This window comes from Amycolatopsis sp. NBC_00438, from assembly GCF_036026695.1.
Lineage (GTDB): Bacteria > Actinomycetota > Actinomycetes > Mycobacteriales > Pseudonocardiaceae > Amycolatopsis.
Genome location: NZ_CP107923.1, coordinates 9,953,461 through 10,067,850 on the forward strand (window position 1 = coordinate 9,953,461; position 114,390 = coordinate 10,067,850).

Annotated in this window: 104 protein-coding genes and 1 pseudogene (1 of these 105 only partly in view); 65 read left to right on the top strand and 40 right to left on the bottom strand. The window is 71.2% G+C overall.

Features of this window, described 5'->3' with window-relative positions; all coding sequences use genetic code 11:
• Positions 1–27 carry the start of a VOC family protein gene (locus OG494_RS46105; protein WP_328449805.1) on the bottom strand. The gene continues 336 nt to the left of window position 1, outside the view, so 27 of the gene's 363 nt are visible here — the first part of the coding sequence; its start codon is at positions 25–27; its stop codon lies beyond the left edge, outside the window.
• Between the two features lie 547 nt (positions 28–574).
• On the opposite strand from OG494_RS46105, the gene OG494_RS46110 reads away from it, so the two are divergent.
• The 14 genes from OG494_RS46110 to OG494_RS46175 all read left to right on the top strand — a co-directional run bounded on the left by OG494_RS46110 (position 575) and on the right by OG494_RS46175 (position 15,687).
• The gene (locus tag OG494_RS46110) at positions 575–1,723 is read left to right on the top strand and encodes a serine hydrolase domain-containing protein (RefSeq protein ID WP_328449807.1); all 1,149 of its coding nucleotides are present in this window, start codon (positions 575–577) and stop codon (positions 1,721–1,723) included.
• Positions 1,724–1,941: 218 nt separating this feature from the next.
• Entirely contained in the window at positions 1,942–2,244 is a 303-nt protein-coding gene (locus OG494_RS46115; RefSeq protein WP_328449809.1) for a hypothetical protein, read from the top strand.
• A gap of 815 nt (positions 2,245–3,059) precedes the next feature.
• On the top strand, positions 3,060–3,221 hold the full coding sequence (locus tag OG494_RS46120) for a hypothetical protein (RefSeq protein ID WP_328449811.1): 162 nt from the start codon (positions 3,060–3,062) through the stop codon (positions 3,219–3,221).
• A gap of 93 nt (positions 3,222–3,314) precedes the next feature.
• Complete coding sequence (locus OG494_RS46125; protein ID WP_328449813.1) at positions 3,315–5,924, top strand: CHAT domain-containing protein; 2,610 nt, start codon at positions 3,315–3,317, stop codon at positions 5,922–5,924.
• 386 nt (positions 5,925–6,310) lie between these two features.
• Positions 6,311–7,015 carry a GNAT family N-acetyltransferase gene (locus OG494_RS46130; protein WP_328449815.1) on the top strand — a complete coding sequence of 235 codons (705 nt, stop codon included), beginning with the start codon at positions 6,311–6,313 and terminating at the stop codon, positions 7,013–7,015.
• Positions 7,016–7,103: 88 nt separating this feature from the next.
• Positions 7,104–7,697: a hypothetical protein gene (locus OG494_RS46135; protein WP_328449817.1), complete on the top strand. Its 594-nt coding sequence runs from the start codon at positions 7,104–7,106 to the stop codon at positions 7,695–7,697.
• A gap of 168 nt (positions 7,698–7,865) precedes the next feature.
• On the top strand, positions 7,866–9,188 hold the full coding sequence (locus tag OG494_RS46140) for an MSMEG_0569 family flavin-dependent oxidoreductase (RefSeq protein ID WP_328449819.1): 1,323 nt from the start codon (positions 7,866–7,868) through the stop codon (positions 9,186–9,188).
• Positions 9,185–10,024, top strand: coding sequence for an amidohydrolase family protein (locus OG494_RS46145; protein WP_328449821.1), 840 nt, complete (start codon positions 9,185–9,187; stop codon positions 10,022–10,024). The genes OG494_RS46140 and OG494_RS46145 overlap by 4 nt, the downstream gene beginning before the upstream one ends.
• Positions 10,025–10,028: 4 nt before the next feature.
• A complete protein-coding gene (locus tag OG494_RS46150; RefSeq protein ID WP_003073383.1) occupies positions 10,029–10,541 on the top strand; it encodes an MSMEG_0572/Sll0783 family nitrogen starvation response protein in 513 nt (170 codons plus the stop codon).
• Positions 10,542–10,549: 8 nt separating this feature from the next.
• Positions 10,550–11,620, top strand: coding sequence for an MSMEG_0568 family radical SAM protein (locus OG494_RS46155; RefSeq protein WP_328449827.1), 1,071 nt, complete (start codon positions 10,550–10,552; stop codon positions 11,618–11,620).
• Position 11,621: 1 nt separating this feature from the next.
• Positions 11,622–12,992 (top strand): MSMEG_0567/sll0787 family protein, encoded by a 1,371-nt coding sequence (locus tag OG494_RS46160; RefSeq protein WP_328449829.1) that lies wholly within the window; start codon positions 11,622–11,624, stop codon positions 12,990–12,992.
• A complete protein-coding gene (locus tag OG494_RS46165) occupies positions 12,989–13,819 on the top strand; it encodes a carbon-nitrogen hydrolase family protein (protein ID WP_328449831.1) in 831 nt (276 codons plus the stop codon). The genes OG494_RS46160 and OG494_RS46165 overlap by 4 nt, the downstream gene beginning before the upstream one ends.
• Complete coding sequence (locus OG494_RS46170; RefSeq protein ID WP_328449833.1) at positions 13,820–14,650, top strand: carbon-nitrogen hydrolase family protein; 831 nt, start codon at positions 13,820–13,822, stop codon at positions 14,648–14,650.
• A complete protein-coding gene (locus tag OG494_RS46175; protein ID WP_328449835.1) occupies positions 14,650–15,687 on the top strand; it encodes an MSMEG_0565 family glycosyltransferase in 1,038 nt (345 codons plus the stop codon). The genes OG494_RS46170 and OG494_RS46175 overlap by 1 nt, the downstream gene beginning before the upstream one ends.
• Here the strand turns inward: OG494_RS46175 and OG494_RS46180 are convergent.
• Complete coding sequence (locus OG494_RS46180) at positions 15,672–16,136, bottom strand: hypothetical protein (RefSeq protein WP_328449837.1); 465 nt, start codon at positions 16,134–16,136, stop codon at positions 15,672–15,674. The genes OG494_RS46175 and OG494_RS46180 overlap by 16 nt on opposite strands.
• A 181-nt stretch (positions 16,137–16,317) precedes the next feature.
• Here OG494_RS46180 and OG494_RS46185 point away from each other — a divergent pair, with 181 nt between their 5' ends.
• Genes OG494_RS46185 through OG494_RS46205 form a run of 5 tightly spaced genes read left to right on the top strand, consistent with a single transcriptional unit; the run spans position 16,318 to position 20,362 of the window.
• Entirely contained in the window at positions 16,318–17,514 is a 1,197-nt protein-coding gene (locus OG494_RS46185; RefSeq protein WP_328449839.1) for a PP2C family protein-serine/threonine phosphatase, read from the top strand.
• Positions 17,511–19,052: a sensor histidine kinase gene (locus OG494_RS46190; protein ID WP_328449841.1), complete on the top strand. Its 1,542-nt coding sequence runs from the start codon at positions 17,511–17,513 to the stop codon at positions 19,050–19,052. Before OG494_RS46185 ends, OG494_RS46190 begins: the two co-directional genes overlap by 4 nt.
• Positions 19,049–19,489: a response regulator gene (locus OG494_RS46195; RefSeq protein WP_328449843.1), complete on the top strand. Its 441-nt coding sequence runs from the start codon at positions 19,049–19,051 to the stop codon at positions 19,487–19,489. The genes OG494_RS46190 and OG494_RS46195 overlap by 4 nt, the downstream gene beginning before the upstream one ends.
• 46 nt (positions 19,490–19,535) lie before the next feature.
• Positions 19,536–19,895 (top strand): STAS domain-containing protein, encoded by a 360-nt coding sequence (locus OG494_RS46200; protein WP_328449845.1) that lies wholly within the window; start codon positions 19,536–19,538, stop codon positions 19,893–19,895.
• Between the two features lie 41 nt (positions 19,896–19,936).
• On the top strand, positions 19,937–20,362 hold the full coding sequence (locus OG494_RS46205) for an ATP-binding protein (protein WP_328449847.1): 426 nt from the start codon (positions 19,937–19,939) through the stop codon (positions 20,360–20,362).
• Positions 20,363–20,908: 546 nt separating this feature from the next.
• Here OG494_RS46205 and OG494_RS46210 read toward each other — a convergent pair.
• The 5 genes and pseudogenes from OG494_RS46210 to OG494_RS46230 form a co-directional block, all read right to left on the bottom strand.
• On the bottom strand, positions 20,909–22,531 hold the full coding sequence (locus OG494_RS46210) for a phospholipase C (protein WP_328449849.1): 1,623 nt from the start codon (positions 22,529–22,531) through the stop codon (positions 20,909–20,911).
• A 41-nt stretch (positions 22,532–22,572) separates the two neighbouring features.
• Complete coding sequence (locus OG494_RS46215) at positions 22,573–23,730, bottom strand: Dyp-type peroxidase (protein ID WP_328459224.1); 1,158 nt, start codon at positions 23,728–23,730, stop codon at positions 22,573–22,575.
• A 211-nt stretch (positions 23,731–23,941) separates the two neighbouring features.
• Positions 23,942–25,111: an EfeM/EfeO family lipoprotein gene (locus OG494_RS46220; protein ID WP_442874357.1), complete on the bottom strand. Its 1,170-nt coding sequence runs from the start codon at positions 25,109–25,111 to the stop codon at positions 23,942–23,944.
• Positions 25,112–25,299: 188 nt separating this feature from the next.
• Positions 25,300–25,620 (bottom strand): annotated as a pseudogene (locus OG494_RS46225) (ArsR family transcriptional regulator); the annotation flags it as partial.
• 94 nt (positions 25,621–25,714) lie between these two features.
• Positions 25,715–25,963: a hypothetical protein gene (locus OG494_RS46230; RefSeq protein WP_328449851.1), complete on the bottom strand. Its 249-nt coding sequence runs from the start codon at positions 25,961–25,963 to the stop codon at positions 25,715–25,717.
• 94 nt (positions 25,964–26,057) lie between these two features.
• On the opposite strand from OG494_RS46230, the gene OG494_RS46235 reads away from it, so the two are divergent.
• The 3 genes from OG494_RS46235 to OG494_RS46245 all read left to right on the top strand — a co-directional run bounded on the left by OG494_RS46235 (position 26,058) and on the right by OG494_RS46245 (position 29,205).
• Positions 26,058–26,321, top strand: a complete 264-nt coding sequence (locus OG494_RS46235) for a hypothetical protein (protein WP_328449853.1) — start codon at positions 26,058–26,060, stop codon at positions 26,319–26,321.
• Positions 26,322–26,671: 350 nt separating this feature from the next.
• Entirely contained in the window at positions 26,672–27,499 is an 828-nt protein-coding gene (locus OG494_RS46240) for a hypothetical protein (RefSeq protein WP_328449855.1), read from the top strand.
• Entirely contained in the window at positions 27,496–29,205 is a 1,710-nt protein-coding gene (locus tag OG494_RS46245; RefSeq protein WP_328449857.1) for a serine/threonine-protein kinase, read from the top strand. The genes OG494_RS46240 and OG494_RS46245 overlap by 4 nt, the downstream gene beginning before the upstream one ends.
• Before the next feature lie 4 nt (positions 29,206–29,209).
• On the opposite strand, the gene OG494_RS46250 is transcribed toward OG494_RS46245, so the two are convergent.
• Positions 29,210–29,632: a hypothetical protein gene (locus OG494_RS46250; RefSeq protein WP_328449859.1), complete on the bottom strand. Its 423-nt coding sequence runs from the start codon at positions 29,630–29,632 to the stop codon at positions 29,210–29,212.
• A gap of 296 nt (positions 29,633–29,928) precedes the next feature.
• Here OG494_RS46250 and OG494_RS46255 point away from each other — a divergent pair, with 296 nt between their 5' ends.
• The 9 genes from OG494_RS46255 (at position 29,929) to OG494_RS46295 (ending at position 40,344) form a co-directional block, all read left to right on the top strand.
• Positions 29,929–30,486, top strand: coding sequence for an AAA family ATPase (locus OG494_RS46255; protein WP_328449861.1), 558 nt, complete (start codon positions 29,929–29,931; stop codon positions 30,484–30,486).
• An 81-nt stretch (positions 30,487–30,567) separates the two neighbouring features.
• Complete coding sequence (locus OG494_RS46260; protein WP_328449863.1) at positions 30,568–32,343, top strand: chitinase; 1,776 nt, start codon at positions 30,568–30,570, stop codon at positions 32,341–32,343.
• Between the two features lie 48 nt (positions 32,344–32,391).
• Positions 32,392–33,135, top strand: coding sequence for an IclR family transcriptional regulator (locus OG494_RS46265; RefSeq protein WP_328459226.1), 744 nt, complete (start codon positions 32,392–32,394; stop codon positions 33,133–33,135).
• Between the two features lie 72 nt (positions 33,136–33,207).
• Complete coding sequence (locus tag OG494_RS46270; protein ID WP_328449865.1) at positions 33,208–34,359, top strand: 4-hydroxybenzoate 3-monooxygenase; 1,152 nt, start codon at positions 33,208–33,210, stop codon at positions 34,357–34,359.
• Positions 34,360–34,523: 164 nt separating this feature from the next.
• Positions 34,524–36,146, top strand: coding sequence for an FAD-dependent oxidoreductase (locus OG494_RS46275; protein ID WP_328449867.1), 1,623 nt, complete (start codon positions 34,524–34,526; stop codon positions 36,144–36,146).
• A 57-nt stretch (positions 36,147–36,203) separates the two neighbouring features.
• Positions 36,204–37,259 (top strand): LacI family DNA-binding transcriptional regulator, encoded by a 1,056-nt coding sequence (locus tag OG494_RS46280; RefSeq protein WP_328449869.1) that lies wholly within the window; start codon positions 36,204–36,206, stop codon positions 37,257–37,259.
• A gap of 94 nt (positions 37,260–37,353) precedes the next feature.
• Entirely contained in the window at positions 37,354–38,646 is a 1,293-nt protein-coding gene (locus OG494_RS46285; RefSeq protein WP_328449871.1) for an ABC transporter substrate-binding protein, read from the top strand.
• Positions 38,643–39,527, top strand: coding sequence for a carbohydrate ABC transporter permease (locus OG494_RS46290; protein WP_328449873.1), 885 nt, complete (start codon positions 38,643–38,645; stop codon positions 39,525–39,527). The genes OG494_RS46285 and OG494_RS46290 overlap by 4 nt, the downstream gene beginning before the upstream one ends.
• Complete coding sequence (locus tag OG494_RS46295) at positions 39,517–40,344, top strand: carbohydrate ABC transporter permease (RefSeq protein WP_328449875.1); 828 nt, start codon at positions 39,517–39,519, stop codon at positions 40,342–40,344. Before OG494_RS46290 ends, OG494_RS46295 begins: the two co-directional genes overlap by 11 nt.
• A 182-nt stretch (positions 40,345–40,526) precedes the next feature.
• On the opposite strand, the gene OG494_RS46300 is transcribed toward OG494_RS46295, so the two are convergent.
• Entirely contained in the window at positions 40,527–42,308 is a 1,782-nt protein-coding gene (locus OG494_RS46300; protein WP_328449877.1) for a sensor histidine kinase, read from the bottom strand.
• A complete protein-coding gene (locus tag OG494_RS46305) occupies positions 42,301–42,996 on the bottom strand; it encodes a response regulator transcription factor (protein ID WP_328449879.1) in 696 nt (231 codons plus the stop codon). Before OG494_RS46305 ends, OG494_RS46300 begins: the two co-directional genes overlap by 8 nt.
• Before the next feature lie 167 nt (positions 42,997–43,163).
• Here OG494_RS46305 and OG494_RS46310 point away from each other — a divergent pair, with 167 nt between their 5' ends.
• A complete protein-coding gene (locus OG494_RS46310; RefSeq protein ID WP_328449881.1) occupies positions 43,164–46,307 on the top strand; it encodes a GH92 family glycosyl hydrolase in 3,144 nt (1,047 codons plus the stop codon).
• 60 nt (positions 46,308–46,367) lie between these two features.
• On the opposite strand, the gene OG494_RS46315 is transcribed toward OG494_RS46310, so the two are convergent.
• The 5 genes from OG494_RS46315 to OG494_RS46335 all read right to left on the bottom strand — a co-directional run bounded on the left by OG494_RS46315 (position 46,368) and on the right by OG494_RS46335 (position 50,722).
• Positions 46,368–47,396 (bottom strand): trypsin-like serine peptidase, encoded by a 1,029-nt coding sequence (locus OG494_RS46315; protein ID WP_328449883.1) that lies wholly within the window; start codon positions 47,394–47,396, stop codon positions 46,368–46,370.
• A gap of 98 nt (positions 47,397–47,494) precedes the next feature.
• Complete coding sequence (locus OG494_RS46320) at positions 47,495–47,767, bottom strand: helix-turn-helix domain-containing protein (protein ID WP_328449885.1); 273 nt, start codon at positions 47,765–47,767, stop codon at positions 47,495–47,497.
• Between the two features lie 63 nt (positions 47,768–47,830).
• Positions 47,831–48,055, bottom strand: a complete 225-nt coding sequence (locus tag OG494_RS46325) for a hypothetical protein (RefSeq protein ID WP_328449887.1) — start codon at positions 48,053–48,055, stop codon at positions 47,831–47,833.
• 55 nt (positions 48,056–48,110) lie between these two features.
• Complete coding sequence (locus OG494_RS46330) at positions 48,111–49,859, bottom strand: AMP-binding protein (protein WP_328449889.1); 1,749 nt, start codon at positions 49,857–49,859, stop codon at positions 48,111–48,113.
• On the bottom strand, positions 49,856–50,722 hold the full coding sequence (locus tag OG494_RS46335; RefSeq protein WP_328449891.1) for an esterase/lipase family protein: 867 nt from the start codon (positions 50,720–50,722) through the stop codon (positions 49,856–49,858). The genes OG494_RS46330 and OG494_RS46335 overlap by 4 nt, the downstream gene beginning before the upstream one ends.
• 116 nt (positions 50,723–50,838) lie before the next feature.
• Between OG494_RS46335 and OG494_RS46340 the strand changes: the two genes are divergently transcribed.
• From OG494_RS46340 to OG494_RS46350, 3 genes are all read left to right on the top strand, one after another.
• Entirely contained in the window at positions 50,839–51,951 is a 1,113-nt protein-coding gene (locus tag OG494_RS46340) for a PucR family transcriptional regulator (RefSeq protein ID WP_328449893.1), read from the top strand.
• Between the two features lie 101 nt (positions 51,952–52,052).
• Positions 52,053–52,535, top strand: coding sequence for a hypothetical protein (locus tag OG494_RS46345; protein WP_328449895.1), 483 nt, complete (start codon positions 52,053–52,055; stop codon positions 52,533–52,535).
• Between the two features lie 8 nt (positions 52,536–52,543).
• On the top strand, positions 52,544–52,984 hold the full coding sequence (locus OG494_RS46350) for a hypothetical protein (RefSeq protein WP_328449897.1): 441 nt from the start codon (positions 52,544–52,546) through the stop codon (positions 52,982–52,984).
• Between the two features lies 1 nt (position 52,985).
• Here OG494_RS46350 and OG494_RS46355 read toward each other — a convergent pair whose 3' ends face one another.
• A complete protein-coding gene (locus tag OG494_RS46355; RefSeq protein ID WP_328449899.1) occupies positions 52,986–54,590 on the bottom strand; it encodes a DUF885 domain-containing protein in 1,605 nt (534 codons plus the stop codon).
• Between the two features lie 65 nt (positions 54,591–54,655).
• Entirely contained in the window at positions 54,656–57,250 is a 2,595-nt protein-coding gene (locus OG494_RS46360) for a glycoside hydrolase family 3 protein (protein WP_328459227.1), read from the bottom strand.
• A 279-nt stretch (positions 57,251–57,529) separates the two neighbouring features.
• On the opposite strand from OG494_RS46360, the gene OG494_RS46365 reads away from it, so the two are divergent.
• A complete protein-coding gene (locus tag OG494_RS46365) occupies positions 57,530–57,940 on the top strand; it encodes a GNAT family N-acetyltransferase (RefSeq protein WP_328449901.1) in 411 nt (136 codons plus the stop codon).
• Between the two features lie 186 nt (positions 57,941–58,126).
• On the opposite strand, the gene OG494_RS46370 is transcribed toward OG494_RS46365, so the two are convergent.
• Positions 58,127–58,660, bottom strand: coding sequence for an Lrp/AsnC family transcriptional regulator (locus tag OG494_RS46370; protein WP_442874358.1), 534 nt, complete (start codon positions 58,658–58,660; stop codon positions 58,127–58,129).
• A gap of 77 nt (positions 58,661–58,737) precedes the next feature.
• Between OG494_RS46370 and pdhA the strand changes: the two genes are divergently transcribed.
• From pdhA to OG494_RS46400, 6 genes are all read left to right on the top strand, one after another.
• Positions 58,738–59,877 (top strand): pyruvate dehydrogenase (acetyl-transferring) E1 component subunit alpha, encoded by a 1,140-nt coding sequence (gene pdhA / locus OG494_RS46375; RefSeq protein WP_328449903.1) that lies wholly within the window; start codon positions 58,738–58,740, stop codon positions 59,875–59,877.
• Positions 59,877–60,872 (top strand): alpha-ketoacid dehydrogenase subunit beta, encoded by a 996-nt coding sequence (locus OG494_RS46380; protein ID WP_328449905.1) that lies wholly within the window; start codon positions 59,877–59,879, stop codon positions 60,870–60,872. The genes pdhA and OG494_RS46380 overlap by 1 nt, the downstream gene beginning before the upstream one ends.
• Positions 60,865–62,064, top strand: coding sequence for a dihydrolipoamide acetyltransferase family protein (locus OG494_RS46385; protein ID WP_328449907.1), 1,200 nt, complete (start codon positions 60,865–60,867; stop codon positions 62,062–62,064). Before OG494_RS46380 ends, OG494_RS46385 begins: the two co-directional genes overlap by 8 nt.
• 54 nt (positions 62,065–62,118) lie before the next feature.
• Positions 62,119–62,688, top strand: coding sequence for a hypothetical protein (locus tag OG494_RS46390; protein ID WP_328449909.1), 570 nt, complete (start codon positions 62,119–62,121; stop codon positions 62,686–62,688).
• Positions 62,685–63,683 carry a hypothetical protein gene (locus OG494_RS46395; protein WP_328449911.1) on the top strand — a complete coding sequence of 333 codons (999 nt, stop codon included), beginning with the start codon at positions 62,685–62,687 and terminating at the stop codon, positions 63,681–63,683. The genes OG494_RS46390 and OG494_RS46395 overlap by 4 nt, the downstream gene beginning before the upstream one ends.
• A gap of 95 nt (positions 63,684–63,778) precedes the next feature.
• Positions 63,779–64,306 carry a hypothetical protein gene (locus OG494_RS46400; protein ID WP_328449913.1) on the top strand — a complete coding sequence of 176 codons (528 nt, stop codon included), beginning with the start codon at positions 63,779–63,781 and terminating at the stop codon, positions 64,304–64,306.
• Here the strand turns inward: OG494_RS46400 and OG494_RS46405 are convergent.
• The 5 genes from OG494_RS46405 to OG494_RS46425 all read right to left on the bottom strand — a co-directional run bounded on the left by OG494_RS46405 (position 64,303) and on the right by OG494_RS46425 (position 70,733).
• Positions 64,303–65,463, bottom strand: coding sequence for an NAD(P)/FAD-dependent oxidoreductase (locus OG494_RS46405; protein WP_328449916.1), 1,161 nt, complete (start codon positions 65,461–65,463; stop codon positions 64,303–64,305). The two genes, OG494_RS46400 and OG494_RS46405, sit on opposite strands and share 4 nt — an antisense overlap.
• Positions 65,460–65,780: a bifunctional 3-phenylpropionate/cinnamic acid dioxygenase ferredoxin subunit gene (locus OG494_RS46410; protein ID WP_328449918.1), complete on the bottom strand. Its 321-nt coding sequence runs from the start codon at positions 65,778–65,780 to the stop codon at positions 65,460–65,462. Before OG494_RS46410 ends, OG494_RS46405 begins: the two co-directional genes overlap by 4 nt.
• A 214-nt stretch (positions 65,781–65,994) precedes the next feature.
• Positions 65,995–67,659 (bottom strand): choline dehydrogenase, encoded by a 1,665-nt coding sequence (gene betA / locus OG494_RS46415; RefSeq protein WP_328449920.1) that lies wholly within the window; start codon positions 67,657–67,659, stop codon positions 65,995–65,997.
• 9 nt (positions 67,660–67,668) lie between these two features.
• Complete coding sequence (locus OG494_RS46420) at positions 67,669–69,237, bottom strand: amino acid permease (RefSeq protein ID WP_328449922.1); 1,569 nt, start codon at positions 69,235–69,237, stop codon at positions 67,669–67,671.
• Positions 69,238–69,266: 29 nt separating this feature from the next.
• The gene (locus OG494_RS46425) at positions 69,267–70,733 is read right to left on the bottom strand and encodes an aldehyde dehydrogenase family protein (RefSeq protein ID WP_328449924.1); all 1,467 of its coding nucleotides are present in this window, start codon (positions 70,731–70,733) and stop codon (positions 69,267–69,269) included.
• A 159-nt stretch (positions 70,734–70,892) separates the two neighbouring features.
• Here OG494_RS46425 and OG494_RS46430 point away from each other — a divergent pair, with 159 nt between their 5' ends.
• Positions 70,893–71,483, top strand: a complete 591-nt coding sequence (locus tag OG494_RS46430; RefSeq protein ID WP_328449926.1) for a TetR/AcrR family transcriptional regulator — start codon at positions 70,893–70,895, stop codon at positions 71,481–71,483.
• 274 nt (positions 71,484–71,757) lie between these two features.
• Positions 71,758–72,876 (top strand): aromatic ring-hydroxylating oxygenase subunit alpha, encoded by a 1,119-nt coding sequence (locus OG494_RS46435; protein WP_328449928.1) that lies wholly within the window; start codon positions 71,758–71,760, stop codon positions 72,874–72,876.
• Positions 72,877–72,918: 42 nt separating this feature from the next.
• On the opposite strand, the gene OG494_RS46440 is transcribed toward OG494_RS46435, so the two are convergent.
• Positions 72,919–73,566, bottom strand: coding sequence for a GntR family transcriptional regulator (locus tag OG494_RS46440; RefSeq protein WP_328449930.1), 648 nt, complete (start codon positions 73,564–73,566; stop codon positions 72,919–72,921).
• Between the two features lie 55 nt (positions 73,567–73,621).
• On the opposite strand from OG494_RS46440, the gene OG494_RS46445 reads away from it, so the two are divergent.
• Genes OG494_RS46445 through OG494_RS46475 form a run of 7 tightly spaced genes read left to right on the top strand, consistent with a single transcriptional unit; the run spans position 73,622 to position 82,050 of the window.
• Positions 73,622–74,851 carry a sarcosine oxidase subunit beta family protein gene (locus tag OG494_RS46445; RefSeq protein WP_328449931.1) on the top strand — a complete coding sequence of 410 codons (1,230 nt, stop codon included), beginning with the start codon at positions 73,622–73,624 and terminating at the stop codon, positions 74,849–74,851.
• 8 nt (positions 74,852–74,859) lie between these two features.
• Positions 74,860–75,138 (top strand): sarcosine oxidase subunit delta, encoded by a 279-nt coding sequence (locus OG494_RS46450; RefSeq protein WP_285475991.1) that lies wholly within the window; start codon positions 74,860–74,862, stop codon positions 75,136–75,138.
• Positions 75,135–77,672, top strand: a complete 2,538-nt coding sequence (locus tag OG494_RS46455; RefSeq protein ID WP_328449937.1) for a 2Fe-2S iron-sulfur cluster-binding protein — start codon at positions 75,135–75,137, stop codon at positions 77,670–77,672. Before OG494_RS46450 ends, OG494_RS46455 begins: the two co-directional genes overlap by 4 nt.
• Positions 77,662–78,135 carry a sarcosine oxidase subunit gamma gene (locus OG494_RS46460; protein WP_328449939.1) on the top strand — a complete coding sequence of 158 codons (474 nt, stop codon included), beginning with the start codon at positions 77,662–77,664 and terminating at the stop codon, positions 78,133–78,135. The genes OG494_RS46455 and OG494_RS46460 overlap by 11 nt, the downstream gene beginning before the upstream one ends.
• Positions 78,132–78,974, top strand: coding sequence for a formyltetrahydrofolate deformylase (gene purU / locus OG494_RS46465; protein WP_328449941.1), 843 nt, complete (start codon positions 78,132–78,134; stop codon positions 78,972–78,974). The genes OG494_RS46460 and purU overlap by 4 nt, the downstream gene beginning before the upstream one ends.
• Before the next feature lie 13 nt (positions 78,975–78,987).
• On the top strand, positions 78,988–81,453 hold the full coding sequence (locus tag OG494_RS46470) for a GcvT family protein (protein ID WP_328449943.1): 2,466 nt from the start codon (positions 78,988–78,990) through the stop codon (positions 81,451–81,453).
• Between the two features lie 3 nt (positions 81,454–81,456).
• Positions 81,457–82,050: a cyclodeaminase/cyclohydrolase family protein gene (locus tag OG494_RS46475; protein WP_328449945.1), complete on the top strand. Its 594-nt coding sequence runs from the start codon at positions 81,457–81,459 to the stop codon at positions 82,048–82,050.
• Here OG494_RS46475 and OG494_RS46480 read toward each other — a convergent pair.
• Together OG494_RS46480 and OG494_RS46485 are read right to left on the bottom strand one after the other, a co-directional pair.
• Positions 82,040–82,423: a hypothetical protein gene (locus OG494_RS46480; RefSeq protein WP_328449947.1), complete on the bottom strand. Its 384-nt coding sequence runs from the start codon at positions 82,421–82,423 to the stop codon at positions 82,040–82,042. The two genes, OG494_RS46475 and OG494_RS46480, sit on opposite strands and share 11 nt — an antisense overlap.
• Complete coding sequence (locus tag OG494_RS46485) at positions 82,420–83,160, bottom strand: hypothetical protein (protein WP_328449949.1); 741 nt, start codon at positions 83,158–83,160, stop codon at positions 82,420–82,422. The genes OG494_RS46480 and OG494_RS46485 overlap by 4 nt, the downstream gene beginning before the upstream one ends.
• Here OG494_RS46485 and OG494_RS46490 point away from each other — a divergent pair.
• Positions 83,122–84,183 (top strand): S1C family serine protease, encoded by a 1,062-nt coding sequence (locus tag OG494_RS46490; protein WP_328449951.1) that lies wholly within the window; start codon positions 83,122–83,124, stop codon positions 84,181–84,183. The genes OG494_RS46485 and OG494_RS46490 overlap by 39 nt on opposite strands.
• Positions 84,184–84,187: 4 nt before the next feature.
• On the opposite strand, the gene OG494_RS46495 is transcribed toward OG494_RS46490, so the two are convergent.
• Complete coding sequence (locus OG494_RS46495; protein ID WP_328449953.1) at positions 84,188–84,577, bottom strand: MarR family winged helix-turn-helix transcriptional regulator; 390 nt, start codon at positions 84,575–84,577, stop codon at positions 84,188–84,190.
• Between the two features lie 86 nt (positions 84,578–84,663).
• On the opposite strand from OG494_RS46495, the gene OG494_RS46500 reads away from it, so the two are divergent.
• A complete protein-coding gene (locus OG494_RS46500; protein ID WP_328449955.1) occupies positions 84,664–86,121 on the top strand; it encodes an MFS transporter in 1,458 nt (485 codons plus the stop codon).
• A gap of 71 nt (positions 86,122–86,192) precedes the next feature.
• Here the strand turns inward: OG494_RS46500 and OG494_RS46505 are convergent, their stop codons facing one another.
• A complete protein-coding gene (locus OG494_RS46505) occupies positions 86,193–86,645 on the bottom strand; it encodes a carboxymuconolactone decarboxylase family protein (protein WP_328449957.1) in 453 nt (150 codons plus the stop codon).
• A gap of 46 nt (positions 86,646–86,691) precedes the next feature.
• Here OG494_RS46505 and pdxR point away from each other — a divergent pair, with 46 nt between their 5' ends.
• Positions 86,692–88,098, top strand: coding sequence for a MocR-like pyridoxine biosynthesis transcription factor PdxR (pdxR, locus tag OG494_RS46510; protein ID WP_328449960.1), 1,407 nt, complete (start codon positions 86,692–86,694; stop codon positions 88,096–88,098).
• Positions 88,099–88,115: 17 nt separating this feature from the next.
• On the opposite strand, the gene OG494_RS46515 is transcribed toward pdxR, so the two are convergent.
• On the bottom strand, positions 88,116–88,916 hold the full coding sequence (locus tag OG494_RS46515) for a hypothetical protein (protein ID WP_328449962.1): 801 nt from the start codon (positions 88,914–88,916) through the stop codon (positions 88,116–88,118).
• Positions 88,917–89,176: 260 nt separating this feature from the next.
• On the opposite strand from OG494_RS46515, the gene OG494_RS46520 reads away from it, so the two are divergent.
• Both OG494_RS46520 and OG494_RS46525 read left to right on the top strand, forming a co-directional pair.
• Entirely contained in the window at positions 89,177–90,757 is a 1,581-nt protein-coding gene (locus tag OG494_RS46520; RefSeq protein WP_328449964.1) for a substrate-binding domain-containing protein, read from the top strand.
• A 7-nt stretch (positions 90,758–90,764) separates the two neighbouring features.
• Complete coding sequence (locus tag OG494_RS46525) at positions 90,765–92,525, top strand: hypothetical protein (RefSeq protein WP_442874359.1); 1,761 nt, start codon at positions 90,765–90,767, stop codon at positions 92,523–92,525.
• A 41-nt stretch (positions 92,526–92,566) separates the two neighbouring features.
• On the opposite strand, the gene OG494_RS46530 is transcribed toward OG494_RS46525, so the two are convergent.
• A complete protein-coding gene (locus tag OG494_RS46530) occupies positions 92,567–93,217 on the bottom strand; it encodes a class I SAM-dependent methyltransferase (RefSeq protein ID WP_328449966.1) in 651 nt (216 codons plus the stop codon).
• 143 nt (positions 93,218–93,360) lie between these two features.
• On the opposite strand from OG494_RS46530, the gene OG494_RS46535 reads away from it, so the two are divergent.
• Positions 93,361–97,374, top strand: a complete 4,014-nt coding sequence (locus OG494_RS46535) for an alpha-(1->3)-arabinofuranosyltransferase (RefSeq protein ID WP_328449968.1) — start codon at positions 93,361–93,363, stop codon at positions 97,372–97,374.
• A 699-nt stretch (positions 97,375–98,073) separates the two neighbouring features.
• Here OG494_RS46535 and OG494_RS46540 read toward each other — a convergent pair.
• Positions 98,074–99,276 carry a lipopolysaccharide biosynthesis protein gene (locus OG494_RS46540; protein WP_328449970.1) on the bottom strand — a complete coding sequence of 401 codons (1,203 nt, stop codon included), beginning with the start codon at positions 99,274–99,276 and terminating at the stop codon, positions 98,074–98,076.
• A 70-nt stretch (positions 99,277–99,346) separates the two neighbouring features.
• On the opposite strand from OG494_RS46540, the gene OG494_RS46545 reads away from it, so the two are divergent.
• Both OG494_RS46545 and OG494_RS46550 read left to right on the top strand, forming a co-directional pair.
• A complete protein-coding gene (locus OG494_RS46545; protein WP_328449972.1) occupies positions 99,347–101,035 on the top strand; it encodes a hypothetical protein in 1,689 nt (562 codons plus the stop codon).
• Positions 101,036–101,038: 3 nt separating this feature from the next.
• A complete protein-coding gene (locus tag OG494_RS46550) occupies positions 101,039–101,221 on the top strand; it encodes a hypothetical protein (protein ID WP_328449974.1) in 183 nt (60 codons plus the stop codon).
• A gap of 935 nt (positions 101,222–102,156) precedes the next feature.
• Here the strand turns inward: OG494_RS46550 and OG494_RS46555 are convergent.
• Positions 102,157–103,404 carry a glycosyltransferase family 4 protein gene (locus OG494_RS46555; protein WP_328459230.1) on the bottom strand — a complete coding sequence of 416 codons (1,248 nt, stop codon included), beginning with the start codon at positions 103,402–103,404 and terminating at the stop codon, positions 102,157–102,159.
• A 173-nt stretch (positions 103,405–103,577) separates the two neighbouring features.
• Here OG494_RS46555 and OG494_RS46560 point away from each other — a divergent pair, with 173 nt between their 5' ends.
• Complete coding sequence (locus tag OG494_RS46560) at positions 103,578–104,273, top strand: class I SAM-dependent methyltransferase (RefSeq protein ID WP_328459231.1); 696 nt, start codon at positions 103,578–103,580, stop codon at positions 104,271–104,273.
• Position 104,274: 1 nt separating this feature from the next.
• Here OG494_RS46560 and OG494_RS46565 read toward each other — a convergent pair whose 3' ends face one another.
• Entirely contained in the window at positions 104,275–105,357 is a 1,083-nt protein-coding gene (locus tag OG494_RS46565) for a DUF3068 domain-containing protein (protein ID WP_328449977.1), read from the bottom strand.
• Positions 105,358–105,616: 259 nt separating this feature from the next.
• On the opposite strand from OG494_RS46565, the gene OG494_RS46570 reads away from it, so the two are divergent.
• Positions 105,617–106,114 (top strand): hypothetical protein, encoded by a 498-nt coding sequence (locus tag OG494_RS46570; RefSeq protein WP_328449979.1) that lies wholly within the window; start codon positions 105,617–105,619, stop codon positions 106,112–106,114.
• A 65-nt stretch (positions 106,115–106,179) separates the two neighbouring features.
• On the opposite strand, the gene OG494_RS46575 is transcribed toward OG494_RS46570, so the two are convergent.
• Entirely contained in the window at positions 106,180–106,740 is a 561-nt protein-coding gene (locus OG494_RS46575) for a hypothetical protein (RefSeq protein ID WP_328449981.1), read from the bottom strand.
• Between the two features lie 42 nt (positions 106,741–106,782).
• Complete coding sequence (locus tag OG494_RS46580; RefSeq protein ID WP_328449983.1) at positions 106,783–107,190, bottom strand: RidA family protein; 408 nt, start codon at positions 107,188–107,190, stop codon at positions 106,783–106,785.
• A gap of 86 nt (positions 107,191–107,276) precedes the next feature.
• Between OG494_RS46580 and OG494_RS46585 the strand changes: the two genes are divergently transcribed.
• Both OG494_RS46585 and OG494_RS46590 read left to right on the top strand, forming a co-directional pair.
• On the top strand, positions 107,277–107,750 hold the full coding sequence (locus OG494_RS46585; RefSeq protein WP_328449985.1) for a MarR family winged helix-turn-helix transcriptional regulator: 474 nt from the start codon (positions 107,277–107,279) through the stop codon (positions 107,748–107,750).
• A 125-nt stretch (positions 107,751–107,875) separates the two neighbouring features.
• On the top strand, positions 107,876–108,391 hold the full coding sequence (locus OG494_RS46590) for a hypothetical protein (RefSeq protein WP_328449987.1): 516 nt from the start codon (positions 107,876–107,878) through the stop codon (positions 108,389–108,391).
• A 48-nt stretch (positions 108,392–108,439) separates the two neighbouring features.
• Here OG494_RS46590 and OG494_RS46595 read toward each other — a convergent pair whose 3' ends face one another.
• From OG494_RS46595 to OG494_RS46610, 4 genes are all read right to left on the bottom strand, one after another.
• Complete coding sequence (locus OG494_RS46595) at positions 108,440–108,646, bottom strand: helix-turn-helix domain-containing protein (protein ID WP_247056639.1); 207 nt, start codon at positions 108,644–108,646, stop codon at positions 108,440–108,442.
• A complete protein-coding gene (locus OG494_RS46600; protein ID WP_328449992.1) occupies positions 108,646–109,125 on the bottom strand; it encodes a DUF2975 domain-containing protein in 480 nt (159 codons plus the stop codon). The genes OG494_RS46595 and OG494_RS46600 overlap by 1 nt, the downstream gene beginning before the upstream one ends.
• 50 nt (positions 109,126–109,175) lie before the next feature.
• Positions 109,176–110,381 (bottom strand): PucR family transcriptional regulator, encoded by a 1,206-nt coding sequence (locus OG494_RS46605; protein WP_328449994.1) that lies wholly within the window; start codon positions 110,379–110,381, stop codon positions 109,176–109,178.
• Between the two features lie 119 nt (positions 110,382–110,500).
• Positions 110,501–111,130 carry a class I SAM-dependent methyltransferase gene (locus OG494_RS46610; RefSeq protein WP_328449996.1) on the bottom strand — a complete coding sequence of 210 codons (630 nt, stop codon included), beginning with the start codon at positions 111,128–111,130 and terminating at the stop codon, positions 110,501–110,503.
• A 175-nt stretch (positions 111,131–111,305) separates the two neighbouring features.
• Between OG494_RS46610 and OG494_RS46615 the strand changes: the two genes are divergently transcribed.
• Complete coding sequence (locus OG494_RS46615) at positions 111,306–113,285, top strand: glycosyl hydrolase family 28-related protein (RefSeq protein ID WP_328449997.1); 1,980 nt, start codon at positions 111,306–111,308, stop codon at positions 113,283–113,285.
• A 102-nt stretch (positions 113,286–113,387) separates the two neighbouring features.
• A complete protein-coding gene (locus OG494_RS46620; RefSeq protein ID WP_328459232.1) occupies positions 113,388–113,855 on the top strand; it encodes a nitroreductase family deazaflavin-dependent oxidoreductase in 468 nt (155 codons plus the stop codon).
• Here the strand turns inward: OG494_RS46620 and OG494_RS46625 are convergent.
• Positions 113,845–114,378, bottom strand: a complete 534-nt coding sequence (locus OG494_RS46625; protein ID WP_328449999.1) for a GNAT family N-acetyltransferase — start codon at positions 114,376–114,378, stop codon at positions 113,845–113,847. The two genes, OG494_RS46620 and OG494_RS46625, sit on opposite strands and share 11 nt — an antisense overlap.
• Positions 114,379–114,390: the final 12 nt, after the last annotated feature.

Genomic DNA, 114,390 nt, shown 5'->3' on the forward strand with positions numbered 1-114,390 from the left:
GCCGAGCACGGTCGAAGTCAGCTTCATGCCCGGTGGCTACCCGCCCGGGAGGTCGATCTACCCTCAGCGTCCCGACCGGGTGCCGAAGTAGGCGATCGGCGGCCCGACGGCGAGCCACGACGTCGTCGCGAACACCGCGGCGCCGGACAACGCGAGCAAGAGCGTGCGCACCCCGAGTGCGGCGCCGATCCGGCCCGGCTGATGCGTGCGCCCCCACGGACACACCGAAGACCAGTGCCAGCACGCTGATCGGCAGCAGCGCGAACCACAGCGCGCCGAGCACCAGCACTAACGCCTGCGCGACCCACGAGAACCTCCATGCGGCCACGACCGGCGGCCGGACGATCAGCCAGGCCGCCCGGGTAGCGACCGCCGGCGTCAGGCCGGACGTGCCGATCGCGACGGCCGTGATCGTGAACCGCGGCCGCGGTGCCGTTTCGGCGGACTCGGTTTTCGAAGTCGGGTTCCCCACGGCGGGAAAATCAACTCCGCGCGTGTTCGTGGTACCCGGAATACCCCGGCGCGGCCCGGGCTTGCACTGGGCGCAGGCGTAGTGATCACTGAGGGAGCCGCCATGTCGTCCGAGCACATCCAGGGCACCGTCGCCGACGGGTACGAGTCCGTCCGTGAGGAGTTCGCCGCCGTCGCGGCCGGTGAAGGTGGCGACTACGCCGCCCAGCTCGTCGCGCACGTGGGCAGCGAGCGCGTCGTCGACCTGTGGACCGGCCCGGAGATCACGGCCGACTCCCTGACCGGCGTGTTCTCCTCGACCAAGGGTGCCGCGCACCTGGTGGTCGCGCTCCTGGTGCAGGACGGCGTGCTGGACCTCGACGAGCGCGTCAGCCACTACTGGCCGGAGTTCGGCGCCGCGGGCAAGGCCGCGATCACGCTGCGGGACCTGTTGGCGCACCGCGCCGGCGTCGTCGGCGCGGACCACGGGTTCACCGCCGAGGAGATCGCCGACGACCGGATCATCGCCGAGCGCCTCGCACCGCAGAAGCCGTACTGGCGCCCGGGAACGGCGTTCGGCTACCACGCACTGGTGATCGGCGCCCTGACCGGCGAGGTCGTCCGGCGGGTGACCGGCCGCAGCATCCAGGAGCACTACGAAGAGCGCGTCCGCAAGCCGTACGGCCTCGATTTCTACCTGGGGCTGCCCGAAGACCTGGAACCGCGTTTCCTGACGACGCAACCGATGCTGCCGACCCCGGAGCAGCTGGCCGCGCTGGCGGCGAACGCGACGGGCCCGGACAGCATCACGGCGATCGCGTTCAACCGCAACCACCCGAAGGCCCCGGAACTCTGGGACCTCCCGAACATCAAGGAGGTACGCCAACTGAGCCCGGCTTCGGTAGGCGGCGTCGCGTCCGCGCGTGGCCTCGCCGGAATGTACGCGGCGGCCATCAGCGGCCCGAACCCCCTCCTGTCCCCGGAAACCGCCGCGGACGTAGCCCAGATCCACTCGATCGGCGAGGACCTGTCAACACGAGGCCCCAACGCCTTCGGCCTGGGCTTCTCCGCGGTCGGATACGACTACCCGGTCCTGGGCCAGGGAGCATTCGGCCACAGCGGAGCAGCGGGCTCCCAGGCATTCGCGGACCCCCGAACAGGCTTGGCGTACGGCTACAACCGCCGCAGATTCGCCTTCCCCGGCGGCGCGGCCCCGGAGAACACCCGCCTGATCTCAGCAATCCACACAGCGGTGACAACAAAGCGATCCTGACCCACAGACACCCCCGGCCCGAACCCCGGCCGGAAGCGCCGGACAACACAAAGAGTCCCCGACAACAGCAGAGGAATCGCTCGCCGGCAGGTGCCGACCTCAAACACCGGCCGTCCACCAACGGCAACCCGAGCCGACGCCCGAACCACGGTCGCCGGAATGATCGCCGACGACCCGCCGCAGTCGAATGCCACCGACTGCAAGCGCATCACACCCACATGCTCCACAGGTTCGACGCCCCCGCTGCCGACGACTGCGCCGCCGCCGCTGACGACCGCGCCGCAGTTGACGACCGCACAGTTGCCGACATCTGCACAGTCGCCGATGACCGCGCCGACGCCAACGGCCGCACAGTTGCAGATGACAGCGTCATCGCCGCCGCCGCCGCCGCCGCCGCCGCCGACGACGACGACGGCCGCGCCGCCGCCGCCGACGGCCGCGCCGCCGCCGCCGACTGCGCCGCGGCCGACGGCCGCAAAGTTGCCAACGACCGCTGCCGGCGACCGGATCGCCGCCGATGATCTCTCAGCCGCCGATGACCGCATACCCACCGGTTGCGGCACACTCGCCAGCGGCCGCACATCTGCCCACGGCCGCACATCTGCCCACGGCCGCACAGCTGCCCACGGCCGCACAGCTGCCCACGGCCGCACATCTGCCGACGACCGCACAGCTGCCGACGACCGCACAGCTGCCGACGACCGCACAGCTGCCGACGACCGCACAGCTGCCGACGACCGCACAGCTGCCGACGACCGCACAGCTGCCGACGACCGCACAGCTGCCAATGGCCGCCCCATACCGGCAACCTCCCGATCCGCACCGAATTCGACCGCGGCCGGCTGCCGCCGCCGACCGGTGTCCGCCACGGGAGCCGCATCCCCAACACAACCGCCGCAACGCCGGTCCACCGCGAAGGCCCGTGCGCATCGCTCCCGAAGCGCCACGCCCGCAGATCACGGACCCGCGTGAGCGCGGTGCCTCCTCACCGGACGGCGATCAGCGCGGAAGACCGCCAACCACTCCGGAACTCCTGAGCGCACGCTCAGTCGCACTCCGTGATCAGCGGTGCACCCCGCCTCGCATGACCCAGTCCGCCCGGCGGCGATGCACGCCCTGGTCAAAGCCGTTACAGGGTTCACTCGTTAGGACGGTTTGGTGAGAACGTCTGGCCTGTTCACGCCGATCGGACTGACTTTCTGTAGCGAAAACTCTCCCGATCAATGCTCCGTTGTGCAACTATTGGTCCGTTCGCGGGGAGAGGGCCCCGCGGCGAGGGACTCACCGTCACCGGTCAGCGTCCCTATGAAGATCCCCAGGGGAGAGGAGATCGACCATGTCGACGCCCACGGACACCAAACCCGAAGAGACTCCGGAGCCGACCGAGGAGCCGACCCCGCCGTTGGTCCAGTGGACCGACGGCGACGGCAAGACCCACACGGATCACCCGGTCCACACCGAGTGTGTCGGCGGTTGTTATCAGGTCATCAAGGCCTGAGACCGTTCGGCTCGTCGTTGGCCCGCCTGCTGATCTTCGACCGGTAGGCGGGCTTCCTTTTGCCTACAGCTGTGCTGTCATAGGAGAGTGCCTGTGACAAACCTGGACCCCTCGTCGGTCATCGAGTCGGTCCGCGCACTCCAGCAAGCCGCCGCCGATGCGTCCTGCCTCGGGCGTTTTCACCAAGGGGTCAAGCACCTGCGGCGCGGGATGACCCTGCTGGACTCGATCCACCCGGTGCCGGATCGGCACCGCACGGACTGGCTGGTCACCCGGATCAAGCTGGCCAGCACCCTGGCGGCCATGTCGTCGGAGATCACCGGTGACGTCGCCGCCGGACTGGCCGGGCTCGACGATGTGCGGCTGCTCATCAACGCGGTGACCGACCCGGTGCTGCAGGCCGAGCTCAACGGCACCCTGAACCACAACTACGCCATGCGGCTCATGACCGTCGGGCGCAACGAGGACAGTCTCGTTTCCTTCGACGCTTCGCTCGAGCACAAGGAACAACTGCTCGCGGAGCGCGGCGATCCGGCACCGCTGATGCGGGGGTTCGTGGTGACCCTGTCGTCGCGGGGCTGGGTCCACACGAAGCTGGGCAACGTCCCGCACGCTCGCGCGGACTTGAGCCGGGCCCTGGAGCTTTCGGAGAAGTACGAGCTGCGGGGCGAGGCCGCCGATGTCCGGCGGATCCTCGGCACACTGGCGCTGCGGACCGGCGACGTGCCGGAAGCCCTGCGGTTGTACGAAGAAAGCGAGCGGGCCTACCGCGCGCTGGAGCTGGAGGCACCTGCACTCCTTTCGATGGAACAGGCGCAAGCACTCCTCACAGCCGGGCTGGCCGACGAGGCGGGAAGCCATCTCGACGACCTCATCTCCCGGATGCGAGCGGGGCCCAGCATCGCCCGCGATCTCGGCGCTGCCGAGCTGGAGCGGGCGTCGGCGGCCCTGCTGAGTGACGACATCGAACTCGCCCGGCAGATGGCCAGCTCGGCTCGCCGGCTCCTGCTGCGGGTCGGCTGCCGGACCTGCGTGGCCAACGCGACCGTCCTGGGGCTGCAGGCCGACGTACGGGACGCCGTGTCGAGTGGCGAAGTGCCCACCGGACTTCCCGCCAGGGCCTTGCGGGCTGCCGAGAAGATGTCTCAGCCGCAGCTGGTCGATCAGGCCGCGACCGCTCGGATGCTCGCCGTCCGGTTGGACATCCGGCGGGGAAACCTCCAGCGCGCCGCCGAGACGTTGCAGAAGGTGCCGCGGCCCGGGCAGCTGACTCCGATCGACTACCGGATGCTTCGGCGGCTTTGCCGGGCCGAGCTGGCCGTTGCGCAGGGGAGCCGGGCCAAGGCGCTCACCGAGATCCGGTCCGGGTTGACCGAGCTCGACGCCGTTCGCGATCGGATGGGCGGGCTGGACCTCGTGTCCGGGACCGCTCTGCACGGTCAGGAGCTCGCCGACCTCGCGGTCAAGCTCGTGCTGGAACGCAGTGACGCGCGGCGGCTGTTCGTCTGGCTGGAGCGGACGCGGGCCCAGACCTACCGCTACGAACCGCTGTCCGCCGGGACCGATCCCGAGCTGGCCGCGCGGGTGGCCGAGGTGCGCGGGCTCGGGCAGGCCATCCAGGAGGCCCAGCACGACGGGCACCCGATCGCGGGCCTGCGCGCCAAGTACAACGAGCGCCTGCGGGAAGCCCAGCGGCTCGGCTGGCACACCGGGCGCTGGGGCCGGCCGCGGCCGCTGGCCGGGTTGAGCGAGGTTGCCGGGCAGCTCGGCGAGCGGGCCATGGTCAGCTTTGCCGCCTCCGGGGACGAGCTGGTCGCGGTGGTCGTCGCCGGGGGTGAGTGCCGGCTGGTGCGGCTCGGGTCGGCCGGGGACGCCGCCGAGTCCGCGCGGGTGCTGAACGTCGACCTCGACGCGCTCGCGCCGGACAACCTGCCCGAACGGCTGGCCGAGGTCGTCATGGTGTCGGCGCGCAAGCAGGCCGACCGGCTCGACGCGCAGCTGATCCAGCCCCTGGAAAAGCTGTTCGGCGACCGCGATCTGGTCATCGTCCCCACCGGGCCGCTGTACGCGGTGCCGTGGGGGGTGCTGCCGGGGCTGCGGGGGCGGCCGACCGTCGTCGCGCCGTCGGCGACCGCGTGGCTCGCCGCCGAGCGGACGAAGCTGTCGCGGGCTCGCAAGATCGTGCTCGTCCGCGGGCCCGGGCTGGCCGGCGCTCGCGGTGAGCTCGAGAAGCTGACCACGCACTACCGCACCGCGACGACGATGACCGGCGCCAAGGCGACCGTGAAGTCCGTGCTGCGCGCGATGGACGGCGCCAAGCTGGCCCACTTCGCCGCACACGGCGCGCACGAGCCGGAAAACGCGCTCTTCTCACGCCTCGAGCTCGCCGACGGCGCTCTGTTCGGCCACGAGATGGCCGGGCTGCGGCAGCCGCCGCGGCAGGTCGTGTTCGCCGCGTGCGAGCTCGCGCTCAACCGGATCCGGCCGGGCGACGAGGCCCTCGGGTTCGCCAGCGCCCTGCTCGCGAGTGGCTCGCGGACGGTGATCGCGCCCCTGTCCCGCGTCGGCGACCTCGCTTCGGCCGCCGCGATGGACGACTACTACCGGGCCCTCGCGGTCCGCGACAGCCCGTCGCTGGCGCTGGCCGACGCGATCGCGGTCGACCCGTTCCGCCGCCCTTTCGTCTGCCTCGGCGCGGGTTGACGGCCGGCTCGACATAGCCGGACGGATCTGCTTCGGCGCCGGTTGACGGCGGCCCGACTCGGCGCGATCGGATGGTTCCGGTTCGACGCCGGCACATCATGGCTTGCCCGACATGGTCGCGGTCGGCTTGCCTCGTCGGTGCCGGGGTGCCGGGGTGCCGGGGTGCCGGGGTGCCGGGGTGCCGGGGTGCCGGGGTGCCGGGGTGCCGGGGTGCCGGGGTGCCGGGGTGCCGGGGTGCCGGGGTGCCGGGGTGCCGGGGTGCCGGGGTGCCGGGGTGCCGGGGTGCCGGGGTGCCGGGGTGCCGGGGTGCCGGGGTGCAATGGCCTGGCCCGGGACCGGCGGATTGGCTCTGTGGGCCGGGCCAATCCGGCTTTAGGCTGCCGGGCATGACCGGATTGCTCACCCAGCGCCTGCAGCAGGCCTGCGACAACGCCGTCGCGATGTGGACCGCTCTGGGCCGGGCTCGGGGCCACGACGTCCGGTCGCACGACGGTTTTGCCGTCATCGACGGCCCGGCCGCTGTGCGGATCATGCCGACCACTCCGGATCCCGGGGAAGACCCGGCGCCGGTCGCGAAGGCGTGCAAGGATCACGGCCGCGCTCTGGTCGTCGAGGATCCTTTCGGCACGCTCGACCTCACGGCCGTCGGGATGACCGCGCGCCACCTGCCCGTGATGGTGCGCGAACCGGCGCCCGCGCCCGAGCCCGAGCCCGCCGCCGGTGTCCGCCGGGTCGGGACCGGCGGCAACCTGGTCCGGGCCGGGCGCATGGTGGTGGACGGCTTCCCGCTGGAGCACTACCGGGCCGGCGACGTCTTCCCGCTGTCGCTGCTGGAGCAGGACGGCCCGGCTTTCTTCACCCTCGGCGACGCGGGCGCCTGCCTGACCATGGCCCACGGCGGTGTCGGCGGCGCGTACTGGGTGACGACGATGCCGGAGCATCGTTCGAAGGGCGTCGGGCGGACGTTGATGCACGCCGTGCTGCGGCACTTCGACGGCCTCCCCGTGACGCTGACCGCCGCCCGGGCCGGCAAGCCGCTCTACGACTCGCTGGGCTTCGAGACCGTCGGTGACGCGCACTGGTGGAGCTGACGGCACACGGTGCGCTCCGCCCCGTAGTCGCCCAGTAGGGTGACCCCCGTACGCGGCCAGGCGACGCCGGCAGGCTGGAGGTCCTTCGATGGCACGCACGGGCGGTGAGGGTGAGCTCCCCTCGGTCGCCGAACTGGTGAACCTGTCGCAGACGAAGCCGCTGATGATCCGCGGTGAACTCGACGCGAAACTCGCCGAGGAGCCTGCCGCGGAGCCCCAAGAGCCCAGACACGATCCGCTCGCGATCCTCGACGCCGAGCTGGCCGCGGACGACCCCGGCGAGCGCGCGCACGATGCCCCGCCCGCAGATCCGCCGCGGCGTACGCAGCCGTTCGTGATCGGGGCGGTCGCCGCCGTCGCGCTCGGGCTGGCCGCCGTGGTGCTGTTCCAGCCGCACGTGGTCGGCGGGACGGCCGTGCCGCCGCCGGGGGCCGCCGCGCCACCGCCGCCGGCGACGTCCAGCGAGGCCGTCGCGACGTTCAGCGCCTCGGCCGAACCGCCCCCGCTCACCGCCGGGCTGCAGGACACCCCCGTCAAGACGACGAGCCGGCCCGTCGCGGGGCGCAAACCCGCGAATCCCGTGACGACGTCGTCGACGCCGGCGCCCGAGGACCAGTGGCGCGACATGGTGAGCTCGGCGATCAGCTCGTGGCAGCACGGGCACGGCCGCCCCGGCCGCTGACCCGGCGGAAACCACCGCCGAACTCGAAGAACCCCTGCGCCGCAACACATCGCGGCCGCCGGAGTGTTAACCGGACGCTGGGCGAAGCGTTACTCAACGCGGTTCTGGTAACACGCCGATGTTCCGGATGAAACCGCCCGGAAATGGTTCGCCGTTGCACTGATCGGCATGAACTTCGAGCTCGACGGCCTGCATCGGCCGGTGATCGTGGTCGGCGGCGGCCAGGCGGGACTCTCGATGTCCCACTGCCTGACCTCCGCCGGAGTCGGGCACGTCGTGCTCGAACGCGAGCGCGCGGGGCACGAATGGCGGACCCGCCGCTGGGACAGTTTCTGCCTGGTCACGCCGAATTGGCAGTGCCGGCTCCCCGGTTTCCCCTACCCGGGTGACGATCCGGACGGGTTCATGGTCCGGGACGAGATCGTCACCTACCTCGAGTCGTACGTGAAGGAGTTCGACGTCCCGCTGTGCGAGGGCGTCGAAGCGAGGCGGCTGCGGCAGCTGCCCGGCGGCGGGTTCCGGCTGACGACGTCGGCCGGCGAGCTGACCGCCGACCACGTCGTACTGGCCACCGGCCCGTACCAGGTGCCGTTGAAGCCGCGGCTGGCCGAGCGGCTGCCGGAGCACGTCGTCCAGCTGCACTCGGCCGAGTACCGCAACCCGGACCAGCTGCCCGACGGCGACGTCCTGGTCGTCGGCACCGGCCAGTCCGGCTGCCAGATCGCCGAAGACCTGCACTTGGCCGGGCGCCGGGTGCACCTGGCCGTCGGGTCGGCGCCGCGCGTGGCCCGGCGCTACCGCGGCCGTGACGTCGTCGCGTGGCTCGACGAAATGGGTTACTACAACAGGGGAATCGACGAGTTCGCCGACGCGGACGCTGTGCGGTTCCGCGCCAACCACTACGTTACCGGACGCGACGGCGGCCACGACATCGACCTGCGCGCGTTCGCCGCGCAGGGCATGCAGCTGTACGGCCGCCTGAACAACGTCCGGAATGGACAGTTGTCGTTCGCGGACGACCTGCGCCGCAACCTCGACGCGGCGGACGCCGTCTCCGAGGGCATCAAGGACTCCATCGACGCCTACATCGCGAAACGCGGGGTCCCGGCGCCGAAGGAGGACCGTTACAAGCCGGTCTGGGAACCGCGGGACAGTCAACGAACACTCGACGCGGAAGCGCTTTCCGCCGTCGTCTGGAGCACCGGCTTCGGCCGCGACCACCGCTGGATCGACGTCCCGGTCTTCGACGGCAAGGGTTACCCGACGCACCACCGCGGCGTGACGAGCTGCCCCGGCCTGTACTTCCTCGGCCTGCCCTGGCAGCACACCTGGGGTTCCGGCCGCTTCTGCGGGGTCGCCGCGGACGCGGAGTACCTGGCCCGGCGGATCACCGACGTCGGACGCGGCGGCGACGTCCGCTGGCTGTCGGGCACGCCGGTCAGCACCTACCCGGCCGACGACGACTGGGTCGCCCCGAGGACGGTCGCATGAAGCGCTGGACGAACGACGCCCACCGGCACCTGGGTGTGCTCCCGGCGTTCCCGTTCTACGGCGGACCGCCGGTCGCACCCGCGATCGGCAGCCGGGCGACGATCGGCGAACTCCTGTCCGATTTGGACCGTGAAGGCACCGAACGCGCCTTGGTGATCCCGAACTACGGCATCCCCGATCCGGCGGTCGCGTTCTCCTTCAACGAGCTCTGCGTCGAGGCGGCGGGCAAGGACGACCGGATCAGCGCCGCGCTGTGGGTGTCGCCGCGAGCCGAAGACGCCGTTCGCACCGAAGAGGCGTTGAAGCTGGCAGGCGAGGACGGCGTGCGGGCGCTCAAGCTCAGCTTCCTGCTGGGCGGCAAGGCATCCGACCCCGCGTGCAAGCCGCAGCTCGACAAGATCTTCGCCACGGCGAGGGCGCACGACCTCGTCGTGCACGTCCACACCTCGCCGGGCGCGGCGTCGGACATCGACGAGGTCGGCAAGCTCGTCGAAGCCTACGCCGACGACGTCAAGCTGCACCTCGTCCACTTCGGCGGCGGGATGAGCGGGCACATCAAGCTCGTCGGCGGCCGCTTCTTCGACTGGATCGCCGCCGGGAAACAGGTCTACACGGACCTGTCCTGGGCGATCGGCTTCACGCCCCGCTGGCTCGTCGAGGAGATCTCACGCCGGGGCCTCGGCCACGACCGCGTGCTGTTCGCCTCCGACGAGCCGTGGGGCGATCACGAGGGCGAACTCGCCAAGCTGGCCGCCGCGGCCGGCGACGGCGAGCTCGCCGACCTGGTTTTCCGCGGCACGTTCGACGTGCTGTACGGACCGAAGAAAGGGAAATAGACCGATGGCAGAGCTGACCGAGACCGAGAAGACCAGCCTCGACGAGATCCCGCACCCGTCGCTGCCGCAGGGGTCCAACCTGTACGGCGGGACCAAGGTCTTCCCGGACTACCAGGCCGAACCCGGCCAGAGCTACTTCACGCTCGTGCACGGCATCGCGCACGAGTCGTCGGTGAGCTTCGTCGCGATCCTGCAGGCGACGCGTGCGCTGCGGAAGGGCTTCGAAGCCGCGATCTACTTCTACGGCCCGGGTTCGCTCAACTGCCTGGCCACCCGCGGCTTCCCGACCACCGGCAACGCCGCGTTCCCGGGCGAGCTGAACATCAACGACCAGCTCAAGACGTTCATCAGCGAGGGCGGCAAGGCCTACTGCTGCCGCTTCGGCCTCTCGCTGCACGGCGCGCGCGAGGAGGACCTCATCGAGGGCGTCATCCCGACGCACCCCCTGGACGTGCAGGACGCGCTGATCCACTACGCGCGCAAGGGCGCGATCATCAACTCCACCTACATGTTCTAGGAGCCAGTGTGCGCGTTGGCATCGAAGAAGACCTGGAAACCCGCGCCGACATCGCCGTCCGCGGAGTGCGTGTGGAAGCACCTGTGCAACGCAGCAAGGGCGCCGGGCCGAGCGACGACGGCCACCTGGCGGTCGACGGTGCCAACGCCACGCTACCGCTGAACCCCGAGAGCCCGTACGTCGTCCGGGACGGCCGGATCTTCCGCGAGACGATCGACCTCGGCCTGAGCGTCACCCCGGTCGGGCGTCCACGGTTCTACGATCTGTCCACAACGGACGGTGTACCGTACCGGAAGATCGCCTTGCTGCACGGCAAGGACGTCCTCGCGACGACGGTCGTGCAGACGTGCATCCGGTACACCGAGGACCAGCGCTGCCGGTTCTGCACCATCGAGGAGTCGCTGCGGGCGGGGTCCACTGTGGCCGCGAAGACCCCGCAGCAGCTCGCGGAGGTCGCCGAGGCAGCGGTGCGGCTCGACGGCGTCCGGCAGATGGTGATGACGACCGGCACGACGTCCGGGCCCGACCGCGGCGCCCGGCACCTCGTGCGCTGCGTCCGCGCGGTGCTCGACGCCGTGCCGGGCCTGCCGATCCAGGTGCAGATCGAGCCGCCGGGCGACCTCGGCGTGCTCCGGGACTTGAGGGACGCCGGGGCGACGTCGATCGGCATCCACGTCGAGTCGCTGGACGACGACGTCCGGCGGCGCTGGATGCCGGGCAAGTCGACCGTGCCGATGGCGGAGTACGAAGCCGCCTGGGCGGAGGCGGTCCGCGTCTTCGGCCGCAACCGCGTGTCGACGTACCTGCTGATCGGTCTCGGCGAGGACCCGGACTCCCTTGTGGAGGGTGCCGGGCGGCTGATCGACATGGGCGTCTACCCGTTCGCCGTACCGATGCGGCCGATGGTCGGCACGCTGGCCCGGCGGGACGGCGCCACCGCGCCTTCGCCCGCGCTGGTCGCCGACGTCACCGGCCGGATCGCCGCGCTGCTGCGGGCGGCCGGGATGACCGGCGCCGACCAGGGTGCGGGCTGTGCCGCCTGCGGCGCGTGCGGCCTGCTCAGCGCGGCGGGTGGCTGAGATGGACCACGACATCCTCGCGTTGCTGGGTGACGTCCGCAGCGTCGCGGCGCGCCCGGCGTTCCACATCGGCGAAGCCGACCACAATGGACTGACGGCGTACCGCGCGTTGCGTCACGAAGCGTTCGTGGCCCGGCAAGGACTTTTCGCCGGACACGACCTCGACGACCACGACACCGACCCGCGCACCCTGGTCCTGGTGGCGCGGGACGCGGCAGGCGAAGTGCTCGGCGGCGTCCGCCTCGGCCCGGCCACCGACGGCCCCGACCTCGGCTGGTGGAAGGGTGGACGGCTGGTCGTCGCACCCGGGTCGCCGGCCGGGATCGGCTCGGCGTTGGTCCGCGCGGCCTGCGCGCGGGCCGAAGCCGAAGGCGCACTGCGGTTCGAGGCGACTGTCCAGACGCGCACCGAGCGCCTGTTCACCCGCCTCGGCTGGCAGCGCGTGCGGCCGGTGACCGTCGCCGGTCACGACCACGTCCTCATGCGCTGGCCGATCGGCCGGATCGCCGCGCTGGCCCGCTCGACCAAGGCCGCGCTCGGCCCGTTGGTGCGGGGAATGACCGGCGTGCCCGGCTTTGTCGGTGACGACGGCGTCCCGGTACCCGGCACCGACGTCGTCGCGGCCTGCGACGCGATCATCCCCTCCATGGTCGAGCGCGACCCGGAATGGGCGGGCTGGTGCTCGGTCCTGGTCAACCTCAACGACCTGGCCGCGATGGGCGCCACGCCGACCGGCCTGCTCGACGCGCTGGGTGCGCGGGACGCGTCGTTCGCCGCGCGAGTCCTCAGTGGACTGCGGAAGGCGAGCGAGGCGTACGGCGTCCCGGTACTCGGCGGGCACACCCAGTTCGGCGTCCCGGCTTCCCTGTCGGTGACGGCGCTGGGGCGCACCGAACACCCGGTGCCCGGGGGTGGTGGCAAGCCCGGTGAGCGGGTCTGGCTCACCGCCGACCTCGGTGGCGGCTGGCGGCCGGGCTACACCGGACGTCAATGGGACTCGACGAGTTTCCGTCGCACGCCCGAGCTGCGCGAACTGCTCGGCTCGGTCGCGAAGGCGCGGCCGAGCGCGGCCAAGGACGTCTCGATGGCCGGCATCGCGGGCACCCTCGGCATGCTCGCCGAAGCGTCCGGCTGCGGCGCGGTCCTGGACGTCGACAAGGTCCCACGGCCGCGCGGAGCGTCCACAGGGGACTGGCTGACCTGCTTCCCCGGCTTCGCGATGCTCACCACCGGCAGACCCGCGCCCGCGGGGCCGGCGGTCATCGCGGCCTGCGGCGAACTGGTCGACGGCACCGGCGTCACGCTGCGCTGGCCCGACGGCGAAACGACGCCCGCCATCGACGGCGGCGTCACCGGATTGGGGAACTCATGACCACACTCAGGATGGCCGCGGTCGCCGCGCCGTTCGACCGCGACCTCGAAGGCGACTTCGCGCGCATCGAGAAGCTGATCGGCGAGGCGAAGGCCGAGGGCGTGCGGCTGCTGGCGTTGCCGGAGGCGGCCCTCGGCGGCTACCTCGCCAACCTCGACGGCGGCGCCGAAGGCCCGCCCGCGCTGGCCGTCGACGGCCCGGAGATAGCCCGGCTGGCCGCGCTGGCCGGCGACCTCGTCGTCACGGCGGGGTACTGCGAACTCGCCGGCGGCCGGCGCTACAACTCCGCGGTCTGCGTGCACGGCGACGGTGTCCTCGGCAACCACCGCAAGGTCCACCAGCCGCTGGCCGAAAACGCCAGTTACGGCGCCGGCCGCGGGTTCGCCGCGTTCGACACGCCGGTCGGGCGCCTGGGCATGATGATCTGCTACGACAAGGCTTTCCCCGAATCCGCGCGGGCGCTCGCGCTGGACGGCGCCGAGGTGGTCGTGTGCATGAGCGCGTGGCCCGGCAGCCGCACCAACGCGGCGGCGGACCTGGCGCAGGATCGCTGGAAACGCCGGTTCGACCTCTTCGACCGGGCCCGCGCGCTGGAGAACCAGATCGTCTGGGTCTCGGCCAACCAGTCCGGCACCTTCGGCGACCTGCGGTTCGTCGCCGGTGCGAAGATCGTCGACCCCGGTGGCGAGATCGTCGCCGACACCGGCGTCGCCGAAGGGATGGCGATCGCCGAGTTCGACGTCCAGGCCGCGCTGTCCACCGCGCGCCGGTCGATGGGGCACCTGGCGGACAGACGGCCGGACGCCTACCCCGTTAGTGTCCCGTGAATGGGGCAGATCCGGATCGCCGCCGTCGCCGCGCACTTCGGCCGCGACCTCGACTTCGACCTGCAGCGCATCGCGACGCTGATCGACCACGCGCGCTCGGCCGGCGCCGCGCTGCTGGTGCTGCCGGACGCGGCCCTCGGCGGGTATCTCGCCGACCTGCGCCATCCGGACCCGGAAGCGCTCCCGCCGGCCCTCGACCCCGGCTGTCCGGAGCTGAAGACGATCCAGTCGCTGGCCGCGGAAATGGTCGTGTGCGTCGGCTACTGCGAGGCCGACGGGCCGCGCCGCTACAACTCCGCGGTGTGCGTCACAGGTGACGGCGTCCTCGGCCGGCACCGCAAGGTCCACCAACCGCCGGGGGAGGGCATCGCGTACGAGCCGGGGGCGGAGTTCGCCGCGTTCGACACGCCCGTCGGGCGCCTCGGCATGCTGATCGACTACGACAAGACGTTCCCCGAGTCGGCCCGCTCGCTGGCCGTCGACGGCGCGGACATCGTCGCCTGCCTGAGCGCGTGGCCGACCAGCATCACCAACCGCGCGCCGCGGATGGCCCAGGACCGGCAGTCGCGGCTGTTCGACCTCTACGACCAGGCGCGGGCCGCGGAGAACCAGGTCGTGCTCGTGTCGTCCAACCAGACCGGCGCGATGGGCGGCATGCGGTTCCTCGGTCAGGCCAAGGTCGTCGGCCCGGGCGGCGAGATCCTGGCCCGGACCTGGTCCAAGGCCGGCATCGCGGTCGCCGAACTGGACGTTGAACAGGAACTCGCGAACGCCCGCCGCGTGCTGCACCACCTGGGGGAACGGAAACCCGAGGTCTACCGGGAGGCCTGATGCGCATCGCCCTGCTGAGCTACTCGACCAAACCCCGCGGCGGCGTCGTGCACACCCTTGCGCTCGCCGAAGCCCTCGCGGCGCTCGGCGAGGACGTCACGGTGTGGACGCTCGGCCGCGGCGGCGACACGGGGTTCTTCCGGCCGGTCGACCCCGCTGTCCGATTGTCGATCGTGCCTTTCCCGGACGTCCCCGGCGAGAGCGTCGGCGAGCGGATCCTGCGCTCGATCGCGGTGCTGCGCGCGGCGTTCACCCCGGACGCCTACGACGTCGTCCACGCGCAGGACTGCATCAGCGCGAACGCCGTCGACGCTTGCGTCCGCACGATCCACCACCTCGACACCTTCACCACGCCGGAGCTGGCCGCCTGCCACGAACGCGCGATCGTCCGGCCGTACGCGCACCTCTGCGTGTCCGCCTCCGTCGCGGCGGAGGTCCGCGACGGCTGGGGCATCGAGGCGACGGTGATCCCCAACGGCGTCGACTACGACCGCTTCGCCAACGCCCGCCCGGATACCGGCCGAGGACGTTATGTCTTGGCGGTGGGCGGAATCGAGCCGCGCAAGGGCTCGCTGGACCTGCTCGAGGCGTACGCGCTGCTGGCCGAACCGGACCTCCGCCTGGTCATCGCCGGCGGCGAGACGCTCTTCGACTACCGCGACTACCGCACGCGCTGGGAGAAACGCGCCGCCGAACTGGGCGTCGAACCGGACGTCCTGGGCCCGGTCGCGCACGACGAGCTGCCGTCGCTGATGGCGTCGGCCGCGGTGTTCGCGTTCCCGTCGACCAAGGAGGGCTTCGGGCTGGCCGCGATGGAGGCCCTGGCCGCCGGGGTGCCGGTGGTGACGCGCGACCTGCCCGTGCTGCGCGAGGTCTTCGGCGACGTCGCCCGCTTCGCCGCCGGCCCGCCCGGCTTCGCACGGGAGCTGCGGGCCGCGATGGCGGGCACCGATCCGGCCCCGGGGCGCGCGCTGGCCCGGCGGTTCACCTGGCCGGCGGCGGCCGAGGCGCACCGGAGGTTCTACGGCGCCTTGTGACGGGTGAAATACGGTGCGGCGTCCGTGCGGAACATCAGCGTGAACCCCGCCATCGCCAGGCCCAGCGCGATCAGGAACGCCAGGCCCCGCAGCAGGTCGCCGGGGTCGCGGGCGGACGACGCGACGAGCGCGAACAGCTGCAGCACGACGTCCAGGATGCCCAGCGCGCCGGCGATCGCGAGCACGACGCGCGCCCATCCGGCACCGCGGTACACGCCGTACACCAGCGACGCCCACAACCCGGCCGCGATCACGAACGCGAGTACCGCGACCGGCGTCGGCAAGGTCGCCGCCAGCAGCGCGTCGCGCTCCCCGGTGCCGCCGGCGCCCAGGCCCGGCGTGGCGTGCCCGCCGTTCAGGTGGCCGAGCAGGGAGCCGAGGAACCAGCACGCCGTCGCACCCCACCACGCGACGGCCGCGCGCCGGACCGGAACGGGCGGCTCGGACATAAAGGCAGCGTAGGCGCGGAAACCCGGGTAACGGGACCGCCTCGAGCCGAACCGTTATGCACCGGGCGGGACAGCGGGGTGCTATAAATCGCTACCCCTGCCGGGGCCGTGTGGTCGTAGGCGGCCGAGACCGGTGCCGCTAGGGTGATCGCCTGAAGGTGCCGCTGAACGGGAGAAGCCGGTGACCGCCGCGCACGACTCATCGTGGGATCCCCGCACCCGCTTGCGCGTGCTGCTGATCGAGGACGACGACGGCGACGCGCTGCTGGTCGACGAGATGCTCGCCGACACGTCGGTGCCGGTCGCGCTCGAACGCGTCGAGACCCTCACCGCCGCCCTCGCCACGCCGCTCACCGCCGACTGCGTCCTGCTCGACCTCCAGCTGCCCGACGCGATGGGACTCGGCGGGCTCACCCGCCTCGCCCAGCACGCGCCCGGCGTCGCGGTCGTCGTGCTGACCGGCCAGCACGACCAGGCCACCGGCGTCGCCGCGGTCGCCGCCGGCGCGCAGGACTACCTCGTCAAGGACCAGGTCGACGGCCCGCTTCTGGTCAAGGCCCTGCGCTTCGCCCGCGAACGCAAGCGCGCCGAGCAGGTCGAGCAGCAGTTCCTCCAGCAGCAGCTGCTCGCCCGCGAGAACGCGCGGCTCGAACGCGGCCTGCTGCCCAGCCCGCTGCTGCGCGACCCGCACCTCGAACTGGCGTCGCGCTACCGGCCTGGCCGCAACGGATCCCTGCTCGGCGGCGATTTCTACGACGCGATCGAGATGGCCGACGGCAGCGTCCAGATGATGATCGGCGACGTCTGCGGCCACGGCCCGGACGAGGCCGCGCTCGGCGTCGCGCTGCGGATCGCGTGGCGCTCGCTGGTGATGGCCGGCCTGCCGATGCCCGATGTGCTGAGCATGGTCGAGCGGGTCCTGGTGCACGAGCGGATCGAGCCGCTGTTCGCGACGGTCTGCATGGTCGTCGTCGCGCCGGACCGAAGATCCCTGCGCCTGTCGCTGGCGGGGCACCTGCCGCCGCTGCTGCTCACCCCGGGCGACGGGCACCTGCTCTCCGGCGAACGCCTGGGCGTCCCGCTCGGCGTCGTCGAAGGCACCAAGTGGGAGGCCCTCGACGTGCCGCTGGACCCCGGCTGGTCATTGTTGCTCTACACCGACGGCGTGTTCGAAGGCCGCGTCGGCGCCGGCTCCGAACGGCTCGGCCACGAGCGGATGGCCGAGCTCGTGCTCGACATCCGGCACCAGGGCGGCCTGGGCGGCCGGGCCCTCCTCGACGAGCTGATCGCCCGCGCCGAACGCCTCAACTCCGGCCCGCTGGACGACGACGTCGCCCTCGCCCTGCTCAACCACATCCCTGGGGAGACCGGCCGATGACCGGCACTGTGCGTGGCTGGCCGATCCGCCGCTGGCTGACCCTGCTCGCCGTGGCGGAGGCGGTGCTGCTGCTCGCGGCCCTCGCCGGCGGCGGGATCGCGCTGAGCAACCTCACCGACGCCCGCAACCGCCTGCTCGACGTGATCGGCGCCCAGCGGCTCGCCGCGATCCAGCTGTCGACCGCGCTGCTGAACCAGGAGACCGGCGTCCGCGGCTACCAGCTCGGCCGGAAGCCGGACTTCCTCGCGCCCTACACCGACGGCGTCCGCTCGCAGGGTGACGCCGTCGCCCAGCTGCGGCAGCTCGGCGCGACGCCGGGCACGCAGATCGGCGACGACCTCGACCGCGTGCTGCGGGCGGCGTCGACCTGGCAGGCGACGGTCGCGCCCACCCTCACCCCGGCCGCGCCGCCGGTCACCCCGGCGCAGGCCGACCGCAGCCGGACCCAGTTCGACGCCGTCCGCGGCGCCCTCGACGCCCAGGCCGCACATCTGGCGACGCTGCGCGCCGAAGGCCGCGCCGACCTCGACGGCGCGGCGAACTTCCTGACCGCGATGCTCATCGCCGTCGCGGTGCTCATCGTGCTGCTGTTCGTGCTGCTGTTCCTCGGCCTGCGCCGCGTCATCACCCGGCCCATCCTGCGGCTGGCCGGCGAGGTCCGGCACGTCGCCGACCAGGACATCCACCGGCCGGTCCGCGGCGAGGGGCCGAGCGAGCTGGTCCAGCTCGGCAGCGACGTCGAGGCCATGCGGCAGCGGATCCTCGACGAGGTGGCCGAGCTGGAGCGCGCGCACGGGCTCCTGGACCAGCGGACGCGCGAGCTGGAGCGGTCCAACGCCGACCTGGAGCAGTTCGCGTACGTCGCTTCGCACGACCTGCAGGAGCCATTGCGGAAGGTGGCCAGCTTCTGCCAGCTGCTGCAACGGCGGTACGCGGGCCTGCTCGACGAGCGTGGCGAGCAGTACATCGAGTACGCCGTCGACGGCGCGAAGCGCATGCAGGGCCTGATCAACGACCTCCTGTCGTTCTCCCGCGTCGGCCGGAAACCGGGGGAGCACGTCGTGGTCCCCGCGGCCGAGCTCGTCGACGGCGCGGTCGCGAACCTGGAAGTCGCGCTTTCGCTCAACCGCGGCAAGGTGACCTACGACGACCTGCCGGAGGTCCGCGTCGAGCCGGCGCTGCTGACGGCCGTCTTCCAGAACCTCATCGGCAACGCCGTGAAGTTCCACGGCGAAGCGCCGCCGGAGGTGCGCGTCACCGCGGAGCGCGACGGCGACGACTGGGTGTTCGCGGTGCGGGACAACGGGATCGGCATCGAAGCCGAGTACGCCGACCGGATCTTCGCACTGTTCCAGCGGCTGCACTCCCGCAGCGCCTACCCGGGCACCGGCATCGGGCTGGCCATGTGCCGCCGGATCGTCGAGTACCACGGCGGCCGGATCTGGCTCGACACGGAAACCGGTGCCGACGGCACCACCTTCCGGTTCACCCTGCCCGCGCGGCTCGAGCGCGGCGACGAGGAAGTTGGGGGCGCATGAGCGAGGCATTGGCACCGATCGACATCCTGCTCGTCGAGGACGACCCCGGCGACGTGCTGATGACCCGGGAAGCGTTCGAGCACCACAAGATCCGCAACGCGCTGCACGTCGCGAGCGACGGCGTCGAGGCGCTCCGGTTCCTGCACCGCGAGGGCCCGTTCGCGGACGCGCCGCGGCCGGGGCTGATCCTGCTGGACCTCAACCTGCCCCGCAAGGACGGCCGTGAGGTGCTCGGCGAGATCAAGCAGGACCCGGCGCTGCGGACGATCCCGGTGGTCGTGCTGACGACGTCGGAGGCGGAGGAGGACATCCTGCGCAGCTACGACCTGCACGCCAACGCCTACGTCACCAAGCCGGTCGACTTCGAGAAGTTCGTCGAGGTCGTCCGGCAGATCGACGACTTCTGGGTCACCGTGGTGCAGTTGCCGCACCGCTGAGGCGGGCGTTGGCGCCGGGGCGCCGATTGAGGCACGATGAGTGGCCGTGAGCTCTTTCCCCCGGGATCTCCCCGCCACCGAGCTTTCGGCCACGCTGGATTGGCGCGGCCAGGCCGCCGTGCTCCGCGTGGCGGGCGAAATCGACCTGCTCAGCGCACCGGACTTCGAGGAAGTCGTCGACACCGTGCTCGCCGAAGGCCCCGAAGTGCTGGTGGTCGACCTGAGCGCGGTGACGTTCTTCTGCTCGGCCGGTCTGCAGGTGCTCGCGGCCGCGCACCGCAAACTGGCGGAGCGCGCGCTGCGGGTGGTGAGTGTTTCGCCGGTGACGTCGGGACCCCTGACGACCACCGGGCTCGACACCTGGATCGGCGTCCACCCGACGGTCGACGAAGCCCTCCGGAAGTGACGGGCCCCGCGGGCCCCGGGCCGGGCAGAAAGGCGAACCCGATGCACGAATCCGCCGGGTCGGCGGCCCCGTTCCGCTGTCACGGCGTAGCAGCCGCGCCCGAAGCGTTGCGGCGCCTGCGGCACGACCTGACGGCGTGGGTCCTCGCCGCGGGAGTGGAGCCGTCCCGCGCCCAGGACATCGTGCTGGCGAGCTACGAGGCCCTGGCGAACGTGGCCGACCACGCGTACCACGGCGCGGGCTCCGGCCTGGTCGACCTGGACGCGGCGATCCACCCCGACCGCGTCGAAGTGGTGATCACCGACCACGGCCGGTGGCGCACCCCGGTCCCCGACCCCCGCCCGGTTTCGTTGCGGGGCCGGGGATTGCTGCTGCTGAGGGCCAGCGCCGACCGAGCGGACATCTCATCCGGCGACGAGGGGACCGTGGTCACGCTGGCCTGGGACCTGGACCCCGTGCGTCCGTGACTCTCCGTTCTTCGCCTGATCGTGTGATGAACGGGTGTTCGATTCCGGGTTAGTGTTTGTGGTGTGGACGACGAGCGGATGTGGCAAGCCGACGCGGTGGCATTAGCCGACCGTGTCGGTGAGCTGGTGACCCGGATCCGTTGCGCGGAAGCGTTGCTGTGGCGGGCGCGAGCGCAGCCGCCGCGTCGAACAGCTTGCCGTAGGCACTGTGCAGCGCGGTCGTGTCCATGGCTGGGCACCCTCCGAGCCCGGAGGAGAGGTGCTCAAACCAATGGTGGCAGGCGGTCAGAGCGAGCCGGTGGCGCTCCTCGTCGGCCAGGCGGGAAGCCTTCGCCGGGGCGCGCTTTCGTGTCGCAGCCGTTGGTCGCGGGCCTCTTCGCAACCGGCGCGATCGTCGCCATCCTCCGCAACACCACCGGCCACCCGACGGGACTCCACGAGGCGGTCCCGAAAACCACGGCCCAGGCCCAGCTGCCGACCGCCCGTGCCCGGAACAGCAAGACGGGCTCGCGGCCAACCGGCCACGAGCCCGTCGAACACCAAAACCTACCGGTGCGCCACGGCCCCGGTCTTCGGGTCCAGGGTCAGCTTGCCCGCCTGGGGCCACCAGAACGAGAACATGTTCGACATCGAGTTCGCCCGGGAATCGTACGAGCTGTCGCCGATCCGGCCGGCGAACCAGTTGTCCTCGATGAACTTCAGCACCGAGGTCTGGTCCGTCAGCGTGTGGTCGACGTGGTTCGCCTTGCTGTACGGCGAAATCACCAGGAGCGGGAGCCGCGGGCCGTAGCCGCAGCGGTCCGCGTAGCCGCCCAGGACCGACGGCTTGGCCGTGCAGACCGACTGGTCCTGCGCAGCGTCGTGGGAGCCGTTGATCACCGGCGACGAAACGTGGTCGTACCAGCCGTCCGAGTCGTCGTACGCCAGGACGATCGCCGTCGAGCGCCAGTCGGGGGACTGCTGGATCTTGTTGACTTCGCTGACCACGAACTGCTGCTCGTCCAGCGGGTCCGAGTAGCCCGCGTGCCCGTCCTGGTACTCCGGGGCCTTCAGGAAGCTCACCGCGGGCATCGAGCCGGCCTGCAGGGAGTCGTTGAAGTCCGCGATGTCGTACTGGTGGTTCGCGCGGTCGGTCTGGCCGATCGCCTGGACCGACGACGGCGGCAGGTGCTTCGGGTTCGCCGTCGACGGGTAGTACTGGAACGGCTCGTGGTGCGGGCTGTAGTCGACCACCGCGGCGCCGCCGACGTTGGTGTGCGTGGCGCCGCAGACCGCGTAACCGTTGGCCGAGCCGGTCGGGCGGAAGCCGCCCTGGAACCAACCCCACGTCACGTGGCGCTGGTTGAGCAGGTCACCGACGTTGCGGCCGTGCATGGTCGCCAGGTTGTCCGTGCTCGTGTGGTTCTTGTCCGCGCAGTCGTCCCACGCCGGGTCCGGGTCGTTGATCATCGTGCCGACGCCGTTCGCGTCCGGCGACTGGACCGCGTACGCGTCGCTGACCGGCTCGTGCGTCACCGAATTCACGGCCTGGACGCCGTGCGTGTTGCCGGAGATCAGGTTGAGCGCGCCCGGGGTCGAGGGCCCGAAGTTCGTGTCGAACGAGTTGTCGTTCAGCGCGTAGTGCTGCGCGTAGTTCCACATGCCGGTGACGGTGTTGCCGTCGAAGTAGTCCATCACCAGGCCGGGCTCGCCGAACAGCACCGGCTGGCCGGTGCACTTGTCCGTCTCGGTCTTCTCGACGAACTTGTCCATCTTGCCGCCGTTGAAAGCGGCTTGCTCCGCGCCGTAGTTGTGGTTCTGGTCGCAGGTCATCGCCTGCTCGTGCGTGAGCCGCTTCGGGTTGTACGCGTTCGGGTTGTCGGTCAGCAGCTTGTGGTCCAGGCCGTTGACCTTCGGGGTGTTGCGCGCGGCCTGGAACGGCGTGCCGTCGGTGTTCGCCGCGTTCGGGTAGGTGCCGAAGTAGTGGTCGAAGGCGATGTTCTCGCCGAAGATGACCACGACGTGCTTGATCGGCGTCGAGGTGGGGATCCACTGCGCCGGGAACGGGTGCAGCGGCTGGGCTTCCGCGGTGGTCGCCGCGGAACCGGTGACGACGGCCAGCACGGCGACCGAGGCGAGTGCCCCGGCGCCGAGCAGGCCGCGCCGTCGCCGGCGGGGTCGGGTGTCCACTTCGGATTCCTCCTGGTTTTCTTGGTGGTGGGGAACGGCAATCAGGTCAGTAAGGAACGGCCGTAGTGGTCGTCCGGGCCGGTGACGCCCGGCAGCGCGAAGAAGTAGCCGCCGCCGAACGGGGAGATGTAGTCGGTCAGCGGCTCGTCGGTCAGCCGGGTCTGGATCGCCTCGAACTGGCGCTCCAGATCCTGCTGGTAGCAGACGAACAGCAGGCCCATGTCGAGGTTTCCGTTGCTGTCGACGCCGCGGTCGTAGTTCACGGCGCGGCGCAGGATCCGGCTGTTGCCGGTCTGCGGGGTGCGCGGGTTGGCCTTGCGGATGTGGCTGGTCAGCGGGATCACGGTGCCGATCGGGTCGTCGGCGTAGCGGGGGACGTCCTTCTCGTCGGTGCCGTCGAGCGGCGCTCCGGTGTCGCGGCGCCGGCCGAACATGTTCTCCTGTTCGGCGAGGGAGACCCGGTCCCAGAACTCCACCAGCATCCGGATCAGCCGGACGACCTGGTAGCTGCCACCCGTGGTCCACGCGGGTTCGCCGCCGCCGGACGTCCACAAGAGACTGTCCAGTTCGGACCCTTCCGGGTTCGCGGTGCCGTCCTTGAAACCCATCAGGTTCCGCGGTGTGCCGGACGGCCGCGGCGGCGAGCTGAAGCCGTTCAGCCGCCAGCGCAGCTGCATGCCGCCGCGGGTGGCGCGGGTGATGTCGCGCAGCGCGTGCAGCACGGTGTCGGTGGCGTTCGCCGAAAGGGTCAGGCTCAGGTCGCCGTGGCACTGCGCCGGGTCCAGCGCGTCGTTCGGGAACATCGTCATCGGCTTCAGCTTGGCGGGCTTGAGTTTCGCCAGGCCGTAGCGGTCGTCGAACAGCGACGACCCGACGCCGAGGATCACGCCCAGGTCACCACCCGGCACGACCGGCCCCAGCACCCCCGAGTCGGCGGGCGGCCCGGTGATCCCGAGCGAGGCCGGCGCGCCCCCGCCCGTGAGGAACCGCGCCCGGTCGGTGATCGCGCGGAACAGCTCGGTCAGCTCGGCCTTCGATTCGGCGACGAGATCGAACGACGCGACCACGGTCTGCGTCGGCGGCTGCCGCAGGATCGCGGCCTGGTTCGCACCGTGGAAGGGAACGGACGAGGTGCTGTCGGTGACGGCGGCGGAGGCCCCGAGCCCAGCCCCGGCGGCGACGGTCAGCCCCGCGCCCATCGCGGCCCGGCGCAGGAAGGAACGCCGAGGCAGCCCAGCGGCGGTGACCCGGAGAGGCGAGGCCTGTTCCACGGCAGCGGCGGGGTGCGGCACGGGACAACGAGGCTGGTCGGTCACGGGACCCTCCTCGGTTTGGCGGTGGTCGGCGCCGGCAGTTCGGCTTTCGCGCCGTCGGCGACCCGCCGCGAAGCAAGGCAACGAGGCCGGCGGGTCACGAGACCCTCCTCGGTTCGGCGATCGCCGCGATCGGGGCCAGTAGTTCCGTCAGCTCGCTCACGTCCGCGTTCAGCTTCTGGCGCTGCTTCGGGGCCAGCTGGGCCAGCGGGGTCCACGTGCCGTCGGGCCGGTGAGCGGCGTCCAGCGTGGTCTGGGTGCGGGTCAGCCAGGTGTCCAGCTTGGGGAGCTGCTGGTAGCGCGGGGTCAGCAGCGGGCGCAGGACGTCGAGGACCGCTCGGGTGCCGTCGAGGTTGGCGCGGGCCGTCGCGAGGGTGGTTCCGCTGCCGTAGTCGGTGCGGCCGGTGAGTTCGAACTGCAGCGTGTTCTCCATGATCTCGTGCGCGCGCAGGGCCAGGTCGTTGCCGTCGACCTGGCTGTCGCCGAACGACGTCTGCAGGGTGTGGGCGTCGGTGTCCAGCCGGTCGGCGACGCCGGCCAGGGCGCCGAGGTCTTCGCCGTGCCAGAGGCCGGACTCCAGGCGGTGGAAGCCGGTGAACCCTTCGTCCGACGTGCCGCCCGGCAGGCCGTCGGCGGTGCCGTTGAGCGCGCCGTCGGAGTCGCCGAACGCGTCGTACGCGGCGCCGAGGCGCTCGTACGTCAGGTGCGCGGTCAGCCACGCCGTCTCGCTCGCGGTGCGGTCGCCGCCGTGGACGGCGTTCTTCAGCGCGCCCGTGTTCGCGACCAGCTCGCCGAGGCCGGTGGTGACGTGTGCCTGGTACGCCTTGAGCGGGCCGAGCAGGTCGTTGTGCGTCACCGGCGCGACACCGGGGCCGGATCGCTCGGCCCCGCCGCTGACCTGCGCGACGGGCCCGACGATCGCGCCCGCGTCCTCGGGCAGGCAGCGGAACGCGTAGCTGCCGTTGCCCAGGTTGACCTGCAACGGCCGGGTGGTCGCCGGCCCGAGCCCCTCGACCTCGCCGTAGATCACGCCCGTGGCGGGGTCGATGAGGTCGACCTCGGCGGTCACCGAGCCGGTGTTGTGCACGCGGAACGTCTGCGGGCCCGGCTTCGGGGCCGACCAGCCGGTGCCGCACGACGAGCGCGACACGGCGATCTCCGGATCCTGCGCCTCGGCGTCGCGCGGCCAGAGCACCACGACCGCGCCGGCCACGACGGCGACGGCGGCCACCGCCACGATCCAGCGGGTACGCACAGACCCCGGCACGCGTGCTCTCCCGTCACTCGATCGGACCATTCCGGTCACGGATCATGCGAGCCTAACGCCCGGAAAACCACTGCGGAGGGCGCCGAGAGTAGGAAATTCACCGGGACTTCAACACCACGCTCCCGAAAAGGGGAGGATTCAGACGTTCTACTGTGCCTGATGTGTCTTTTTGGTCCGGTAAGTCATGATCACGGAAGCGGGACGCCGGTCTCCAGGAGCGTCGTCAGGCTTGACAGCAGCGCGGGCCGGCCCCTGGCTGCACATCGACAGGGTCGTGCTGTCGTCGAAGCCGTGGCCTTTCGCCCATTCCCGGGTGAAGGTGTGCCAGGTGCGGGAGAGCCGGCGGTAGGGATCGGATTCGAGGACGACCTGTTCCGGGTCGCTCGTTTTCGCGCGCTTTCCGTCCAGGTCATCGGCGAGCCTTTTTCCCAGTCCGTCTCGAAGGAAACGCCAGAGTTTTCCGGAGTGGTGCTGATGTAGGTCGTGTACGCGAATTCGTTCATCGGTGCTTTCCCCGGGACGTCATGACCAGCGCGGCCGCTGGGATCGGCCGGCGCCTTGGACACCTCGTCCATCAGGACCTTTGCATGTCAACCGGGGCGCTTACGGGAAACGGATCACCGCGATGCCGGCCAGCACGAAGAACACCAGGATCACCAGCGTGCTCGTCTGCCCGCCGGACGAGCGGGTCACGACCTGGTCGACCGTGCCGGTCAGCCGCACCCCGCACTCGGCGACCACCGTGTGCGGCCCCGCTTCGATCCGGGTGAACTCGACCGGCGCGGTGAAGGCGCCCGTGCTGTCGGTGTAGGCGGAGCCGACCTCGGCGCCGTCGGCCGTCAGCGTCACCATCCGGCCGGGCTCGCAGCCCCGCCCGGACGCCGAGAGCTCGTCGCCGGGCTGGACGCTCGGCCGGTCCAGGACGAGCTCACCCGGCTTCGGCGCGGTGCTGGTGGTCGCGGGCGGGGTGCCGGGCGTCGTCGGGGTGGTCGACGTCGGCGGCGTGCTCGTGGTCGTGGGCGGGGTGGTCGTCGTGGACGGCGGGGTGGTGGTGGGGCCCCCGGGCTTCGACGGCCGCGTGGTGACGGGTGGCGGCGTGACCGGCGTCGTGGTCACCGGTGGCGGCGGGGTGGTGGTCGTGACCCCGGTGACGACGAACGTGCCGCTGGCCGTCTCCTTCTGGCTCGTGCAGGTGGCCGTGACCGTGTAGGAACCCGGCTTCGCTCCGGCGGGGACCGCCGTGGGGAACTGGCCGCTGACCTTCGGGGCTACCTGTGACCCGAGGGAACTGCCCGCCCAGAAGAAATTGATGACCCGGCAGGTCGGGAAACCGTTCCAGGAAATAGTGAAAGAGCTGCCCGCGGGTCCGCTCGACGGTTTCAAACCAACCGAAGGAGGAACTTGTGCGCTGGCGCCGAATGCGAACAGGACCAGGAGCAACGCTCCGGCCAGCGCGCCGAAAAACAACCGAACCACGTAACGCATCGGAACGTCCCTCCCCGGGTGTGTGCTCGCTGTAGCATTCCGGACCAGTCGGATTACGCAAGTAGGGGATGCCCAATGGGACGTGTCATCGCGGCGGGGGTTGCGTTGGGTTTGTGCGCGGTGCTGCTCGGCGCACCGCCCGCCTCGGCGGAGTCGGGTTCGCTCGGACTGCAGGTGTCGATCGACGACCGGCCGATCGCGGACGCCACCGTCCCGATCGACCCGGCGAGCCAGGTCAAGCTCGAGGTCGTGGCCACCAACACCGGCAACGCGCCGGTGAAGGTCCGCAGCGTGCGGGTGTCCGGCGTCGCTCTCGCGCTCACCTTCTTCGCCTACGACACGACGGCGCCGTTCGAGGTGCCGGCGCGGGGCAAGGTGAGCCGGACGTTCGTGCTCGACCTCGGTGACCTGTCCGGGCAGGCGACCGGGCTGCTGCCGTCGTCGGTCGAGCTGCTCGACGCCGGGCGTGCGACGCTCGGCGAGGCGACCACGGTCGCTGACGTCCGCGGCTCCTTCTGGTCGGTCTACGGCGTCTTCGGCCTGGCGATGCTCGTGCTCACGATCCTGGCCTGGCTGACGGCGCTGCTCGCGCTGGCCCGGCACCGCCTGGCCGCCAACCGCTGGCGTCGCGGCCTGAGGTTCCTGCCCGCCGGGTTCGGTACCGGCCTGGTCGCGGTGATCACGCTGTCGGTGCTGCGGCTGGTCCCGCCGGAGCCGGCGATCGAGATCCCGGTGGTGCTCGGCGCCGCGGCGATCGCGTTCCTGCTGGGCTACCTGACGCCCAACCCGGTGAAGCCGGCCCCGGAGCCCGCCTACGAAACCCCGGGAGAAGGCCCGAGAGACGGTACTGGCGACCAGACCGTCCGGATGCGCGTCCCCGCGACCCGGGACCGCACCCGATGAGCGCACCCGCGGACCTGATCGCCGCGCTCCCGCAGTACGACATCGGCGCCGAGATCGGCGAAGGCGGCATGGGTGTCGTGTTCGCCGGGACGCACCGGACGCTGGGCCGCAGCGTCGCGATCAAGCAGCTGCCCTGGGACGTGCTCAACCACGCCGCGAGCAGCGAGCTGTTCGACCGCGAGGCGCGGGTGCTGGCCAGCCTGGACCACCCGCACATCGTGCCGGTGTACGACTACGTCCGCACCGGGCGCGAGCACCTGCTGGTGATGGAACGGCTCGACGGCGGCACCGTGCACAGCCGGTTCCACGGCGGTGGCGTCAGCGGCGAGCAGGCGTGCGCGATCGGCCTGGCGATGCTCGCCGGGCTGCACGCGGCGCACCGGGCGGGCGTGCTGCACCTCGACGTCAAGCCGCGGAACCTGCTCTTCAGCACGCAGGGCGTGATGAAGGTGGCCGACTTCGGCATCGCGCGCGTCATCAGCGAAGGCGCCACGCTCGTCACGCACGGCGGCGAAATCCTCGGCACCCCGGCCTACATCGCGCCGGAGCAGGCGATGGGCAACGCGCTGAGCCCGGCGGCCGACGTCTACGCGGCCGGCACCGTGCTCTACGAACTGCTGTCCCGGCAGCTGCCGTTCGACAACACCCGCGGCGCGATCAGCATGATGCGCCAGCACATGTTCACCGACCCGCGGCCGATCGCGGGGGTGCCGATGCCCATCGCCGGCGTGATCATGCGCAGCCTCGCGCGCGAGCCCGAGTCGCGCTACCGGGAGGCCGAGTCGTTCGCGGCCGACCTCGCGGGCGCCGCCACCGCCGTCTACGGCCCGGGCTGGCTCGAACGCGCCGGCGTGCCGGTGCTGCACCTGACGCCGCGGGTGATCTCCGGGCTCAACTCGCCGACCGCGCCGGCCCCGCCGGCCGACGCCCGGACGCGGCCGGTCCAGCGGCCCGGGCCGGACCCGACGTTGTCGGCCACGCGCATCCCGCAGCAGCAACAGCCGGTGGCCGAAGAAGCACCGTCGAACGCGGCCACGCTGTGGTTCCGGCTCGCCGCGGCCGCCGCGCTCATCGCGCTGGTCGTGCTCGCTCTGCTCACCCCGGAACGGCTGCCGCACCAGGCGTCGCCGACGCTGGTCGTCGGCGGGGCGCCCGTGTCGGCGCCGGTCGAGGTGGACCTGAGCAAACCGCTCACGGTGACCGGCCCCGGCAACCCCGGCCGGGTCGCGCTCGACCTGGCCGCCGCGGGGATCCCGCTCGGGTCCGCCGAGACGACGGCGAAGGCCGCCGGCAACGGCTTCACCGCGCAGCTCGAGCTGCCGGGCCTGGCGCGGTGGATCGTCGGCGGTGCGGTCACCGCGACCATCCAGACCGGCACCGTCACCCAGACGTTCACGCTGCTCACCTCGCAGCACCCGCTGGCCAGCGCGATGGGGGCGGGCAGCCTCATCCTGGCGCTGTTCGCCCTCGCCTACCTGGAGTCGGTGCTGCGGAACATCCGCAACGGCCACCGCGGGCGGGGCGCGCTGGTCGCCGGGCCGGTGCTCGGCGTCCTGTTCGGCGCCGCGGTGTGGCTGTGCGTCTCGGTACTGCGGGTGCACGAACCGGCGGCAGGATTCGGCGCCGGGTGCGCGGTGGCGGGCGCCGTCGCGGCCGGGTTCGTCGTCGCGGCGGCCCGGCGCAAGTCCACTGTGCTCGGTCGGTGAGAGATCAGTCGATCATCCGCACGGTGACGTTCGGGCTGTAGGTCTTGCGCCGGCTCCACCCGAGCTCGGCGCACATGCTCAGCTGGATCGAGCGGTCGGCGGGCGCCCAGTAGCCGGTGCGGACGAAGTAGCCCTCCATCGTGCTGAGCGCGCCGAGGCTCTTGCGGGCCGAGCACATCTCCCAGCCCCACTGGCGGCCGGACTTCTCGACGCCGTTGCGGCGCACGGACAGCCGCGGGTTACCGACCGCGCGGATGTCGGCGTCGCCCTGCGCGACGTAGACGACCCCGTCGATCTTGTAGAACCGGTTGTTGTCGAGCAGGGTCACCTGACCGGAGAGGGTGACTTCGACCCGGCCGCCGTCGTCGCCGGTGAGTGTCCAATCGAGACAGTATTCCTGGAGTGGGAGTTCCAGCGACTGGGTCATGGTGCCTTTCCCCTGTTCTGGCCGTGGCGTCCCTTCCAGAAGATAGGGATTTTCGAGACGCCGGGAAGAGGCGTGGAGGATCTTCACCCGAAGCGGTTTCCGGGCCGTCGAATGCCCTGGCACGCATGGGTTTTCAGGCGAGTGGGTGACGCCGGACACGGGACGTGAGAACCGGTCCCACCGCGGAGTGGTGTTGCCCCGCCGCCGGGGTGGCCGGTGCGGACGGTCACCGTCCCCGTCACGGACCGGAGTCGAAGGTAAAGGAACCATTACCTTCGATCGGGCGTTGTCGGGACATGAGCGCGCCCACTGTCATCGAGCTCGGACCGCGTGACCTGCTCGTCGTCGCCGGGCTGCCCGGCGCGGGCAAGACCACCATGCTCCGGCACGCGGCCGGGGGGCTGCCGGTGCTCGACTCCGACCAGGTCCGGGCGCGGCTGGCGACGGTGCTGCCGGACGCGGTGCCCTACCGCTGGTACCGGCCGCTCGTGCACGCGGGGCACCGGCTGCGGATCGTCCGGCGGGCCATCGCCGCCGACGGGCCGCTCGTCGTCCACGAGCCGTCGACGCGGGCGTCGACCCGCGCGCTGCTCGCCCTGGTCGGGAGGCTGACCGGGCGCTCGATGCGGCTGCTGTTCGTCGACGCCACCGCCGAGCAGGCCCTGGAAGGCCAGCGCAGCCGGGGCCGGATGGTGCGGCCGCGCTCGTTCGAACGGCACGTCCGCCGCACCGGGAAGTGGCGGGAGGAGCTGCTCGCCGACCGGGTGCCGCCGGGGTGGCGCAGCGTCCAGGTGGTCGACCGGGCCGGCGCGGCGCGCACCCGCCTGGTGGCGCGGCTGTTGGTCGGTTGCTGACGAGTTGGTCTGGACATTTCACTCAGTGGTCTAGACAATATGGTTCTCCGCGGTGCTACCGCGTCCCCACTGGAGGACCCGATGAGGCGTTCCAGATTCTCCGTCGCACTCGCCGCCCTCGCGCTGGCGCTCTCCGGTCTGGTGGCCGGCGGAGGCACCGCCGAGGCGGCCAACCTGCTCACCAACCCCGGTTTCGAGGCCGGCTCGCTGTCGGGCTGGACGTGCTCGGGCGGCACAGCCGTGGCGACGCCGGTGCACTCCGGCGGCTACGCGCTCGCCGCCACCCCGGCCGGCTCCGACTACGCCCAGTGCGCGCAGACGGTGTCCGTGCTGCCGAACACGACGTACACCGTGTCCGCGTGGGTCCGCGGCAACCCGGTCTACCTCGGCGTCACCGGCGGCGCGTCGACCTGGTCGGGCAACGCGGGCGCCTACAACCAGCTTTCGCTGTCGTTCACCTCGGCCGCGGGCCAGACGTCGGCCCAGCTCTACCTGCACGGCTGGTACGGCGCGGGTACCTACTACGCCGACGACGTCGTCCTCGACGGCCCGGGCGGCAGCACGCCGGGCACGCCGGGAGCACCCGGGACGCCGTCGGTCGGCGCCGTCACGACCTCGTCCATCGCCCTGAGCTGGGGCGTGAGCGCGGGCACTGTCACCGGTTACCGCGTCTACGAAGGCAGCACGCTCCGCACGACCGTCACCGGGACGAGCGCCACCCTCACGGGGCTGACCGCCTGCTCGACGCACAGCTACGCCGTGGCCGCGTACAACACCGCCGGCGAGTCGCCGCGCACCGCCGCGGCCACCGGCAGCACCACCGGCTGCGTCGACACCGGCCTGCCGAAGCACTCCTTGATCGGCTACCTGCACGCGAGTTTCGCGAACGGCTCCGGCTACGTCCGGCTGGCCGACGTGCCCGCCGCCTGGGACATCATCGACCTGTCCTTCGGCGAACCGACGTCGGTGACCTCCGGCGACATCCGATTCAACCGCTGCTCGGTCGCGGAGTGCCCGAACGTCGAGAGCGACGCCGACTTCATCGCCGCGGTCCGCGCGAAGCAGGCGCAGGGCAAGAAGGTGCTGATCTCCATCGGTGGCCAGAACGGCCAGGTCCAGCTGACCACGACGGCCGCGCGCGACACCTTCGTCAGCTCCGTCTCGGCGATCATCGACAAGTACGGTCTCAACGGCCTCGACGTCGACTTCGAGGGCCACTCGCTCTCGCTCAACGCCGGCGACACGGACTTCCACAACCCGACCACGCCGTCGATCGTCAACCTGATCTCCGCTCTGAAGTCGCTGAAAGCCAGGTACGGCGCGGGTTTTGTGCTGACGATGGCACCGGAGACGTTTTTCGTCCAGGTCGGCTACCAGTTCTACGGCGGCTCGGGCGGCGGTGACGCGCGGACCGGCGCGTACCTGCCGGTGATCCACGCGCTGCGCGATTCGCTGACCGTGCTGCACGTCCAGGACTACAACTCCGGCCCGGTGATGGGCCTGGACAACCAGTACCACAACATGGGCGCCGCGGACTTCCCGATCGCGATGGGCGACATGCTCAAGGCCGGTTTCAGCGTGGCGAACACCGGCCAGTTCTTCCCGGGGCTGCGGCCGGACCAGATCGCGGTCGGGCTGCCGGCGGCGGTCAGCGCCGGCAACGGCTACCTCGCGCCGTCCGTCGTCCAGACGGCGGTGACCTGCCTGGCCAAGGGCACCGGCTGCGGCTCGTACACGCTGCGCGGCGGCGCGTCGCCGGCGTTGCGCGGGCTGATGACGTGGTCGATCAACTGGGACAAGTACTACAACTGGGAGTTCCAGAACAGCCACGAGCCGTTCCTGAACGCCCTGCCGTGACGCGTCGCGGTGTGCCCCGCCGGCGGGTGGGGCACACTGCCTGACGTGGTGAGACCGGCCCACGGCGAGTCCGTGATTTCGCGCGTCGTCCGCGTCTTCGAGACGTTCGGGCCGGACACGCCGGCGCTGCGCGTGTCGGACGTCGCGCGGCGTGCCGGCCTGCACGTCGCGACGGCGTCGAGGCTGATCGACGAGCTGGTCGGGCACGGCTGGCTGCGGCGTGATCCCGACCGGCGGGTCCGGGTGGGCGTCCGATTGTGGGAACTGGCGTCGCGCGCGTCGCCGACACTCGGGCTGCGGGAAGCGGCGCTGCCGTTCATGGAGGACCTGCACGCCGTTGTCGGGCACCACACGCAGCTCGCCGTGCTGGAGGACCGTGAGGTGCTGTTCGTCGAGCGGCTTTCGGCGCCCGGCGCGGTCGTCAACGTGACGCGGGTGGCCGGGCGGCTGCCGCTGCACGCGTCGTCGTCCGGGCTCGTGCTGCTGGCCCACGCGCCCGCCGAGCTGCGGGAAGAGGTGCTGGCCGGGCCGCTGCCGGCGTACCGGCGCACCACGCTCACCGAGCCCGCGCGGCTGCGGCGGTTCCTCGCCGACGTCCGGCGCGACGGCTACGCGTACTGCGCGGGCTTCATCGACGAGGAGACGACCGGCATCGCCGTGCCGCTGCGCGGGCCGGCCGGCGACGTCGCCGCGGCGCTGTCGGTGATCGTGCCCACCGGCCGGAACGCGCGGGCGCAGATCCCGGCCCTGCTCGCCGCGGCGCGCGGTATTTCGCGGACAATCTCTCAATGAGTGAGAATGCCCTGGTGTGACGGGTGCTCTCGGCGGCATCCTCGGGGTCCAGCCGTCGAAAGGACGTTCCGCGTGCGCACCCAGGTCGCCATCGTCGGCGCCGGCCCGGCCGGGCTGCTGCTGTCCCACCTGCTCGGCCTCGAGGGCGTCGACTCGGTGCTGCTCGAACGGCAGACCGCGGAGTACGTCCAGGCGCGCATCCGCGCGGGCATCCTCGAAGCGGGCACGGTCGAGCTGCTCCGGAACGTGGGCCTCGGCGACCGGCTCGACGCGGAGGGCATGGAACACCGCGGGATCCACCTGCAGTGGCCGGGGAACCGGCACCACCTGGACTTCGTCGACCTCACCGGCCGGTCGGTGACGGTCTACGGCCAGACCGAGGTGACCAAGGACCTGATGGCGGCGCGGGAAAAGGCCGGGCGGCCGGCGTTCTACTCCGTGTCCGACGTCGAGCTGCACGACGTCACCGGCTCGCCGTCGGTGTCCTTTGTGGACGCCGATGGGCGCGCGCAGCGGATCGACGCGGACGTCGTCGTCGGCTGCGACGGTTTTCACGGGCCGAGCCGCTCGTTCATGCCGCGGCAGAAGGTCTGGGAGCGGACGTACCCGTTCGCGTGGCTGGGGGTGCTGGCCGACGTCGCGCCGTCGACCGATGAGCTGATCTACGCGTGGCACCCGGACGGCTTCGCCATGCACAGCATGCGTTCGCCGCACGTCAGCCGGTTCTACCTGCAGGTGGCGCCGGACGAGGACATCGCGCGGTGGAGTGACGACCGGATCTGGACGGCGCTGTCGGAACGGCTCGGTGTGCCGGGCTGGACGTTGCACACGGGACCGATCACGGAGAAGAGCGTGCTGCCGATGCGCAGCTTCGTGACGACGCCGATGCGGCACGGAAACCTTTACCTGGCCGGGGATGCCGCGCACATCGTCCCGCCGACGGGTGCCAAGGGCCTGAACCTCGCGGTGGCCGACGTCGCGCTGCTTTCCACGGCTCTCACGACTTCCTTCCAGGGCGACGACGGTCTCGTCGACGCCTATTCGGACGCGGCGTTGCAGCGGGTCTGGCGCTGCACGCACTTCTCGTGGTGGATGACGTCGATGCTGCACCGCCACGGCGACGACTTCGACGCGCAGCTCCAGCTGTCCCAGCTCCAGCGGACGGTGACGTCGGAGGCCGCGTCCACGGAACTGGCCAACAACTACGCGGGCCTCCCGCTCTAGCTCTCTGCCGCGGCGGGTCGTGAGTGGTTAGGGCGGTTCTAACCGCCCTAACCACTCACGACAAGCCGCGGCAGACCCACACTCTTGACGCGCGGCCCAGACTCCCGCAGTATGCCGTGAGTAATTCGTATTACTCCGGCACTGTGGCGAGATGCGGAAGGCTCATGAGGGAACTGGACACGGAGATTCTGGTGGTCGGCGGCGGTCTCGGCGGGGTCGCCGCCGCGCTGGCGGCGGCCAAGGCCGGACGGCGCGTGGTGCTCACCGAGGCGACCGACTGGCTCGGCGGGCAGCTGACCGCGCAGGCCGTGCCGCCCGACGAGAACCCCTGGATCGAACGCTTCGGATCCACCCGCACCTACCGTGAGCTGCGCGAAGGCATTCGCGGCTACTATCGCCGCCACTACCCGCTGCGCGCCGAAGCCGCCGCGCTGGCCGAGCTGAACCCGGGCGCCGGGAAGGTCAGCAAGCTCTGCCACGAACCGCGCGTCGCGCTCGCCGTCGTCGAGAGCCTGCTCGCGCCGCACCGCAGCGCCGGGCGGATCGACGTCCTGCTCGAACACCGGCCGATCGACGCCGTGACCAGCGGCGACCGGGTCGACGCCGTGACCCTCGAAGACCGCCACGGCGAGCGCGTCACCGTCACCGCGCAGTACGTCGTCGACGCCACCGAGGACGGCGACCTCCTGCCGCTCACCGGCACCGAGCACGTCACCGGCGCGGAAGCGCAGTCCGAACACGGCGAACCGCACGCCCCGGCGGAAGCCGACCCCGCGAACCTGCAGGGGATCACCTACTGCTTCGCCGTTTCGCACCACGAGGGCGAGCACCACGTCATCGACCGGCCCGGGATGTACGGCTTCTGGCGCGACTACCAGCCGGACTTCTGGCCCGGCCCGCTGCTCGGCTTCGTCGCCCCCGACCCGCGGACCCTGGACCCGGTCAAGCGCACTTTCGTGCCCAACCCGGCCGGCGATCCCCTGGCCGTCAGCGCCGATCAGAGCGCCGACGCGGGGGACAAGGAGCTCTGGGCGTTCCGGCGCATCCTGGCCCGCGGCCTGCACGCCGACGGCGCCTTCGACTCCGACATCACCCTGGTCAACTGGCCGCTCAACGACTATTGGCTCAGGCCCGCGCTGACCATCCCCGGCCACGCGGACGAAGCCGTCGTCAAAGAGGCGCACCACGAAGCCAAGCAGCTGAGCCTGTCCGTCCTGTACTGGCTGCAGACCGAGGCACCCCGCGCGGACGGCGGCACCGGCTTCCCCGGCCTCAAGCTGCGGCCCGACGTCACGGGCACCCAGGACGGGCTCGCGAAGTCGGCGTACGTCCGGGAAGCGCGGCGGATCAAGGCGGTCACCACCGTCACCGAGCACGACGTCTCGGCGGAGATCCTCGGCGTCGACGGCCGGGTCCGGCGCGAGGACGCCGTCGGGGTCGGGAGCTACCGGATCGACCTGCACCCGTCGACCGGCGGGGACAACTACGTCGACGTCGCGAGCGTGCCCTACGAGATCCCGCTCGGCGCGCTGCTGCCCGTCCGGGTGACCAACCTCTTGCCCGCGGGCAAGAACATCGGCACCACCCACATCACCAACGGCTGCTTCCGGCTGCACCCGGTCGAGTGGAACGTCGGCGAGGTCGCCGGGCTGCTCGCCGCGTTCGCGGTGCGCGAGGGCGTCGAGCCGCGGGCCGTCCAGGCCGACGGCCGGCTCTTCGAAGAGTTCGCGCGCGACCTGGACGCCGCCGGGGTGGAGCGCCGGTGGCCGGAAGTGCGGGGGTACTGAAAGTGCCGCCTGTACTGTGCCGATTGTCCGCGGCAGTCGCGCTGGAGGGAGTCATCGATGACGGCGGGTTCGGGCCGGGTCACGCAGGCCCAGGTGGCACGCCTGGCCGGCGTCTCGCAGGCCGTCGTCTCGATGGTCCTGAACGGCTCCGACAGCCTCCGCATCACCCCGGAGACCCGCGAGCGCGTCCAGCAGGTGCTCCGCGAGACCGGGTACACCGTGGACATCATGGGCCGCCGCCTGCGCGGCAAGTCCAACCAGATCCTCGGCGTGTTCACCTACGAGTCGGTGTTCCCGTCCGGCGTGGCCGACTTCTACCGGCCGTTCCTGCTCGGCATCGAGGAGGAGGCCGAGGCCCAGGGCTTCGACCTGCTGCTGTTCACCAGCGGTGGCCGCCGCGACGGGCGCCGCCGCATCTACGACCAGGGCACGAACCGGCTGCGCATCGCCGACGGCTCGGTCCTGCTGGGCCGGCACAACGACCCGCAGGAGCTCGCGCAGCTCGTCGAGGAGCAGTTCCCGTTCGTGTTCGTCGGCCGCCGCGAGTCGCCGACCGGGCCGATCAGCTACGTCGGCGCCGACTACGTCGCGGCCACCCGTGAAGTCCACGAGTGGCTGTGGCGGCTCGGGCACCGCAAGATCGGGCTGCTGAGCGTCACCGAGGAGAACGAGCCGACGCTCGACCGCCGCACCGGTTACGAGGCGGCGGCGCGCAAGCACCGCCGGCCGCCGCTCGTGTTCCTCGCCGACGACCCGGCGCTCGCGCTGCGGCAGGCGCTCGACGAAGGCGTCACCGCGCTGCTCGTCGAGAGCTCGGCGATGGCCGACGGCATCCTGGCGTGCGCGGACGATCTCGGCGTGCGCGTGCCCGAAGACCTTTCGCTCGTCGTGCTGGGCGACGCCGACCCGTCGCAGCAGCCGGCCGCGCACGCGGTGCCGACCACGCCCACCGACTGGTCGATGTTCCGCATCCCGCGCCACGAGATGGGCGCGCACGCGGTGCGCGTCCTGGTCGAGCTGCTCGCGGATCCGAAGCCCCGGCAGCTGCTGCTGCCGTGCACGTTCCACGAAGGTGCCACTGCGGCAGCACCCTCCACAGTGCACATTCACTAACACAGTGCACACTCAAAACTAGGCGTACTGGCTGTTGACAGCCTACGAACGAGACGTTTACCGTCGCTGCTAATTCGAATAACCAGGAGGCATTGTGGCCTACCAGAGAGCCCGGCTGCTCATCGCCGCGGCGTTGTCCGCCGTCGCTGTGGCCTCGACCGCCTGCTCGGGCGGCGCCGGCGACGACACGAACATCGCACTGCGCATGACGGTCTGGACCACGGACAAGAACCAGCTCGCCCTCTTCGACTCCATCGCCGCCGAGTACCGCAAGGCCCACCCCGAGGTCGCGTCGGTGAAGTTCGACGTCGTCCCGGGCGACACGAGCGCGTACTCGGCCGCGCTGACGACGCAGATGTCCGGCGGCAACCCGCCCGACCTCGCCTGGATCCTCGAGCGCGACGCCCCGGACTTCGTCCAGTCCGGCGCGCTCACCGACCTCAAGCCCACGCTGAGCGCGACCGCGGGCTACAACGCCGGCGAACTGGTCCCGTCCGCCACGAAGCTGTGGACCAAGGGCGACAGCCTCTTCGCCTACCCGTTCTCGACGTCGCCGTTCGGCATGTTCTACAACAAGAACCTGCTCACCCAAGCCGGCGTCACCGAGACGCCGGACCAGCTGCTCGCGAGTGGACGGTGGACCTGGGACGCCGCCAAGCAGATCGCCACCCAGGTCGCCGCGCGCGACACCGGCAAGGCCGGCCTGGTCGTCCGCGAGTTCGAGTACAAGCAGTGGGTGCTGCTCGCCTCGGTCTGGCGCGGCTTCGGCGCCGACGCCTGGGGCCCGGACGGCAGGACCTGCGGGTTCGCGACGCCGGAGATGACGTCCGCGATGACCTTCCTGCACCAGGCGATCTTCACCGACAAGGCGCTGCCCGGCCCGGGCACCACGGCGGACTTCTTCGCCGGCGAAGCGGGCCTGACCATCGCGCAGATCAGCCGGGCCGGGCTGCTCAAGGCCAAGCCGTTCGACTGGGGCATCGTCCCGCTGCCCGCCGGGCCGAAGGCGAACGCGCAGGTCATCGGCCAGGCCGGGATCGGCGTCCCGGTGAAGGGCAAGCACGCCAAGGCCGCGTCGGACTTCCTGGCGTTCTTCACCAACCCGGCCAACTCGGCGAAGCTCGGCCAGTACTTCCCGCCGGCGCGCGACAGCCTGATCAACGCGGCGACCCTGGCGAAGGCGAACCCGTTGTTCAGCCAGGAACAGCTGCAGAACGTCGTGGTGAACGGGATCAAGAACGGCGCGGTCCTGCCGTCGCACACCGGTAGCGCGCGGATCGCGTCACTCGTCCAGTCCGCTTTGGACCCGATGTGGAAGCCGGACGCGAACGTGCCCGCCGCGCTCGCCGGGGTGTGCCAAGCCATCGACCCGGTGCTGAGCCAGTGACGCTCAGCTCGAAGAAGCGCGAAGAGCTCGCGGGGTGGATTTTCATCGCCCCGCAGGCCCTCGGCTTCCTCGCCTTCGTCGTGGCGCCGCTGGCGGCGGTGGTCTGGTACAGCTTCCAGGACGTCAACCTGCTGGCCGGGACGTCGTCGTTCGCCGGGACGGACAACTACGCGAAGCTCTTCGACGACCCGACCGCGCCGAAGGTCGCCCGCGCGACGGCGATCTTCTGCGTCGGCCTGGTCGTGCTGAACCTCGCGCTGGCGCTCTCGCTCGCGTTGCTGCTGAACCTGAAACTGCGCGGCACCACGGTGTTCCGGACGATCTTCTTCTCACCGGTGGTCATCACGCTCGTGGCGTGGACGATCGTGTGGAACTTCCTGCTGCAGGACAACGGCGGGATCAACTCGTTGTTGCAGACGATCGGGATCGACGGCCCGAACTGGCTGCGCGGCAACGGCAGCGCGATGCTGTCAGTGATCGTGGTGCAGGTGCTGAAGAACGTCGGGCTCAACATGGTGCTGTTCCTCGCCGCGCTGCAAGGGATCCCGGCGTCCATCATGGAGGCGTCCCAATTGGACGGTGCCGGGCCGTGGCGGCGGTTCCGCTCGGTGATCCTGCCGATGATCAGCCCGACCACGCTGCTCACGGCGATCATCACGGTCGCCGGCGCGTTGCAGGTGTTCGCGCAGATCCAGGTGCTGACCCTGGGCGGGCCCGCGGACAGCACCAACGTGCTCGTCTTCTACTTCTACCAGCAGGCGTTCGCCAACCACGACCTCGGTTACGGCGCCGCGCTGGCCGTCGTGCTGTTCCTCGTGATCCTGGTGCTGACGCTGCTGCAGTGGCGGATGCGGAGGCGGTGGGTGTTCCATGAGTCGTAGGGCGAAGATCACCTGCTATGTGGTGATGGTCGTGCTGGCGGTGCCGTTCGTGTTCCCCACCTGGTGGATGATCACGGCGTCGCTGCTGCCGGCCAACGAGGTGCTCGCGTACCCGCCGAAGCTGTTTCCGAGCCAGCCGCAGTGGGAGAACTACCAGGCCGCGTTCACCGACTTCCCGTTGGCGCAGCAGTACTTCAACAGCCTGTACATCGCGGTGCTCGTCACGCTCGGCACGATGTTCTTCTCCTCGCTGGCCGGCTACGCGTTCGCGCGCATCCGGTTCCGCGGTGAGAAGTTCTTCGGGCTGATCCTCATCGGGCTGATGGTGCCGAGCGAGGTCACGATCATCCCGCTGTTCCGCCTGGTCGACGACTTCGGGCTGACGAACACGCACTGGCCGCTGATCGTCGTGCCGATCTTCGGCGCGCCGAGCGTGCTCGCGACGTTCGTGATGCGGCAGTTCTTCATCACGATCCCGGGCGAACTGGAGGAGGCGGGCCGGCTCGACGGCCTGTCGCGCTTCGGGCTCTACCGGCGCGTCGCGATGCCGATCGCGAAGCCCGCGCTGGCGGCCGTCGCGATCTTCACGTTCCTCAACACGTGGAACTTCTTCCTGGAACCGCTGGTCTACCTGACCGACAAGACCAGGTACACGCTGCCGGTGGCGCTGACGCAGTACGTCGACGTCTACGGCGGCCACCTCTGGAACGTCCAGCTTGCCGCCGCGACCACCACGGTCGTGCCGGTGCTGCTGGTCTTCGTCATCGCGCAACGCCAGTTCGTCGAAGGGCTCGCCCAAAGCGGCCTCAAGGGCTAGGAGGCAGTCGTGATCGATCGCAGAACCCTTCATGGGTGGTGCCGCAGCCGTCACGCTGCTCGGCTTGGCGGGCGCGCAGGACGGCGTCGGACGCGGTGCCGCCGCCCGCCGGGCCGTACCCGCCGCTCGCCCCGCTCCCGCCCGGCGCTCCGGTGCCGGACGGCGCCCGCCGGCTGCACGTCCTACGCGTCCCGCACCCCGGCACCCTCACCACGGAGATCCGCCTTCGGTAGCCGGACCGTGAACGTCGAGCCACTATCCACTTCGGACTCGACGGCGATGGTGCCGCCGTGCGCCTGCACGAGGTGGCGCACGATGGCGAGGCCGAGCCCGCTGCCGCCGGTCTGGCGGCTGCGGGACTTCTCGGCCCGCCAGAACCGGTCGAACACGTGCGGCAGGTGCTCTGGGGCGATCCCGGTGCCGGTGTCCGCGACCGCGAGCACGACCTCGTCCACAGTGGACGAGACGTGGATCGTGACGCGGCCGCCGGCCGGGGTGTGCCGGATCGCGTTGCCCACCAGGTTGCCCGTCACCTGGCGCAGGCGGACCGGGTCGGCCGTCAGCCGGGCTTCCCCGGCGGCCTCGACGGACAGCGTGACACCGGCCGCGGCGGCCCGGTCGGCGTGCGCGGCCGCGACCTGGCCGGCCAGCTCGGCCGCGTCGACGGTCTCCGGGTAGAGCCGCAGGTGCCCGGCGTCGGCCGCGGCCAGGTCCTGCAGGTCCTCGACGATGTGCTGCAGCAGCACCGTTTCTTCGAGCAGCGACGTGCTCAGCGCCTGGTCGAAGGGCAGGTGCCCGTCCTCGGCGGCCTCCAGCCGGCCGCGGATCACGTTCAGCGGGTTGCGCAGCTCGTGCGCGATGTCGCTGACCATCGCCTTGCGCTGCTCCTCGATGCGTTCGCGGCGCGCGGTGAGGTCGTTGAACGCGGTCGCGAGGTAACCCACCTCGTCGCGGGACTTCACCGGCGCCGGCCGGTCCTGCTCGGCCGCCTCGGTCAGCGCCCGCAGCGGGCGCGACAGCCGCGTCGAGACCAGCACGGTGATCGCCACGGCCAGCGCCAGCACCCCGCCGGTCACCGCGAGGATCCGCGTCAGGTTCTCCCTCGAGAGCGTGAACGTCGGCACCGGCGAGTCGCCCGGGCCGAGGGTGAACAGCAGCGCGGGCGGCGCGACGTACGGCGCGAGCTGCTCACGCCGTGCCGTGTCGATACAGGCGCCGGCCGGGCCCTGGTCGGAGGTGCCGAGCGCCTCGAAGTCGAGGGTGAGCTTCACCTGCCCCGAGCCCCGGCGCTGGAGGCAGGTGTTCACGGCGTCGTTGAGGCTGGTGAGCGCGGCCTGCTCGGTCGGCGTGGGGTCCGCGAGCTCGTAGAACCCGCACTTGGCCGCGAAGTAGCGGGCGGTGACGGGGTCGGGCGCGCTGATCTGGGGCCGGCCGCTCGGCGAGTCCTGCACCTCGCTGCGCAGGCCCATGTCGTCGAGGCACCGGACCGCCTTCTCGGCCAGGGCGGCGAGGTCCTCGTGTTCGCGGGGCGGCAGCCGGAACGGCCCCACCGCGCGCGGGTCGATGCCGCTGGTCCCGGCGCCCGGCATCAAGACCGGGTCGACGTGCAGCGGGTCCACCGACGCGCTCGCCTTCACCGGCAGCGTGACCGGCGCGCCTCCGGAGTCGGCCAGCACCCGCCGGTCGATGGTGGTCACGACGATCCGGCGGCCGGTCTCCCCGGCCAGCGCCCGCAGCTTCGGGCCGGCCTGGTCCCAGCTGTGGTTCGCCGCGGCGAAGCCGAGCAGCCGGGTGTAGATCATCGCGTCGTCGGACAGGGCCTGGCCCTGTTCCTGCTGGATCGCGCGGGTGGTGGTCTGCACGGCGAGCCACGCCGTCGCGGCGATCGAGCCGAGGGCGATGAGCAGCGAGACGGCCGACAGCCGCAGGACCAGGCTGCGTCTTCTCGGAAACGGCCTACGCACTGTTCTCGGCGGCCAACTTGTAGCCGACGCCGAAGACGGTCAGCAGGTACTGCGGCTTCGCCGGGTCCGGCTCGAGCTTCTTGCGCAGGTTGAGCACGTGGACGTCGATGATCCGGGTGCTGACGAACCGGTCGTCGCCGCGGGTCAGCTCCAGCAGCTGACGCCGGGTGAACACCCGGCCCGGCTGCTTGATCAGCGTCGCGAGCAGCAGGAACTCGCCCGGCGTCGTTTCCACCGGGCGGCCGTCGACCGACACCTCGTGCCGCACCGGGTCGAGCCGCAGCCCGCCCGCGCGCAACGCCGTGTCGGCCGGTTCGCGCCGGGCGGCCGTCCGCCGCAGGAGCGTTCTCACCCGGGCCATCAGCTCGCGCGGGCTGTAGGGCTTGGTCAGGTAGTCGTCCGCGCCGAGGTCCAGGCCGAGCAGCAGGTCGTCCTCGGTGGCCCGGGCGGTGAGCATCAGCACCGCGACGTCGGATTCGCCGCGCAGGATCCGGCAGACGTCCAGGCCGTCGACCTTGGGCATCATCACGTCGAGGACCAGCAGGTCGGGGCGGTCGCGGCGGGCCTCGTCGAGGGCGGCCCGGCCGTCGGGGGCCAGCACGACCGTGTGCCCTTCGCTCTCGAGGTAGAGCCGGAGGACTTCGGCCTGCTTCTCGTCGTCCTCGGCGACCAGTACACGTGCGCACACGGCGTAGACAGTAGGCGTCCTGACACCCCTCCCACCCGATCCTGACCGGATCTTCATACCTCAGGGGAACGAGCCAGGTCTTTGTCAAAGTGTTGACCCCGGGCCCGCCGGCAGGCAAAGGTCGGATGTCCAGGCAGTGTTGGCTGGGGCAGCCTCGGGAGGCATCGGTGCGAGTCAGGCTCATGGCGGCGATCGTCGCGACGGCGGTGATCGGGGTCCCCGGCGTCGCTTCGGCGGCTCCGACAACGATGTCACCGCTGGTGGGGGACCCGGCGGCGTACGTCGACCCGCTGATCGGGACCGGCAGCGGTGGCAGCTCGGTCGGCGAAATCAACAACTTCCCCGGCCCGGCGGCACCCTTCGGGATGATGCAGTTCTCGCCGGACACCCAGGGCGCGTACGCCGGCTACCAGTACCACAGTGATCAGATCCGAGGTTTCAGCCTCGATCACGCCTCGGTCGGCTGCAACGCGTTCGGTGACGTGCCGATCCTGCCGATCACCGGCGACGTCGGCAGCGCGCCCTGGGACCGCACCGAGCACTTCACCCACGACGACGAGAAGGCCGAGCCGGGCTACTACGCCGTGACGCTCGCCGACTCGAAGATCCGGGCCGAGCTGACCGCGACCACGCGCACCGGGCTCGCCGCGTTCACCTTCCCGGCCGGCGCGAACGCGCAGGTGCTCGTCAAGGGCGGCGCCAGCCTCGCCGGGAACTCGAAGGCCGACCTGAAGATCACCGGCGACCGCGAGGTCAGCGGCTCGGCGACCACCGGCAACTTCTGCGGCAAGCCGAACAAGTACACGGTCTACTACGACATCACCTTCGACCAGCCGTTCACCGCCCACGGCACCTGGGACGGTTCCAGCGTCAAGCCGGAGACCGACAGCGTCGACTCGCCGAAGGCAGGCGCGTACCTGACCTTCGGTGCGCAGGGCGTGGTGCACGCCAAGGTGTCGATGTCCTACGTGGGCGTCGACGGCGCGAAGGCCAACGCGGCCGCGGAAGTACCGGGCTTCGACTTCGGCGCCGTCCGCAAGTCCACAAGGGACAGGTGGACGCAGGCGCTGGGCAAGATCCGGGTTGCGGGTCGCGATGCGGCTCAGCTCAAGACGTTCTACACCTTCCTGTACCACTCCCTGATGCACCCGAACACGTTCGACGACGCCGACGGGCGCTACATCGGCTTCGACGACCGGATCCGCACCCTGCCGAAGGGGCGGCACCAGTACGCGAACTTCTCCGACTGGGACACCTACCGCTCGCTCGCGCCGCTGCAGGCCATGCTGTTCCCGGCGGAAGCCAGCGACATGGCGCAGTCGCTGACCAACGACGCCGTGCAGGGCGGCTGGTGGCCGCGCTGGCCGATGGCGAACGACTACACCGGCCAGATGACCGGCGACAGCTCGGTCGCGCTGATCTCCAGCCTCTACGCGTTCGGCGCGCGGGACTTCGACGTCAAGACGGCGCTGAAGTACCTGGTCAAGGGCGCGACCTCGGTCGACGACACGCCCGGCGCGTACCAGGAACGCAAGGGCATCGCGGACTACGTCGCCCGCGGGTACCTGCCGAACAACGACGCTTCCCGCGGCGACCACGCCCGTGTCGGTGCGTCGATCACCCTGGAGTGGGCGATCGACGACTTCGCCATCGCGCAGCTCGCCCAGGGCATCGGCGACCGGGACGTCGCGCGCGAGTTCACCCAGCGCGGCCAGAACTGGCAGAACATCTTCAACCCGCTCACCGGGTACATCCAGCCGCGCGGGCAGGACGGCCGTTTCCCGGACGGCCCGGCCTACGTCCCGCCGCCGCCCGGCAAGTTCGGCCAGGACGGCTTCGACGAGGGCAACGCCGCGCAGTACACCTGGCTGGTCCCGCAGGACCCGGCCGGCCTGGTGACGGCGATGGGCGGCCCGGCCGCCGTCGCCCAGCGGTTGGACACGTTCTTCCAGAAGCTGAACGTCGGCCCGAACGAGCCGAACATGTGGGCCGGCAACGAACCCGACTTCGGCGTCCCGTGGCTGTACAACCACGTCGGGCAGCCGTGGAAGACCCAGCAGGTGGTCCGCGAGATCGCCACGACGCTGTTCAGCGCGACGCCGGACGGTGAACCGGGCAACGACGACCTCGGCGCGCAGTCGTCGTGGTACGTCTGGGCCGCGCTCGGCATCTACCCGGCCACGCCGGGCACGCCGGACCTGGTCGTGCACAGCCCGCTGTTCGAGCGGGCCGTGCTGTCGCTCCCGAAGGGACGGACGATCGACATCCGCGCGCCGAAGGCGTCTTCAGGCACGCCGTACGTCCATGACCTGTCGTTGAACGGCCGTGACTGGGACCGCACCTACCTGCCCGCGAACACCGTGCGCGACGGCGCCCGGCTGGACTTCTCGCTGCAGTCCACTCCGGACAAACGGTGGGCGGCGAACTCGGCGCCACCGTCCTACCAGGACAAGGAGAAGCCGTTCCTGACGTCGGCGACCAACCAGGTCGTCGTCGAGCCGGGCAGCACGGGCGAGGCCACGGTCAGCGCACAGCGGCTCGGCGGGCACGACCGCAGCCTGGACGTCACGACGAAGGCCCCGGCCGGCCTGACGGTCACGGGTCCGCGGCAGGTCCGGCTCGACGACCGGACCGGCAGCGGCACCGCGAAGCTGACGGTTTCGGTGGCCGCCGGGACACCCGAGGGCTACTGCCAGGTCCCGGTGACCGTCCGGGGCAGCTCGACGTCGGTGCCCGGCTCGGTGATCGTGCTGGTCGCGCCGAAGGGCGGGCTCGCCGCCGCGTATTCGAACGTCGGCATCTCGGACGACGGCGACGTGGGTTCGGCGGACATCGACGGCGCCGGGAACAGCCTCTCCCGCGAGGCGCTGGCCGCGGCGGGACTGGTGGGCGGTAAGCCTGCCCAGGTGGTGGGCACGACGTTCACCTGGCCCGCGGCACCGGCCGGCCGCCCGGACAACGTCGTCCCGGCGGGGCAGACGATCCGGCTGTCCGGGACCCGGCTGTCCTTCGTCGGCACGGCGTCGAACGGCGACCACCAGGCCAAGGCGACCGTCACCTTCACCGACGGCACCACCGGCCAGGCCGACTTGTCCTTCGGCGACTGGGTGTTCCCGGGCGGCGGTACCGATCCGGTGTTCGGCAACACGCTCGTCGCGCGCGCCGACCACCGAAACCAGCCGGGCGGCCCGGGCGGCGGCGCGTCGGTCTACGCGACGACGCCGTTCGCAGCCCCGGCGGGCAAGCAGATCGCCTCGGTGACCCTGCCGTCGGACACGAACCTGCACGTGTTCGCCATCGGCCTCGGCTAGGGACGTCGTGAGTGTTCAGGGCGGTTAGAACCGCCCTGAACACTCACGACGTGGTGTGGGTCAGGCGGCTTGCTGGGCGTTGTAGACGTTGATCGCCGCGTCCCCGAAGTGCGGGCTGCGTTCCTCGTCGGAGTTGTCGTCGGGGTGGTAGCTCACGTTGCCGACGAGGTAGCCCCAGCCGCGGGCGAGCTGCAAGTCGTCGAGCCAGGGACCGCCGCTGGCGCCGTGGCCCTGGTCGCAGTGGATGGCCTCCTGGTCGGGCTGGAACGGCCAGATGCCCGGGCGCCACGTCGTGCCGGTGCAGTAGCGCAGCTGCTGCCCGGTGATGCCGGCGCGGGCCGGGTGCGTGTCGAACGGGTAGCCGAACTCGTAGACGTTCCAGTCGTAGCCGGAGCCGAACTTGTAACCCTGCCAGCCGGTCACGTTGGCGACGCTGGCGCCGTTGCGGGGCCACAGCGTGATGGCCGCGACGTCGTAGTCGCTGTCCTTGCCGTCGAAGTAGCCGTTCGGCGCCGACAGCGACTTCCAGGTCCAGCGGCCCAGCGGCTCACCGGAACCGGCGTAGTCCGGGACGAAGACGAAGTTGGTGTACCAGTGCTTCGCGCCGTCGGTCACGCAATGCCCCGCGGTCCAGATCATGCTGCGGTTGGCCGAGTTGAGCACGCTCGCGGTGCACGAATGGCCACCGTCGGGCTCGTCGAAGTACAGCTTGCCGACGGTCGACGCCGGCATCTGGCCGTGGGCGGTCCAGACCTGCGACTGACTGAGCGCGGCGAGTGCGGCCGCGCCCTGCTTCCCGCCCGCCGGGCTCGTCGACCCGGGCGCGGACTTCGCGGGCAGGACGTGGGTCTGCGGTTCGGCCCCGTGCTGTTCCTTCGGTACGTCGACCGGCTCGGCGGTCCGCATCCGCTCGGCCGTCCAGTGGCTCAGGACGTCCTGCTCGGGCGCGGCCGAGTGGTGGACGACCGCGGCGGAAGCCTTGCCCGGCACCGCATCGGCCGTTGTCGCGGCTTGTGCCGAGCCGTGCATCAGCATGCCTCCGAGCACCACCAGGACGGTGGCTCCCCCTGCCCATCCGATACTTTTCACCGGGTACCTCCAGATTCCCCCGGGGCGGCGATCCCGCCCGGCAGCCAGCTTCCCGCCGCGCGGGGCGGTGGCGACACTGGACCTTGGAGTTGCGCCGTTCAGGGGAGGCCGTGGTGGCCCGGCCGGGAGATGAGCAGGCTGGCGACCGAGCCCGCCTGCAGCCGCGATTCGACGCGCAGCTTGATCAGGACGTTGCTGACGTGGAATTTCACGGTGCGTTCGCTGATGTCCAGCCGGCGGGCGATGCCACGGTTGGACAGGCCGTGGCCGAGGAGGACGAGGATTTCGCGCTCCCGCGCGCTGAGCCGCTCGAGACGTTCGAAGACGCGGTTCCGCCGGTGTTCGAGTGTCGAGAAGTCGTCGCCGTCCATCGTTTCCCCCCGGAGCCGGATTCCCGCACGGAGAAGAGGCCGGCGGCCGGGGTGCAGATACGCCTAGTCCGCCGGACCGCTCTGGTGGCGCATGTTCTCGTCGGCCTGCCGGAAGCGATCGGGTGTCCAGTGGCGGTCGACTTCGCCCGGGTCCTGGGGGTTGCGGTGCTCCACGGCGGTTTCGGGGCCGGGCGCCGGCGGGGCCTGGCGGGCCGCGGCGGCGCTGAGCCCGGCGGCCGCGAGCCCCGCGACCACAGCGAGCACCAGGAACGCCTTTTTCCGGGACATCCGAACCACCCTCTCCCGCTTTCCGAGACTACCACTGCGGCGGAGGGGGAACGGACTACGAATCGGGTGATCGCCCGGTGTGGCGCCAGCGGAATGCGTAGCTGTCCAAAGTGGACTCCAGGGTCGCGGAGGGGGTCGCGTGCACGACGACCACCGGTTCGTCGCGGTCCAGTTCCACGGTCACCTCGGCGTCGAGGCCCAGGGCGGCGACCTCGGCCTCGGCCACCCGCCGCAGGGTGTCCTGGCGCAGGGCCGGCTTGTACTGCTTGCCCACCGCGGTCAGCGGGATCTCCGGGACGATGTGGACGTCCTTCGGGACGGCCGCGCGCTCCGGGACCCGGGCGGCCGCCCACGCCAGCAGTTCCGATGACGGCGTGGGCGCGTGCAGGGTCACGTAGACCACCGGGACCTCGCCCGAGTGGCGGTCGGGGCGGCCGATGGCGGCCGCGCCCGAGACCGCCGGGTGCGCCAGCAACGCCTCTTCGATCGTCGCCGGGTCGATGTTGTGGCCGCCGCGGATGATCAGGTCCTTCGCGCGGCCGGCCAGCCGGACGAAACCCTCGGCGTCGACGCTGCCCAGGTCGCCCGTGTCGAGCCAGCCGTCGACGACTTTGCCCGCCGGGTCGGGCTTTCCGTCGCGCAGGTAGCCGGGGAAGACGTTCGGGCCGCGGATCACCAGCACACCGGTTTCGCCCGGCGGCAGATCCGTCCGGCCGTCGCCGTCGATCCGGACGGCCTTGACCTCCTGGTACGGCATCCGCTGCCGGACCGTGCCCGGGCGCGACACCCCCGGGAAGCCACGGGCGGACGCGCAGGTGCCCTCGGTCAGGCCGTACCCCTCGACCAGGTCGACGCCGGTGCGTTCGCGCCACTGCCGGCGTACGGCCGCGGGCAAGGGCGCCGCGCCGACGATCGGGAACGTGAGAGAGGAGATGTCCGCGTCGAGCGGGACCTGCGCGAGCACGGCGTAGACCGTCGGCACGGCGGACATCGCGCCGATCCGGTAGCGCTCGACGATCCGCCAGAACACCGGGTAGAGCGCCGGGTCGCGGTAGCCGAGCGGGCCCGCCCAGACGACGTGCTGGCCTTTGAACAGCGGCGCCAGCCCGGTCACGAGCAGCGCGTTGACGTGGAACAGGGGGAGCGCGGCGAGCAGCACGAGGTCGTCGTCGCCGGTGGACGCGGCGAGCGTCCAGGCCATGCCGACCTCGCCGGCCTGGGTGTGCACGGCGATCTTCGGGGTGCCGGTGGAGCCGCCGGTGTGGAAGTAGCCCGCGAAGTCCGTGCCCCGCGGCGGCTCGGCGTGCAGGCGGACCGGATCGGCCGCGTCGGCGCGGGACCCCAGTTCCGCGAGCGAAAGCACCGGGCGGCCGACGTCGAGGCCGGGATCCGCGGCGATGACCAGGCGGGCGCCGGACGTCTCGAGCAGCTCCCGGACCTGGTGCGGCGCGAGGCCGGGGTTGACCGGCGCGGCGATGCCGACGGCCTGGGCCGCCAGCGTCGCCGCGAAGACGTCGCCGCTGTTGGGCGCGAGCAGCGCGACCGCGTCCCGCCGGGTCAGGCCCAGGTCGGTGAGCACGTTCGCGATCCGGTGGACGCGGGCGAGCAGATCGCCGTAGGTCCAGGTCTCCGGGTGCTCCCACGCCTCGCCCGAGGGCAGGAGTGTGAGAGCCGGGCGGTCGGCGAACCGGCTCCCGGCCTGCCGGAGCAGCTCGTACGTGCTCTCCGGCAGGCCGCGGTCGGCCAGCGGGACGGCCTCGATCGCCGCGAGGTCCCCGGGGCCGTCGTAGCGGGGCCAGGTCATCCGGGCGAACCCACGGCGCAGAGCCGGATCGGCGCGGCGTGCGCCGGGTCGAGCGCGTTGCGCACCAGGTGCCAGACGTTGAGGTCGTAGGCCTCGCCGATGTGCCCGACCGGGTCGAACGGGCACGAGTCCTGGACGTAGCTGTTGTGCACGCCCGGCTCGCGGACGAACGACGTCTCGGTCGGCGTCACCAGCTCGTCGTAGCGCGAGGTGATGATCGTGTAGTCGATGCCGGGCTGGGCGACCGGGCCGGTGTTGAGCGCGACGATCGCGGCACCGCCGTCCAGCTCGTCGGCGAAGATCGGCAGGCCGATCGTCTTGACGATGGTGTCCCAGGTGCTCTTGCCGAGCAGCGTGTAGGCCAGCGTCAGCAGCCCGGACGCGTTGGCGCCGTGGGTCGGCGGCGCGATCGCGACGACCTTGCCGATCTCACTCTGGATGCCCTGCATCTTGGCCAGGTAGAGCGACTGGAGGCCGCCTTCGGAGTGCCCGACGACGTCGACCTTGGCCGCGCCGGTGGCCGCGCGGACCTTTTCGACGTAGTTCTTGATCTCGACCGACGATTCGGCGACCGGCTTGAGCCCGCCCGCGAACGGGAACTGCGGGTAGGCGCCGTAGGTCAGCGAGAACGTGCAGTAGCCGCGGGCGGCCAGGTCGGCCTGGAGGAAGTTGAGGTCCTCGTAGTAGGTGGCGAAGGTGCCGTGGAGCAGCACGACCGGATTCGGGTGCGCGGCGCTCGGGCGGCAGCCGAAGTCGTTGTTCCCGCCGGCCGTGGTCGTGGCCTGGGCCGGCGCCGCCACGCCCAGGGCGAGCAGGCTCGCGATCCCGAGCCCGGCCAGCCATCGTTTTGTTCCCCGCGCCATTGCGAAGTCCCTTCGGTCTGGTTTGTATGCACAGCATGCGGCACAAGATCAAGGCTGTCTGCTGGCAGAACACGCAGAAACTTGCCGGGGCCGTTTGTGCATGGTGACAATGTGGCATGGATCCAGTGGCCGAGCTGTTCCCTCGATCGGGTGAGATCGCCAGCGCGATGATCACCCGGTGCGCGGCCGAGATCCCCGAATACCGGCTGCTGCCGGCGAGCGTGCTGGCGGGTGACCTGGTCGCCAACGCGACCGCGGTGTTCGAGCTGTTCCTCACCACCGTCGCCGAAGGCCGGCGCCCGACCGAGGACGAGCTGGCCCTGCCGATCGCCTGGGGCGCCGAGCGCGCCCGCGACGGCCTGCCGCTCGAAGCCGTGCTCAAGATCTACCCGCTCGCCGCGAGCGTCGCCTGGGAGCAGCTCACCGGCGACCGGGCCGTGCTGGGTGCCCGGATGCTCGACTTCCTCGGCGAGGTGATGCCGCGCGTGGCCGAGGCGTACCTGCGCGAGCGGGAAGACCTCGACTGGGAACAGCGCGAAGACCGGCAGAACCTCGCGGCGAGCCTGCTCGCGGGCCGCCCGGTGCGCCGTCGCGAACTGCCGGAGAGCTACGACGTCGTCGTGTTCCACCTGCCCGCGCTGCCCGCGTCGGCCGGCTCCCGGGCGGCGACGGACCTCTTCCGTGCCGTCCGGTCCGATGTGGACAGTCAGGTGCTGGTGACCTTCAAGGGGGACGGCGGGGTGCTGCTGGTCCCGGACGGCGTCGCGGCCGACGCCGTGGCCGCGCGGGTCGACGAGATCTGCGGCCGGCCCTGCACCGCCGCCGCGGCCCGGGCGGAGACCCAGGCCGACATCCCGGCGGCGCACTCCGAAGCCGTGGAAGTCCTGACCCTGGCGGAGAACCTGCGGCGGCCCGCGCGGCTCTACCGGCTGGCCGACCTCGCCATCGAGTACCAGCTCGCCCGCCCGAGCCCGGCACGCGACGCGCTCGCGCGGGTGCTGGCCCCGCTCGAAGACCACCCTCACCTGATCGACGCCCTGCGCGCGTTCGTCGTCTCGGGGTACAACCGCGGCGAAGCGGCGAGTGCGTTGAGCATCCACCGCAACACGCTGACCTACCGTCTGGGCCGGATTCACTTGATCACCGGCTACGACGCGACGCAGGCCGCCGACGCCCGTCATCTGGCCGCCGCGATGACGGCCTACGACATCGCGCGGCAGAACGTCTGAATCCAACGGAGTAACGCTTGGGTCGCGTTTCCGGGAAAGCGTTGCAGAATGCCGCGGGCGGCCGATTCCTGGGTGGCGAACACGGAAGAAGTTGATTTCCCATGAAAGCTCCCGGAATTCTCGTCGCCGCCCTCGTCCTGGTGGGTGCCGCGGCCTGTGGCGTGCCCGTGGCGGGTGTGCCGGTCCCGGTCGCGGCGAGCCGGCAGACGGCGGTGACCAGCACGATCGCGGTGCCCGCGCCGCAAACCGTCTACGTGCAGCAGCCGCCGGTCTACGTCGCGCCGGTGGACACGTCGGCGGCGCAGACGGTGATCGCCTACTACGACGCGCTCAACCGCCGCGATTTCACCACGGCGTGGTCGCTCGGTGGCAGCAGAATCGCCGGGGGCGGCGGGTACACCAAGTACGTCAACGGTTTCTCGACGACGTCGTGGGACACGGTGACCGTCACCGACGTCCGCGGGAACACGGTGTACGTCGTGTTGTCCGCGGCGCAGACCGACGGCAGCACCCGCGTCTTTTCCGGTTCCTACACCGTTTCCGGTGGCGTTCTCGCCGGCAGTCACATGACCCGGACGAAATGAGCAGGACCATGCGTATTCTCCGCGCCACCGCGATGATTTCCGCCGTGCTCGCGCTAAGCGCGTGCGGGCTTCCCGGGCGCACTCTCGCCGGCAGCGCGGCCCAGGCCCCGGCCTCGACGGCGACCGTCACGGCCCCGAGCACGCCGACCGTCACCGCGCCGGCGCCGCAGACGGTCGTCGTACCGGCGCCGCAGACCGTCTACGTCCAGCCGAAGAGCCAGGGCGCCGCGGTGACGAGCCAGTGGTACGCCCAGCCGAGCTGGTACAACGCCCAGCCGTGGATCAGCATCACGCCCTCGGCCGGCCAGACGCCGTGCCAGTGGCTGTACTCCCGCGGCTACACCTACGCCCAGGCCTACGCGGCGTGGGCGCAGAGCGGCTACCCGGCGAGCTGGTCGGCCACCGGCGACGGCTACCCGTGCCAGAAGTCCTACGGCATGCAGCACTGAATCAGCCGGACGCGACCCAGGCGCGCACGACGTCGTCCAGCACCTTCAGCGGCACCGGCCCGCCGCCGAGCACCACGCCGTGGAACTCCTTGATGTCGAAGGAATCCCCGAGGGCCTCCTCGGCGAACCGGCGCAGCCGGACGAGCTCCAGCCGGCCGGTCATGTACGCCAGCGCCTGCCCGGGGCATTCGATGTACCGGTCGGTTTCGGACTGCACTTCGACCTCGCTGAGCACGGTGTGCGCGCGGAGGAACCCGACGCACTGCTCGCGGGTCCAGCGCAGCGCGTGCAGGCCGGTGTCGACCACCAGCCGCGCGGCGCGGACGGAGTCCTCGGCGACCATGCCGAGGCGCATCAGGTCGCCGGAGAACAGGCCCATCTCGTCGGCCAGCCGCTCGGTGTAGAGCCCCCAGCCCTCGCTGTAGGCGGTCACCGGCGCGATCCGGCGCAGCTGCGGCAGCCCGGTCAGCTCCTGCGCCAGCGAGTTCTCGAAATGGTGCCCGGGCACGGCTTCGTGGAACGCCACCGTCTCGGCGATGAACCGGTCGCGCGAGCGGACCTCGTGGGTGTTGGTGTAGTAGACGCCCGGCCGTGAGCCGTCGAGCGCGGGCGGCATGTAGTACGCGGGGGCGGCGACGGGCGCCTCCGGCTCCGGGACGGCCCGCACGACGCACTCGGCCGCCGGCGTCCGCGGGAACCAGTCCGGCGCCGCGGCGGTCGCGCGGGCGACGGCGGCGCGGGCCGTCTCGAGCATTTCCCCGGCGTCGCGCCAGCGGAGACTCTCGTCGGTCCGCAGCCGGCGGCGCACCTCGGCCGGGTCGGTCAGCCCGAAGACCCGGCCGCCGAGCTCGGTGTACTCGGTTTCCAGCCCGGCCAGCACGTCCAGGCCGAGCTGGTGCAGCTCCGCGGGGGTGTGGCCGGTGGTCGTGTGCATCCGGGCCAGGGCCGCGTACGTCGCTTCGCCGTCTTCGAGCCAGCAGAGCCCGGGCCGGTCGTCGGGGCGGCCGTGCCCGGCGATCTCCGTCGTGAGCACGTCGCGGTAGCGCGTCAGCGCGGGCCGCACGACGTCCGCGACCAGCTGCTCGTGGCCCGGGAACGGCGTCTCCTGCGCGAGGAAGCGGTCCAGGAACGCGACGGCGGTGCCGACCATCCGCTCGACCGGCGTGCGGCCGGCTTTCAGACCGTCGCGGTGGCGCTGGGCGAGGGCTTCGTAGAACGCGGGCAAGGCGGCCAGCCGGGCCCGGAAGCCGGCCGCGCCCCGCTCGCCCGACGGCGTGAGCTGGGGCAGGAAGGCGAGGTGGCTGATGCCGACCGCGAACATCGGATCGGCCAGGGTGAACTCGACGACCCGCGCGTCGAGCTGGGTGAGGATGGCCTCGGCCTGCTGGACGACGACCCCGAGCGTCACGCGGTCGTCGTCTTCGGAGGCTTCCGCGCGGGCGAGGATGTCCGCGGCTCGCGCCCGCAGCCGCTGCTGGGCGGCTTCGCCGGGATCGGCGAGCTCGGCGTCGTGGCCTTCGATGCCGACGAAGGTCGCTTCGAGCGGCATGTAGGTGCCCAGCACGTGCAGCAGCTCGTCGGCGAGCGCGGTCGCGTCGGTGGTCATCGGTTCATCGTGGCCCAAAACGAACCGGGCCGGGAGCGGATTTCCGCTCCCGGCCCGGCCGGTCGTCAGGTCAAGCTCGAACAGGGTCTCGCGTCCGGATCCTTCGCTCCGTTCGGGACCCACCGCACGTTCGCGAACGAGGCCTGGAACGCGGCGTCGGTGTAGACCAGGAACGGCGTGTTGATGTGCTCGAAGTCCAGCCCGTTGTTGAAGCAGGACAACGGGATCTTCACCGTGGTCTTCGCGCCGCCCGCCAGGTCGGTGAACAGCTTCGTCGCGTTCACCTCCGAGAAGCACGGGTAGACGCAGTGCATGCTGATCACCGTCCGGTTGACCGGTGCCTGCTGCACGGTCGTGTCGAACTCCAGCGCCCCGTCCGCGTTCAGGTAACTGCGCAGGTCGTTCGTGCCCGCCGTGTTCTGCATGTAGAGCTGGGCCGCTCCCGTGCCCGTCCAGGTCGCCTTCAGGCCGTCACCCTGCACGTTGACGTCGGTCGGGACGACGTTGATCTCGCTGTGCGCCGCCGTGCCGTCCGGGCCGATCACCGTGCCGCCCCAGTTCTCCGCCGAGCCGATCTGGCTCGTGTACGGCGCGACGTCGGTCCGGTCGAAGATCGACAGGTCCTCGGTCGCCGTCCCGCCGCCACCGGTGGACCCGCAGGTTGCCGGGCCGGGGGTCTCGTCCAGCTGGCCGAGGGTGACGCGCTGGCCGGTCTTGAGGCCGTAACCCAGCTTGAACAGCGGGTCGTAGTCCGGGGACCACGGGTTGAGCGGCGACTGGCACGCGCTCTTCGGCCACGAGTAGGACAGCGTGCCCTGGTAGCCGGTGCCGTCCTTGCCCTTGACCAGCATGTCGGCGACGCCGCCGCCCTCGGTGCCGGGCAGCCAGGCCGCGACGAACGCGTCCGAGCGGTTGATCTCGTGGTTCATGTAGAGCGGCCGGCCGCCGACGTAGACGGTGACGACCGGGGTGCCCTTGCCGCTGACCTTGTCCAGCACGGCCGCGTCCTCGGGGTAGAGCTTCGAGGCCTCGAGCGTCTTGCGGGTCAGGTCGCCGACACCCTCGGCGTACGGCGTCTCACCGATCACGGCGATGACGGCGTCATAGCCCTTGGGGTCGATGTCGCCCTTCTCGTCGAAGGTGACGTTGGCGTCGCCGAGGTCCTGCTTGATGCCGGTCAGGATCGAGGTGGCGTTCGGGAAGTCGGCGTTGGTGTTGCCGGTGCCCTGCCAGCTCAGCGTCCAGCCGCCGGTCTGGTTCGAGATGTTGTCGGCGCTCTTGCCGACCACCAGGACCTTCGCCTTCGGCTTGAGCGGCAGCACGTTGCCGTTGTTCTTCAGCAGCGTCTGCGACTCGCGGGCCGCGTCGCGGGCCAGCCAGTTGTCCTTCAGCGCCTCGTCCGAGTTGGCGTAGGAGCGGTCGGACGGCTTCTGCGACTCGAAGATGCCGTCACGCAGCTTGACGCGCAGGATGCGGGTCACGGCGTCGTCGATCCGCGACATCGGGATCTGGCCGCTCTGCACCTGGGCGACGGTGTTGGTGATGAACGCCTTCCAGTCGGCGGGCACCATCACGACGTCGATGCCGGCGTTGATCGCCTGCGGGCACGAGGAGTTCGTGCAGCCGGGGACCTGGCCGATGGCGTTCCAGTCGGACACGACCAGGCCGTCGAAGCCGATCTTGCCCTTCAGGATCTCGTTCATGGCCTTGCTGCTGCCGGTCAGCTTGCCCTCGTTGATGCCGAGGTCCGGGTTGGTCCAGCTGTTGAACGACACCATCACGGTCTGGGAGCCGGCGGCGAGCGCGCCGTAGTAGCCCTGGCCGTGGATGTTGATCATGTCGGCTTCGGACGACGGGTTGACGCCCTGGTCCTGGCCCTTGATCGTGCCGCCGTCCCCGATGAAGTGCTTGGCGGTGGCGATCACGCCGTTGTAGCCGATGCGGCTGGTGGCGCCGTCCTGGAGGCCGTTGATGTCCTCGTAGCCGTAGGAGCGCGTGATCCGCGGGTCCTCGGAGAAGCCCTCGTAGGTGCGGCCCCAGCGGTCGTCCTGGACGACGGCGAGGGTGGGCGAGAACGCCCAGTCCTGGCCGGTCGAGCGGACCTGCCGGGCGGTGGCGCCGGCGACGTCGCGGACCAGGCACGGGTCGTGCGCCGCGCCGAGGCCGATGTTGTGCGGGAAGACGGTGGCGCCGTAGACGTTGTTGTTGCCGTGCACGGCGTCGATGCCCCAGATGACGGGGATCTTCGTGCGGCTGGTCTTGGAGGCGTTCCAGTAGGAGTCGGCGAGGTTCAGCCAGTCCTGCTGGGTGGCGTGCTTGTTGCCGCCGGGCCACGCGCCGCCGCCGTTGAGGACGGTGCCGATGGCGTACTGGCGGACCTCGTCGGGGGTGATCGAGGTGATCTCGGGCTGCGTCATCTGCCCGACCTTCTCCTCGAGGGTCATCCCCGCGAGGATCTGGGCGATGCGCGCCTCGTCGCCGGCCTTGCCCTTGACCTGGCTGTCGACCTTGGGCCAGTCCGCCAGGGTCGGCAGGGCCTTCTCGATCTTGGCGCAGCCGTTCTTGTCGAGGGCGGGCTTCCCGATGACGGGCTGTGCCGGTGCGGCCTGGGCCTGCAGCGGTGCCGCCTGCGCGACCCCGCCGAGCAGGCTCAGGCTCATCAGCGTGACGAGCGAACTTCGACGCGCACGCGACCACGCGCGTGATCTTCCGGCCATGGTCTGGTCCATTCTGCGAGGGCGGCGGACCGGCCGATCCTCACCGGGCAACGGGGACGGCGTCAATAGTTTCCGGCCGGTACGCTCTTCGTTAATTCTCGCCATAAAATAAGAGTCGTCCGGTGGGCGGCACCCCATTACCGCGCAGGTCGGGCCGGGTCAAGGGTGCGCGAGGGCAGCCGTTCTGCCCGCGGAGGCTGCGCTGTTTGCCAGGATGGCCGGATGGACATCCGCCGCATCACGACGTCCGCACCGGCACTGGCCGCGGGCCACCTCTTCGACGACCTGCCGGTTTTGGCGGCACTGGAGCGATTCCTCGCTTCGGAGGGTCACCACCTGCTGCTCGCGTACGTCGACGACGTCCCGGCGGGGATGGTCACCGGCGTCGAGATGACGCACCCGGACAAGGGCACGGAGATGTTCCTGTACGAACTGGGCGTCTCCCCGTCGTTCCAAGGCCGCGGCCTCGGCTCGGCCTTGGTGACGGAGCTGGCCGCGCTGGCCCGTTCGCGGGGGTGTTACGACATGTGGGTGGTGACGGAGGAGGACAACGCCGCGGCCCAGGCGACGTACCGCCGCGCCGGCGGCGCGGGGACAGGCCGCCAGGTGGTCCTGGAGTGGGACCTCACGTAGCCGACCCTCCAGGTACGCGAGCCGACTGTCCAGGTGCGCGAGCCGACCCTCCGGGTACGCGGAGTGCGCCCCGGATCGCGTGTCTGGATCCGGATCTCGTGTGACTGGGGGCGGATCTCGCGTGATTGGGCGCGTGACTCGCGTGATTGGAGGGGCATCACGCGTGATTGCGGGGACGACACGAGGTCAGGCCAGGACTGAGCCGGGGAGTTCCTCGAAGATCAGCCACGTCCTCGTCGAGCGGACCCCTTCCAGGGCCTGCAGACGCTCCAGGACCACGTCGCGCAGCGTGGTGTTGTCCGGGGTGCGGACCAGCAGCAGGATGTCGAAGTCGCCGCCGACCAGGGCGACGTGGTCGACGTACGGGATTTCGTGCAGGTCCGTGGCCATCGTGCGCCAGGACGTCTGCTCGACCGTCACCACGATGTACGCCGACGTGCCCAGGCCCGCGCGGCGCGGGTCGATGCGGGCGCCGAAGCCCGTGATCACGCCCTCCGCCATCAGGCGCTCCAGCCGCGCGTACGCGTTCGTGCGCGAAATGTGCAGGCGCTCCGCCAGGGCGCGGACCGCCAGGCGGCCGTCCGCGGACAGCTCCGCCAGCATCGCGCGGTCGACGTCGTCCAGGGGCGCGACCGTCCGTCCCGCGAGTCCGGACGTAGCCGAACCCGACGCGGACGTTTGGTCACCGGAACCGGCTGATAAAGACTGTTTGTCGCTCATTTCCCGCAACCCTTGAACACAACACCGCCGAGAACCACCATCTGAGCATCATATGTCTGCGAGAGGTGGTGAGCGTCATGGCGACGGAAACCCTGCTGCCGTCCGCGTCGCCGGTGCGGTTCGTCGCCGAGGACGGGACGCGTGCCGACCAGCACGGCGGCTACGGCGAGCCGTCCCGAGAGCGGCTCAAGGAGGCCTACCGGCTGATGGTCCTGGGCCGCCGGTTCGACGTCCAGGCGACCGCGCTCACCAAGCAGGGCCGCCTCGCCGTCTACCCCTCCAGCGCCGGCCAGGAGGCCTGCCAGGTCGCCGCGGCGCTCACCCTCGCCAAGCAGGACTGGCTCTTCCCGACCTACCGCGACTCCGTCGCTCTCATCGCGCGCGGCCTGAAGCCCGGCGAAGTCCTGACGCTGCTTCGCGGCGACGCGCACTGTGGCTACAACCCCGCCGAGACGCGCGTAGCGCCGCAGTGCACTCCGCTCGCGACGCAGACCCTGCACGCCACCGGGCTCGCCCACGCGATGCAGCGACGCGGTGAGGACGGCGTCGCGCTCGCGCTCATCGGCGACGGCGCCACCAGCGAAGGCGACTTCCACGAGGCGCTCAACTTCGCCGCCGTCTTCAAGGCTCCCGTGGTCTTCTTCGTGCAAAACAACCGCTACGCGATCTCCGTGCCGTTCGAGAAGCAGAGCGCCGCGGCCGCGTTGGCGTACAAGGGGATCGGCTACGGCATGCGCTCGGAGCAGGTCGACGGCAACGACGCCGTCGCGGTCCTGAGCGTCCTCGACGACGCCGTGAAACACGCGCGGGACAAGAACGGCCCGGTCCTCGTCGAGGCCCACACCTACCGCATCGACGCCCACACCAACGCCGACGACGCCACCCGCTACCGCGAAGCCGACGAAGTCGCGAAGTGGCGCGAAGCAGACCCGGTGACCCGGCTCGAGACCTATCTCAAGGCCCAGAAGACCCTCAGCGACAACGAAATCGAGCAGTTCCGCGGCGACGCCGAGGACTTCGCCCAGACCGTCCGCGACACGCTCAACGCCGAACCCGAACTCGACCCGCTGTCGCTGTTCGACCACGTCTACGCCGAGCCGACCCGCCACCTGGAAGCGCAGCGGGCCGCCCTCAAAGCCGATCTTTCGGGGGTCCGGGTGGCGGAGCCCCCGGCCCGGGGCGGAGCCCCCGTTGTAACAGCCGAGCTGGAGGCCTGATGACGACCACGATGGCGCAGGCGCTCAACGCCGCCCTGCGGGACGCGCTCAAGGACGACGACAACGTGGTCGTGTTCGGTGAGGACGTCGGCGCGCTCGGTGGTGTCTTCCGGGTCACCGACGGCATCACCGCCGACTTCGGCGAGGACCGCTGCTTCGACACCCCGCTCGCCGAGGCCGGCATCGTCGGGTTCGCCGTCGGGATGGCCATGGGCGGCTTCCGCCCGGTCGTCGAGATGCAGTTCGACGCCTTCGCCTACCCCGCGTTCGAGCAGATCACCTCGCACGTCGCGAAGCTGCGCAACCGCACCCGCGGCGCGCTCTCGCTGCCGATGGTCATCCGGATCCCCTACGCCGGCGGGATCGGCGGCGTCGAGCACCACTGCGACTCCAGCGAGGCCTACTACACGCACACGCCGGGCCTGCGCGTCGTCACGCCGGGCACCGCTCAGGACGCCTACGACCTGCTCCGCGACGCCATCGACTCGCCGGACCCGGTCGTCTTCCTCGAGCCGAAGTGCCGTTACTGGTCGTCCGAAGAGGTCTCCTTCACCCGCAGCGGCCCGGCCATGGACCAGGCCGTGGTCCGCCGGCAGGGCAAGGACGTCACGCTCATCGCGTACGGCCCGATGGTCGCCACCGCACTGGAGACCGCCGAGGCCGCGAAGGAGGAGGGCTGGGACGTCGAGGTCGTCGACCTGCGGTCGCTGAGCCCGTTCGACGACGAGACCGTGACGGCTTCGGTGCGCCGCACCGGCCGCGCGGTCGTCGTGCACGAGGCCGCAGGCTTCGGTGGCTACGGCGCGGAGGTCGTCGCTCGCGTCACGGAGCAGTGCTTCCACCAGCTGCACGCGCCGGTGCTGCGCGTGACCGGCCTGGACATCCCGTTCCCCTCGCCGAAGCTGGAACGCCACCAGCTGCCGGACGTCGACCGGATCCTCGACACCATCGCCCGCCTGCAGTGGGCCGACACCCCGGTGGTGGCCGGTGCCTGACTTCCTGCTGCCGGACCTCGGCGAGGGCCTGACCGAGGCGGCGATCCTCAACTGGCACGTCAAGGTCGGCGACACCGTCGGCATCGACCAGATCGTCGTCGAGGTCGAGACGGCGAAGGCGGCGGTCGAGGTGCCCGTGCCGTTCGCCGGCGTGGTGTCGGCGCTGCACGGCGAGCCCGGGCAGCTGCTGCCGGTCGGTGCGCCGCTGCTGAGCGTCGGCGGCTTCGCCGAGCCCGGCGTGACAGTGTCGACCACGTCATCGGGCAGCGGCAACGTCCTCATCGGCTACGGCACCGCGCCGACGACCCGTCGCAAGCGTGTCCGGCGTGTGGAGGCGCCCGTCGTGCAGGCCGTGGTGAAAGCCAAGGCGCCCGGCGTGATCTCGCCGTTCGTCCGGAAGATGGCCGCGGACAACGGGATCGACCTCGCGAAGGTCACCGCCACCGGCCCGGACGGCATCATCCGCCGCGCCGACGTCGAAGCGCTGCTGGCCAAGAAGCCGGCCGACGGTGAACGCCGGATCCCGCTCACCGGCGTCCGCAAGGTCGTCGCCGACAAGCTGACGGCGTCGCGGCGCGAGATCCCCGAGGCCACGGTCTGGGTGGATGTCGACGCGTCGGAGCTGGTCGCCGCCCGCGTGGCCTTGAACGCCAAGACGGACCGGCCGGTCAGCCTGCTCGGCCTGATCGCCCGGTTCGCCGTGGCGGGGCTGAAGAAGTACCCCGAGCTGAACTCGCGCGTCGAAGGCGACGAGATCGTGGTGCTGGACAGGATCCACCTCGGCTTCGCCGCGCAGACCGGCCGCGGGCTCATGGTGCCGGTCGTGCGCGACGCCGGGAGCCTGTCCACCCGGGACCTGTCGGCGGCGATCGGCGACCGCGCCCGCACCGCGCGCGACGGCAAGCTCGCGCCGGCCGACCTGACCGGCGGCACGTTCACGGTCAACAACTACGGCGTCTTCGGCGTCGACGGCTCGGCCGCGATCATCAACCACCCCGAGGCCGCGATCCTCGGCATCGGCCGGATCATCGACCGGCCGTGGGTGGCCGGCGGCGAGCTGGCCGTGCGGAAGGTGTGCGAGCTGACGCTGGCGTTCGACCACCGCGTCTGCGACGGCGGCACGGCGGGCGGGTTCCTGCGGTTCGTCGCGGACTGCGTCGAGTCACCGGTCACGGCGCTGGGCGACCTGTGAGACTCACCGGCCGCATTGGCCGGATGTGACAGTGGTGGCACTTAAAGTGTTCGCGTGACGACTCCAGCCCAGCAGGACCGGGACCAGGCGGCGGCGCGCGTGGACCGGCTCAAGCAGGACCTGGCGGGCCGGCTCGGGACGGCGCCGGAGCCCGGTGCCGAGGACGCCGAACCGATGGACCGGCTCGTGGCGGCGGCCCACCGGCTGCTGGACGCCGAGACGGACCACGAGGAGGCCGCGCGCCGGCTGGTGGCGGCGGAACTCGGCGCCCGCCACGCGGCGACGCAGCGCGCGGTCGTGTTCTTCGCGGCTCTCCCGGTGCTCGCCGGGCTCGTCGCGGGTGCGCTCGTGCTGTTCGGTGTGCTCTCGCCCGGGTGGCTGCCGTTGCTCGTCCCGCTGTTCGCGGCCGGGATGTGGATCGGCTTCGCGCCGGTCCGGAAGGTGCCGGCGGTGCTGCGCGAGCGGACGCTGGCGGCGTGGGCGGGCGCGCTGGCGGCGGTGGGCCTGGTGGTGGCGTTGCTTCCGTGGCCGTCGGCCACGGTGACGGTGGTGGCCACCGTGCTGGCGGCGCTCGGGACCGCGGGCGCGATCGCGGGCCTGGTCCGGGAAAGCCGCATCCCGTGAGGCGCGGCTACGCCACCTACGGCGACGACCCCGACTTCGAGACGGAGTACGCCGACTACGCCGAGCCGGCCGACACCACCCGCCGCGACCTCGACGAGCTGTTCGCTGCGGTGGACGGCCTGCGCACGGCCGTCGAGGACGTCGACGCCCGGGACGCCGGCCTGCGCCGGGAGGTCGCGGACCTGGCCGGCAAGCTCGGCCCCGGGGCGTCCCAGGAACACCGGATCGACCACCTCGGCCGGCAGCTGGAACGGTTGCAGCAGCAGGTCCAGGCCCTGGAACGCGCGGTACGCATATCGGACGGCGTGCCGCAGGCGAACCTCGACGACGTCGGCGCCGAGACGCGCGCCCTGGCGGCGCAGGCCGCGCGCTGGGACGACCTGCACAAGGAGCTGGTGACGAAGGAGCAGCGCGCCCGCCACGAGCAGGAGATCGCCCGGCTGGCGGAGGTGCGCGAAGCGGCCGCGCGCTGCGACGCAGACCTGCTGGAAGTCATCCGCCGCCTCGCCACGACGGACCGCGGTTCCCGCGCTCGCGGCGACGCCGAGCCGTCGTTGCGAGCGTTGAGCACCCGGCGCCGCACGCTGCTGGACGAGGAGATCCCGGCGGCGGCCGACGCCGCGGAGCAGGCCCGGCTCGCGTTGCGCGAGGCCGACGCGGTCGAGGCGCGCGTGGTGCCGCAGCTGGAGCGCGCCGAACGCGCGTGGCAGGACCTGCAGGTGCGGCTGCGGACCCGGATCACCGACGCGATCGGCTCGAACGCGCTGCTGCCGATGTGGTTCAGCCACGCCCTCGGCGTCGCCCCGCCGTCGGGGACATCGGGCGACGCCTGGATCCGTACGGCGGCTTCGGTGCTGGCGTACCGGGTCACGTTCGGGATCAAGGACCAGGCCTTGCCGCTGGGACCCCCGGCGACGGACGGCACGGACACGACCGAGCGGCGCTGGACCTGGCGGGCCCGGCTGGAGTCCGACTTGGACGAACTCTCTTGGTGATTCCGATTACCGAGAGTATGCGGCCGTACGGCTGATTTCGGGCCGGGTCCACCCGGACGCGGGAACATCCCGTGGGGGCCGGGCGACTCAGGAGCATGGAAGAGCCAGAGGAGAAGACGCGGAAGGCCGTGCCCGGCCGCGTCTTCCGGACGGGTAGCGCCGAAAACGTGAACGGGCCCGCGCGGCCCCGGGACTATCCCGCCGACGGCCTGCGGGCGTTGGCCCGCAAGGACTACAACGCGGCTGTCGCGGCTCTCACGCAAGCGCTCCGCGCGCCGTCGGCGGACCCCGCGCTGTACTTCCACCTCGCGCTGGCGCAGCTGCGCGGCAACCGGCCGCATCGGGTCGGGTCGGCCCGGGACCTGAACGTCGTCCGCGACTGCCTCGACCGGGTCGGACACCTTGCGCACGCCCGGGTTCTGCTCCACCTGACCGACGAGGACCGGGGCCGGCTCTGGGAGCGGGGCGGGCAGGTCCCCGCGCGGGTGTCCGCGCTCGTCGAGGTGATGGCCCCGGAGTACGTCGAGGAGATCCTCGACCACGTCACGGCACCCGAGAACCGGGTGTGGCAGCTGCTCCGCTCCCGGCGGGGAAAGACGACCGCCCCCCAGACCGTCACCTAGACCGCGGCCGGGCGGCGCAAAGCCTGGCGCCGCAGGCGGTTGAACAGCTTCGGGTTGTTCAGCGCGAACACCCCCACCGTCTCCCCGTCACGCTGGTACGTCGCCACGAACGACGCGTCCGCCGGGCCGCCCTCCACGAAGGTGAGGACATCGTCCGGACGCGGGTGCCCCGCCAGCTGCAGGGTCCCCGTGTACTGGTCCGACCAGACGTACCCGCTCGGGACGTACGTGCGTTCGGTGCGTCCGGAGAGGAGGTTGCCCACCGCGACCGGCGCCTGCTCGGAAGCGTTCGTCCAGTGCTCGTGCCGCCGTCCGACGCCGTCGGTGTGGTAGCGGGCGACGTCGCCGATCGCCACCACCTGAGGCAGGTCCGTCACCAGGCCGGCGTCGGTGTGGACGCCGTTGCCGACCGTCAGGCCGGAGCCCGCCAGCCAGTCCGTGGCCGGGGTCATGCCGACACCCACCACGACGACGTCGGCCGGGACGACCGAGTCGTCGGCCAGGCGGACGCCCGTCACCCGGCCAGCCGACGCGACAAGGCCCGAGACGGCGACGCCGCAGCGCAGGTCCGTGCCGTGGCCGGCGTGCAGCCGCGCGCACACCGCGGCCAGCTCGGACCCCAGCACCGGGGCCAACGGCGCGCTCAAGGCTTCCAAGACGACCACGTCGAGGCCCAGCGAACGGCACGTCGAGGCCACCTCGGCGCCGATGAACCCCGCGCCGACGATCACCACGCGGACCCCGGGCACCAAAGCGGACCGCAGCGCGACAGCGTCGTCGATCGTGCGCAGCGAGTGGGCGCCCTCGAAGCCGGGCAGGGTGCGCGCGCGGCCGCCGGTGGCGATGACGACGCCGTCCGCGTGCACCGAGCTGCCGTCCGAGAGGTGCACCCGGCGGGCCGCCGGGTCCAGGGAGGTCGCCCGGACGCCGAGGCGGAAGTCCAGGGCCAGCGACGCGAGATCGCCGGCGTCGAGCAGCTCCAGCGCGGCGCGGGAGGTCGTCCCGGCCAGGAAACCCTTGGACAGCGGCGGCCGGTCGTAGGGCAGGTGCGCCTCTTCGCCGATCAGCACCACCCCGCCGTCGTAGCCCTGCGCGCGCAGCTCCTGCGCGGCGCGGACCCCGGCCAGCGAAGCGCCGACGACCGCGACGCGTTTCACGCGGCGTCCTCGCGGGCCACGCCCTGGACGTAGATGACGCCGTCGTCGACCAGCACCGGGTACGTCCGCACCGGTTCCTTCGCCGGCAGGCAGCTCGGCACGCCCGTGCGCAGGTCGAACAGCGCCGCGTGCAGCGGGCACTCGACGAAGCAGCCTTCGAGCCAGCCGTCGGCCAGCGAAGCGTCCTGGTGGGTGCACGTGTCGTCGATGGCGTACAGCTCGCCGTCCTCGGTGTGGAACACCGCGATGGCGGGGGTCCCGGGAATCCGGACGGACTCACCCGGGGGCAGCTCGTCGACGGTGCATGCGCGAATCATGACGCCTCCGCTAACTGTTGCGCATTGAGGAACATCGACTGTGATCCGCAACAAGTGTGAATTCGACGCCGGGCGTCGTCAAGGGGGTACGCCCCGGTAGTTTTGTTACCCGGTAACGGAGAATCCGGGCACGCCGAAACCCGCCACTGCCGCCACAAGGTCACCCTTGTGAGTGGCAAAAACGCATCTTTCCCTACGAAAGCTCGGTATACGCTCAGTGAGCAGGGGTCTCGCCGTGGCGGTAGAACGGCTGCTTGAGCGGGGCCAGCGGGGTGTTGCCGAGGATCAGGTCCGCGGCCTTCTCCGCGGTCATCATCACCGGCGCGTAGATGTTGCCGTTGGGGATGTAGGGCATGACCGATGCGTCGACCACACGCAGGCCCTCGGTGCCGTGCACCCGCATCGTCTGCGGGTCGACGACGGAGCCCTCGTCCACGCCCATCTTGGCCGTGCACGACGGGTGCAGCGCCGTCTCGGCGTCCTTCGCGACCCAGTCGAGGATCTCCTCGTCGGACTCCACCGACGGTCCCGGCGAGATCTCCCCGCCGTTGTACCGGCCCATCGCGGACTGGTTGAGGATCTTCCGCGCCACCCGCACGGCCTCGATCCACTCCTTGCGATCGTTTTCCGTGGACAGGTAGTTGAACTTGATGGCCGGGTGCTGCCGCGGGTCGGTCGAGGTGAGCTTCACCGAGCCGCGGGTGTCGGCGTACATCGGGCCGACGTGCACCTGGTAGCCGTGGCCTTCCGTGGGGGCCGACCCGTCGTAGCGGATCGCCACCGGCAGGAAGTGGAACATCAGGTTCGGGTACTTCACCTCGTCGTTGGACCGGACGAACCCGCCGCCCTCGAAGTGGTTGGTCGCGGCCGGCCCGGACCGCAGGAACAGCCACTGCGCGCCGATGTAGGGCCGCTTCCACTTGGCCAGCGACGGCTGCATCGACACCGGTTCCTTGCAGGCGTACTGGATGTAGACCTCCAGGTGATCCTGCAGGTTCTCGCCGACGCCCGGCAGGTCCTTCACGACGTCGATGCCGAGCTTCTCCAGGTCGGCCGCGTTGCCGACGCCGGAGAGCTGCAGCAGCTGCGGGCTGTTGATCGCGCCGCCGCAGAGGATGATCTCCTTGCCGTACACCTCGGCCGGCACGCCCCGGCCTTCGCTGTACTCGACGCCGATCGCGCGGGTGCCGTCGAAGAGGATCTGCGACACGAACGCGCGGGTCTTGATCGTGAGGTTGGACCGGTTCTCGACGGGGTGGAGGTAGGCGCCGGCCGCGGACAGCCGCCGTCCTTTCCGGACGTTGCGGTCGAACGCCGCGAAGCCCTCCTGCCGGTAGCCGTTGACGTCGTCGGTGCGCGGGTACCCCGCCTGCTCGGCGGCGTCGAAGAAGGCCTGGAACAGCGGGTTCGAGGCCGGGCCGCGCTCCAGTTCGAGCGGCCCGTCGTGGCCGCGCCACTGACCGTCCGGCGCGTCGGCCAAGCAGTTTTCCATGCGCTGGAAGTACGGCAGGCAGTGCGCGTAGTCCCATGTGGACATTCCGGGGTCGCCGGCCCAGCGCTCGTAGTCCAGCGGGTTGCCGCGCTGGAAGATCATCCCGTTGATGCTCGACGAGCCGCCGAGCACCTTGCCGCGGGCGTGGTAGATGCGGCGCCGGTTCATGTGCGGCTCGGGTTCGCTGCGGTAGCCCCAGTCGTAGAACTTCGACCCGATCGGGAAGGTCAGCGCGGCCGGCATGTGGATGAAGACGTCCCACTTGTAGTCGGACCGGCCGGCCTCCAGCACCAGGACCTTGTTCGACGGGTTCGCCGACAGCCGGTTCGCCAGCGCGCACCCCGCCGAACCACCGCCGACGATGACGAAGTCGTAGTTTTCACTCATGCGTCCTCCTCAGCCGGGCAGGGTGTCCGGGGCTTCGTCCGGCATGTGCTCGGGGCTCGTGTGCGACGAACCCCAGGTGGCGCGCCGGATGTAGAGCATGATCGCACCGACGAGGACGATCAGCCCGGTGACGATCACCGCGCCCCACTGGAAGTACCAGTGGTCGTCGCCGTAGACCTCGGTGCGCGGCCAGATCAGGTTGACGGTCATCGCGCCGCCGTAGACGACCGCGACCAGGTTCACCAGCGTGCCCCAGCGGCCGAGCTTGAAGTACGGCCCGTGGTCCGGGCGCGGCCAGCCGCCCCGCAGGCGGCGGATGAGCATCGGCGCGGTGACCATCAGGTAGGGGATGTAGAACAGGATGATCGCGGTCGAGGTCAGGATGAAGAACGCCCGCTGGTTGCCCAGGTTGATCAGCAGCACCACGACGGTCAGGCCGCCGGTGAGCAGCGCGGGCAGGACCGGCGTCTTCGAGCGCGGCGAGACATTCGCCATCGCCTTGCTGAACGGCAGCCGGCCGTCGCGGGCCATCGCCCACGACATCCGGATGGCCGCGGTCTGCACGGCCAGGCAGCACACGGTGATCGCGATCGCCGAGCAGATCAGGAACGCGTCGCCGAGGCCCTCGCCGAGGGTGCTCTTCAGCAGGTACGGCATGCCGGACGTGCTCAGCTCCTTGGCGTTGAGGTCGCCGACGGCCATCATGCCGACGAGCATCATCAGGCCGCCGACGATGAACGCGGCGGTGATCGCCCGCAGGATCGCGCGCGGCGCGTGCCGGCGCGGCTGCGTCGTCTCCTCCGCCAGCGAGCCCGCGGTGTCGAAGCCGTAGAAGACATACGCGCTCATGAGCGACGCCACCAGGAAGGCTCCGAGGTACCCGAACGTGTGACCGTCACCGGTGCCGTGGGTGTCGAAGACGATGCCCGGGCCGCGCTTGATGTGGATGGCGAGGGCGATCACGAGCAGCACGCTCGCGCCGAGCTCCACCGCGACCCCGAAGTTGTTGATCTTCGCCATCAGCTTGACGCCGATGATGTTCACGACCGTGGCGAACACGACCAGGATGAGCGCCAGGATGATGGCGTTCTGCGCGCCGCCCGGGGTGGAGGTCAGGCCGGCGTCGTCGTCGCTGCCGACGATCTGGAACGCGGTCGACACCTGCGGCAGGATGATCTGGTAGGCCACCGCGACGGCCGCGGCCGTGACGATCGCGCCGATGATCATGATCCAGCCGGCCAGCCACGACGTCCGGGGTTTCGCGATCTGCTTCGCCCACTGGTACACCGAGCCGGCGAGCGGGAACTGCCCGGCGAGCTCGGCGAAGCACAGCGCGACGCAGAGCTGGCCGATGAAGACCAGCGGCCACGTCCAGATGAACGCCGGCCCGCCCGAGCCGAAGCCGAAGAAGAAGAGCTGGAACACGCCGGTCAGGATCGAGATGTAGCTGAACCCGGCGGCGAAGCTGGAGAACGAGCCGAGCGAGCGTTCGAGCTCCTGGCGGTAGCCGAACTTCTCGAGCTCGGAGCTGTCGTCCGGGCCGGGCCCCCCGCCCGCCGGCTTTTCCTGTGTGGTCATCGCGACGTCCTCACGTGGTGGGGGAGTGATCAGCCCTTGAACCAGTGCTGCGGAACGGGATCGATGTTCTGGTAGACGTGCTTGCTCTCCTGGTACTCCGCGAGCCCGGACGGTCCGAGCTCGCGGCCGATGCCGGACCGGCCGAACCCGCCCCACTCCGCCTGCGGCAGGTAGGGGTGGTAGTCGTTGATCCACACGGTGCCGTGGCGCAGCGCCCCGGCGACCCGCTGGGCGCGGGACGCGTCCGACGTCCACACGGCTCCGGCGAGCCCGTACTCGGTGTCGTTGGCCAGCGCGATCGCGTCGGCCTCTTCGGCGAAGCGTTCGACGGTGACGACCGGGCCGAAGACCTCTTCCCGGACGACCGCCATGTCCCTGGTGCAGTCGGAGAACACCGTCGGGCGCAGGAAGAAACCGCTTTCGTACTGCGCGCCTTCGGGTCGCTTGCCCCCGGCTCGGAGCGTTGCGCCTTCTCTGAGAGCGCCTTCGATGTACCCCTCGACCTTGGCGCGGTGCTGCGCCGAGACGAGCGGGCCCGTCTCGGTGGCGGGATCGAGGCCGTCACCGACCCGGATCGCCTCGGCGCGCGCGGCGAGGTCCGCCACGAACCGGTCATGGATGCCATCCTGGACGATCAAGCGCGCGCCCGCCGAGCAGACCTGTCCCGAATGGACGAACGCGGCCATCAGCGCGTAGTCGAGGGCGGTGTCGTAGTCGGCGTCGTCGAAGACCACGTTCGGGTTCTTGCCACCGAGCTCCAGGGCGACCCGGCGGACGCCCTTCGCGGCGGCCGTCATGATCTTCTCGCCGGTCGCGTAGCCGCCGGTGAAGGAGACGAGGTCCACGGCCGGGTGCTCGACCATCGCGGCGCCGACGTGACCCGGGCCGAGCAGGAGGTTGACGACGCCCGCCGGGGCCCCGGCCTCTTCGAGCAGCGCGACCAGCTTGATCGTGGTCAGCGGCGTCACTTCGCTGGGTTTGAGCACCGTCGTGTTGCCCGCGGCGAGTGCCGGGGCGAGCTTCCAGGACATCTGGAGCAGCGGGTAGTTCCACGGCGCGATCAGCGCGCAGACGCCGACGGGCTCGTGCACGATCCGGCTGACGACGGTCGCGCTGCCGGCGTCGACCACCCGGCCGGCGTCCTTGCCGGCGAGGTCGGCGTAGTAGCGGAAGACGGTGGTGACGTCGTCGATGTCGATGCGGCCTTCGCCCAGCGTCTTGCCGGTGTCGAGGCTCTCGGTGCGGGCCAGGTCCTCGCGGTCGCGGACCAGCAGGTCGGCGACGCGCCGGAGGAGTTCGCCGCGCTCGGTGGCGGTCGTCTTGCGCCACGGCCCGTCGTCGAAGGCCCGGCGCGCGGCTTCGACGGCGGCGTCGACCTCCTCGCGGCCGGCCTCGGCGACGCGTTCGATCACCTGGCCGGTGGCGGGGTTCAGCACGTCGGAGGCGGTGCCCCCGGACGCGTCCGTCCAGATCCCGTCGATGTGCAGGTCCTTCATGCGGCCCCTTCCGGATCGGCAGTGGCTGCGGGCGGTGCGTCGAGTGCGTACATTTGTACGCGAGACGTGTACAGATGTCCACAAGTAGGGTCGGCCGGGGCGGCGTGCGACGATCTGTCCGTCGCGCCCGAGACGCACGAAGGGGGCTGCTCGACACCGATGTCGAAGACCGAATCCACCGCGGTGTCCGCTTCCGGGCGCCGTCGCGGCCCCAACGACCCCGACCGGCGCGCGCGCATCGCGAAGGCGGCGATCGAGGTCGTCGCCCAGCGGGGCATCGACGGCCTCACCCACCGCGCGGTCGCCGCCGCGGCGGGCGTCCCGCTGGGCTCGACGACGTACCACTTCGCGACCCTGGACGACCTGCTGGAAGTGGCGCTGCACGAGGCCGCGGAGAAGAACGTCCACGCGCTGAAGGAGTGGGAAGCGGCGCTGCCGCCGGAAGCCGACTTCGCCGCCGCGCTGGCCGAGCTGGTCATGGGCTACATCAACGAGCAGTACCGGGACACGGTCGTCGAGTACGACCTGTACGTCGCGGCCCTGCACCGCCCCCGCCTCCGCGCGGCGAGCGCGGCCTGGGACCAGGCGCTCATCGCGTTCTTCGGCTCCCGCACCGACCCCCTCACCGGCCGGCTCCTGGCCGGCCTGTTCTGCGGCCTCCTGATGCAGGCGGCCCTGGCCGACCCCCGCCCGGCCCGCGAGGAGATCGAAACCCTCTTCCGCCGGGCCATCCACGGCCCCGCCGCCTGACCCGGACGGTCGGCTCACGTACCCAGGGAGTCGGCTCGCGTACCTGGAGGGTCGGCTCACGAACCGACCCGCTGGGTACGCGAGCCGACTGTCCGGGTACGTGAGCCGACCCTTCGGGTACGCGTGTCGTCCGAAACGTGCCGGAAATCTTGGTGTGGGTTGAAAAACTTGGGTTGACACGGGGTTTGGGTGGGAGTCACTCTGTTCCGGAGTGAGCAACAAGACGCGTTCTGCGCAACTACTCCCGTACTGACCGCGGAGAGGACCCCCGACGGTGACCACTACCGATCTCCCGCCGAGCCTGCTCGCCACGCTGCCCGGCTCCTACTACACCGATCCGGCGATCTTCGCGCTGGAGCAGTCGAAGATCTTCGAGGCCGACTGGTTCTGCGCCGTGCGCAGCGCGGACCTCGCCGGGCCCGGGGCGTTCGAGACCGTGCAGATCGGCAAGGAGAGCGTCCTGGTCTCGCGGGGCCGGGACGGCAAGCTGAACGCGTTCCTCAACGTCTGCCGCCACCGCGGCGCGCGGCTGTGCACCGACGACTCCGGCACCGTGAAGCGCGCCTTCCAGTGCCCGTACCACGCCTGGACGTACGGCCTCGACGGCAAGCTGATCGCCGCGCCCAACCTCACCGGCATGCCGGACGTCGACCGCACGACGTTCGGGCTCACCCGCGTCCACCTGCGCGAGTGGCTCGGGTACGCGTGGGTCTGCCTGGCCGAAGAACCGCCGCCGTTCGAGGGCAGCGTGGTCGCCGCGGTCACCGAACGGCTCGGCGGCGCGAGCGCGATCGAGGCGTACGGCGTCGACGGCCTCGCGCTCGGCAAGCGCGTCGAGTACGACGTGAAGGCGAACTGGAAACAGATCATCGAGAACTTCATGGAGTGCTACCACTGCGCGACGATCCATCCCGAGCTCACCGAGGTCCTGCCGGAGTTCGCCGACGGGTACGCCGCGCAGTACTACGTCGGCCACGGCGCGGCGTTCGGCGGTGAGGTCCGGGGCTTCACCATCGACGGCGGCGAGGGCGTCGACCGGCTGCCCGGCGTCACCGAGGACCAGGACCGCAAGTACTACGCGATCACCATCCGGCCGCAGGTGTTCGTCAACCTGGTGCCGGACCACGTGATCCTGCACCGGATGTTCCCCCTGGCCCCGGACCGGACGCTGGTCCGCTGTGACTGGCTCTACCTGCCCGGCGTCGTCGAGTCCGGGCGTGACCTGACACGCTCGATCGAACTGTTCCACCGCGTCAACCTGCAGGACTTCGAGGCGTGCGAACGCTGCCAGCTCGCGATGGACTCGCGCGCCTACGCCGGCGGCGGGGTGCTCGTGCCCAGCGAGCACCACATCGGCGAGTTCCACGACTGGGTCCGTGGTCGCCTCTCGTGAGTGTTTAGGGCGGTTCTAACCGCCCTAAACACTCACGAGGCTTCAGATCAACGCCCGGATGGCGGCCTCGAAGCCGGTGACGTGCTCCAGCGTCAACGCGGCGGCCTTCTCGGCGTCGCCCTCGATGATCGCGGTGAGGAGCGGGACGTGCTCGTCGACGTGGCCGGCCATCCCGGGCAGCCGGGGCACGAACACGCACCAGATCCGCGTCGCGAGGTTGTCGTACCGGATCAGCGTGTCCTCGAGGAACGGGTTGTGCACGCACCGGTAGATCGCCCGGTGCAGGGCGAGGTCGGTGCGCAGCAGCTCGGCGTTGTCCCCGGCCGGGACGCCGACGTCGAGCTGCGCGCGCAGCTCGGTGAGCGTCGCCCGGTCGGCCGTGGTCGCGCGCCCGGCCGCGGCGGCGGTGGCCATCGGCTCCAGCGTGCGCCGGACCTCGGAGATGTGCGCGAGGTCGGAGATGTTGACGTCGGTGGCGAACGTGCCCCGCCGCGGGTAGGCGACGACCAGCCGCTCGGATTCGAGGCGTTTGAGCGCCTCGCGGATCGGCGTGCGGCCCATGCCGAGGGTGGTGCCGAGCCACTCCTCGTTGATCGGGTCGCCCGGCCGGATGTCGAGCATGACCAGGCGATCACGGACGAAGAGGTACGCCTGTTCGGCCAGCGATGGGGGATTGACCGGTGGGTTCACACCGCTTAGCCTACATCGACAATTGATATATCAGAAGTCGACCAGGAGGACTCGGATGCCTCGCACCCCCGGCGCGGACCTGCCGGACCACCCGGACTTCCTCTGGGACGACCCGGAACCCAAGCCGGCCTACGACGTGATCGTCGTGGGTGGCGGCGGGCACGGCCTCGCCACCGCGTACTACCTGGCGAAGGTGCACGGCATCACCAACGTCGCCGTGCTGGAGAAGGGCTGGCTCGCGGGCGGGAACATGGCCCGCAACACCACGATCATCCGCTCCAACTACCTCTGGGACGAGAGCTCCGGCATCTACGAGCACTCCCTCAAGCTGTGGGAAGGCCTCGAAGAGGACCTCGGTTACCCGATCCTGTTCAGCCAGCGCGGCGTGCTGAACCTCGCGCACAGCCTGCAGGACGTCCGCGACAGCGTCCGCCGCGTCGAAGCCAACAAGCTCAACGGCATCGACGCCGAATGGGTGGACGCCGAGGGTGTCAAGGAACTGTGCCCGATCGTCAACACCTCGCCGGACGTCCGCTACCCGGTGCTCGGCGCGACCTACCAGCCGCGCGCGGGCATCGCGAAGCACGACTACGTGGCCTGGGGCTTCGCCCGCGCGGCGCACGCGATGGGCGTCGACCTCATCCAGAACTGCGAGGTCACCGGCATCTCCACGGTCGACGGCCGGGTCACCGCGGTCGAGACGTCGAGGGGCCGGATCGCCGCGGGCAAGGTCGCGTTGTGCGCCGCCGGGCACTCGTCGGTGCTGGCCCGCATGGTGGGCCTCGACCTGCCGCTCGTGTCGCACCCGTTGCAGGCCTTGGTGTCCGAGCTGCTGGAGCCGATCCACCCGACGGTCGTCATGTCGAACGCCGTGCACGTCTACGTTTCCCAGGCGCACAAGGGCGAACTCGTGATGGGCGCCGGCATCGACAGCTACAACGGCTACGGCCAGCGCGGCTCGTTCCACATCATCGAGCAGCAGATGGCCGCCGCGCTGGAGCTGTTCCCGGTGTTCGCGCGGGCGCACCTGCTGCGGACGTGGGCCGGCATCGTCGACGTCAGCCCGGACGCGTCCCCGATCATCGGCCTGACGCCGGTCGAGAACCTGTTTCTCAACTGCGGCTGGGGCACCGGCGGTTTCAAAGCCACACCGGGCGTCGGCGACGTCTTCGCGGCCACCATCGCGCGGGGCAAGCCGCACGAGTACGCCGAACCGTTCACGCTCGACCGGTTCACCACCGGTGCCCTCGTCGACGAGCACGGCGCCGCCGCCGTCGCGCATTAGGAGCAATCATGCAGTTGATTCCTTGCCCGTGGTGCGGGCCGCGTGAAGAGGCCGAGTTCCACTACGGCGGCCAGGCCCACGTCGCCTACCCGGAGGACCCGGCCGCACTGTCCGATGAGGACTGGGCCAAGTTCGTCTTCTTCCGCGCCAACCCGAGCGGGCCGCTCGCCGAGCGCTGGAGCCACTCCGCGGGCTGCCGGCGGTGGTTCAACGCCGTGCGCGACACCCGCACCCACGACCTCCTGGCGGTCTACCGCCTCGACGAGCCGAAGCCGGTGATCCCGTGACCCGACTTTCCGGCGTCCCGCTCAAGTTCACCTTCGACGGCCGTGAGCTGACCGGTTTCCTCGGCGACACCTTGGCTTCCGCGTTGCTGGCCAACGGCATCCACCAGGTCGCGACCAGCATCAAGTACGGCCGGCCGCGCGGCATCGTCGCGGCGGGTGTCGAGGACTCGAACGCCCTGGTGCAGATCGAAGCGCCGTTCCCGGAGCCGATGCTGTCGGCCACCACCGTCGAGCTGTACGACGGCCTCGTCGCGCGCGGCCTGTCCGGTCAAGGTCGCCTGGCCGCCGAGCCCGACCCGGCCCGGTACGACGCCAAGCACGCCCACTGTGACGTCCTGGTCGTCGGCGCCGGCCCCGCCGGTCTCGCCGCCGCAGCCGAAGCCGAAGGCCGGGTGCTGCTGGTCGACGACCAGTCCGACGGCGAAGCTCCCGAGGGTGTCCGGTTCCTCTCGCGCACCACGGCGTTCGGCATCTACGACGACGGTTTTGTGCTCGCCCTGGAACGACGGGGCGAGCCCGCCGCACCCGAGCGGATCTCGCGGCAGCGGGTCTGGCGGATCCGGGCGAAACGGATCGTGCTGGCCACGGGGGCCCACGAGCGGCCGATCGTGTTCCCGGACAACGACCGCCCCGGCATCATGCTCGCCGGCGCCGCGCGTACCTACCTGAACCGCTACGGCGTCCTGGCCGGGCAACGGGTGGTCGTGTTCACCACCAACGACAGCGCGTACGACGCCGCCTCCGACCTCGCGGCGGCAGGCGCCGAGATCGTGCGGATCGTCGACGCGCGCGAGGGCTACGGCGTCATCGGTACCGACGGCGTCGAGCACATCACCGCCGTCCACGTGGCGAAACTGGGCGAGACGACGGGGGAGCGCGTCGAGTGTGACCTGCTGCTCGTGTCCGGCGGCTGGAACCCGGCGGTGCACCTGTTCAGCCAGGCCCGCGGCAAGCTCCGGTACGCGCCGGAGCTGGGCGCGTACGTCCCCGATGGTGACCTGCCGACCGTGCGGGTTGTCGGAGCCGCCGCGGGCGAGGGACTGCCGGAGGCCATGACACTCTGGCAGGTGCCCGCCCCCGAGTCCGAAGTGGACACCCGGTTCGTGGACCAGCAGCGGGACGCGACCGTCTCGGACGTCCTGCGCGCCACCGGCGCCGGACTGCGCTCGCTGGAGCACATCAAGCGCTACACCACCATCGGCACCGCGCACGACCAGGGCAAGACGTCCGGCCTGCTCGCCGCGGGTATCACCGCCGAAGCCCTCGGCGTCGACCTGGCGACGCAGCGGCCCACGACGTTCCGGCCGCCGTACACGCCGGTGTCGTTCGCCGCGCTGGCCGGACGGCACCGGGGTGAGCTGCACGATCCCGTGCGTGTCACCATGATCCACCCGTGGCACGTCGAGCACGGCGCCGAGTTCGAGAACGTCGGCCAGTGGAAACGGCCGTGGTTCTACCCGCAACCCGGCGAGTCGATGAACGACGCGGTCCGGCGCGAATGCCGGGCGGCGCGCACCGACGTCGCGGTGATGGACGGGTCCACTTTGGGCAAGATCGACGTCCAAGGCCCGGACGCGGGAGCGTTCCTCGACATGCTCTACACGAACATGATGAGCAACCTGCGTGTCGGCCGCATTCGCTACGGCGTGATGTGCGGGGTCGACGGCATGGTCCTCGACGACGGCACGGTCATCCGCGTCGCCGACGACCGCTTCCTCGTCACCACCACGACCGGCAACGCGGCGATGGTCCTGGAGTGGATGGAGGAGTGGCTGCAGACGGAATGGCCGCACCTCGACGTCTTCGCGACGTCGGTCACCGAACACTGGGCCACCATCCCGCTGGTCGGCCCGCGCTCCCGGGAGGTACTGGGCGCGCTCGCACCCGGACTTGACGTGAGCAACGACGCCTTCGGGTTCATGACCTGGCAGGACGCCGAAGTCGCCGGCATCAAGGCGCGGGTCTGCCGGATCAGCTTCTCCGGCGAGCTGGCCTACGAGATCAACGTCCCTTCCTGGTACGGACTCGCGCTCTGGGAGTCCATTGTGGACGAGAGCGCCACGCCGTACGGCACCGAAACCATGCACGTCCTGCGTGCCGAGAAGGGCTACCCGATCATCGGCCAGGACACGGACGGCACGGTGACGCCCCAGGATCTCGGGATGTCCTGGGCGGTGTCCAAGAAGAAGGCCGACTTCCTCGGCAAGCGGTCCTTCGCCCGCACCGAGAACAACCGGCCGGACCGCAAACAGCTCGTCGGCCTGCTGCCCGTCGATCCGTCGGTGCTCCTGCCGGAGGGATCCCAGATCATCGAATCCGACGTCGTGCCCGAACCGCCGGTGCGGATGCTCGGCCACGTCACCTCCAGTTACCACAGCGCCGCGCTGGAACGGACCTTCGCGCTGGCCTTGGTGCGCTCGGGCCGAGAACGCGTCGGCGAGACGCTGTACGTCCCGATCGGCGACCGCGTGGTGCCGGTGACCGTGACCGAATCCGTGCTCTTCGACAAGGAAGGAGCCCGCCGTGACGGCTGAAGCGGTCGAAGAACCGTTCCGCACCCAGCTCACCGTGCGCCTCCGTGACGGGCACGCTCTGCTCGGCGTCGCCCTGCCCGAGCCGTGCACGTTCACGAGCGGCAACGGCGTGGACATCCTGTGGATGGGTCCCGACGAGTACCTCGTGCTCGCCGAGCCCGGCCGCCAGGCCGAGCTGGAGGCGTCACTTTCACGTGAAAGTGACGCGGTGGTCGACGTCTCGGCGCAGCGGGTGACCGTGCAGCTGACCGGGGTGCACGCCCGGGACGTTCTCGCCCACGGCTGCTCGATCGACCTTGACGAGTCGGTGTCGCCGCCCGGTACTTGCGTGCAGACCCTGTTGGCCCGCACCGGGATCGTGCTCATGGTCCGGGAAGACGGCTTCACGATCCTCGTGCGGCAGTCGTTCTCCGATTACTTCAAGGCCTGGCTGGCCGACGCGAGTCCGGAGTACGTGTCATGACCTTCACCCTGACGCTCAAGTGTCCCGAGCGCTCGGGCATCGTGCACGCCGTCACGACGTTCCTCGTCGGGCAGGGTTGCGACATCGTCGAGCACCAGCAGTTCGACGACGACGTCCGCGGCTCGCTGTTCCTGCGCACGTCGTTCACCGCACCCGGGGAGGCCACAGTGGACGAACTGCGCCGCGACTTCGCTGTCGTGGCCGGGGACTTCGGGATGGAGTTCGACCTCTCCGACGGGACACCGCCGCGGCTGCTGGTGATGGTGTCGAAGTTCGGGCACTGCCTCAACGACCTGCTCTTCCGCTGGCGCGCGGGCGGCCTCGGCGCGGACATCGCCGTCATCGTGTCCAACCACGAGGACCTGCGGCCGATGGCCGAGGCGGCCGGCGTGCCGTTCGAGCACGTGCCCGTGACGCCGGAGACCAAACCGGAGGCCGAACAGCGGCTGCTCGACCTGGTCGGCGAGTACGCCGTGGACCTGGTGGTGCTCGCGCGGTACATGCAGGTGCTGTCCAACGACCTGTGCCTCAAGCTCGAAGGCCGCGCGATCAACATCCACCACTCGTTCCTGCCCGGGTTCAAGGGCGCCAAGCCCTACCACCAGGCCTACGACCGCGGCGTCAAGTACGTCGGCGCGACCGCCCACTACGTCACGCCCGACCTCGACGAAGGCCCGATCATCGAGCAGGAGGTCGCGCGCGTCGACCACACCTACTCGCCGCGCGAGCTGGTCACCGTCGGGCGCGACGCCGAAGCGCTCGCCCTGTCCCGCGCGGTGCGCTGGCACTGCGAACGCCGCGTCCTGCTCAACGGCAACAGCACCGTCGTCTTTCGTTAGAAGGAGTTCCGCCATGACCGCACCGAAAGTCGTGATCATCGGCGCCGGCATCGTCGGCGCGAACCTGGCCGACGAGCTGGCCGCCCGCGGCTGGGCCGACATCACCGTGCTCGACCAGGGCCCGCTGCCGCGCACCGGCGGGTCGACGTCGCACGCGCCCGGCCTGGTGTTCCAGACCAACGCGTCCAAGACGATGACGGAGTTCGCGAAGTACACCGTCTCGAAGTTCCTGGAACTGGACTGTTTCCTGCAGGTCGGCGGCATGGAGGTCGCGACGACCCCGGCGCGCTGGGAAGACCTCAAGCGCAAGCACGGCTGGGCGACGTCGTGGGGCGTCCAGGGTTCGCTGATCGACGCCGAGGAGTGTGTCCGCCGCTGGCCGCTGCTCGACGGCTCGCAGGTCTTCGGCGGGTTGCACGTGCCGACCGATGGGCTGGCGCGGGCCGCGAAGGCGGTCGAGGTGCTGGCGGAGCGGGCCACCGCGCGAGGCGCTCGTTTCATCGGGTCCACAAAGGTCATCGACGTCCTTCAGGAAGGCGGGCGCGTCACCGGTGTCCGGACCGACCAGGGGGATTTCCCGGCGGACATCGTCGTGTCGTGCGCCGGGTTCTGGGGCCGCGAGATCGGTGCGATGGCCGGGATGGACGTCCCGCTGCTGCCGCTGGCGCACCAGTACGTCAAGACCGGGCGGATCGACGAACTCGTCGGGCGCAACAGTGCTGATGCGTTCTCGGCGGGAAAGAGTGCCTCGAACGGCGAAGAGGTCGAAGCGAGCCTGCCGATCCTGCGTCACCAGGACCAGGACCTGTACTTCCGCGAGCACGTCGACCGCATCGGCATCGGCTCCTACGCCCACCGCCCGATGCCGGTCGAAGAGTCCACATTGGACCCGTCGGTGACCGACAGCGCCATGCCGTCGATGCTGCCCTTCACCGAAGAGGACTTCGCGCCGTCGTGGGAGCAGAGCCAGCTGCTATTGCCCGCGCTGCGGCAGGCGAAGGTCGAGGAGGGCTTCAACGGCATCTTCTCCTTCACCCCGGACGGCCAGTCGCTGGTCGGCGAATCGGCCGACGTCCGCGGGTTCTGGATCGCCGAAGCCGTCTGGGTGACGCACTCCGCGGGCATCGCCAAGGCCGTCGCGGAGCTGCTGGTCGACGACCGGTCGGAGACCGACCTGCACGAGGTCGACGTCCACCGCTTCGAAGACGTCCAGCTCGCGCCGTCGTACGTGCACGAGACGGCGCAGCAGAACTTCGTCGAGGTCTACGACATCCTGCACCCGTTGCAGCCCAAGCTGTCGCCGCGCGACCTGCGCGTGACGCCGTTCCACGTGCGGCAGCGCGAGCTGGGCGCGGTGTTCCTGGAGGCGGGCGGCTGGGAGCGGCCGCACTGGTTCGAAGCCAACGCGCCGCTGTTGAAGAAGCTGCCGCACGACTCGCTGCCACCCGCGCGCGACGGCTGGTCCGCCCAGTTCCACTCGCCCATCGCGGCGGCCGAGGCCTGGCAGACGCGCAACGCCGTCGCGATGTACGACATGACTCCGCTGAAGCGCGTCGAGATCAGCGGACCGGGGGCACTGGAGTTTTTGCAGGGGCTGACGACCAACCAGCTCGACAAGTCCGTCGGGTCGGTCACCTACACGCTGATGCTGGACGAGGCGGGCGGCGTGCGCAGTGACGTCACGGTCGCGCGGCTCGGGCCCGAGCTGTTCCAGGCCGGGATCAACGGCGCCATCGACGTCGACCACTTGGTGAAGCACGCGCCTCCGGGGGTGCAGGTCCGCGACACCACCGGCGGCACGTGCTGCATCGGCGTCTGGGGGCCGCTCGCCCGCGATCTCGTGCAGCCGCTGAGCGAGGACGACTTCTCGCACGCCGGGTTGAAGTACTTCCGGGCGCGGAAAGCGCGGATCGCCGGGGTGCCGGTCGTCGCGATGCGACTGTCCTATGTGGGCGAACTCGGCTGGGAGATCTACACCGGCGCGGACAACGGCCTGCGGCTGTGGGACGCGCTCTGGGCGGCCGGGCAGCCTCTCGGCGTCATCGCCGGCGGGCGGGCCGCGTTCAACAGCCTGCGCCTGGAAAAGGGCTACCGGCTGTGGGGCACCGACATGACCACCGAACACGACCCGTACGAGGCAGGCGTCGGCTTCGCGGTGCGCCCGGCCAAGGGTGACTTCCTCGGGCGCGAAGCCCTCGGGAACCGGACGTCGACGCGGCGCCTGCGGTGCCTCACGATCGACGACGGCCGGACCGTGGTGCTGGGCAAGGAACCGGTGTTCGTCGACGGTGTCCCGGCGGGGTACGTCACGAGCGCGGCGTACGGCTACACGATCGGGAAGCCGATCGCGTATGCCTGGCTGCCGGAGTCGGCGGACGTCGGCAGCGGCGTCGAAATCGAGTACTTCGGCCGCCGGGTGCCGGCGACCGTGGCGGCGGAGCCCCTGTTCGACCCGGCGATGGAACGGATCCGGAGGTGAGTCATGCGTGACCAGATCATGAGCGACTTCCTCAAGGCCCTCGCGTCCCGCGACGCGTCACCAGGGGGCGGGGCGACGGCGGCGCTGCACGTCGCCCAAGCCGCGGCGCTGGTGGCCCGCTGTGCGGAGGACCGTGCGGTGGTGGCCGAGGCGGAGGCGTTGAGCATGCACGCGCTGCGGCTGGCGGAGAAGGACGCGCACGCGGTCACCACCGTCAGCCGGGCCTCGGGCAACCCGGACGCGCTGCTCGACGCTCAGCGAGAGGCCTGCGTGCCACCCGCGGCCGTGATCGCCGCGGCGGCGGTGGTGCTGGACCTGGTGGAGCGGGTTCCCCCGGATCCCCGGGTGGTGACCGACCTCGCGGCGGCGGCCGAAGCGGCTCGCGCGGCGGCGGTGACGGCCCGGGTGAGCATCGAAGTGCGGTGTTCCGGCGCCGCCTCGGGCCGGGGGCTCAGCCACCCGGAACCCCCGGCCGTCCGGGCGGGCTTGGCGGACGACGCGGCGCTGCGTGAGGCCGTCGCGGCCGTGGGCGGGATCTGCGAGCGTGCGGACCGCGTCACCGAGGCGATCCGGTCGGGGGTGGCGCTCAGTCGCTGAAGTCGCCGTTCATCGACTGCGTGCCGGCGCCGTCCCCGCCGCCGCTGCTGCTGGTCTGGAGCCGGCCGTCCACCTTCGCCGTCGCGTTCACCGAGCCGTCCGCGTACCGCATGACGACCTGGTACTCGTGCTTGCCGGTGTGCGGCGGGAAGCTGAACGTGCGGCTCCAGGGCAGCTTCACGTTCTTCTCTTCGGTCGCCTTGCCGTCGACGGTGCAGGTCAGGGTGGTGACGACGGCCGTGCCCGAGACGTCGAACACCAGCCGGTGCGGCTCGCCCGCCGCGGACGGCTCCGGTGCCGGTGTCCCGGTGGTCGTGCCGCTGCAGCCGACGACCAGGAAAGCGGCCGCGACCAGCACGGCGGTGCGCTTCATGCGGGAAGGGTAACGTCGATCACACTGGACCGGTCCCGGCGTTCGGGTGGGTACATCCACAGCAACTCCATGGAACCGGACAAGGAAATTCTCAGGAACGCGGCGTTTGCTGGAACGGCGAAGGCGTGCCGAGGGCTGGGAGCAAGGGCATGAGCGAGTACGACCGACGGCCGCAGGGCGGCGGCGAGTACCCCCACGGCTACGGCCGGGGGGAGTACCCGCAGGGCTACTACCAGTCCGGCTATTACCAGCCCCGGGAGCAGCCGTACGGCCAACCGCAGGACCAGCCGCGCGACCAGTGGGGCCGCCCGTACCCGCCGCAGCAGTCCCCGGCCCAGCCGCAGTACGGCCGTGAGGGGCACCCTCACGGCTTTTACGGTCCTGAGGGTGCCCCTCAGGATCCTTATCGCCCTGAAGGTGCCCCTCACGGCTTTTACGGCCGTGAGGGTGCCCCTCAGGATCCTTATCGCCCTGAAGGTGCCCCTCACGGCTTTTACGGCCGTGAGGGTGCCCCTCACGACCCTTATCGCCCTGAAGGTGCCCCTCAGGGCTCTTACATCCCTGAGGGTGCCCCTCACGGCTTTTACAGCCCTGAAGGTGCCCCTCACGGCGTCGGCTACGGCTATCCGCCGCCCGCCTACCAGCCGCCGCCGCGCAGGCGGCATCCGCTGCGGACGCTCACCGTCACCGTCGTCGCGGTGGCGCTGGCCGTCGTGGCCGGGCTCGGCATCGGGCACCTGATCTCGGCGAACAGCCCCACCGCGAGCGGCAACCAGAACTTCGGCTTCTCCGGGCAGCCCAGCGCGTCGGCCACGGTGCTCGACGCCGGCGCCGTGGCCGCGAAGGTCAACCCGGCCATCGTCAACGTCAACACCGAATTGGGCCTGCAGGGCGCGGCCGCCGCGGGCACCGGCATCGTGCTGACCCCGGACGGCGAAATCCTGACGAACAACCACGTCGTCGCCGGCGCGACCAGCATCAAGGTCACCAGCATCGGCACCGGCGACACGTTCACCGCGCACGTCGTGGGCTACGACCGCGGCGAGGACATCGCGGTGATCCAGCTCGAAGACGCGTCCGGGCTGCCGACGGCGGCCATCGGCGACTCCTCGACGGTCAAGGTCGGCGACCAGATCCTCGGCCTGGGCAACGCGGGCGGCCGCGGCGGCGACCCGGTGCCGGCGCCGGGCACGGTCACCGCGCTCGACCAGTCGATCACCGCGTCCGACGAGTCCAGTGGCTCGTCCGAGCAGCTCACCGGGCTGATCCAGGTGCAGGCCAACATCGAGTCGGGTGACTCCGGCGGCCCGCTGGTCAACGCGAACGCGCAGGTCATCGGCGTCGACACGGCGGCGTCCACCGGCTACCAGCTCAACGGCCGCCGCAGCGGCGCGGGCGGTCAGGGCTTCGCGATCCCGATCAACCAGGCCATCGACATCGCGCACCAGATCGTCGCGGGCACCGCGTCGGACAAGATCCACATCGGCAAGACGGCGTTCATCGGCGTCTCGGTGTCGGACGGCCAGGGCGGCGGCGCCCAGGTCCGTGACGTCGTCGCGCGCGGCCCGGCCGAGCGGGCGGGCCTGACGGCCGGCGCCGTGATCACGGCCATCGACGGCAAGGCGACCGGCTCGGCGACGGCGTTGACCAACGTGATGGACACCCACCACCCGGGCGACCAGCTGACGCTGACCGTGTCGGACGCTTCCGGGGCGCAGCGGCAGATTCAGGTGAAGGCCATCGAAGGCCCCGTGGGGTAAGGGCTCAGCCCAGGATTTCGTTCAGCACCTCGCGGTGCGTCCCCTTCGCCGCGAGATACTTTTCGCGGCCGGTGTCGGTCAGCGTGACGAAGATGCCCCGGCGGTCCACGTCGCAGAGGGCGCGCTCGACCAGGCCTTCCTTCTCCAGCCGGGCGACCAGCCGGGACGTGGCGCTCTGGCTCAGGTGGATCGCGCCGGTGAGGTCGGCCGAGCGGCACTTGAAGTCGCAGGTGGCGAGCCGTTCGAGGGCCTCGAACTCGTTCGCGCCGATCCCGTGGCGCTCCTGGAGGCGGCACTCGAGCGCGCTGAACACGGCCGAGTAGCGGGCCAGCAGCTCGTGCCACTCTTCGACCAGACCCTGCTCATTCGCAGTGTGCTCAGCGACGTCGCTCACGGCGACCAACTTAGCATGCGCAGGCATCTGATGCAATGACATTTAATGCTTAGACATTAGATGCGTGTGCATGTACTGTCGCCGTCATGAGTTCTTCCGCGGACCTGTCCACCACCTCGACCCGGTGGGACGCGCGCCTCTGGGGTGTCCTGCTCACGGTGTCCATCGTCATCGGCCTCGACGCGCTCGACGTGTCGATGGTCGGTGTCGCCCTCCCCGCCATCCAGGCCGACCTGGGCCTGTCCACCGCCGCGCTGCAATGGGTCGTCAGCGGCTACGTGCTGGGTTACGGCGGGCTGCTGCTGCTCGGCGGGCGCACCGCCGACCTGCTCGGCCGCCGCCGCGTCTTCCTCGTCGCGGTCGCCGTGTTCGCGCTGGCCTCGCTGCTCGGCGGCCTCGTCGACGACGGCGCGCTGCTCATCGCCAGCCGCTTCATCAAGGGCCTCGCCGCCGCCTTCACCGCGCCGGCCGCGCTGTCCATCATCACCACGACGTTCCACGAAGGGCCCGCCCGCAACAAGGCGATCAGCATCTTCGCCGTCTTCGGCGCCAGCGGCTACTCGGCCGGGCTGGTCTTCTCCGGGCTGCTGACCGAGGTCGGCTGGCGCTGGACGTTCCTGCTGCCCGCGCCGATCGCCGTGGTCGCGTTCGTCGCCGCCTGGAAGCTGATCCCGTCCTACCGCCGCGAAGAGGGCCGCGGGTACGACTTCCCGGGCGCGATCACCGGCGCCGCCGGTTCGCTGCTGCTGGTGTTCGGCGTGGTCGAGGCCCCGCAGGTCGGCTGGGCCGCGCCGCGCACGCTGATCACGTTCGTCGTCGCCGTCGCGCTGCTGGCGGCGTTCGTCCTCATCGAGAAGCGCAGTGCCCACCCGTTGCTGCGCCTGGGAATCCTTCGCTCGGGACCGCTCGCGCGGGCCAACCTCGGCGGCGCGCTGTTCTTCGGCGCGTACATCGGGTTCCAGTTCGTCGTGATGCTCTACCTGCAGCGGGTGCTGGGCTGGTCGGCGCTGCAGACCGCGCTCGGGTTCCTGCCGGCGGCGCTGATCGTCGCGTTCGGCTCACCGCGCATCGAGCCGCTGATCGACCGCGTCGGCACCCCGCGCACGATCTTTGCGGGGGTGGTCGCCCACGTGCTGGGCTACGCGCTGTTCCTGCGCGTGGACGAGCACTCGGGGTACGCGGCCTTCGTCCTGCCCAGCATGGTCCTGCTCGGCATCGGCTTCACGCTGGCGTTCTCGTCGCTCAACATCCAGGGCACCAACGGGATCGCGGACGACGAACAGGGCCTGGCCGGCGGCTTGCTCAACACGTCGCTGCAGGTCGGCGGCGCGATCGGGCTCGCGGTCGTGACGGCGGTCCTGACCGCCAACGGCGGCGGTGAGGCGTCACCCGCGGCGCTGCTCACCGGGCTGACGCCGGCGCTGAGCGTGGTCACCGGCATCGCGGTGCTGGGTCTGCTCGTCGCGATCAGCGGTCTGGTGGCCCGGAAGCGGGTGGCCGAGGAGCCGGTCGTCGAAGAAGATCTGCTGGCCCTCGCGGACTGAGGCGCGACGCGGAAGAACCACCATCGCCGGGGGATGGTGGTTCTTCCGCGTTTCTTTGCGCGTTTCCCGTATCAGGCCCGCTCGTCGGTGCCGGGCACCTTCGCCGTGGTGATGGCGATCCGGTTCCACGTGTTGCTGGTGAAGATCAGCGCGAGCAGTTGCGCCAGTTCGTCCTGGCCGAACTGGCCGGCGGCCCGGGCGTAGACGTCGTCGGGGACGCCGCCGGTCGAGATCAGCGTCACGGCGTCGGTCAGCGCCAGCGCGGCCAGCTCCTGCTCGCTGAAGAAGTTCGCGGCCTCGTGCCACACGGCGATCAGGTGCAGCCGCTCCTCGCTCTCGCCGGCCTTGCGGGCGTCGGAGGTGTGGATGTGCAGGCAGTAGGCGCAGCGGTTGAGCTGCGCGGTGCGGATCTGGACCAGCTCGACCAGCGCGGGGTCGAGCCCGGCGCGGGCGGCGGCGTCGAAGCCGATCAGGGCCTTGAAGGCCTTCGGGGCGGACTTGGCGAAAGTGATGCGGTGCGTCATGAGGAAAACCTAAAGCCGAAGTGACCGCCGTGTAGGGTGCATTTCCGTGCCGGAATCATGGGTCAATCTGGGTGAGCGGCTGGGTGCCGATCTCCACCTCGAGCTGTCCGGCGACGGCGGCAAGCGGGCCGCGCTCATCACCGCGCTGCGGGACGCCGTCCGCACCGGGCGGCTCGCCCCGGGCGTCCGGCTGCCGCCGTACCGCTCGCTGGCCGCCGACCTGGGCATCGCCCGCAACACCGTCGCCGACGCCTACGCCGAGCTGGTCGCCGAGGGCTGGCTCACCGCCGTCCAAGGCTCCGGCACGCGGGTCGCCGACCGCGCCGAACCGGTCGCGCCGGTCCGGACGCCGAAGAAGGCGCCCGGGACGCCGGCGCCGCGGTACAACCTCCGCCAGGGCCAGCCGGACGCGGCGTCGTTCCCGCGCACCGAGTGGCTCGCCGCCGCGCGCCGCGCGTTGAACGTCGCCCCGCACGACGCGTTCGGTCCCGGCGACCCGCGCGGCCGCCCGGAGCTGCGGGCGGCGCTGGCCGGGTACCTCGCCCGGGCCCGCGGGGTGCGGACGTCGCCGGACCGGATCGTCGTCTGCTCCGGGTTCGCGCACGCGCTGCGCCTGCTGTTCCCCGCCGTGCTGCGCGGCCCGCTCGCCGTGGAGTCCTACGGCCTGGCGTTCCACCGCTCGATCCTCACGGCCGCCGGCGTCCCGGCGATTCCGTTGTCCCTGGACGAAAACGGCGCGCGCGTCGACGAGCTGACCGCGGGAGTCCGCGCTGTCCTGCTCACCCCGGCGCACCAGTTCCCGACGGGCGGCCCGCTGCACCACGACCGCCGCGCCGCCGTCGTCGGCCACGCCCGCGCGACCGGCGGGCTGGTCATCGAGGACGACTACGACGGCGAGTTCCGCTACGACCGCAAGCCGATCGGCGCGGTCCAGGGCCTCGATCCGGAGCACGTGGTCTACGTCGGTTCGGTCAGCAAGAGCCTCTCACCGGCGCTGCGGCTCGGGTGGCTGGTGCTGCCGGGGCACCTCGTCGACGCCGTCCTGGCGGTGAAGGGCGAGCGCGAAGCGTGGGCGGGCGTGGTGGATCAGCTCACCCTGGCCGAATTCGTCGAATCCGGCGCGTACGACAAGCACATCCGGCGGATGCGGCAGCGCTACCGGCGCCGTCGCGACCTGCTGGTCGCCGCGCTCGCCGCGCAGGCCCCGCACGTCACGCCCACCGGCGTCGCCGCCGGCCTGCACGCCGTGCTGCGCCTGCCCGAGGGCACCGAGAATTCGGTGGTGCGGGCCGCGACGTGGCAGGGTCTCGCGCTCGACGGCCTGGCCGCCTTCCGGCACCCGGCCGCCACGATGTCCACAATGGACGGCCTGGTCGTCGGGTACGCGACCCCGCCCGAACACGCCTACGCCGCGGCCGTCGACGCGTTGTGCCGCGCCCTGCCGCCCGAGTGAGCCGTCAGCCCACAGGGTTATCCGACGATGTCGATCTCGAACGGGTCCGCGGCGCTGTAGTTGATGTCGGCCCAGACGGCGCCCGGCAGCTCGTACCGCCGGTGCGAAGTCAGCTTCGAGTTGTAGCCCGCGACCTGCGCCGGGTTGTGCCCGACGCCGTTGTGGTCGTTGCCCCACGCGAAGATGTCGCCGACCCACATCGGCTTCGAGAAGCCGTCACCGCCCAGCCGCGGGCGGACGACCACGGCCGAACCCGGGCTGCCGGAAAGGAAGACCCGCACCGTGTTCTGCTCGGCGTTCGGCGGGGTGACGGTGATGCGTTCCATGATCTCCACTCCAGTCGAGGCGGATCCGTTGCCGTCCACTCCGGGCCAGAAGTCGACGACGGACGAGACGTCGTAACCCGGGGCGACGTCGCCCCGGTACTGCTTGGCGACGGCGCCGTCCGGGATGGCCGGATCGCCGTCGTAATGGGCGATCCAGTAGTGCGGCTGGGCCACGCCGGCCGACGAGAAGGCCGACTGCACGCTCGGCCAGGTCGAGCGGTTGACGTAGATCGTCGGGTCCGCGCCCGCCGCGCGCCGCATCCGGACCCAGCCCGGCGCCTCGGCCGGGGTGGCGTCACCGGGTTCGACGTCGAGGACGTGTCCGTCGTTCGTGCTCGCCTTCTTGACGATCGTGACCTTGACCGCGTTCGGGAAGCGGGCCCAGTCGGCGGCCGACCAGGGTTCCAGTTTGATCTTGTCGATGTATCCCGCGACAAGCTGACCGCCGGCGGGGATGTTCGCGGCCGTGACCGCGTCGTACATCGTGCGCACGGGTTGCGTCTCCGTTCGGTGCCGTATCGCCGGTTCGGGGACGGCGAAATCGTCTCCGCGATCCGCCATCGTGCTGTTACCCATGTGGGACGGGCGTCAAGCGGAAATGGTACGCAATTCCGGTGCGTCACCGAGACGGCCGCGGCACACGATTCCTTCACCACGGGATCACGCGGCGACGGTGACTTTCCGCTATCGGCACTGGCTTCCCGCTCACCCGGCTGGCAAGCTGCAGACTCTCCACGAGGGAAGGCACGTGCATGGCCGCACACCCGGCGCGATCCCGGCGTCTCGACGCGCGGGTCGTCGTCCTGAGCGTGCTGCTCGTGGTGGCCCTGCTCGCCTGGTTCGGGGTGGACTACCTGAAGAACCGCCTCGCGAACGGGGGTTGTGACACCACGACCCCGGTCCGCATCACCGCCGCGCCGGACGTCGCGCCGGTGCTCTCCGCGCTCGCGCGGTCGGTGCCGGGACCCGACTGTTACACCGTGGAGGTCACGGCGAGCGCGTCGACGGCCACCGCGGCGGCCCTGGAAGCCAACGGCGCGAACGGGCCCGACGTCTGGGTGCCCGAGTCGAGCACCTGGCTGCTGCAGGCGCGGGACGGCGGCGCGTGGAACCTGCCGGAGACCGGTCAATCGGTGGCGAGTTCGCCGGTTGTCCTGGCACTGACCGACGAAGTCGCGAAACAGGCGGGCTGGCCGGCGAAGTCACCGTCCTGGTCGGACGTCGTCGCCGGCAGCCCGGTGGGGCTGCCCGACCCGGGCCGTGATCCCGCCGGGATCGCCGCGCTGATCGGGCTGCAGCAGCTGACGAAGGACGCGCCCGACCCGGCCGCCGCGTTCACCGAAGAGATCCGCAGGCTGTCGGCGGTGAAGGAACCGTTCACCGCGTCACCCGCGTCGGAACAGTCCGTGCTGGCGCGCAAGCTCGTCGCCGCGTACCCCGCCGTCGGGGTGCCGAGTTTCGACTACCCGTACGTCGTGCTGCCGCGCGCGTCGGAGGCGTCGAGGACGGCGGCCGAACGGTTCCTGCGGCTGCTGCTCGACCAGTCGGCCACGAAGGCGTTCGCCGACGCCGGTTTCCGGACGCCGACCGGCCAGCTGCTGGGCGACCGGGCGCCCGACACCCGCACGAGCGCCGCGCCGCGGCCGGTCGGGCCGCCCACCCCCGAAGCGATGTACGGCGTGCTGCAGGCCTGGGCCGGGGCCAACCTGAGCGCCCGCGTCCAGGTGCTGCTCGACGTGTCCGGCTCGATGGCCGCCACCGTCCCGGGCACCGGCCGCAGCCGGATGGCGCTGACGCTGGAAGCCGCGACGCAGGGGCTCGGGTTGTTCAAGCCCACGACCGAGCTGGGGCTGTGGCTGTTCTCCACCAAGCTCGAGGGCGACCGCGACTACAAGGAACTGCTGCCCATGCGGTCCATCGCGGACCAGCTCGCCCACGGCGGCCTGGCGACGTTGCAGGCGGTGAAGCCGAAGCCCGGTGGCGCCACCGGGCTGTACGACTCGATCCTCGCCGCGTACCAGAACGCCCGGCAGAGCTGGAAACTCGGCCGGATCAACGTCGTCGTCGTGCTCACCGACGGCCGCAACGAGGACAGCGACTCGATCGGGCTGCCCGGCCTGCTCGCCGAGCTCGGCAAGCTGCAGGATCCGCGCAAACCGCTGCCGGTGATCGGGATCGGCATCGGCCCGGACATCGACGCCACGGAACTGCAGCGGGTTTCGGCCGCGACCGGCGGCGAATCCTTCAGCACCCCGGATCCGCGCAAGATCTCCGACGTCTTCTACCAGGCGCTGAGCAAGCTCATGTGCCAACCACCGGCTTGCAAGAAGTGAGGACGCCGTGCTGGAGCTGACCGAAAAGCCCGCGCCGCGGACGGTGTGGAGACCACCGGCCGTCGTCCTCGTCGCGGTCGTGGCCGGCCTGGTGCCGTTCGTGCTGCACGCGTGGGCGGCGCTGCACGGGAATTTCGACCAGGACGACTTCATCGTGACGTACCGGGCGGGCGCCGCCGGGCCGTTCGACCTCGGGTTCCTGTTCCAGGACTACCACGGGCACCTGACGCCGGGCGGGTTCTTCCTCGCCGCGGTACTGACCGCGTGGGCGCCGCTGAACTTCCCGCTGCTGATGCTGCCGCTGCTGCTCATGCGCGCGCTCGCGACGGTGCTGTTCTGGTGCCTGCTGGTGCGCTGTTTCGGCCGCCGGTGGGCGATCCTGGTGCCGTTCACCGTGTTCACGGCGTCGACGCTGCTGCTGGTCCCGACGCTGTGGTGGGCCTACGGCGCGCAGATCGTGCCGGTCGTGCTCGCCGCCGTAGGCGCGCTGCACGCGCAGGTCCGGTACTTCCGGGACGGCGGCCGCTGGTGGCTGGGCACCTTCGCGTGGACGCTGTTCGGGCTGGCGTTCTACGAAAAGGCGGCGGTGATCCCGGTGCTGCTGGCCGGCGTGGCCGTCCTCTCCGGACAGTCCTTCCGGGACCGGACGCGCTACTGGCTCGGGCACGCCGCGCTGCTCGCGGCGTTCGTGGTGGCCTACCTCGCGCTGACGTCGAGCCAGGTGACCTCGGCCGGCACGCCGATGTCCGCCGGGACCGTCGCCGACCTGACCGGCCGGATGCTCGGCGACACCCTGCTCCCGGGCCTCGCGGGCGGCCCGTGGTCCGGCCCCGGGCCGGGCGCGACCTGGGCGCCGTCGCCGTTCGTGGTCGTCGTCGTGGTGTTCCTGGCGGCGCTGGGCATCCTGATCGCCGGGGTGCGCGCGGGTGGCCGCCGGGCGTGGCGGGCGTGGGCGCTGCTCGGGATCCTGCTCGCCGTGGACGTCGCGCTGCTGGCGCTGACGCGGCTGCGCGAAGCCGGCCCGGGGGCGGGGGACGATCCGCGGTACGTCGCCGAACTGGCGCTCGTGGCCGCCCTTTGTGGAGCGTTCGCGTTCCTGACCCCCGGCGAAGTTGCGCCGTCCGGTGGAAAGCGCGAACGGCCGATCGCCCTAGTCGTCTGCCTGCTTCTGCTCGCGAGCTCGACGGTGGGCTTCCTGCGGCTGTCGCCCGGGATGCGGTTCGAGCACTCCGGCGAGTACGTCGCCAACGTCCGGGCCGCGCTCGCCGAAGACCCGGATCTCGTCTTCTACGACAACTTCGTCCCGTCCGATGTGGTGTTCGAATGGTTCGGGGCGGATTCCTTCGCCTCACGCGTGGTCGGCCTGCTGCCCGGCGCGCACTTCGACCAGCCGACCAGCCGGATGCACCTGCTCGACGCGGACGGCAGGCCGCACCGGATCACCGGGGTGGAGCCGGTTTCCCGCGGCGTCCCGGGCCCGGTGCCGAACTGCGGTACCACGATCGGCGAGACGCTCGTGCGGATCCCGCTCGACACCCCGGTGCTCGGCCGGTACCTGCTCAAGCTCGACTACTACACCTCGGACGGCGGCGAAGGCCTCGTCGACCTCGAAGGTAAGCGCACGCCGGTCTGGTTCCAGGACGGGCTGCACTCGATGTTCGTGCCGGTGGACGGCCTGTTCGACCACATCGGCGTGCAGCTGTCGAGCCCGGGCGCGCCGGTGTGCCTCGCCAAGGTGGAGGTCGGCAAGCCCGTCGTGAGTGGTTAGGGCGGTTCTAACCGCCCTAACCACTCACGACCGGGTCGATGTCAGTAGGGGTCGTACGGGCTGTCGTGGCCGAGCAGGCGCGCCACCGGCCGCAGCCGCAGGCGCAGCAGGACCTTGATCCCGACGTTGCGGACGAACCACGGCAGCTGGGCCAGCACGCGCAGCCGGTCCGCCGGGGACGGCGGCGCGAGCCGGAACCGCGCCAGCGACGTCGCCCGGTCCACATAGGTGTAGCGGCGTCCGAAGAGGACTTTCGCGACCGTGCCGAGCGTGACGCCGATGGAGGAAAAGCAGTCGTGGACCAGGATTTCCGCCCCCGGCGGCAGGTGGTCCGACCAGCGCAGGTCGTCGGTGTAGGTCCAGTAGTCGTGCTTGCCGTCGATGTAAAGCAGCTGTAGGGGCCGGTCCCAGTCAGGGCGCAGTGCCGTGCTGTAACCGGCGACGAGCTCGACGACGTCGTCCAGCCCGGCGGCGCGGATGTTGCGCTCGAACAGTTGCCGCGTCGGGGATCCGCCGAACAGCCGGCCGTCGACGAACGGGTCGACCGCGATCACCGTGGCCCCGACGGTGCGGGCGGCCGCGCCCAGCACGATCGTCGACCGGCCCTGGTGGCTGCCGATCTCGAGGATCACGTCGCCCTTCTCCAGGCGGCGCGCGGCGTCCCAGAGGGCTTCGCCCTGCGCGCGCGTCATCCAGCCCTTGACCGGCTCGGCCAGGGCCCAGGCATCGTCGAACGCCGTGTCCTCGGAAGAAATGACGCACCTGCCCAGGAAATTCGGAAACCGGGAAAAATCCTCGGCACATGGTAGCCAGGTTTCGGCCTAGTATCTACCGGATGGTAACCGCCACCCGCGAACGAACCCGGGACGACGCTCCGCCCTCGGGGCGCGCCCGGAAGTTCTCGCCGGGTGGGTTCGTGCGCCGGCCGAGCACGTGGATCGTGCTGGCGCTGACCACGTTGTCGTTCCTGCAGATGCCGGGGAAGACGACGTTCGACACCAAGCTCGACCTGGCCGTCGACCCGATCGGATTCCTCGGCCGCGCGCTGCACCTGTGGAACCCGCAGGCGACCGCGGGCGAACTGCAGAACCAGGCGTACGGCTACCTGTTCCCGATGGGTCCGTTCTTCGCGCTGGGCCAGGCCGCCGGGATACCCGCGTGGGTCACGCAACGGCTGTGGGGCGCGCTGCTGCTGTCGGCCGCGTTCGGCGGGGCGCTGCTGCTGGCGCGCGCGATGAAGCTCGGCACCGAGCGCACCCGGCTGATCGGCGCCCTCGGGTACGCGCTCGCGCCGCGGATGCTGACCGAAATCGGGGGTCTGTCCGCGGAAATGCTGCCCGCGGTGCTGCTGCCGTGGGTCCTGGTGCCGCTGGTGCGGGCCGGGGTGACCGGCTCGCCGCGGCGCGCGGCCGGGCTGTCCGCGGTCGCCGTGCTGTGCATGGGCGGCGTCAACGGCGCGATGGTCGTGATGGCGCTGGTCCTGCCCGGACTGTGGCTGCTGACGCGCAAGTGGACGCGCGAGCACGTCCGGCTCGCCGGCTGGTGGGCGGGGTTCGTCGCCTGCGCGACGCTGTGGTGGATCCTCCCGCTGCTGCTGCTCGGCGAGTACAGCCTGCCGTTCCTGGACTACATCGAGTCCGCGACCAACACGACCGCGCCGATGTCGCTGTTCGAGGTGCTGCGCGGGACGAACCAATGGGTCGCCTACGTCGTCCAGGGCACGCCGTGGTGGCCCGGCGGCTGGTCGCTGATCGACAACCCGGTGCTGATGCTCGCCACCGGGCTCGTCGCCGGCGTCGGCCTGCTCGGGCTGACCCGCCGCGGCCTGCCGGAGCGGCGGTTCCTGGTGCTGGGCGTCGTCACCGGCCTGACGCTGCTGACGATCGGGTACGTCGGCACGCTCGACAGCCCGCTCGCCGAGCAGGTCCGGCACCTGCTCGACGGGCCGCTCGCCCCGCTGCGCAACGTCCACAAGTTCGAACCGGTGCTGCGGCTGCCGCTGATGCTCGCGTTCGTGCACGGCATTTCCGGCCCGGTGCGGGTGAAGTCCGCGCGCCGGTTCCTGCGGCCCGCGGCAGGTCTGCTGCTGGTGCTGGTGATGGCCGCGCCCGCGTGGCTGCTGAACCTGCGCTCCGGCCCGGGCTGGAACGAGGTGCCGGGCTACTGGTACGACGCGACGGGCTGGGTCGCCAAGGCCGACCCGAACGCGCGGACGCTGCTGCTGCCGGCGACCGGCTTCGGCGAGTACGACTGGGGCCGCACGGTCGACGAACCCGCGCAGGCGATCGCGAAGAGCCCGTGGGCGGTGCGCAACCAGGTGCCGTTGGGGTCCGAAGGAAACACGCGGCTGATGGACTCCGTCGACGCCGCGCTCGCCGACGGCCGCGGCGACCCCGGCCTGGCCGCGCTGCTCGCGCGGTCCGGGTACCGGTTCCTCATGCTGCGCAACGACATCGACCGGCAGCGGACCGACGCCCCCTCGATCGCCACCCTGCGCTCGGGCCTGGCGGGGTCCCCGGGCATCGGCAAGGCCGCGACGTTCGGCCCCCTCGAGATCTACGAGGTTCAGCGGCGGGTGCCGCTGGCCACCGCGACGTCCACAAAGGACGTCCCGACCGTGAGTGGCGGCCCGGAGAACCTGGCCCCGCTGATCGACTCCGGCCAGCTCGACCCGGCGACACCGACCGTGCTCACCGGTGACGGCGGCTCACCCGGCGGCCCGCGGCTGGTCACCGACGGCCTGCGGCGCGCCGAGCGGAACGTCGGCGGCGTGCGCGACAACCTCAGCCAGACCCTCACCGCGGGCGAGGCGTTCCGGCAGGAGCGCGCGGCCGGCGACCTGCTGCCGTTCCCCGGCCAGGAGCACCAGACCGTGGCCGCCTACCGCGGCATCCGCGCGGTGACGGCGTCGACGGCCGCGTCGTTCGCCGACGCCTTCGGGGGCTCCGACCCGAGCCACCAGCCGTTCGCCGCGATCGACGGCGACCCGCGCACGGCGTGGCAGTCGTCGTCGTTCACCGGCCCGGTCGGCCAGTGGCTGGAAGTGGAGCTCGACACCCCGCGCCTGGTCACGGCCGTCGACCTGCAGATGGTCGACGACCTGCGGGTCGGCTGGCCGGCGACCCGCGTCCGGATCACCACCGACAACGGCTCGGTCGACCAGCAGGTCATCCGCGGCGCCGGGGCGCACAGCTACCCGGTCGCGGCGGGCGTCACCACGAAGGTGCGGGTCACGCTGCTGTCACTGGTGGTCGGGCGGCAGGACGGCAACGTCGGCATCGCGGAGCTGAACATCCCCGGCACCCAGCCGCAACGCGCGCTCGAGGTGCCCGCGGACCTGCCCGCCGGTCCGGCGCCGGGGTTCGCGTTCACCCGCGGCGCGCAGCCGCGGTACGCGTGCCTTCCGGCGGGCGGCGCCGTCCGCTGCGACGCGACGGCCGCCCGCGACGGTGAGGAACCCGACGGGATCCGGCGGCTGTTCAGCACCCCCGCGGACGCGACGTTCCTCGTCGGCGGCGCGGTGCTGCCCGCGGGCGGCGGCAAGAACCCGGTGTCGCTGCCGGGGGTGACGGTGGCCTCGACGTCCCAGCTCGGCGGTGACCCGGCGGCGAGCGGGTTCGCCGCGGTCGACGGCGACCCGGGCACGACGTGGCGCCCCGACGTCACCGACCTGCGGCCGACGTTGACCTTGAACTGGACCGCGCCGAAACGGATTTCGGGGCTGCACATCGGGGTTTCGCCGGGGAGCGGGGCGAAGGCGCCGCGGCAGGTGGAGCTGGTCGGCAAGACGGGCAACCGCACGGTACAGCTGGACGAGAGCGGGTCCGGCACCTTCGAACCCCTCGACACCGACCAGCTGCAGATCATCGTGCCCGGCGACGACGACGATCCGGCGGCCCGCGCGGTGGTCGGCGTCGGCAGCCTGGAACTGTCCGGCACGGATGGGCTCTTGCCCGGTCCCGATCCGGCGTTCACGGTGCCGTGCGGCGCGGGCCCGAACATCCACCTGGACGGCCTCGACTACCGGACGTCGGTGACGGGCACGCTGTCGGACATCATCGACCACCGCCCGCTGCCGCTGACGATGTGCCGCGACTCCGAAGGCGGCATCGAACTGCCCTCCGGTGGCCACGAGCTGCGCACGGACCGGTCGGAGTCGTTCGTGGTCCAGGACCTGTGGCTGCGGCCCTCTGCGGAGGTTGCCCCTGCTGCGCACCGGGCAGTGCAGATCGGCAAGTGGGATGCGACGTCGCGCTCGGTGACGGTCGCCCCGGGCGACGAGTCGGTGCTTGCGGTCCCGGAGAACGCGAACGCGGGCTGGGTGGCCACAATGGACGGCAAACAGCTGACCCGCACCCGCGTGGACGGCTGGCAGCAGGCGTGGATCGTCCCGGCGGGAGCGGGTGGGGTGGTCGCTCTGTCGTTCACCCCGGACGCTTCGTACCGCACGGACTTGCTGATCGGGGCCTTCGCGGTGCTGCTGTTGCTGGTGGGCGTGGCCTGGCCGGCCCGCCGGCGCCCGTTCCCTGTTGCGGCCGGCGGTGCGGTTGTGGTTCCGGTGCTGCTGATCGGGCTACTGGTTGCCTTGGGCGGGATGCTGCCGGTGGTGCTGTTGATCGCCTGCCTGCTGGCGCGCCAGTTCTCGGAACGGGCACCGAGGTTCCTGGCGTTCGGCGGCATGGCGGTGGCGGCGGCGGTCTCGGTGACGGGCCGGGTCCTGGGCCACGGCCAGGACTGGGCTTACGGCCCGGTCACCCAGGCGGCGCTGTTGCTCGCGGCCGCGGCGACGGTGGCGACGTGCATCGACTGGTTCGCGCGCAAGGAAAACCCCACCGAGCCGACCGCCTGAGTACGCGCTCCGACCTTCCGATACGTGACCCGGGTGCACGGGTCGTCCGGCCGGGATTGGTGTGCGGTCGACGAGAGGCCGGGAGGACCCACCACGCCGACAGCCGGGTAGCTTGGCGTTCCACCGGCACGCGGCAGCCCTGAGTGCCCGAGCAGGTGCCAGGCTTCGGCTTCGGCCACCGATCGGGCGCCGCCGAGCAAAGGAGCCAAGGCGCGGGTCGGTAGCACAGGCCTGAGCGGCTTCCCGCCGAGAGTTCGTCAGCGAGAGCCGGCGCGGTGCGGGGCGCCGGGATCACCTCGGCCAGCGTCACCGTGACGGTGTCTGGCCCGGCGAACGCCGAGCCGCGTCGAGTACGGCTCGGCTGGCGGGCGCCACCGGAACGCTCAGGGGCGACTGCGGTCCCGGCAGCCGGGGCGTCCGTTCGACGTGGACGAACGCCAGGTCGGTGACTCGGTGCTCGGCGGGTACCACTAGGTGAATATCCGTGGGCACGCGCACCCTCACGACCGTGCCGCAAGGCGGCCCGGATCCGGTGTTCGCCGGTCGGCTCACCATTCTTCAGCAGCACGCCCCGGCAGCTTCCCACCGGCTCGCGTGGGCGGTCCGGGACCCGGTCTCCTCTTCGCACCCCTCCAGGATGAAACGATCTTCGCCGGAACGAAAGCGAAACGCACGAACGGTCCGTTCGTGCCGCCGCCGTCAGCCCGCGCGGCGGGCCCGCACCTCCACCAGCGCCCCCGCCAGGGCCAACCCGCCCGCACAACAAGCCGCCACCGTCACCACCTGGGTCGCCGATCCGTGCAGCCACGCCGGGATCAGTACCGCCTCCACCGCGACCGCCGCCCACATCAGCACCGTCACCCGGCGGTCGCCGTCCGCCAGGCGTGCGTACAACAGGATCTGCACCAGCGCCAGCATCGAGCCCGCCAGCGCGAACGGCCACAGGGGCATCGTGCTTCCGGCGTACCGGACTCCGCCGATCAGCGGCAGCAACCGCGAGCCGAAGACGAGCGTCACCAGCACCACCACCGCGTCCAGCGACGCGCACACGGCCAGCGCCACCGGCAACGCGCGGCGGCGGGCGGAGAGGACCGCGAACCGGGGGAGCACCAAGACGCCCACGGCCTGCGGCAGCCAATACGCGATCTTCGTGACAATCGCCCCGAGCGCGTACTCGCCCGCCTCCGCGGCGGGGAGCGTGTGGCGGGCCAGCACCAGGTCCAGGTTCACCAGCAGCACCAGCGCCAGCATCGCCTGGGCCGTGTGCAGGACGTCGCGGCCGTGGCGGTCGGCCCAGCGGGGACGCGGCCGGCCGCAGATCTGCCAGCTCGCCGTCACCACCGCCAGCGAACCGATCGCCGTGCCGGCCAGCGCGCCGGTCGTCGAGCCCGAGACGAGCAGGCCCACCAGCGAGCCGCCGACCTTGCCGGCGCCCTCCAGGGCGATGAGCCCGGCCAGCGTCGCGAAGCGGTGGGAGCCTTGGAGGAGGCCGTGGAACAGGCCGAGGAGCGTCAACGGGCCGAGGGACGCCGTCACCAGCAGCGCCGGGGCCAGCGAGCCCAGGTGCAGCAGGAGCACCAGCAACGGGCTGAGCGTCAGCGCCGCCGCCGCGACGATGCCGCTCGTCATCAGGCCGAGGGCGAAGAGCGAGCCCGTGTGCTGCGGGGAGCGCGCGACGCGCAGCGCCACCACCGTCTGCAGCCCCATCGCCGGGACGACGCCGATCACCAGCACCGCCAGCAGCGAGCTCAGCTCGCCGAACGCGCCCGGGACGAGGATCCGGGCCGCCGCCAGGCTCAGCACGTAGCTGCCCGCGTTGTTGCCCGCGAGGGCGAGCGAGACGAGGATCGCCGCGACCCGGTTGCCGGTCCGCGCCGGTACGGCTTCGGTGTCTACGCTCAACGACGGGCTCCCATTACCGGCGAGTAATGACCAGGGACGATAACCGCGCGGGGAAGGGAAAGGAAGGGCCGTGGACGCACCGGGCAGCAGGCCGGCACTCCCCGTCGTCTCCGCCGTGCTCGCGTTCGCCGTCTGCGCGCCCTTGCTCGGCCGCGGGTTCGTGCTGAGCTACGACATGGTCTTCGCGCCGCAGCAGTACTTCGTGCCGGACGCCTTCGGGATCGGGGCGACGCTGCCGCGGTCGGTGCCCGCCGACGCCGCCGTCGCGCTCGCGACGACCGCGCTGCCCGGTGACATCGTCCAGAAACTCGTGCTGCTGCTGGCGATCTTCTTCGCCGCGTACGGCGCGGGAAAGCTCGTCCCGACCGAGCACACCGGTACCCGGCTGGTCGCCGCGACCGCGTACGCCTGGACGCCTTACGTCGCGGAGCGGCTGTTCATCGGGCACTGGCCGCTGCTGCTGACCTACGCGTGCCTGCCGTGGATCGTCCGCGCCGGCCTCGCCGCCCGCGACCACGAACCGAAATCCCTCTGGCGGCTGGTGCTCACCTGCGCCCCCGCGGTGCTGACGCCGCCGGGCGGGGTGCTCGCCGCCGCCGTCGCCATCGTCGCCGCCGGGTCGCGCCGGATCCCGGCGACCCTGGGCATCGCCGTGCTGCTCAACCTGCCCTGGCTGGTGCCGACGTTCCTCAACGCCGGCGGCACCTACTCCGACCCGGCCGGCGTCACGGCGTTCAGCGCCCGCGCCGAAAGCTGGGGCCCGGCGCTGCTCAGCGTCCTCGGCCTCGGCGGGATCTGGAACTCCGAAACGGTGCCCGGCAGCCGCGCCGTGCCGCTGATCCCGGTGCTCGTGCTCGTCACCGTCGCGATCGCGCTGGCCGGCCTGAAACCGCTCGCCGCGCGCTGGGGCACCCCGCCGGTCCGCGCCCTCTTCCTCCTCGGCGTCGCGGGCGTCCTGCTGGCGTCGCTCGCCACGCTGCCGGCCGGCGACGCCGTGCTGGACTTCGCGACGCGGCACCTGCCCGGCGCCGGACTGCTGCGGGACGCCCAGAAGTGGGTGGCCTGGTGGGCGTTGCCGCTCTCGACGGGCTTCGCGCTCGCGGTCGAAGCCGCTGCCGCGCAACTGCGGACTCCGCGAGGACGGACCGGGCTCGTCGTCGCGGCCGTCCTCTTCCCGATCCTCACCATGCCGGACCTGGCGTGGGGCGGCTGGGGCCGGCTCGGCACCGCGCGGTACCCGGACGACTGGCGCGCGGTGTCCGAAGTGCTCGGTGGTGACGATCGTCCCGGTGACGTGCTGGCGCTGCCGCTCTCGACGTTCCGCGGCTTCGCGTGGAACGGCGATCGCACGCAGCTCGACCCGGCGCCGCGCGTGCTGCCGAAGCCGGTGCTGATGGACGACACCCTGCAGGTCGGCGCCGATCGGATCGTCGGTGAGGACCCGAGGATCGGCGACGTGCGCGCCGCGACGTCCGCCCGGGAGCTCACCGAGGCCGGGATCGGCTGGGTCCTCGTCGAACACGGGACCCCGGGCGACGTCGACCCGCGGCTGCTCGCCGGGGCGACGCCGGTGTGGTCGGGGGAATGGCTGACGCTGTACCGGACCCCGGGTGAGGCAGCGGTGAAAGCCGTTGCGTGGGGCCCGGCTTTGCTCGCGGACGGCGTAGCGCTCACGTTGCTCTGCGTCGCACTGTTGTGCCGGATGTTACCGATGCGTACATTGGGCCGCGGCAGGATTTTCCCGCCGCGGAAGGAGTGACACGTGGGCACGCTCATCGGGGTGGTAGCCGCCGTCATCATCGGAGGCGGTCTGGCGACCGGCGCGGGCTTCGCCCTCATCCAGAGCGCCGACCCGGACAGCGCCGCCCAGGTGCAGGACCAGTTCAACGCGCAGGTGAAGTACAACCCCGCGGACCACCCGGCCAAGTTGTACGGGAACCGCTGACGCGCCGGGACGTGACGCGGTTCGCCACCGACCACGCGCACCGCGTGGTCGGGCTCTACGGCGACCCCACCGTTTCCTGGAGCATCCTCCTGGAAGCGGACCTTTTCTCGGCTCCGGAACCGGAAAAACTCCGCGCGCGGCTTGCGGCCGCGCTGCCGCGGTACCCGCACCTCGGTCCCGTCCCGATGGTCGAACAGACCCGGGCCACTGAGTTCTCCGAGGTCCGCGCCCGCTTCGCGGCCGAGCCCTACGACCGCGGCGCGCCCCTGGTGCGGGTCGCCGTCCGTCTCGACCAGCCGGCGTTGCTCGTTGCCGCCCACCACGGCGCGCTCGACGGCCTCGGCCTGCTCGCCCTGCTCGGGTTCCTGCTCGACGTCCCGGTTTCCTCGGCGGCGCGCGGGATCGGCGAGCGCACCGGCGGCGGGAAGCCGTTCGTCGTTTCGGCCGTACAGCGCCTCGCCGAGGCGCTTTTCGCGCCACCGGGCCGGATCGTGCCCGATCGGGACGGCGAGACCGTCGGAGACGTCTTCGAGGCCCGCCGCGTGCCCCGGCTGCGCTTGGGGGCCGCGGGTTTCGTCGCGGCCGCCACCCTCGCGACCGGCCGCTGGAACCACGCGCACGGCGCCCGCACGGCCCGCGTCGTCGCCGCGCTGGGCGCGTCGTGGCGGTCCGGGGCCGCGCCGGAACCCGTGCACGACAGCGCGTTCTTCCGGCTCCGGCTGCCGTCCGGTCCGGACACCGCGGCAGTCGCGGACGTCCTGCTCGCGCAGCCGCCCGAGCCCGATTTCCCCGCGCGCAGCAGCCGGGTCGCCCGGCTGGGCACCCGGTTGCTGGCGAGCCGGCTCGGCTCGACGTTCCTGGTGTCGAACCTCGGGGTGGTGTCGGCGGGGGACTCCGTCCGGTCGATCGCCTTCTACCCGGCCGCGAGCGGCCGCTCAGGCGTGGCGTTCGGCGCGGCGACCACGGGGGACACCACCACGGTGACCGTGCGGGCCCGCCGCAAGGACTTCGGCGCGGCGGCCGCCGGCCGCCTGCTGGACCGGTTCCGGGACGCGGTGCGGGAGGAAGCCGGGGCGATCCAGGACCCGGGGCCGCGGAGCCGGCACGCCGGCGACGTCGCGGACCAGTGACGCGAACTCGCCGACACTCTGTTCCCAGCTGTACTTCCCGGCCCGTTCGGCCCCGGCCAGACCCATTTCCGCGCGGCGCAGGCCGTCGGCGAGCAGGCCGTCGACGCGGGCGGTGAAGTCCTCGAAGTCGTCCGCCAGCAGCCCGGTCCGGCCGTCCACGATGGACTCGGCGACGCCGCCCGCGGCGCGGTAGGCGACCGAGGGCACGCCGTGCGCGGCCGCCTCCATGATGACGATGCCCCAGCCCTCCTTGACCGACGGGCACAGGTGCAGCCACGACCGCGCCAGGATCTCGTGCTTGGCCTGCTCGTCGACCCAGCCGTGCAGGGTGACGCGGTCCGCGACCCCGCGCTCGGCCGCGTGCGCCCGCAGCACCTCGTCCCACGGTCCCTGGCCGACGACCTCGAGCCGCAGCTGCGGCCAGCGCCGCGCGAGCCGCGCGACGACGTCGATGGCGTGCTCGATCCGCTTGTGCGGCACCAGCCTGCTCACCGCGACCAGGGTGGGCGAACCGTCCCGTTCGGACGCCACCGGCGGGGGTGCGTCGAGGCCGTTGGCGACCACCGTGACGCGCTCGCGGCCGACGCCCAGGTCGGCGAGCTCGGCCTTGGTGACCTCGGAAACCGTGACGTAGCGGCACTTGCGGAACAGCCACGGCGCCAGTCGCGACTCGATCCACCAGCCGACCCGGCCCAGCGTCTCACCCAGGGCGCTGATCCACTGTTCCTTGTGGACGTGGTGCACGAGCACCAGCACCGGACAGCCGGCCACCAGCCGGGCGAAGAACGGCATCCCGTTCTGGACGTCCACCACCAGATCGGCGCGCGCCCGGCGGATCGCCCGCAGCGCGTGGACGTAGACGCCGAACTTGTTGCCGCGGCGCCGGTAACGGACGCCGTCACGCCATTCGCCCGCCGTCGCGCCCGGGTAGGCCGCGCACTGGATCTCGACCCGGTAGCCCGCCTTCGCGAGTCCTTCGGCCATCCGCTCGACGTACCGCTCGGACCCGCCGCCCTCGGGGTGGCCGGTGTCGCGCCAGTTGACCAGCAGCACACGAGGACGGTCCATCGGGTTATCCAAACTGTAGCGACGATGCTAGGTTACCGGTGCGTACACGGTATGCGTACACAGTAGAGGAACGTATTTCGGAAAGCGATGGTTCAATGGCAGTAAATCCGGTCGTCGCCCCGAACGCCGAGCCGCACCGCGCGACGCTCCGCCGTTCCGTGACCCTCTTCCGCACTTTTCTCACCGAACAGACCGACCCGGACGGTTTTTACTCGGCGCTGGCCGCCGACTCCGTGCGGCAATTGGCGGCACACGCTCCGCTGTCCGGGCGCACGGTGCTCGACGTCGGGGGCGGTCCGGGGTATTTCTCCGACGCGTTCCGCGCGGCCGGCGCGACCTACCTCGGCGTCGACCCGGACGTCGGCGAGCTGTCCGCGCGCGGCGAGCCGGGGGAGAACATGATCCGCGCCAGCGGCACGGAACTGCCCGTGCGCAGCGGATCCGTGGACGTCTGCTACTCCTCGAACGTACTGGAGCACGTCGCGAAGCCGTGGGTGATGCTCGACGAGATGTGCCGGGTCACCAAGCCCGGCGGCACCGTCTTCGCGTCGTTCACGCCGTGGTATTCACCCTGGGGCGGTCACGAGACCGCGCCGTGGCATTTCCTCGGCGGTCACTACGCGCGTCAGCGGTATTTCCGGAAGCTCGGGAAGCAGCCGAAGAACAAATTCGGCGAAAGCCTTTTCCCGGTGTCGGTGGGCGCCGCGCTCCGCTGGGCGAAGGCGACACCGCTGGCCGATCTGGTGGCCGGGTACCCGCGTTATCACCCGAGCTGGGCGATGTGGATCGTGCGGGTCCCGGCCCTCCGGGAAATCGCGTCGTGGAACCTGGTGCTGGTCCTGCGGCGCCGTTGATTCAGGGGCCGGCGGTGAAGAGCACCTTCCGCGGCGGCTGCTTCCCCCGCGGCGCGGCCGGGGGCTCGGGACGCCGGCGCCGGGCCAGCAGCACGATCGAGCCGATGATCAGCACGCCGCCGCCGATGCCGAGCCACAGCGGACCGGTGCTGGAGAGGAATTCCAGCCGGCCCTTGTTCGCGTTCACCTGGTCCGCCATCTTCGCGACGGTCTCCGCGGTGTAGGCGAGCGTCCCGTCGAACACCACGGCCGAGGTGCCGCTCGTCCCGGCGCGCAGCTCCTGGTGCTGCTGTTGCTGCTGCTTCATCTCGATCCCGGTGACCGGCTCCACCCACAGCGTGTTGACGCCGCGGTAGTAGAGGTCGGCCTGCACGGTCGGATCGGGGGAGCCGACCAGTGAGCCCGGCACGTCCTTCGTGGCGATCTTGGTGTCGGGGATGTCCTGGACGAACTTGTAGGTCTCGATCCCGTCGACCGTCTCGGTGCCGGCGAACCTGGCGGTGACGGCCGCGCCGGTGTTGTCGTCGTAGACCTTGTAGTCCTGCTGCTCGGTGCCGAACGGGAACTTGAAGTTCAGCCCGGGCTGCGGCTTGTAGTCGTTCGTCTCCGGCGGCTTCTGCCCGTCCTTGTCGGCCTTGTCCTTCAGTTCGGTGACGTAGCTGCTCTTGGCGTCGCACTTCGGGTCGGTTTCCCCGCGCGGCTCGTAGCCCTCGCCGCTGCGCCGGTCGAAGCAGACCTGCCGCTTGCTCGCGCTGAGCACCGTGTTGTCGGCGTCGTCGGTGACCTGGACGGCCAGGAGCCAGACCGCGTAGTCGGTGTCCTGGTGCATCTCGGGTGCCGCGAAGTTCGCCTGCACGTGCGCCACCGCGGTCAGCTTGGCGTCCTTGCGGATGGCCGAGACCGGGCCGGAGCCGTTGTCGGTCACCGCGAGCACCTGGCTCGCGGTACCTTCGAGTGTCGACGTCGAATCCTGGTCGAGCGGCACCTTGGCGAGCTTGGGGTAGACGTAGGCCGGGAGCAGCACGGCTCCGGCGACCGCGAAAACGCCCAGTGCCAGCAAGATCAGGCCGAAAGCACGTCGCAACGGTCCTCCTGGTTTCACGCAAATTACCGGGCGGTAATCAGTGCCCGGATAGTGGCCCGCGCCACGCCGGGCGTCAAAGTGTGACCCGCGGTCACAGACACCGGGTACGCCCGGAAGGCGGCAGGTGGGCCGCCGTTCGCACCAACCGACCAAACATGTTTGTTCCCGGGCACAACGGACGTGGGCCCAGGATCGGACGATCCTCACTCCGCCGCGCTGGACCGCAAGGAGCATTCCCACTTTGTCGCAGGATTCTTCGATGGTCGCGATCGCGGCCACCGCCCGCTGGCGCGCCCGGATCGTGGCGGCGGCCGCGAGCGTCGGGGTCAGCCTCAGCGACCCGTCGGCGGGCATCCCGGGCATCCGCGCCATCGTCTGCGGCCGCGGCGACCTCGCCCGGTTCGTCCCCCGCCTCGGCCACGACGGCGAGCCGTCTCACCCGGCGATCGGCGCCCACTCGGATTCGATCGCCGACCGCGAGCTGCGCGACGCCGTCGCCGACGTGGCGGCCCTGCTTTCGTTGCACGGCAACGTGGTACTGGACCTGGACGCCGGCGGTCGCCGGCGCCCGGCGCGGCGGCCGGACGTCGTCGTCTCGGCCGCGCTGGACCGTCCCCAGTGGACGGAACCGGCGGTGTCCCTTCCCGTGGGCACGGATCGGCGCGGAGGTCCGCTCACGGTGGAACTCACCGCCGGCCCCGGCTTCGAGGGCACGCTGCTGGAACTGGCGAGGCTGGTGGAGCTCGACGCGGCCTAGTCTGGGCCGGACCAGACCAGGGCCGGTGCCGGACGGCTACAGCCGGCGCTCGGCCGCTCGCCGTGTCAGGAGTTCGTGGCCGCTCCCGGCTCACCGCCCTCCCGGTGGACTTCGCAGCCCGGGTCCGGGCATTCGGCCGCGTGCCGGGCGTTCCACGCCGCCACCATCGACTCGTGGCGCCGTGCGAACCGGGCGTCCCGCCGTGCCTGCCACACCGACGGGGTCACCATGCGGGTCACCAGGAACCGGCCGGGCAGGTAGTCGTTGCCGGCGTCGGCGACCTCCAGGCCGGCGGCCGTCAGGATCGTCCGCATCGCCTCGGCCATCGCCGCCCCGATCGCGGACGTCAACCGCCCGAACGCCGCGCATTCCGCGCCCTCCCGGTGCGGGTCCTCGCCCCAGGCCTCCTGCGCCGCGTCGAGCAGGATCGCGTGCTCGTACCAGCCGACCGCCACGCCGCGCAGATCCGGCACGTCGACGTACACGACCGCGCCGGCGGTGCCGGTCGGGTGTTCTCCCGGCGCTACCGCCAAGCCGGCGGCGGCCGGCTCGGCCTGGACGACGTCGCGCAGGACCTCCAGCCGGAACCGGCGGTCCGGTTCCGCCGCGGCGGGTGTTTCCGTCATCGTCACAGACACCCCCGACAAAATCCGGGGGCCGGCCGGACGTCAGCTCACGATGGCCGTGGCCCGGATCTCCACCCGCATCCCCGGCGCGCCCAAAGCCGCGACGCCGATCTGGGTCCAGATGGGCGCCCGGTCGCCCATGCGCTTGCGGAACTGCTCCACCATCACCCTCGTGTGGTCGTCGCCGATGCTGTCGGTGGCCGTGGGGAGGTGGAACGAATCGACCGCGACGACGTCGGCCCAGCCGGCGCCCGCGGTGGCCAGGGTGCGCTCGACGTTCTCGAAGGCCCGGACGATCTCCTCCTCGAGGGACTCGGGGAAAACCGTGTTGTCGTCCCAGCCGCCCTGGCCCGAGATTTCGACGCGGTCGCCGATCCGGACCGCCTGCGTGTAGTGCAGGGCGGCGAGGTGCTTGGGGCCGTAGCCGGGGGTGACGAAGAACTCGGGCATGGGGTTCCCTCCGATTGACTTCACGCTTGAAGTCACCGTATCAGACTTCAAGCGTGAAGTCATGGCGCGCTGGGTAGAGTCCTCCCATGGGACGCGACGCGGACGGGCCTCGCTGGCTGACGCCGTCCGAAAAGGACGCCTGGACCGGGCTGATCTCGCTGATTCTGTTGCTGCCGGGCAAGCTGGAGGCGCCGCTGCAGCAGGAAGCCGGCGTCACGCTCTTCGAATACCTGACGCTCAGCCAGATGTCGGAGGCGCCGGACCGGCGCCTGCGGATGAGCGAACTCGCCTACCTCGCCAACGGTTCGCTCTCGCGACTGTCCAACGTGGTCAAGCGGTTCGAGCAGCGTGGCTGGGTCGAGCGCTCACCCGACCCCGAGGACGGCCGCTACACCCTCGCCGCGCTCACCGACGCCGGTTACGCGGTGGTCGTCGCCGCGGCGCCGGCGCACGTGGCCGCCGTGCGGCAGCTCGTGCTCGACCCGCTCACCGCGGCCGATCAGCAGGCGCTGGCCCGTATCGCCGAAAAGCTGCGGGTGCGGCCGGTCGATCTCGCCTAGGGCGGTCCTTCGGGCGGCTCCGGCTGAGCCGGCGCCGGCTCAGCCGGGACCGGGCAGTTCGGCCGCGAGGACAACCCGGATGGTCCTCCGGGCGTCAGCCCGGCAAGGAACCCAGGGAGGTCGCCGTGGACGTGCCGACGAATGTTCTGCTGCCGGGTGAGCGGCTGCTGTGGTCGGGACGGCCACAGCGGCTCGTCTTCGCTCGGTTCGACTGGTACCAGTTCGCGTTCGGCCTGTTCTGGGGGATCGCGACCGTCGTGGTCCCGGTGGCGAGGCATCAACCGCTGTCGTTCTTCTCATGGGCCGTCGGGGTGAGTGGTGTCGCGTTCCTCTGGGTGCCGGTCGTCATCAGGTTGCGAGGGCGGCGCGGTGTCGAGTACGTCGTGACCGACCGGCGGATCGTGCTGGCCGATCGCTTCTCGGGAAGGACGCGCGCGTCGGCGTACCTCGGCACGCTGCCGCCGCCGGTCGCCCGGATCCGGCGGGACGGCAGCGGAACCGTCGTCTTCAGCGGGTTCTCGCGCGGCCCTTTGACGTTCCTTCCTCCGTCGGGGCCCCTGATGCTGACGGGACTGGTCGACGTGCCGGAGGCCGGGCGTGTCCGGGACCTGATCGCGTGGGCACAGGCCGGGCAGGCTTGACCTCGCCCGGACGTGTCCGATTCCGCCACCCGCGTTGTCGGACGCGCCCTAGTCGTCGACCCACTCCAGCAGGTCGCCGGGCTGGCATTCGAGGACCCGGCACATGGCTTCCAGGGTGCTGAACCGCACGGCTTTGGCGCGGCCGTTCTTGAGGACGGCGACGTTGGCGGGCGTCAGCCCGACCTTCTCGGCGAACTCCCCGACGCTCAGCTTGCGCTTGGCCAGTTCGACGTCGATGCGCACGACGATCGCCATCAGATGACCGCTTCCATGTCGGTCCGCAGCGTAGTGGCCTGGCGCAGCAGGGCGCGCATGACCACCATCAGCAGGCCGATCACGGTGATCCCGACGGTCATCAGGAACAGCAGCATCGGCATCCCCGGATCGTCCGCGTTGAAGCCGACGAAGATCAGCATGCCGACGAAGACCACCCACGCGGCGGCCACGGCCCAGACGATGGCGTCGACCCACTTCAGCGCCGCGCTGGTGAAGATCCGGTCCTTCTTGACCAGGGTCAGCAGCTTCCAGGTCGCGACGACGACGACCTCGACGCACAGCACCAGGAACACCGCGATCGCGGTCAGCGGCCACCGCAGCGGCGCGTCGTGAGGGTTCTGCGACGTCGTGTACGCGATCCCGCCGGGTAACGAGAGCGTCTGGAACACCACGAGGACGGCGAACAGCACGACGAGGAACACCCGGAGCGCGGCGACAGCGCGTCTTTCGGTGAGCATGCGACGACTATCGCCGCTTATCTATCGAAAGTCAATCGGTAGCTGTCGATCTACGATGGCTCCGGATCAAGCCGGACGGACTCCAGCGCGACGTACAGCTCGCCGATGTCGACCGGGTCGGTCAGGTCGCGCTTGGTCAGTTCCTGCACGCGGCGCAGGCGGTAGCGGACCGTGTTGGGGTGCACGAACAGCCGGTCCGCCGCCTCCTTCGCCGAGCCGTGGCCGGCGAACCACGCGAGCAGCGTGTCGAGCAGGACCTTGCGCTCGGCGCCCGGCAGCGTGAGAACCCCCGACAACGCCGACCGCACGACGTCGCGGGCCATCCCCGGCGCGGCCGCGACCAAGGTGGTCACCGGCGAGTCGCCGAACACGACCACGCCGGCGGTCGCCGACGGCAGCGAGCGGCGCGCGATCCGGGCCCGGTGCAGCGCGTCCGGGACGTCCGGGAACCCGGCGAACGGCCGGCTCAGCCCGGCCGCGACCGGCAGCGAACCCAGCACTTCCCGCAGCCGCCGGAGGTCTTCGATCCGGTCGATCGCGACCAGGCCCGCTTCGCCACCGGGGCGCCACGCCGACCGCCAGCGCCGCGCCCGCATCAAGGCCTCGACCGTGTCCTGTCCGTCCTGTCCGTCCTGTCCGTCCTGTCCATCCGGTTCGACTCGTTCGGTGACGACGGCGACGAACATGCCCGCGGTCGGCAGCCCCAGCTCGCGGGCCGCGGCCTCCATTTCGGACTGGCCGGCCAGGCGCCCGCGCAGCAGGTCGTCCAGCCGGCGCGCGTTCGCGTGCGACGGCTCGGCCGCGACCTCGTCGTACGCCGTGGTCAGCGCGTCCGAGTAGAGGTCGATCGCCTTCCAGACGTAGGAGTTGATCTCGATCGTCCGGGTGGAGTTGAGGAACTCGGGGCCGGCCAGCTCCAGCAGCGCCTCGTAGACGAACGTGCCGCCGATCCGGAACGCGCGCAGCACGGCCGGCAGCGGAATCCCTTGCCGCGCTTGGACGAGCCCGGTCTTGCGGGCCGCGTCGAGCGCGAGGCCGTGGCCGTCGGCCAGCGCCGTCAGCGCGCGTTCGAGGTTGGCGTGGCAGACCTTGCGCAGCTCGGCCGGCGCGACGTGGTCGACCTGGCGGTAGAACTCGTCTTCCGTGCTGAGCAGCCGGGCGAGGCGATCGGCGAACTCCGGCAGCCTGCCCAGCATCTCGCGCACCAGCTCACGGTGTTCGCGAGGTACCGGCCTGGCCAGAGCTTCGATGCCCATTCCTCACTTTAGCTCGGGTTCCGGTGGCGGGGATACGCACGAACTTGAGCAAAATTCATATCCGCCGGGCGATCTTCCCGGTGAGGGGTTGACGCCACGACTGACTCACGAAACCGGGTTCACGAAGGGCGCCGCGCGGTGAGGTAGACGTGCGGCTCGGGGGTGGCGCCGGGGTGGTCCGGGACGAACTCCGCCTGCTCCTCGCGGACGATCTCGAGCCCGGCCGCGCGCAGCAGCCCGGCCAGCGCCTCGGGGGTGAAACTGCTCGCGCGCACCGGGTGTCCCATGAAGACGATGTCGAGCCCGTCCACATCGGCCGGCACCGTGGCCAGCAGCACCAGGCCGCCCGGCTTCACCCACGCCGCCAGCCGGCCGATCACGGTCTCCTGCTCCGCGCGCGTCAGCTGCAGCAGCGAGAAGAACGTCGTGACCGCGTCCCAGGAACCGTCCTCGAAGGTCAGCTCGCGCTGGTCGCCGAGCTCGAACCGGGCCGCGGGCACCTGGGCGCGCGCGATCTCCACCATCTTCGGCGCGACGTCGTAGCCGGTGACGTCGTGGCCCGCCTCGGCCAGCAGTTCGGCGGTCGGGCGCCCGGTGCCCGACCCGAGGTCGAGCACCTTCGCCTGCGGAGGCAGCGATGCGATCAACGCCGTGATCGCGTCCCGCTGGGCGGTCGCGGCGCGGAAGGCGTGTTCGTAGTCCTTGCCGAGCGCGTCGAAGACTTCGGCGGCGGATTCGGGACGAGTCATGGACCCACCTTGCCAGACGTCCGATTGCGCAACTTCTGTATTGATATCTGCAAGTACCGAGTAAGTTCGGGCAAAATCGCGGCAACACCTTGTGGTGAGGGCGAAGCGCGACCTACTCTTCCGCCTACTCTTCCGGGCGCTCTTCAGGGCACTCCCGAGCGAAACGAGGTCCGCGATGGCGCGACGCACCTTCGGAGCCGTGCTGGTCGCGGTCCTCACCCTGCTTTCCGTGGCCGCTCCGGCGTCGGCGGCCACCGACCGGCCGGTGGTGACGCGCGCCGCGCTCGACCCCGCGCTGGTCGCGGGGCGCGGCGCCGCAGTCGGCTTCGCCGAGCAGGAAGCGGAGAACGCCCGCACCGACGGTGCCGTGATCGGCCCGGACCGCTCGGCCTACACGCTGCCCGCCGAGGCGTCCGGCCGTCGCGCCGTGAAACTCACCGCGGGCCAGCACGTCGAGTTCACGCTGCCCGCGGCGGCCAACGCGATCACCGTCCGCTACAGCATCCCGGACGCGCCGCACGGCGGCGGGATCACCGCGCCGCTGGACGTCACCGTCAACGGCGGCCACCGGCAGCCGATGACGCTGACCTCGCAGTACGCGTGGCTGTACAACCAGTACCCGTTCACGAACGACCCGGACGCGGACCTGCTGCACCCGGACTGGTGGATCACCGAGTGCGCGTGCGTGCCCGCGGCGACCACCCCATCGCCGGTCGTCACGAAACCCTTCCGCCCCAACCACTTCTACGACGAACAGCGCCTGCTGCTCGGCCAGACCTACCGGGCGGGGGACCGGGTCCGGCTCACCGTCCCGGCCGGGACGCCCGCCGCGTGGACGGTCGTCGACCTGCTCGACTCCGAGCTCGTCGCGCCACCGCGCGTCGACCTGATCGCGGCCAACGTCCTGTTCTTCGGCGCCGACCCGACCGGCAGGCGCGACTCGGCCGACGCGATCGACCGCGCGATCACCTTCGCCCGCCGGGCGCACCTCAAGGTCTACCTGCCGCCCGGCACCTACCAGGTCAACCGGCACATCATCGTCGACGACGTCACGATCGAAGGCGCCGGCAACTGGTACACGATCGTCAAGGGCCACGAGGTCAAGCTGGACACGCCCGCGCCGGACGGCTCGGTGCACACCGGCGCCGGCTTCTACGGCCGTGACGCCGCCGCCGGCGGCAGTCACAACGTCCACCTCGCCGGCTTTGCGATCGTCGGCGACGTCCGGGAGCGGATCGACACCGACCAGGTCAACGCCATCGGCGGCGCGCTCAGCGACTCCACTGTGGACGGCCTCTACCTGCACCACACCAAGGTCGGCCTGTGGTTCGACGGCCCGATGAAGAACACGCGCATCACGGACAACGTCATCGCCGACCAGATCGCCGACGGCCTGAACTTCCACACCGGCGTCACGGACTCGGTGGTGGCGAACAACTTCGTCCGCAACACCGGCGACGACGGCCTCGCGATGTGGTCGGAGAAGATCGAAAACGCGCGCAACACGTTCAGCCACAACACCGTCCAGACGCCGGTGCTGGCCAACGGGATCGCGCTCTACGGCGGCACCGACACCACTGTCTCGGCCAACCTGGTCGCCGACCCGATCCGCGAGGGCAGCGCGATCCAGGTCGGCTCGCGCTTCGGCGCCGAGGCGTTCACCGGGTACGTGCGGATCACGGACAACACGACCGTCCGGGCCGGGACGTTCGAGCTGAACTGGAAGATCGGGCTCGGCGCGATCTGGTTCTACGCCCTGGAGAAGAACATCGACGCCGACATCCAGGTCACCGGCGACCACTTCCTCGACAACACCTACAACGCGATCATGCTGGTCAGCGACTTCCCGGTGAAGGACCTGTATTCGATCAACGGACTGAAGTTCGCGGACCTGCGCGTCGACGGTGCCGGGACGTCGGTGCTGAGCGCCCGCGCGGCCGGGTCGGCGTCGTTCCGGAACGTCGGCGCCCGCAACGTCGGCGCGGTCGGCGTCAACAACTGCGGGTCGTTCGACTTCCCGCCGACGGGCTCGGAGTTCTCGCTGACCGACCTCGGCGGCAATTCGAGCTGGCTTGCCCCGTGGCTCCTCCCGAACACCATCACCTGCGACGACCGGCCCCCGGTGGTCCCGCCACCCGCCCCCGCCGCTTGGTGAGTGCCGCCCGCGGGTCGTGAGTGGTCAGGGCGGTTAGAACCGCCCTGACCACTCACGACCGGCCGCGGCAGACCGGCGGCTAGGGTTCCGGGTGTGGCTGGGTTGCGGGGTGTGTTCGCGGGGTTCGGCAAGAGCAAGGCGTTCGCGGTGGTGGGGCGGGCGTTGATGCCGGCCGACCGGGTGCTGCTGCGGATCAGCGGCGGCCGGGTCGGCGTCGGCACCGCGGTCGGGCTGCGGACGCTGCTGCTCACCACACTCGGGCGCCGCAGCGGCGAACCGCGTCAGGTGCCGCTGCTCTACGTCGAGCGTGTCGGCGGGTACGTCGTCATCGGCTCGAACTGGGGCGGCGAGGCGCACCCGGCGTGGTCGGCGAACCTCCTGGCCCAGCCCCGGGCGACGGTCGCGATCGGCGGCCGGACGGCCGAGGTCACCGGGCGGCTGCTGAGCGGTGCCGAGCGTCAGGAGATGTGGGACGCCGTCGCGGAGTACTGGCCCGCGTACGACCGGTACGCCGTGCGGGCCGAGCACCGCGAGATCCGCGTCTTCCTGCTGGAGCCGGTCAGTCGATGAGGTCGGTGTGCCGGATCCGGTACACCTGCAGCCGCAGGTTGTAGTACTTGTCGGTCTCGCCGACCCACTGCATGCCAAGGCGCTTGGCGACGGCGATCGCGCGCGTGTTGTTCGGCCGGGCGACCGCGAACAGCTCGTCGGTGTCCTGCGTGAACGCCCACTGGATGAGGGCCTGTGACGCCTCCGACGCGTACCCCTGGCCCCAGGCGCCGGGGCTGAGCTGCCAGCTCAGCTCGAGGTCCTCTTCGAACGGCGGCAGCAGCCGGATGCCGAGGCCGCCGATCACGGCGCCGTCCTCCTTGCGCTCCACGGCCCAGCGCCCGCGCGGCGGCCAGAGGTTGGGCTGCGCCTCCTGCCACGCGTTCAGGACGGCACGCATGGCGCCGACATCGCTGACGCGGTCCATGGCCGGCGTCAGCCAGTGCGTGACGTCTTCCGCGCCGTAGATCTCGAACGCGGCTTCGGCGTCGTCCACCGTCCAGTCCCGGATCACGAGCCGGTCGGTGCTCAGCGCAGTTTCCATATCAAGACGCTA

Coding starts and splice junctions, on each gene's coding strand:
- OG494_RS46110 (WP_328449807.1), top strand. CDS start 575: ATGTCGTCCGAGCACATCCAGGGCACCGTCGCCGACGGGTACGAGTCC.
- OG494_RS46115 (WP_328449809.1), top strand. CDS start 1,942: ATGCTCCACAGGTTCGACGCCCCCGCTGCCGACGACTGCGCCGCCGCC.
- OG494_RS46120 (WP_328449811.1), top strand. CDS start 3,060: ATGTCGACGCCCACGGACACCAAACCCGAAGAGACTCCGGAGCCGACC.
- OG494_RS46130 (WP_328449815.1), top strand. CDS start 6,311: ATGACCGGATTGCTCACCCAGCGCCTGCAGCAGGCCTGCGACAACGCC.
- OG494_RS46135 (WP_328449817.1), top strand. CDS start 7,104: ATGGCACGCACGGGCGGTGAGGGTGAGCTCCCCTCGGTCGCCGAACTG.
- OG494_RS46140 (WP_328449819.1), top strand. CDS start 7,866: ATGAACTTCGAGCTCGACGGCCTGCATCGGCCGGTGATCGTGGTCGGC.
- OG494_RS46145 (WP_328449821.1), top strand. CDS start 9,185: ATGAAGCGCTGGACGAACGACGCCCACCGGCACCTGGGTGTGCTCCCG.
- OG494_RS46150 (WP_003073383.1), top strand. CDS start 10,029: ATGGCAGAGCTGACCGAGACCGAGAAGACCAGCCTCGACGAGATCCCG.
- OG494_RS46160 (WP_328449829.1), top strand. CDS start 11,622: ATGGACCACGACATCCTCGCGTTGCTGGGTGACGTCCGCAGCGTCGCG.
- OG494_RS46165 (WP_328449831.1), top strand. CDS start 12,989: ATGACCACACTCAGGATGGCCGCGGTCGCCGCGCCGTTCGACCGCGAC.
- OG494_RS46170 (WP_328449833.1), top strand. CDS start 13,820: ATGGGGCAGATCCGGATCGCCGCCGTCGCCGCGCACTTCGGCCGCGAC.
- OG494_RS46175 (WP_328449835.1), top strand. CDS start 14,650: ATGCGCATCGCCCTGCTGAGCTACTCGACCAAACCCCGCGGCGGCGTC.
- OG494_RS46180 (WP_328449837.1), bottom strand. CDS start 16,136: ATGTCCGAGCCGCCCGTTCCGGTCCGGCGCGCGGCCGTCGCGTGGTGG.
- OG494_RS46190 (WP_328449841.1), top strand. CDS start 17,511: ATGACCGGCACTGTGCGTGGCTGGCCGATCCGCCGCTGGCTGACCCTG.
- OG494_RS46195 (WP_328449843.1), top strand. CDS start 19,049: ATGAGCGAGGCATTGGCACCGATCGACATCCTGCTCGTCGAGGACGAC.
- OG494_RS46205 (WP_328449847.1), top strand. CDS start 19,937: ATGCACGAATCCGCCGGGTCGGCGGCCCCGTTCCGCTGTCACGGCGTA.
- OG494_RS46215 (WP_328459224.1), bottom strand. CDS start 23,730: ATGGGCGCGGGGCTGACCGTCGCCGCCGGGGCTGGGCTCGGGGCCTCC.
- OG494_RS46230 (WP_328449851.1), bottom strand. CDS start 25,963: ATGGTGACGCTGACGGCCGACGGCGCCGAGGTCGGCTCCGCCTACACC.
- OG494_RS46240 (WP_328449855.1), top strand. CDS start 26,672: ATGGGACGTGTCATCGCGGCGGGGGTTGCGTTGGGTTTGTGCGCGGTG.
- OG494_RS46245 (WP_328449857.1), top strand. CDS start 27,496: ATGAGCGCACCCGCGGACCTGATCGCCGCGCTCCCGCAGTACGACATC.
- OG494_RS46250 (WP_328449859.1), bottom strand. CDS start 29,632: ATGACCCAGTCGCTGGAACTCCCACTCCAGGAATACTGTCTCGATTGG.
- OG494_RS46255 (WP_328449861.1), top strand. CDS start 29,929: ATGAGCGCGCCCACTGTCATCGAGCTCGGACCGCGTGACCTGCTCGTC.
- OG494_RS46260 (WP_328449863.1), top strand. CDS start 30,568: ATGAGGCGTTCCAGATTCTCCGTCGCACTCGCCGCCCTCGCGCTGGCG.
- OG494_RS46275 (WP_328449867.1), top strand. CDS start 34,524: ATGAGGGAACTGGACACGGAGATTCTGGTGGTCGGCGGCGGTCTCGGC.
- OG494_RS46280 (WP_328449869.1), top strand. CDS start 36,204: ATGACGGCGGGTTCGGGCCGGGTCACGCAGGCCCAGGTGGCACGCCTG.
- OG494_RS46295 (WP_328449875.1), top strand. CDS start 39,517: ATGAGTCGTAGGGCGAAGATCACCTGCTATGTGGTGATGGTCGTGCTG.
- OG494_RS46320 (WP_328449885.1), bottom strand. CDS start 47,767: ATGGACGGCGACGACTTCTCGACACTCGAACACCGGCGGAACCGCGTC.
- OG494_RS46325 (WP_328449887.1), bottom strand. CDS start 48,055: ATGTCCCGGAAAAAGGCGTTCCTGGTGCTCGCTGTGGTCGCGGGGCTC.
- OG494_RS46330 (WP_328449889.1), bottom strand. CDS start 49,859: ATGACCTGGCCCCGCTACGACGGCCCCGGGGACCTCGCGGCGATCGAG.
- OG494_RS46335 (WP_328449891.1), bottom strand. CDS start 50,722: ATGGCGCGGGGAACAAAACGATGGCTGGCCGGGCTCGGGATCGCGAGC.
- OG494_RS46340 (WP_328449893.1), top strand. CDS start 50,839: ATGGATCCAGTGGCCGAGCTGTTCCCTCGATCGGGTGAGATCGCCAGC.
- OG494_RS46345 (WP_328449895.1), top strand. CDS start 52,053: ATGAAAGCTCCCGGAATTCTCGTCGCCGCCCTCGTCCTGGTGGGTGCC.
- OG494_RS46350 (WP_328449897.1), top strand. CDS start 52,544: ATGCGTATTCTCCGCGCCACCGCGATGATTTCCGCCGTGCTCGCGCTA.
- OG494_RS46355 (WP_328449899.1), bottom strand. CDS start 54,590: ATGACCACCGACGCGACCGCGCTCGCCGACGAGCTGCTGCACGTGCTG.
- OG494_RS46360 (WP_328459227.1), bottom strand. CDS start 57,250: ATGAGCCTGAGCCTGCTCGGCGGGGTCGCGCAGGCGGCACCGCTGCAG.
- OG494_RS46365 (WP_328449901.1), top strand. CDS start 57,530: ATGGACATCCGCCGCATCACGACGTCCGCACCGGCACTGGCCGCGGGC.
- OG494_RS46370 (WP_442874358.1), bottom strand. CDS start 58,660: ATGAGCGACAAACAGTCTTTATCAGCCGGTTCCGGTGACCAAACGTCC.
- pdhA (WP_328449903.1), top strand. CDS start 58,738: ATGGCGACGGAAACCCTGCTGCCGTCCGCGTCGCCGGTGCGGTTCGTC.
- OG494_RS46380 (WP_328449905.1), top strand. CDS start 59,877: ATGACGACCACGATGGCGCAGGCGCTCAACGCCGCCCTGCGGGACGCG.
- OG494_RS46400 (WP_328449913.1), top strand. CDS start 63,779: ATGGAAGAGCCAGAGGAGAAGACGCGGAAGGCCGTGCCCGGCCGCGTC.
- OG494_RS46410 (WP_328449918.1), bottom strand. CDS start 65,780: ATGATTCGCGCATGCACCGTCGACGAGCTGCCCCCGGGTGAGTCCGTC.
- betA (WP_328449920.1), bottom strand. CDS start 67,659: ATGAGTGAAAACTACGACTTCGTCATCGTCGGCGGTGGTTCGGCGGGG.
- OG494_RS46420 (WP_328449922.1), bottom strand. CDS start 69,237: ATGACCACACAGGAAAAGCCGGCGGGCGGGGGGCCCGGCCCGGACGAC.
- OG494_RS46425 (WP_328449924.1), bottom strand. CDS start 70,733: ATGAAGGACCTGCACATCGACGGGATCTGGACGGACGCGTCCGGGGGC.
- OG494_RS46430 (WP_328449926.1), top strand. CDS start 70,893: ATGTCGAAGACCGAATCCACCGCGGTGTCCGCTTCCGGGCGCCGTCGC.
- OG494_RS46445 (WP_328449931.1), top strand. CDS start 73,622: ATGCCTCGCACCCCCGGCGCGGACCTGCCGGACCACCCGGACTTCCTC.
- OG494_RS46450 (WP_285475991.1), top strand. CDS start 74,860: ATGCAGTTGATTCCTTGCCCGTGGTGCGGGCCGCGTGAAGAGGCCGAG.
- purU (WP_328449941.1), top strand. CDS start 78,132: ATGACCTTCACCCTGACGCTCAAGTGTCCCGAGCGCTCGGGCATCGTG.
- OG494_RS46470 (WP_328449943.1), top strand. CDS start 78,988: ATGACCGCACCGAAAGTCGTGATCATCGGCGCCGGCATCGTCGGCGCG.
- OG494_RS46475 (WP_328449945.1), top strand. CDS start 81,457: ATGCGTGACCAGATCATGAGCGACTTCCTCAAGGCCCTCGCGTCCCGC.
- OG494_RS46480 (WP_328449947.1), bottom strand. CDS start 82,423: ATGAAGCGCACCGCCGTGCTGGTCGCGGCCGCTTTCCTGGTCGTCGGC.
- OG494_RS46500 (WP_328449955.1), top strand. CDS start 84,664: ATGAGTTCTTCCGCGGACCTGTCCACCACCTCGACCCGGTGGGACGCG.
- OG494_RS46505 (WP_328449957.1), bottom strand. CDS start 86,645: ATGACGCACCGCATCACTTTCGCCAAGTCCGCCCCGAAGGCCTTCAAG.
- OG494_RS46520 (WP_328449964.1), top strand. CDS start 89,177: ATGGCCGCACACCCGGCGCGATCCCGGCGTCTCGACGCGCGGGTCGTC.
- OG494_RS46530 (WP_328449966.1), bottom strand. CDS start 93,217: ATGACGCGCGCGCAGGGCGAAGCCCTCTGGGACGCCGCGCGCCGCCTG.
- OG494_RS46535 (WP_328449968.1), top strand. CDS start 93,361: ATGGTAACCGCCACCCGCGAACGAACCCGGGACGACGCTCCGCCCTCG.
- OG494_RS46570 (WP_328449979.1), top strand. CDS start 105,617: ATGGTCGCGATCGCGGCCACCGCCCGCTGGCGCGCCCGGATCGTGGCG.
- OG494_RS46575 (WP_328449981.1), bottom strand. CDS start 106,740: ATGACGGAAACACCCGCCGCGGCGGAACCGGACCGCCGGTTCCGGCTG.
- OG494_RS46580 (WP_328449983.1), bottom strand. CDS start 107,190: ATGCCCGAGTTCTTCGTCACCCCCGGCTACGGCCCCAAGCACCTCGCC.
- OG494_RS46585 (WP_328449985.1), top strand. CDS start 107,277: ATGGGACGCGACGCGGACGGGCCTCGCTGGCTGACGCCGTCCGAAAAG.
- OG494_RS46595 (WP_247056639.1), bottom strand. CDS start 108,646: ATGGCGATCGTCGTGCGCATCGACGTCGAACTGGCCAAGCGCAAGCTG.
- OG494_RS46600 (WP_328449992.1), bottom strand. CDS start 109,125: ATGCTCACCGAAAGACGCGCTGTCGCCGCGCTCCGGGTGTTCCTCGTC.
- OG494_RS46605 (WP_328449994.1), bottom strand. CDS start 110,381: ATGGGCATCGAAGCTCTGGCCAGGCCGGTACCTCGCGAACACCGTGAG.
- OG494_RS46610 (WP_328449996.1), bottom strand. CDS start 111,130: ATGACTCGTCCCGAATCCGCCGCCGAAGTCTTCGACGCGCTCGGCAAG.
- OG494_RS46615 (WP_328449997.1), top strand. CDS start 111,306: ATGGCGCGACGCACCTTCGGAGCCGTGCTGGTCGCGGTCCTCACCCTG.
- OG494_RS46625 (WP_328449999.1), bottom strand. CDS start 114,378: ATGGAAACTGCGCTGAGCACCGACCGGCTCGTGATCCGGGACTGGACG.